Source organism: Acidovorax sp. 107 (assembly GCF_003058055.1).
Classification (GTDB): Bacteria; Pseudomonadota; Gammaproteobacteria; order Burkholderiales; family Burkholderiaceae_C; genus Acidovorax.
Window position 1 is genome coordinate 3912811 of record NZ_QBTZ01000001.1, and the last position, 115008, is coordinate 4027818.

Genomic DNA, 115008 nt, shown 5'->3' on the forward strand with positions numbered 1-115008 from the left:
GAAATCGCAGGGTGCGGTTCCGGCGCAGGTTGATGACCCCGTGGCCAAACAAGAGCAGGAGCGCCAAGAGCGTGAACGGGCTCGCCTTGCATTGCGTAATGCAAGGCGAGCTGAGCAAGGATTTCCCCCGGTTAAAGAGTAAATTCATGAGTCATTTTTATATGGTCGCGCCGCGTTTTCTAGCTCTCGCCTGTGCCTTTTTGGCTGGTTCCGCGGCGTGGGCTGCAGATGAAGCGCTCGTTCCGAGTGTTGAGCCAATGCCTGCTCTGCTTGGATCCAAAGGGTCAGCAGGCAGCAATACTCATCCCGACGGCCTGCCTAACGAAGGGGGGGGGGCATACGAGCCGCGAATTGTTAGAGGCAACGATCGTGTGATAGGTGCCGCAAAGCCCGCGCAAGTGATCGACGGGGCTCCGAGTTCGTTTAAGTTTGAAGAGGCACCGATCGCCGAAGTGGTTCGCACCATGCTTGGCGACGTTCTCAAGGTTGATTACGTACTGCATCCGCCTATCGGTGGCACCGTCACGCTTGCAACGCGGGTTCCTGTGTCGCCCGATCAGGCGATCTTTTTGCTGGAAAGTGCTCTCCAGGCCAATGGCTTGGTTATGGTGAGAGACCCTCGCGGGTCTTATCACGTGGGCAAGCCGGAGGCGCTCAAGGGTATTGGCGCTGCTGTGCGACAGGTAAGCGGGGGCGCTCTGCCCCCGGGTTCTGGCGCGGTGGTTGTGCCGCTTCAGTTTATCGGGGCCTCTGAGATGGCGTCCATCCTGCGTCCAATGATGCCAGCCGAATCGTTGATCCGTGTAGACACTGTCCGTAATTTGCTTGTGTTTGCGGGTAGCCGAACCCAGGCAGAGGGGTGGCTTGACATTGTGAATACCTTCGACGTGGACCTTCTTAAGGGAATGTCAGTAGGCGTTTTCCCTTTGAAGTACGCCTCTGTCAAGGAGGTGGAGGCAGCGCTTCAATTGTTAAGCGCGAGTGGGGGGGGCGCTCAAAACACGGCGCCTAGCAGGGGGGCTGGGACGCCTGGCGCAGCAGGCGCGGCAACTGGAGCGGCAAGCGCGGTTGGGCTTGCTGATAACTTGCCGCTAGCGGGTGCTGTGCGTGTGATGCCCATTGAACGGATCAACAGTATTTTGGTGGTAACTCCGCGCGCCTCGTATCTCGATGAGGCGCGTCGCTGGATTGATCGACTCGACCAGCCTTCGGATAACACTGCTGAGGCGCAGCTTTTTATCTACCAAGTACAGAATGTCAATGCGCGCCACTTGGCAACGGTGTTGGGCGGCATTTTTGGATCGGCACAGCCTGCTGGCGGCACGACAAACAGTGGAGTGGCACCTGGGTTGACAACGGCCACGGGTAGTTCGCTCGGGCAGTCCACAATGGGCGGCTCCGCGTTCGGCGGCAACAGCACCCTTAACAGCGGGGCTGGTGGTTTTTCGGGGCGGACGGGGGGGGGGTCTTTGGGAGGCGCGTCGGGCACAACGGGTGGGCTGGCTGGGCGAGTGGCGCAACAGGCTGGGGTGCAGGCGCCTGCGGTGGCCTCTTTGGGAGGTGTCCGTGTCATGGCGGATGAGCTGAACAATTCAGTGCTGGTGTGGAGCACGCGTGCGGAGTACGCCAAGATCGAGTCAACATTGAAGCGCTTGGATCTGCCTCCGACGCAGGTGCTCATCGAGGCCAGCATTATTGAAGTCACTCTGAACGACGATTTGCGATACGGGTTGCAATGGGCCTTCAGCGATAGCCGTGCGGGTACCGATTACACCGGGCGTGGAACGCTCAGCAGCCGTGATGGGGACGCGTCGGGTGGAATTGTTGGTAGTGCGCTCTCTGGCTTTTCTTATGCTCTCAAGAGTCCCTCTGGCAATGTGCGTGCCATGCTGAATGCCTTGTCTGCCAAGACGACAGTGAAGGTGGTCGCCAGTCCTTCTCTGATGGTGCTGGACAACCATACAGCTGCCATCGCGGTGGGTGACCAAACGCCAATCCAGGCGGGAACAACAAGCAATCTTGAGGGAACGGTCACCTCAACCAATATTCAATATAAGGATACGGGTGTCAATCTGGTGGTCACGCCCTCGGTCAATGCTGGAAATATTGTCACCATGCAGGTGGAGCAATCAGTGACTGATGTGGGGGCCAAAGACGAGGTGACCAATCAGCGAGCCTTCTTGCAGCGTCAATTGTCCAGCAAAGTGGCTGTGCGCTCCGGTGAATCCATCGTGATGGGCGGGCTCATCCAAGAAAACAGCACTGCGACAAAATCTGGCATTCCTATCCTGCACACTTTGCCTTTGCTGGGGAATCTTTTTGGTTCGACGAGCAACGATGGTCGGCGTACGGAACTATTGGTTGTCATCACGCCTCGAGTGGTGCGATCCGACATCGATATTCGTCAGGTCAGTGAGGACTTGCGCGACAGGATGAAGGGCTTCGCCAATGTGCTGCCGTCAGCTGCGAGTTCGGGGTCCTCGGTGCCGTCGACCGCACAACCTTCCATGTTACGGAACTAAGGTGATCGGCGGTTTTTCGCAGTCAGGCCCATGACTTGGGTCGGTCTACAGACAATTGAAATCAATGAAGGAGTTGAAACCCATGAAGTTTTCCGCTGGCGCAATGCGTACTGCAGCAGTAATGGCCCTGGTCGCATTGTCGGGTTGTGCTGCAGTGGTGCCCCCGTCGCCCGAAAAGGTGGTGGAGCAGCGTGCTGCCGCGCGCTGGGAGGCGCTGATTGCCGGAGACATTCAGAAGGCGTACACATTCACCGCGCCTTCGTACCGTGCTGTTACTTCCTTTGAGCGGTACAGCTCTGGGATCGGTGGTGCAGCCACGTGGGTCAAGGCAGAGGTAGTGCGTGTCGAATGTGCGACAGAAAAGTGCACTGCTGTTGTAAAAATTGAGGCCAAGCCTATCCTCGCAAAGCCATACAACGGTACCATTACCACGGGTGTGGATGAAACGTGGCTTCTGGAAGATGGGCAGTGGTGGCTGTACCAAAAACTGTGACCTCTCAACATCTTTCTGCCTAGTGCATGGGAGGGCAAGTATCGAAACGGACAGAGGCCTGTTGCTTTTAATCAACACATCGGGTTGACGCAGAAATTTCGATGACTTCACCCGATTCTTGCTGTGCTACCATCCTTGAGCGTAAACAATCTTGGTAGTTGCGCTTACCAACTTTTTCTAACTGGAGTTTTCATGAAAAAAAATGTTCTCTCTCTGAGCATCGCTGCCATGATTGGTGGTCTGGGTTTTGCTGGGGCTGCATCTGCTGGTGTCGCTTATCAAACGGCGGCCGTGGCCTCCGCTGCTGGCGCTGCCGCTGGCCTGACTGCAACGACTGCAACTGTGTTGCAAGTGAGCCCTGACGGCATTGGTCACAATTTGGTTGTGCCTTATTACTCCGTGCAAGAAGGTAACGGCACCCTGCTGAGCCTGGTGAATACTGATACTAAGAACGGCAAGGCGGTGAAGGTGCGCTTCCGTGGTGCAGCTAACTCTGACGACGTGTTCGACTTTTCGTTGTTCCTGTCGCCTGGTGACGTGTGGACGGCCAACGTGAGCAAGGATACTGCCACGGGTCTGGCTCAAATCTACGTTCCAGACAACACCTGCTCTCTGCCTCGCCGTGCTGTGCTGAACGCAACGAAGTTCAAGACCGATCGCGTGTTCGGTGCTACCGATGCTGCAAAGGCCGGCGAAACTTTGGAAGGTTATGTTGAAATTTTCAACATGGCTGACATTCCTCCAAAGGTTCCAGGTGCTACTGGTGTTGCTGATGAAGCTGCAGTTGCTTTGATCGATAACGCTCTGTTCACCGCTATCAAGCATACTTCTGCTGGTACCAACCCTTGCGGCTTGGCCGCTAGTGATTCCGCTCTGCCTGCTGCTGTGCTGAAGCTGGCTGCTGATCCTACGCTGACGGACATCACCGGTGCTGTTGCTGCTGCTGCCGACCGTACCGCTCTGCTCAACCACGGTCTGTGGGCTCCTTCGACGGGCTTGACCGGCTCTTGGACGATTTTGAACATCGCCGGTGCATCCGTGGCTTGGTCTGGCAACATGACTGCTGTGGAAGCTCGCGTGGCTGCTGGTGGCGCTCCTGGTCTGGGTCGCGTCGTGTTCTCCCCCCAGAAGGACACCACAGTTGCTGCCACCGCTATCAACTCGCTGACTTCCGATCCTCTGCTGCGTAACACCGGTGTGGCGCCTTCGACGGCTATCATTGAAGCTGCTCAGTACGATCTGCCTGACATGTCGACGCCTTATCTGACGGCTGTCGCCATCACTGCTGCTGGTGTTGCTGCTGCTGCTCCAGGTACCACTGCGAGCGACGCACCTGTGCTGCAAGCCAAGCTGCTGACACAAGCCCTGGCTGTCAAGAACGTGCTGAACGAGTATGTGACCAACTCTGCCATCTCGGCTGCTACGGATTGGGTGTTCTCCATGCCTACCCGTCGCTACGCTGTGGGCGTGAACTACAAGTTTGCCGCTCCTGCAACAGGCCCGAGCGCAGTGTTCAATGCATCCGCTGCTCAGCAAATCACGGTTGGCAATGACGTTTCTCCATACTTCACGGCTGTGAACACGAAGATGGGCACGGGCGGTACTTCGGGTAACCCAACGTACCAAGCTTGCGTGGAACCCGGTGGTGCCGTGACCGCATACGATCAAGAAGAAGCCACGGCTTCTGGCGAGTTCGTGGTGTCGCCAGGCACGACCAAGAAGGTTGTGTTCTGCGGTGAAGTCAGCATCCTGACGTTCAACGCAACGTCTTCGCTGCAAGCCAAGATCGCGCCTAAGAACATCGATGCTGGTTTCGTGAACGGCTGGTTGAACATCAACACCGCTGGTTTGGCCAACGCTGGTCTGCCAATCGTGGGTAGCTCGTTCGTGAAGATGACGGGCCCTGTGGTTGCTGGCAAGTCCACCAACTTCAGCCTGACCCAACCCCACCGCTTCACGCGTTAATGGTTGAGGTTCTGATTGCCGCGTGCGGCAATCAAGCATAAGGCGGGGGCTTGCCCCCGCCTTTTTTCATTGTGTAACTGATTGATTGATGTTTCTTTTCGGAATGAACATGCTCACAGTACGTATCTCTGTCGGCCGGATCTTTTGTGCGGCTATTTGCTCTTTCGCACCGCTGTTGGTGTCGGCCCAATATGCACTGGTACAGGGGCCTGTGGGGCAAGTGACTGATGCAGATGTGATGGCGGATGCCGCTACGCGTATCTCGGATACCGCTCGCGCAACCGTGCTTTCCCGTCCGGACAACGTGGGTCAGCTGGCATCCAATGTGTATGTGCAGCGCGCCATGGCGGTGGAGGCTGAGCGCAAGGGGCTCACTGCAGGTCGAGAGTCTGCTGCAGCACTGGCGTTGGCCCGTGAAAAGGCCATGGCGGATCTTTATTTGGCCGATTTTGATAAAAGCCATCAGCCAAGCGAAGCCGCATTGTTGGCTTACGCCCAGTCCACCTACAGGGCGGTCGATGGCAAGCAGTTGGACGCTCCAGAACGGACTCGCGTTCGGCATATTTTGTTGAAGCAGAAGTCCCCCGAAACGCGTGCCCGTATCGAGCAGATACTGAGTGATGCAAGGGCGGGCAAAGACTTTGCGCAACTGGCCAAGGATAATTCCGAAGACACGGGGAGTGTGGCCCAGGGTGGTGACATAGGGTTTGTCACTGAGGGCAGCACTGTCGTGCCGTTTGAAGAAGCGATGAAGGGGCTCAAGACGCCCGGGGACCTGAGTGATGTGGTCGAGACGCAGTTCGGCTATCACATTATTCGCCTGGAAGAGAGGCGTTCTGCGGGCAAACGTGGTTTCGACGAAGTACGCGAACAATTGTTGATGCAGGCGCGGACGGCGTTGTTGCGTGAAGCACGTGCAAAAGAAGCGCAGCGCTTGCAAGAGGGCATGAAAGTGAATGAGGCGGCGGTCAATACGTTTTCCTCGAAATTCAAACCTTCGGATTTCACCCGTTGAAATTTCTGTTTTTGCGTGACCCGGCTTTACTGTTCACCTGTATTTTTTTGGAAACAGGCGACCGTGCATTGACGCAGATCTCCTATCGTTTTGGAAATGGTTTACATGCCGCGTCCAGCGCTTGCGGTTGATGCGCTAGCCATCTGGCGTGCGCGCAGCTTGCTTTGGGTGCTTGTGCGTCGTGAAGTAGCGGCAAGACACGCCGGTACCGCCGCAGGCGTCATCTGGCCCTATTTGCAGCCGTTACTCACGGTAGCTGCGTACTACCTGGTTTTTGACGTGGTGTTTTCGATGCGTCTGGGTGACGGGGCGCCTGCACGTGCGGTTGGTACCTTCCTGATCGTGGGCGCCTTGCCGTGGATGGCGTTCTGCGACGCTGTCTCGCGCGGTATGAACAGCCTGCTGGAAGCCGGTGGATTGCTGCAAAAGAATTCACTGCCGCCAGTGCTCTTCGTGACGCGGGCGGTGTTGGCCAGCGCACTTATCTATGGGCCGCTGCTACTGCTCATTGCACTGGCATACGCGCCGTTGCACCACTTCGGCGCGTCGATGCTGGCGGTGCCCGTGCTGTTGCTGCTGTTGGTGGTACTGGCGTGGCTACTGGCTTATTTGTTCGCCATTTTGGCGGCAGCGCTGCGTGACGTGGTGCAACTGGTGGGCTTTCTGTTGTCGGTGGGCATCTATCTTTCGCCCATCCTCTTTCCGCTGTCTATGTTCCCGCAAGGTTGGCAATGGATGCTGTGGCTCAATCCCGTGACAATGGTGGTCGTGGGCTTGCAAGCGGTGCTGCTGCAAGGTGCATGGCCACCACTGACCGTATGGGGTGTGTCTGCTGTGTGGCTGGCTGGTCTGGCACTGGTGCTGAATGGCGTGGTGGCTCGTAGCCGCGATCAGCTAGTGGATTGGCTATGAACAGCAATAGCAATCAGGTGGCTATGTCGACTGAAGTGGTGTTGCGCGTATCAGGCCTGGGCAAGGAATATCGTCTATACACCAGCCCCCGAGAACGCTTCAAGGCGCTGTTCAGTACGCGTACCCGCCATCGTAGCCACTGGGCGCTGCGCAACGTATCGTTCGAGCTGCGTCGCGGTCAATGCATTGGCGTGATAGGCGACAACGGCGCGGGCAAAAGTTCGCTGCTTAAGCTGTTGGCCGGCACGATGCAGCCGAGCGCAGGCACATTGGAACGTGTGGGCCGAGTGACGGCTATTTTGGAGTTGGGGGCGGGGTTCCATCCAGAGTTCAGTGGGCGTGACAATTTGTATTTTGGTGGCAGCCTGATCGGCATCAGCCATGAGGAGATGGCACGCCTAGAAGCGGGCATCGTGGAGTTTTCCGAGCTGGGCGAGGCGATGGAGCGGCCGGTGAAGACGTATTCGTCGGGCATGACGGTACGCCTGGCCTTCGCGTTGGTGACGGCGGTGCAGCCGGATGTACTGATCATCGACGAGGCGCTTGCCGTTGGTGACCAGCATTTTCAAAAAAAATGCGTGGAGCGCATCATGGCGTTTCGTGAGAATGGCTGCACCATCTTGTTCTGTTCGCACAGCTTCTACCATATACGGCGCCTTTGCGATGCTGCACTATGGTTGAAGCACGGCGAATTGGTGATGCAAGGGCCGACAGAGGATGTGGTTTCGGCCTACGAAGTGCACTCGCGGCTGCGAGAAATGCCAGAATCTGTGGAGACACCGCAGCTTGAGTTGCCGGCAAATGTGCCAATTCCTCAAGTCTCCAGTCAACGCTTGGGCGCCCGTATCGTCGCCCTGACGATTGATCAGACAGATGCGTCAGAGCCGCCGCTTTTGCAAGGGGCAGATCTTCGCGTTCGCCTTACGGCGCAGTTAGAGGGGACTGATGAAATGCCCCATGTGCTTGTGATGTTGGAGCAGTTCCAGGGGCACGGCATTACATCCGATTCCTCACGCGCTGATGGTGCCCAGTTGACGCGGCTGCCCAATGGGGATTGGCAAGCTGTTCTTACGTACCCTGGTCTTCCGTTGCACTCGGGTGAATATGTCCTTAGCGCATACCTGTTCGATACCGCGGGCGTAGTGGTCTACGACGAGTGGTACCAGCATGCGCGATTCCGGTACGTAAATCCACAGTTGACGCCGGGGCTCGTGCGATTGCCTCACTACTGGGGAGAGGCGTGATTCCCAAGGTCTGGCGCCGGATGCGCGTGGAAGCGCGCGATGCGTTGGAGTTGGTGCTGTTGCCAGGTCTGGCAGCAGTGCTGCCGTGGCCTGTAGCATTCCGTTTGTTCAAAGCGCTGGCCCTCTGTGGATGGCTTTACCGCGAGCCTTGCCTGCGCGCACTTACGCTGGCACGTGGGATGGGAATGGTCAGGGACGAAAAGGTCTGGTTGCAGGAACGTCGATTGATTACCCTGATTGATCACGCTGACCATTACCTATTCCGATGCCGTACGAATCGTTGGATGCATAGATTCGTGGAGGTATCAGGCCAATGGCAGCCTGCAGGCAAACCCGGACTTCTGGTGACGTTTCATTGGGGGCTGGGACTGTGGAGCCTCCGGCACGCTGCTACCGAGGGTCTGCACCCCCACATGCTGGTGGCTGCGACTGAGGGGCCGCCATTTCAAGGACGATGGTTCCTGCATCGTTACATCAAGGCACGCATGGACACTGTGCAGCGTGCCAGCGGCAGACCCGTAATCTACGCGCAGGGCGGTTTGCCAAAGGTGCTTGATACTTTGGCTGCCCAGGAGCAAGTGCTGGTGGTGTTGGATGTGCCTCCCGATCAGGTAGCAAAGACACGGAGGGTGAGTCTTTTGGGGCGGTCGGTGAATGTTCCTAGGGTATTGCCATCCTTGGCGGTGCAGCAGAAAGTTCCGGTGACGGTTGTGCTGATGAACGTGGATATGCAAACTGGACTACGCTTACTAGATCTTGAAATTCTGGAGCCTGGAAATAATGAGGACGAGTTGACCAAGGCGCTGTTTGAACGACTGGAGCGGGTGATGCTGTTGCGACCGGCGTCTTGGCATCTGTGGGGTGAGGCGCAACGTTTTTTTGCCGATTAGGAAGATTCTCAATATATGCATGCAAGTTCACTAGCCCATGTGCAGGGGCTGGTTCACAAATATCTTTCAGCCAGCACAGGCAAGCCGCTTAACATCATTGACATAGGCAGCTATGACGTGAATGGCAGCTACAAGCAGTTCTTTTTACACCCTGCATGGAGATATGCAGGGGTGGACTTAGCCGCCGGGCCGAATGTGGACGTGGTGCTGCAGTCGCCCTACCGCCTTCCGTTCACCAGCCATTCGGTGGATGTGATTGTCTCGGGCCAAGCGTTCGAGCACGTGGAATTTTTCTGGCTGACTTGGATGGAGATGACGCGGGTGCTCAAGCCAGGAGGGGTCATCTTTCTGCTGGCGCCATCGAGAGGGCCAGAGCATCGTTACCCGCAGGATTGCTGGCGCTTTTACCCCGATGCCTATCGCGCGCTTGCCAAATACTCGAGTATGGAGTTGCTGCAGGTCAGCACGGATTGGGCGCCGCACGCGGATCCTGAGAGCGCGCCCTGGGGCGACACTGTGGGCGTATTCCGCCAGCCGCCGCTCTCTTTGGCACAACGCTGGCGCCGCCAGTTGATGCAACAACTGCGGTATTGGACGGTGCCCGGCTACCGCACATGAGGCGAGGTACTGCTGCATGGCTGGTCGTGCTGGCAATGCTGTCGGCGGGGTTGCGCTTTCATGCGCTGGATAGCCAGGGCCTCTGGTCGGATGAATTATTCTCCGTTTCCATCGTTACTCAGGTGGGTGAAGGCCGTCCTTGGTATGACTATGTACAGAAGGTCTTTCCAGATTTGCGGATCGAGGATTCCGCCTTGACTTGGAAGGCTGGGGAAAACTCGCCGCCCTTATTTGAACTGCTGCTGTGGCTGTGGACCCTGGTATTTGGAACTTCGGATTTTGCCGTACGTGCGCTCAGCGCCGTGGCAGGAAGTCTGGCGCCGTTGGTGCTTTTTGCCGGGCTAAGGCGCCCCTTGGGCGGTTTTGCTGCTGGTGCCGCTGGGCTGCTGCTGGCGCTGGCGCCTTCGGCAGTGGCTCTCGCGCAGGAGGCGCGAGGCTACGGACTCCTGATGCTGCTGGCAACCTGTGCTGTGGTGCGGTTGGTGCGGTATGCCTTGCAGGCGGAGCCACAGCGCATCGGGCTGGATGTGACCCTGTATTTGTTGCTGTCGTACACGCATTACACTGGACTGGTGCTCGCGTGTGCCCTGGTGGCGGTACGGTTTGCGATGGCATGGTGGCAGGATAAACCTCTGCGCGAGTTCGGATGGTTTGTGGCGGTGCCGGTGTTGTTGGCGCCTTGGATGTACCTGAACTGGTTCTCCATGGCAGCGACAGGTACAGGGCGCTTTGGCTGGCGTGACTATGACTGGCCGGATGTGTGGTCACTGATGTTGCCCAAGGCAGCAGGATTTCTCATGCCGGGCCTGCATACCCTGTGGGGGCTTCTCGCCTTGGCATTTGTGGGAGCGTTGTGGAAATGCCGTCGGTCGGATGCGTGTCGGCGGGATGCGCGATGGTTGTTGGTGGCGGCGTTCGCGGGTATGGTAGTGGCGCATTTTGGCTATGGCATCTACACGGCATTTCATGCCAGGGTGTGGCACGAGCGATATTTCTCAGCCATGCTCCCGGTTGGTATTGCACTGTTCGCTTTGCTGTTCTCGCTGGCGGAGCCGCGCAGAGGGTTGTCTGGTTTGGTCGTGCTGCTCGGATGTGCTGCCAGCTTGCAGGTTGTGCTGACCTCTTACCACAAACCGTGGAAGGAGGAGTACCGTGAGGCATCGCGCTTCATTGCGCGGTATGCCCAAGGCTCTCCTACGGTGGTGGCTACCTGGGCTCCCAATGCCATCTATTTCAACTACTATCTGCGGGGTTTCATGGCCGAGGCGGGTAGGCCGTATAGCCTGACAACGGTGGGAGTCCAAGACGACGTGCCGCAGGGCGTGGATGCGCTTTGTCAGCGCCCCTGGGCGGCCGGGGAACAGGTGGTGTTGTTCCAGCACCAGATGCATCGACTTTATTTCGACTTGGTAAAACGCCGATGTGTTGGAGCGCTGCGCTGGGTCTCTGGACAAGAGTTCAGGGGCGTCTTCGTAGATTTCTTTGAGGCTGTGCCACAGGGCCCAACACCGAGGGGTTGATCGTCTGTTGATTGATTATTGAATGGCGGCAAATGTTCAGCGTTGTGTAGTCGTGTCTTTGGCTTAGGCAAACTACAGCGATACCCCGCGTGTCGCCCACGTTTATAACGTGCCCAGGGCTGTGCAGGGTGCGCTAGAGATTCTGGTGGAATCGCGTGGTTCACCAAATTCGAGAGTTGCAGTAGTTTCCTCGCCAGAGCGGTGATGGCGCCACCCCCTCAGGGATTCTTCAAGATGTTCCAGATCCAAGCGCCTGCTCCGCAATGCTGCGGAGAGGGCAAGCCCTACTTCTGCAGCCAATTCTTGACTCTGCGCTGCCAATGCGCAGGGATGCGACGGGCCGCAGTGCGCAGCAGAGGGAGCGAACGCAGGTAAGCGAGTGCGTTCAGTGCCTCTGAGCGAGCGGATGCGCCCTTGGGCGCCAGGTAGGGGGCCAGCGATACAGCTGCCATGGGTGGCTGAGCGTCTGCCGTAGCCGACACGCCCTGCAGGTAGTCGTTCTGGTACGTCCAGGGCGTCGGGGTACCTGATGTGGGGGGAGCGGGAGGGGTTTCGGGTGGCACCGCGGCAACGAAATGCTCGGCGCGCAAGGTGGTGAAAAAGTGCACCCATTGCTTTCCATCCTGGTCCCACGGGCATACCCAGCTCCAGGGTCTGCCGGCCACACGCTCTGCAAATGCACCAATGTCTGGAACGGCCACCGGCAAGCCCGCCTGCAACGCGCTGCTGAGCGTGTAGCTGTAGGTCTCGGGCCAGAGGGCGGGAAACCACACGACGTCAGGCTGCAGCCAAGCCAGCAGGCCCGGCAGGTCTTCCTCCTGATAGGCTCCATGCACGGTAAGCCGCGCGCGGGGCTGGGTTTGCAGGTGGCGGTAGCCGTAACCGAGCAGGTGGAACTCTACGGGGGCTCCCGCTCGGGATGCCTCTATGGCCGCCGCCTCGAGCACGTCCGCGCCCTTGATGGCACTGAGCGCCCCGAGAACCACCACTTTGAGGCGTGCGTCTGAGGCCAGCGGCTTGACGTGCGGCTCGGGTGCTCCGGGGCTGCCGGGCGCGGCCATGTCGGTATGGGGAATGGCCCGCACGCGTGCACCGGGGGCAAAACCTGTCATGCGTCGTGCAGTGTCGATGCTCGGGGCGATCACGAGGCGAGCGCTCGTCAGAAAGTGGCGGTTGCGATGGCGCCAATCAGACACCGTGCCGGTACCCATGGGGGCGGGGTCTTGAGGGGCGCAACATGCACACTGCCCGGGGGCGGGTTCACCGGCAAAGCGGTTGTCGCTGCCCGTCATGGAAATGTGGGCGCAATAACTGTAGAAATCGTGCGCAGTGAAGTCGTAGTCCACCCCCAACTGTGCAGGCAGGTCCAGAACCAGCGGATCATGGCCGACGAGGTGGTGGTAGTGGATGTGTCGTACCCCCAGGCTTTTCAGTACCACTATGAGGTCGGTGAATTGGTCGGAGAGCCGGAAGACGAGCTCAAAGCCCTCCTCCTTGCCGGCCAGCTCCAGGCGCACGCACTGGTCCGGTGCGGGCGTCAGCGTGAGGAAGATGGCCTGGGCCCCCAGGTGTTGGGCCAGTTCGCGCACATGGCGCAGCGTGCCGCCTGCGCGGTCATGCAACACGGCCAGCACAGTGGGCAGTTGAGCGCGCTGAATGCGAGCCACGTCCAACGCGAGCCGATAAGGCTGCGCAGGGTCTGCTTGCACAAACGCCATGACATCGCGCTCGTAGCGGGGGTGCAGGCGTCGCAAAGTTTCCATGGCCGCGCGCTCGCGCGGGCTCTTGCTGTCCCCAAAGCTCACGCCACCGGTATGCAGCACAAAGGTGTCCAGCAGATGGAGATTGCGCCAACCCGACTCGGCGGCGCGTTGGCAAAAATCGTTTTCTTCGCCGTAGCCTTTCCCAAAGTTCTCCGTATCAAACAGGCCGACCTGCTGCAGGCAGTCACGGCGGATATACATGCAAAACCCCACACCGGTCGGTACGTCCACCGCGGCGCCAGGATTGGTTTGTGCGCACAGTGCGTCCAGTCGCGCTGTGTCGTATCCCGTGGGCAAAGCGTTGTCCTTGCAAAAACGGGGGTAGCTGCAAATGGTGGCGTTGTTGGAGAACGGCGTGACCGATCCGACCTTCTGGTCGCTGTAGGCGGCGCGGCGAATGCGGTCGAGCCAGTCATTGGCCACCTCGGTATCGCTGTTGAGCAGCAGCACGTCGTGGCTGCTGTTCAGCGCCATGCCGCGGTTCACGGTGCCGACAAAGCCCAGGTTCTCCGCGTTCTCGAGCAGCGTGATGCGACTGTCCTGGCGTGCGCGCTCGCGCAGCCAGTCGGTGACTTCGGGTTCCGGACTTGCATCGTTGATGACGATCAGACGCCAGGGCGTTTCGCACTGGCTTGCCAGTGCGGAGTTGATACACAGTTGCGTGTCTGCCAGACCCCGGTATACGGGCACGATGACGTCCACCGGGTGGGGTGGCGGCGCCAGGGGCACGGGGGCTGGCTGGGCGGGCTGCACGGTCGCCGGGCTGCGGCCCAGCAGTCGATCAATGCGCATCTTGGCGTGCACCAGGGGGCGGGTGGCTCTGAACACGGTGGAGTTTTCTATGGTCTTGAGGTGGTCGGCGAGCGCCTGGTAGTCCTTGTCTAGACGCGTGGCTTCTTGTTGCCACATGGCGCGTTGCTGTGCAAGTGCCTTGTTGCTTTCTTCGAGGAGGCTGGCTCTGCCTCCCACCACCTGTAGTTGGCTTTGCTGCTGGTCTATGCGGCTTTGCGCATCGCGGGCGTTGCTCTCCAGTTGGTCGATGCGGTCACCGAGAGGCTTGACGGTGTTGGACAGCGCCAGATAGTCGGCAGACATGGGCCAGCCCAGTTCAATATCCAGTCTTGAGCCTGAAGGGCTGGCGGCCGCAAGCACCTCGGCGGGGATAGGGAGCTCCAGCCAGGGGTCGGTACCCGTGAGCAGCAGCAGACTGGCGCCGGACGCCGGGGGCATGGGGGCTTGCCAGGCAATCTGGCTGTGGGGGGTGGATGCCAGCAAGGTGCGACTGGCCGTGTTGGCCGACCACTGCCACAGTGCATCGCCCCGGTCGCTGCGCAGGGTGATGCTGTACAGGTGCAAGAAGCCGGCGCGGTCTGCGGGATCGAAGCGGAGCCGGGTGACGGGGGCACTGGCTGCAGGTATTTGAAAGCTTACCGTTTGGTGCTCAGAGCCGATGGCGCCGGTGGCACTGAGTTTGTCGTCTTCCGCATAGCCTCCATGCCGACCCATATAGAGCTGTGCCGTAAAGAGCGCCTGCGCCGTGCCGAGGTCAGTGGGTGCGTGCACCGCGCTGGGCACGTAGGCCACCGGCCGTGCAATGCCAATGAACTGGTAGGTGAGGGCGTCGGGGATGCCCAGCAGGTAGCGGGCAACGGGAGGGGGGAGCCGGTCGAATGCCGCCTGAAATTCCGAGTCTGGCAATTGCCGGGTGATGGTGTCGACCGCATCGAGGTCCCAGCGCTGCTCGGACAGGAACCTCACGAGCGATCGACGTGTGAAGAATCGCAGGTGGGTGTTATCGAGCAGACCTTCCTCGCGGTAGCGGAACTCTCCTTCGAGCAACTCAGCCAAAAGCCCGGAGTACGCGGCATTGGGCACTGAAATCAGCAGCCGGCCGTCGGCTGCGAGTAGCTCTCGGCACACCTGCAAAACGGATTCTGGGCGCTTCAAATGCTCCAGGACATCCGCACATACGATGTAGTCGTACTGGTTGGTCCCGAACATGCGGAGCAGATCGGCTGTTTCCAGGTCCGCTACTTCGACCTGCCGGTAGTGGGGCTGGGCGTGCACCGCTTCTGCCTGGCTCAGGGTGACACCGTCCGTCGTGCAATCGCGGGTCTCTTTCAGATACTGTCCCAGGGCGCCGCTGCCACACCCCAGGTCCAGCACGCTAGCGCCGCGATTGATCAGGCTGGCAAGGACCGACAGAGAAGTGCGTTCTCCTTCTGCAATGGAGCGCAAATACACGTGCAGGTCGTCAATAGAATTCGTCATCCGGCGATTATGACGGGCCAGATCCGGCGCCTTTGTGTGCCGCGCAGGGGACAATACGGGCCAATGTCAGTCATTCAGCCTTTGTTTCAGCCTGGTTTGGTGGTCTCCGTGGTTAGTCATGGGCACGGTGACATGGTGCAGGCGCTGCTGCTGCAGCTGGCCCATGTTTCCTCTACGTCGGTATCTCGCGTGGTGCTGACCCAGAACCTGCCAGAGCCGGAGCCTGTTCCCCCCGCCAGTGGCTGGCCATTTGAGTTGTTACGGGTAGTCAATGTGGTTCCCCTCGGGTTTGGCACCAATCACAACCGCGCGCTAGCCCATGCCACCGAGGCGTTTGTGTGTGTTCTCAACCCCGATGTGGCGTTGGTGGGCAATAGCGACCCTTTCAAGGCGCTGATTTCTGCGTGTGGTGCGCCAAACATTGGTTGTGCCTATCCTGTCCAGATCGATCCAGCCGGCCGTGTGCAGGGGAGTGAGCGCGAAGTCCCTTCTCCCATGGCGCTTTTGCGCCGCAGACTTTTGGGCCGTCAGGAGATGCGGGTGGATTGGGTGAATGCTGCGTGTCTGGTCCTGCCATCTGTGGTCTGGCATGCGTTGAACGGGTTTGATGAACGCTATTTCATGTACTGCGAGGATGTGGACCTTTGCCTGCGGCTGCGGTTGCGCGGCCTGCATCTGGCGAAGGCGCCGGTGCGGGTCATTCATGCGGGGCAGCGTGCCAGTTCGCGCAGCCTGAAACATTTGGGCTGGCACCTCCAGAGCCTTTGGCGGCTGTGGCGCTCACCGGTCTACACCCGGGCGCTACAGTTGCTAACCGCGCAGTCCGCTGACAACGGTACCATCGGCGCTCCATGATTTGGTTGTCTGTGGTTGGTTTTTTGGTGGCGGCGCTGGCTGCAGGGCTCATTGTGAGATGGGGGCGGAAGCATGCGGAGTTGTACGGCGACTCCATGCCCCAGCGATTTCACCTGGGGCATGTTCCACGGTTGGGTGGTGCGGCTTTGTTAGTGGGTACGTCCATCGGATGGGCGTTGGGCGTGCTGCAGTCTGTCTACTGGGGCGACCCCGGCTCCCTCAGGCTTGATGTGTGGGTGGGCGCGTGGCTGGTCGCAGTGCTCCCCGCCGCGCTGGGCGGGATTGCAGAAGACCTTACCCAGCGCCTGTCGGTGCGCTACCGCCTCACTTTGACGGGAGCATCCGGCGCGTTGGCGGTGTGGCTTTTGGGTCTCAACCTGCCGCGCATGGGTTGGCCGTGGCTCGATGCCGTCCTGGTTGCGGCGCCTTGGCTGGGACTGGCCATTGTCGTCCTGGCAGTCGCAGGGCTGCCCCACGCCTTCAACATCATCGACGGCTACAACGGGTTGGCGGGGATGGTCGCCTTGATCGTGTGTCTGGCCCTGGCCCACGTGGCGTTGCAGGTCGGGGACCGTGCGCTGGCGGCGCTGCTGGTGTCCACCGCCGCGGCCACCGGAGGTTTTTTGGTCTGGAACTACCCGCGCGGCATGTTGTTTGCCGGCGATGGGGGCGCCTACGTGTGGGGCGTGGTGATAGCCATCGCCAGTATTTCGCTGGTGCAGCGCAATGCGGATGTTTCGCCCTGGTTCCCAATGCTGCTGCTGATCTACCCAGTCTGGGAGACAGTTTTTTCCATTTATCGCAAGGCGGTGCGAGGTGTTTCGCCCGGTGTGGCCGATGCGCTGCATTTCCACCAGCTCATCTACCGCCGCATCGTGCGTGGGGTGTTTCACGACGACGAGTCGCGCCGCGTGCTGATGCGCAACAACCGCACGTCGCCCTATCTGTGGGGCTTTACGTTGTTGACGGTGGTGCCTGCCGTACTGTTTTGGAACAACACGCCCCTGCTCATGGCGTTTTGTGGGCTGTTCGTGGTCAGCTATGTGATGGCTTACCTGGCCATCGTGCGGTTCAAAGTACCGAACTGGCTGCGCCACTGAGGCAGTTTGGCGCCCGCAGCCTGGCGAATGCGGCACAATTTGCGCCTCACAGTTTTCTCCGGATGGCACGCCTCCATGACCGACCTTCTTTCGATTGCACCGCGCGACAAGGCTGAAATCCTGGCCCAGGCGCTGCCCTACATCCGCAAGTTCCATGGCAAGACCATGGTGATCAAGTACGGCGGCAACGCCATGACCGACCCGGCCTTGCAGGCTGACTTTGCCGAAGACGTTGTGCTGCTCAAGCTGGTGGGCATGAACCCCGTCGTGGTGCACGGCGGCGGCCCGCAGATCGAAACGGCCCTGAACCGCCTTGGCAAGAAGGGCGAATTCATTCAGGGCATGCGCGTGACGGATGCCGAAACCATGGAAGTGGTCGAATGGGTGTTGGCTGGCGAGGTGCAGCAGGACATCGTGGGCCTGATCAACCAGGCCGGCGGCAAGGCCGTGGGCCTGACGGGCCGTGATGGCGGCATGATCCGGGCCCAAAAGCTCAAGATGGTGGACAGCAAGGACCCCAGCATCGAACACGACGTGGGCCAGGTGGGCGATATCGTCTCCATCGACCCCAGTGTGGTCAAGGCGCTGCAGGACGATGCGTTCATCCCCGTCATCAGCCCCATCGGCTTTGGCGAGAACAACGAGAGCTACAACATCAACGCCGATGTGGTGGCCAGCAAGCTGGCCGAGGTGCTCAAGGCCGAAAAGCTCATGCTCTTGACCAACACCCCTGGCGTGCTCGACAAGGCTGGTAACCTTCTGACCGACCTGACGGCCCGCCGCATTGACGAGCTGTTTGCCGACGGCACCATTTCGGGCGGCATGCTGCCCAAGATTGCTGGCGCGCTGGACGCAGCCAAGGCCGGCGTCAACGCGGTGCACATCATTGATGGCCGCGTGCCACACGCCATGCTGCTCGAGATTCTGACCGAGCAGGCGTACGGCACGATGATCCGGTCCCACTGACCCGCAAGAGGGCTCCATGCGCCTGCTCTTGGTCGAAGACGATGTGATGGTGGCCAGCGGCATCAAGCTGGGGCTGACCGATGCAGGCTATGCAGTGGACTGGGTGGGCAGTGGCGAGCGGGCTGAGGAGGTCCTGCGCGCCGAGTCATTCGATGCGGCCATCATCGATATCGGGCTGCCCGCCATGGACGGCCTGGAGCTGACGCGCCGCCTGCGCCGCCCCGACATGGCAAGCCCGTCCATGCCCGTGCTGATCCTGACCGCGCGCGATGCCCTGCACGACCGGGTACAGGGGCTGGATCTGGGGGCGGACGATTACATGGTCAAGCCGTTTGAGCTGCCCGAGCTGCTGGCGCGCCTGCGGGCGCTGTTGCGCCGGTCACAGGCCGCGACCACGGCGGTGCTGAGTTTTGGCCCGCTGGAGCTGGACACCGCGGGGCGCCGGGCCAGCATGCGCACGCCGGCAGGTGAACAGGTCATCGAACTGGGGCCGCGCGAGTGGACGGTGCTCGAATACCTGCTCATCAACGCCCCCAAGCCCGCGAGCAAAGACAAGCTGCTTCAGGCGCTGACGGGCTGGGACAAGGAGATCACCCCCAACGCGGTAGAGGTCTATGTCTCGCGCCTGCGGGGCAAGCTGGAGCCCCATGGGGTGGCCCTGCGGTCGATCCGCGGCTTTGGCTACCGCCTCGAATTGCAGGCTACCTGAGCGGAAACTCGCCCCTTTCTTCGCCGCCTCGCCATGCTTTGGAAGAAGAACTCCTCCCGGCGGCCCGGCTTGCGCGCGATGACGTCGGATTTGCGCACCCGGCTCTTGCTGATGCTGGTGTTACCCCTGTGCGTGCTGGCGCTGGTGGGCGTGTGGCTGGACTACCGGTCGGCCGACGAGGCGGCCGGCCAGCACGACCAGCGGCTGGTGCGGCTGCTGCCCGCGCTGGCCGATTCGGTGCTGGCCCCCCCCATCCACGACAACGATCCACCCCTGCTGCTGCTGGCCCCCCCCATCGAAGATTTTTTGCGCCAGAACGCAGGCTTTGCTGCCTACAGCGTGCGGGACACCTCGGGGCGCCTGCTGCTGGGCGAGGACTGGGTGCACAGCGGTGTACCCACCACCCAGGCCCCTGAGTTCCACAGTGTGGAGTTTGGCGGGGTGACCTACCGAGTGGCGGCGCAGCGCGGGCGCACGGGGGCGGGCGAACTGGTGGTGGCGCTCGCCGACGGGTCCGACCCGCGCCAGAAATGGGCGCAGCAACTGCTGCTGCGGGTGTTGCTGCCCAATCTGGTGCTGTTGATTGCGGCGGGCTTTGCGATCCACTGGGCGGTGCGGCAGGCCTTCAAGCCCCTGGTGGGGCTGGCCGAGGCGGTGGAGCGCCGCTCGCCACGCGACCTCAGCCCCATTGATGAAGCTGCATCGCCCGACGAGGTGCGCCCCCTGGTGCACTCGCTCAACCGCCTGTTTGCGCTGGTCAACGCGCAGGCGGAGGGGCAGCGCCGCTTTGTGGCCGACGCGGCGCACCAGCTGCGCACGCCGCTGGCAGGCTTGCAGGCCCAGGTCGAGGCCTGGGCCATGATGGCCAAGGCGGCGGCGCCTCCACGCACGTCTTTCCCGGATTTCGACCGAAAAATGCCGCTAGCGCATGAAGATCGTGCGCAGGGCGCTATTGTTTTGGGAGCTGATCAGATCGAGAAGCTGCGCAACGCCACGCGCCGCACTTCGCAGTTGGCGCACCAGTTGCTGGCGCTGTCCCGTGCGGATGCCCGCAGCCTGGATGCGCAGCCGCCACAGCGGGTGGACCTCAAGGACCTGTGCGAATCGCTGCTGGAGACCTTTCTGGACGCAGCCACCGGCAAGGGCCTGGACCTGGGGCTGGATGTGCAGCCGGTCCATGTCACGGGGCACGGCTGGCTGCTGCGCGAGCTGCTGTCCAACCTGGTGGACAACGCCATCAAATACACCCCGCCCGGTGGGGTGGTCACCATCCGCTGCGGGATGCGCCAGGGACGTGCGGGCCCGCCCCGGCCCTATGTGGCGGTGGAGGACGACGGCCCGGGCGTGCCCGAGGCCGAGCGCACCCGCGTGCTGCAAAGGTTCTACCGTGTGCCGGGCGCAGGTGGCGAGGGCACGGGCCTGGGCTTGGCTATTGCCGATGAGATTGCCCGCGTGCACCGCGCCACGCTGACGCTGGGCACGGGCCCCCAGGGGCGCGGGCTCTTGGTGACGGTGGTGTTTCCGCTGTAGCGCGCCCCGCAAGCCGTCCCACCAGGCCGGTCTGGTGCCTGTGCGAGAATCATTTCCACACACGATTGACTTGTGCAAACAGGTGGCGGCGAAGCCCCCGCTGACTGGTCCAAGACGTGACATCGTGATTCATGCCCTGCCGTGACCAGACCATGCCCGGTGGCATGTGCACCGGAAGCAGGGCCCCATCGGAGCCCCTGTCCTGCATGTCTGAAATCTCGCCCCTGCCCGAGCCTGCCAGTACCGCTGAAGCGGGTGATGTTGCGGCTGCCCGCAAGCGGCCCAAGCCCGGAGAGCGGCGCATTCAGATCCTTCAGGCCTTGGCTGCCATGTTGGAGCAGCCGGGGGCCGAGCGCATTACCACCGCCGCGCTGGCCGCGCGCCTGTCGGTCAGCGAGGCGGCGCTGTACCGCCACTTCGCCAGCAAGGCGCAGATGTTCGAGGGGCTGATCGATTTCATCGAGCAATCGGTGTTCACACTGGTGCAGCAGATAACTGGGCGCGACGTGCCCGACCCCGCGAAGCCTGCCGATGCAGGCGCCCGCCAGGCCGCGCGCATCGTGGCCCTGGTGCTGCAGTTTGGCGAACGCAACCCGGGCATGGTGCGGGTGATGGTGGGCGACGCGCTGGTGTTCGAGCACGAACGCCTGCAGCAGCGCATGAACCAGTTTTTTGACCGCATCGAATCCACCCTGCGCCAGTGCCTGCGCGCGAGCACGGCCGCATCGAGCACGCCCACGGTCGATGCCCAGGTGGCAGCCAGCGTGCTGACGGCCTTTGTGGTCGGGCGGCTGCAGGGCTATGCCCGCTCGGGGTTCCGGCGCCTGCCCACCGAGCACCTGGAAGCCAGCCTGGCGTTGATGTTGTAGCGCCCGCGCCGTTGAGGCTGCGCATTCCGTAAGAGGTGGCGCGGCTGCAACGGGTGGTTTGGGTGGGTCTCCCTATTTTTTTCGGGGGCTTGGGGGCTGCGGGGAATTTGCTGCAGAATAGAACGAACGTTCGTTTTTATTCATGCCCATGTCATCCACCCCCGAATCCCGCCAGGTCACCCGCATCCCGCGCGCTCGCAGCGGTACCGGCCGCGCCCTGCAAAAAGGCCAGCAGACCAAGGCGGCGATCGTCGAGGCGGCGCTGGGCCTGGCCACGCACATCGGGCTGGAGGGCCTGTCCATCGGGGCGCTGGCCGACGTCACAGGCATGAGCAAGTCGGGCGTATTCGCCCACTTTGGCTCCCGTGAAGAGCTGCAGATCTCCGTCATCCGCGAATACCACACCCGCTTCGAGCAGGAAGTGTTCTACCCCGCCATGTCGGCCCCGCGCGGCGTCGGCCGCCTGTCTGCGCTGTTCGACAACTGGATGAAGCGCACCTCCATCGAAATCGACTCGGGCTGCATCTATATCAGCGGTGCGGTCGAGTTCGACGACCGCACCGGGCCCGTGCGCGACGCGCTGGCCAGTTCGGTGCTGACCTGGCACGCCGCCATGCGCCGCGCCATCGAGCAGTGCAAGGAGCTGGGCGAGCTGCGTGCCGACACCAAGGAAGAGCAGATGCTCTTCGAGATCCACGGTCTCATCCTGGCGCTGCACTACGAGGCGCGGTTCCTGCAGACCCCGGGCTCCATCGACCGTGCCGTCATGGGCTTTCACAACATCCTGGCGCGCTACAGCGCGCCCGCATCGGCCGCCAAGGCACCCACCGTGGCGCGCCGCAAAGTTTCCAACCAAACCACCCCATCCAAGGAGTAAACCCATGCCTAGCTATACGCCGCCCCTGCGCGACATGCAATTCGTCATGCACGAAGTGCTCAAGGTCAGCGATGAATTCAAGGCAATGCCGCCCCATGCCGAGGTGGATGTGGACACGATCAATGCCGTGCTCGAAGAAGCCGGCAAATTCGCTGCCGAGGTGACCTTCCCATTGAACATCAGCGGCGACACCGAAGGCTGCGTGCTGGACAAGACGACGCACGAAGTGAAGCCCCCGTCGGGCTTCAAGGACGCCTACGCCAAGTACGTCGAAGGCGGATGGGCGGCGCTGTCGTGCGACCCCGCTTACGGTGGCCAGGGCCTGCCCTTCGTGCTGAATCAGTGCCTGTACGAAATGATGAACTCGGCCAACCAGGCCTGGACCATGTACCCCGGCCTGTCGCACGGCGCGTATGAAGCCCTGCACGCCCACGGCACCGAAGAACAAAAGAAGATCTACCTGCCCAAGCTGACCAGCGGCGAGTGGACCGGCACCATGTGCCTGACCGAACCCCATTGCGGCACCGACCTGGGCCTCCTGCGCACCAAGGCCGAACCCCAAGCCGACGGCACCTACAAGATCACCGGCAACAAGATCTTCATCAGCGCCGGCGAGCACGACATGACCGCCAACATCGTGCACCTGGTGCTGGCCCGCCTGCCCGATGCGCCCAAGGGCAGCAAGGGCATCAGCCTGTTCGTCGTGCCCAAGTTCAACGTGAAGGCTGATGGCAGCCTGGGCGAGCGCAACCCGATCTTCTGTACGGGCCTGGAGCACAAGATGGGCATCCACGGCAACGCCACCGCGCAGATCGCCATCGACGGCGCCATCGGCACCATGGTGGGCCAGCCCAACAAGGGCCTGGCCGCCATGTTCGTGATGATGAACGCCGCCCGCCTGGGCGTGGGCAACCAGTCGCTGGGCCTGACCGAAGTGGCTTACCAGAACGCCCTGGCCTACGCCAAGGACCGCATCCAGATGCGCAGCCTGTCGGGCACCAAGGCCAAGGACAAGGACGCCGACCCCATCATCGTGCACCCCGATGTGCGCAAGATGCTGCTCACGGCCAAGGCGTACGCCGAGGGCGGCCGCGCGCTGCAGATCTTCTGCACGCTGCTGCTGGACAAAGTGCACAGCCACCCCGACGAAAAGGTGCGTGCCGAATCCGAAGAGATGGTGGCGCTGCTCACCCCCATCGTGAAGGCCTTCATCACCGACAACGGCCACATTTCCACCAACGCCTGCATGCAGGTCTTCGGCGGCCACGGCTTCATCAAGGAATGGGGCATGGAGCAGTACGTGCGCGACAACCGCATCAACATGATCTATGAAGGCACCAACACCATCCAGTCGCTGGACCTGCTGGGCCGCAAGATCCTGGGCAACAACGGCGCCACGCTGAAAAAGCTGGGCAAGCTGATCGGCAAGCTGGTGGAAGAAGAAGGCGTGAACGAGAAGATGGCCGAGTTCATCAACCCCATCGCGATGCTGGGCGACCAGATGACCAAGTTCACCACCGAGATCGGTTTCAAGGGCATGCAGAACCCCGACGAAGTGGGCGCCGCTGCCGTGGACTACCTGCGCGTGGCTGGCCACCTGGTGTTCGGCTACCTGTTTGCCCGCATGGCCCAGGTGGCCCTGCGCGAGATCGCGGCTGGCAACACCGACCCGTTCTACGGCGCCAAGCTGCAGACCGCACGTTTCTACTTCGCCAAGCTGTTCCCCGAAACGGCGACGCTGATGCGCACGGCCCGCGCCGGCAGCAAGGTGCTGATGGACACCGACCTGGCCCTGGCCTGATCGGTGCCGGATGCAGATTTCAAGCCTTCTGGCCCGGGAGTGCACATGTTCAAAGCGGTAGTGGCTATTGTTTTGGTAGCGGGTGCGCTGCCCGTCTGGGCGCAGATGACACCCGAAGGCCTGTGGCGCAACATCGACGACAAGACCGGCGAAGCCAAGGCCGAGATCCGCATCCGTGACACCGGCAGCGGCGTGCTGAACGGGGCGCTGGAAAAGCGTCTGTCCAAGGACGCCAAGCCCAATGATGTCTGCGAGGAGTGCTCCGACGACCGCAAGGGCAAGCCCTTGGTGGGCTTGGAGATCATCCGCGGCGCCAAGAAGGCCGATGACAAGGAAGTGTGGGAGGGCGGCAAGATCCTCGACCCCGAGAACGGCCGCAACTACACCCTGCGCATGACCCCCATCGAAGGCGGCAAGAAGCTCGAAGTGCGCGGCTCGATCGGCCCGTTCGGCCGCACGCAAACCTGGATCCGCATCCAGTAAACCCCATTCCCGTGGCCTTGCGCGCCCCCTGCGGTGTTGCGCAACGCCCCAACCAGGAACCCAACCCATGTCCCGATTCCAAGTGAAAAAAGTCGCCGTGCTCGGCGCAGGCGTGATGGGCGCGCAGATCGCCGCCCACCTCGTCAACGTGAAGGTGCCCGTGGTGCTGTTCGACCTTCCCGCCAAAGAAGGCCCGAAGAACGGCATCGTCACCAAGGCCGTCGAAGGCCTGAAGAAGCTCAAGCCCTCGCCCCTGGGCGTGGCCGACGACGCAGCGCTGATCCAGCAGGCCAACTACGAAGAGCACATGCACCTGCTCAAGGAATGCGACCTCGTGATCGAGGCCATTGCCGAGCGCATGGACTGGAAGCTCGATCTGTACACGAAGATCGCGCCCCACGTGGCCAAGCACGCCATCCTGGCGTCCAACACCTCGGGCCTGTCGATCACCAAGCTCTCCGAAGTGCTGCCCGAGAGCATCAAGCCGCGCTTTTGCGGGATCCACTTCTTCAACCCACCGCGCTACATGACGCTGGTGGAGCTGATCAACACCCCCACCACCCAGCCTGAAGTGCTCGACCAGCTCGAAGCCTTCGTCACCAGCGGCCTGGGCAAGGGCGTGGTGCGCGCGCACGACACGCCCAACTTCGTGGCCAACCGCGTCGGCATCGCCGGCATGCTGGCCACCATGAAAGAGGTCGAGAACTTCGGCCTGACCTACGACGTGGTGGACGACCTCACCGGCAAGAAGCTCGGTCGTGCATCCAGCGGCACCTTCCGCACCGCCGACGTGGTGGGCCTGGACACCATGGCCCACGTGATCAAGACGCTGCAGTGCAACCTGAGCATCGAGACTGACCCCTTTTACGAAAGCTTTGGCACGCCCGCCGTGCTGAAAAAGCTGCTGGAACTGGGCAACCTGGGCCAGAAGGCCAAGGCAGGTTTCTTCAAGAAGGTTGGCCGTGATGTGATGCGCTTCGAGCTGGAGAGCGAAGAGTACGTGCCCGCCGGCCAGAAGGCCGACGAGGTGTACGCGCGCATGCTCAAGAAGCCCGCCGCCGAACGCCTGCGCCTGCTGCGCAACGCCGAAGGCGCGCCCGGCCAGTTCCTGTGGGCCATTCTGCGCAACAGCTTCCACTACGCCGCCGTGCACCTGGGCACCATCGCCGATAACGCGCGCGACGTGGACCAGGCCATGCGCTGGGGCTTCGGCATGAAGCAAGGCCCCTTCGAGCTGTGGCAAGAAGCAGGCTGGCTCGAAGTCGCCAAGATGATTCAGGAAGACATCGACGCCGGCAAAGCCCTGTGCAAGGCACCGCTGCCCGAGTGGGTGTTCAAGGGGCCCGTTGCCGAAGCCGGTGGCGTGCACACCGCGCAAGGCTCGTGGAGCGCTTCGCAGAACAAGTTTGTGCCCCGTCGCCAGCTGCCCGTGTACCAGCGCCAGATCTTCCCCGAGGCTCTGTTGGGCGAATCCAACCTGCCCGACTGGCGCACCGCTGGTACGACCATTGCTGAATCGAAAGCCCTGCGCACCTGGACGCTGGATGGCCAAGTGATCATCGCCAGCATCAAGAACAAGATGCACGCCATCAGCCCCGAAGTGATGGAGGGCCTGATGGAAGCCTTGGAGCTGGCCGAGTCTGAATACCAGGGCATGGTCATCTGGTCCGGTGACGCGCCTTTCAGCGTGGGCGCTGACCTGGAAGCCACGATGCCCGCCTTCATGGTCGGCGGCGCCGATGCGGTGGAAAGCATCGAGCAAGAGCTGCAGAACCTGATGCTGCGCATCCGCTACGCGCAGGTGCCCGTCGTCGCTGCCATTCACGGCATGGCGCTGGGCGGTGGCTGCGAGCTGGCCGTGTATTCGGCCAAGCGCGTGGCGCACATAGAAAGCTACATCGGCCTGGTGGAGGTGGGTGTGGGCCTGGTGCCCGGCGCTGGCGGCCTGACCTACATCGCCCGCCGCGCGGCCGAGAACATGGCGGCATCTACCGGCAAGGACATCCTGCCCTTCCTGACCGAAGGCTTCACCGCTGCTGCCATGGCCAAGGTGGGCACCAGCGCGCTCGAATCGCGCAAGCTGGGCTACCTGCTGGAGTCCGACGTCATCGTTCCGCACAAGGACGAGTTGCTGTTCGTGGCCATCAACGAAGCCAAGTCCATGGCTGCCAGTGGCTGGCGTGCACCGCACAAGCGCCTGTTCCCCGTGGCGGGCCGCAGTGGCCTGGCCACCATCAAGGCGCAGCTGGTGAACATGCGCGACGGCGGCTTCATCAGCGCCTATGACTTCAAGGTCAGCACCATGATCGCCGAGGTGGTCTGCGGCGGTAACGTGGATGCCGGTGCCCTGGTGAGCGAGGAATACCTGCTCACGCTGGAGCGCAAGGTGTTCTGCCACCTGATTGCACAGCCCAAGACGCACGAGCGCATCCTGGGCATGCTGTCCACCGGCAAGCCGGTCCGGAATTGATGATGCACCCCCTGAGTCGCTTCGCGCCTTCCCCCTCTCCTGCGGGAGGGGGACGCACCCGGTGGCCTGGCAAAGCCAGTTCCACGGGTGCACTGGCCTGTGCTGTGCCTGTGTTATTCGCACTGGGTAGCGGGCTGCGTGCTGGAGTTTGGGCATGACCGAATTGCACGCCCCCAACAAACTCCAGCGCTCGCTGATGCGCCTGGACGAGGCACCCGCCTTCATGCGCGGCTTCGTGCAGAACATCATCCTGCGCCGGGCCGTGCCTTTCACCGGCACGGCCGGGGTGAAGTTCGTATCGCTCACGCCCGAGCGTGTCGAGGTGCACCTGGCCAACAACCACCGCGTGCAAAACCACATCGGTGGCGTGCACGCCTCGGCCATGAACCTGCTGGCCGAAACGGCCACCGGCATGGTGGTGGGCATGAACGTGCGCGATGACTGCCTGCCGCTGGCCAAGGAGCTGAGCATGGCGTTCAAGAAGCGCGCCACGGGTGGCCTCAAGGCCGTGGCCACGCTCACCGCTGAGCAGCGCGCCGCCATGTTGGCCAGCGACAGGGGCGAGGTGCAGGTGCAAGTCACTGTGACCGACGAAGCCGGTGTAGAGCCGGTCGAATGTGTATTTACGTGGGCCTGGGTTCCTTCCAGCCGCCCCCCCAAGAATTGAAGGAGTTTCATCACCATGGCTCAAAAACAAGTCCAGGACGCCTACATCGTCGCCGCCACGCGCACGCCCATCGGGCGCTCGGGCCGCGGCTATTTCAAGAACACCCGCCCCGACGACCTGCTGGTCGCCGCCATCAAGAGCGCCATGCTGCAGGTGCCCACGCTGGACCCCAAGGCGATTGAAGACGCCATCATCGGCTGCTCGTTCCCCGAAGGCGAGCAGGGCATGAACATGGCCCGCATCGCTGTGGGCCTGGCGTTCGACCACCCCGTGGGCGGCGTGACGGTCAACCGCTTCTGCGCATCGGGCATCACCGCGCTGCAGATGGCCGCCGACCGCATCCGCGTGGGCGAGGCCGACGTGCTGATCGCCGGTGGCGCAGAATCCATGAGCCTGGTGCCCATGGGCGGCAACAAGCCCTCGTTCAACGCCGAGATCTTTGCGAAGGACGAGAACGTGGGCATCGCCTACGGCATGGGCCTCACCGCAGAAAAGGTCGCCCAGCAGTGGAAGGTGAGCCGCGAAATGCAGGATGCGTTCGCTCTCGAATCGCACCTGCGTGCCATCAAGGCCCAAAAGGCGGGTGAGTTCACCGACGAAATCACGCCCTTCGAGATCGTGGAGCGCTCGCCCAATCTGGCCACCGGCGAGGTGGTGGAAAAGCGTCGCACCGTGAGCCTGGACGAAGGCCCACGCCCCGACACGTCCCTGGAAGGCCTGGCCAAGCTCAAGCCCGTGTTTGCCGCGCGCGGCAGCGTCACAGCGGGCAACAGCTCGCAGACCAGCGACGGCGCGGGTGCGCTCATCGTCGCCAGCGAAAAGGCCGTGAAGCAGTTTGGCCTGACGCCCCTGGCGCGTTTTGTGAGCTACGCAGCGCGTGGCGTGCCGCCCGAAATCATGGGCATCGGCCCCATCGAGGCGATTCCTGCGGCGCTGCGTTATGCCGGTCTCAAGAGCGACGACATTGGCTGGTACGAGCTGAACGAAGCGTTTGCAGCGCAGTCTCTCGCCGTGATCAATACGCTGGGGCTGAACCCTGCGAACGTGAACCCCATGGGCGGCGCGATTGCATTGGGGCATCCGCTGGGGGCGACCGGTGCGATCCGTGCGGCGACGGTGGTGCATGCGCTGCGTCGCCACAAGCTGAAGTACGGCATGGTCACGATGTGCGTAGGAACAGGCCAAGGCGCCGCCGGCATCATCGAAGCGCTGTGAGTTAGCTGGCTACTGCGCGGGCCATCTGCGTCGTTGGGCGGTGCTCGGAATCCTCACGTACCGCAAGTACGTTCCGGTTCCTGCGCTCCGGCCGCCTAGCAGCTGATCCCGCTCGCTACGCCCTGGAGGGTGGGGTGTGAAGGCAGGGGGCAATGCACTGCCTGTTTTTGTTTTCCATTCAAGCCGGCGCAGATCGGTTTCGAACCAAGGAGACAGACATGAACAAGCAAACCTTGCAGGTCAACGGGGCGGTGTCTTTGGCACTGCGTGTCTACGAACCCGAGGGCGCTCCGCGCGCCAGCGTCGTGATCGGCGGCGCGATGGGGGTGCGGCAGTCGTACTACGAGGCCTTTGCTCTGTGGATGGCGCAGCAGGGGTTCCGGGTCATCACGTTTGACTACCGGGGCCATGGCGATTCGCTGCAGGGCGCCATGCGCGATGTGAAGGCGGATCTGTTCGACTGGGCGGAGGACTACGAGGCCGTCATCTCCGCCGCCAAGGCTGTGCTGCCGTCGCAGCCGCTGTACCTGCTGGGGCACAGCCTGGGTGCGCAGCTGCCGGGGTTACTGAAAAAGCCCGAGCAGGTGGCAGGTTTGCTTAGCGTGGCCGCAGGCAGCGGCTACTGGCGTGACAACGCGCCGCAGCTCAAGCGCATCGTTCCGTATTTCTGGTGGGTGCTGGTGCCATTGGCCACGCGGCTGTGCGGGTACTTTCCGGGGCGCACGCTCAAGAAGGTGGGTGACCTGCCGGCAGGCGTGATCCTGCAGTGGCGGCGCTGGTGCCTCGACCCTGCATACAGCGTGGGCGCCGAGGGGCCTGCGGTGGCGCAGAGCTATGGTGCTGTGCGGTTCCCGGTGCTGGCGCTGTCCATGTCCGACGACGAGCTGATGACCTTGCGCGGCACGCACAACCTCGTCAACCTGTACGCCAACACCGAACGCCGCGTGGAGAGCATCACCCCGGCCGACCTGCAGGTGCGGCGCATCGGGCACTTTGGTTTCTTTCACGACCAGTTCCGCCAAAGCCTGTGGCCGCGCGCAGCGGCTGCGCTGGTTGCCCTGGGTGGTAGCGTTCCCCACGGCGAAGTCTCCGGTACGACGGCCTGAGCAGTCGTTTCGCGGCACACTCGCAGCATGACTTCCTCTTCATCCACTTCTTCGTCTTCGTCCTCGGCCCGGCACCCGCTGGATGAAGCGCTGCAACTGACGGCCTCGTCCACTGCGACGGGTCAGTACGAAGGGCAGACCCACCCCGGCTACTGGAACATGGTGGGCCCGTTTGGTGGCATCACCGCCGCCACGCTGCTGCAGGCTATCTTGCAGCACCCCGACCGTCTGGGCGATCCTCTGTCGCTCACGGTCAACTACGCTGGCGCACTGACAGCCGGAGCCTTCACCGTGCAGGCCACGCCCGTGCGCACCAACCGATCCACCCAGCACTGGACGCTGTCGATCCTGCAGGCCGGCGCCGATGGTGCGCAGGTGGTCACCACCACGGCCACCGCCGTCACCGCTGTGCGCCGCGAGACCTGGAGCGTGGGCGATGTGCCCATGCCGCAAGTGCCGCCCCCCGCAGAACAAAAGGCCATCATCGCGCCGCTGGGTGCTGTGGAGTGGCTCAACCGCTATGAGATGCGCCCCATTGCCGGATTCATCCCGCGCACGTGGGACGGCAGTGGCGACCACAGCCTGACGCAGCTGTGGATGCGCGACACACCACCCCGGCCGCTCGACTTTGTCGCGCTGTCTGCATTGGCCGATGTGTTCTTCCCCCGCGTGTGGCTGCGCCGTGCGCGCCAGGTGCCTGCGGGTACGGTGTCCATCACCGTGTACTTCCACGCCACGGTCGAGCAGCTGCAGGCCACGGGCACGGGCTTCCTGCTCGGCCAGGCACGCGGGCAGGAGTTCCGCAACGGTTTCTTCGACCAGACCGTGCAGCTTTGGAATGAAGCAGGCACCATGCTGGCCACCAGCCACCAGATCGTTTACTACAAGGAATAACAGCACCATGAGCACGACGACCCAAGACATCCTCGCCCACACCGAAGCCGGTGTGACCACCATCACGTTCAACCGCGTGGACAAGAAGAACTCGATCACGCGCGACATGTACGCTGCCATGGCCGACGCGCTCGACGCCGCCAAGGCCGACGCCAGCGTGCGCGTGGTGGTGTTCCAGGGCGATGTGGCGATCTTCAGTGCGGGCAATGACATTGGCGACTTCTTGCAGCAGCCGCCTGCCACGCAGGACTCGCCCGTGTTCCGTTTTCTGCGCGGCATCGCCACCTTCCCCAAGCCCGTGATCGCGTCGGTGTGCGGCCCGGCCGTGGGCATCGGCACCACGATGCTGTTCCATTGCGATCTGGTCTATGCGGGCGACAACGCAGCGTTCTCCATGCCGTTCGTCAATCTGGGCCTGTGCCCCGAAGCGGCATCGAGTCTGCTCGTGCCGCAGATGCTGGGCTATCACCGCGCTGCCGAGGCGCTGCTGCTGGGCGAGCCCTTCATGGCCGAGGCGGCGTTGGAGGTGGGGCTGGTGAACCGTGTGGTGCCGCCGACTGAGTGCAATGGGGTGGCGCAGGCGCAGGCGAAGAAACTGGCGGCCAAACCGTTGTCGTCGCTCATCGAAACCAAGCGGTTGATGAAGGGTGGGCAGACGGCGAAGGTGTTGGAGGTGATGGCGGAAGAGGGCGAGAGCTTTGGGCGCATGTTGCGCGAGCCCGCGGCGCGGGAGGCTTTCTCGGCGTTCATGGAGAAGCGCAAGCCGGATTTCAGCGCAGTTTGAGTCACTGGTTTTGACGTCTTTTTGGCTGCGGGCGCTTATACAGAAAGCGCTGGCAGCTATTGTTTTTAGAGTTCGTTCTCGCCCGATCCGTTTGGGTTGAGCCTGTCGAAGCCTGTCTTGGCGGTTGCTGCTGCATGCTCGTGTTGAGTGCGGGAGCCGGGAGTCGCCCCGGCGGGCGAGGTACTTTTCTTTGCTTCGCCAAAGAAAAGTACCCAAAAGAAAGGCGACCCCCAGTCTGCGACCCCTTCGCGATGCGAAGGGGCAAACCTGCAGCGGGGCGGTTGCGGGGTGCGCCGTGGAACTCGCTTTGCGCTGTCGCGCGCCGCTCGGACAGCCACGGCGAGTCAGAGCACGAAGCATGGGCGCTTCGACGCCCATGCTCACCCCGCAACCGCCCCGCCGCAGGCGCAGCCAGCAGGGGTGGGACCGCCGAACAGCCAACATCCATTCGGGCCATCGCTGCGCTCGGCCCAGCTTTCGCAGCGCGTGGCGCTTGCGCCCGCGAGACAGGGCCGAGCGCAGCGCAGCGAAGCAATGGCCCGTGTGGATGTCCGCTCCCCGGGTTCCCTTCTGGAGGCGCCTGGGGCGCGCAGGGCGCGGGGTGGCACGCGCGTCGGAGCGCGCGTGCTTCGTGAACTGACTTACCGCAGCTGTTTGAGCGGAGCGCCGCAGGCGCGCAGCGAGTTCTGCGGTGCACCCCGTGACCGAGCACCCCAGGTTGCCCCGTAGCGCAGCGAAGGGGTCTCAGGCAGTAGGGGCGCCCTTTCTTTGGTGACTTTCTTGTCGAGCAAGCGAAAGAAAGTTACTCGGATACCGGGCGACTCCCGGCCTCTGCCCTTCACTCAGGCACGCCATCAGCTTCCAAAAAAGTAGCGAGCCAAGCAAGACATATAAGCACCTCGCAGCAAACAGCACCCTTTGGTAGTCACGATCAGACAAGTTATTTATTTATACAAAGCACTTGCTTGCTAAAAATAAACAGTTTTGCTATCGTGCCTGCATGGATTCACCCGTGCCGCGCCCCAGCGCCATTGCCCCCGCTCCCAAGAAACTTCCGGCCCGCCCCCGTAGCAAGGCCGCAGTGCCCGCCAGCGCCAACCCAGTCCCCGCAGAAACCCCATCGGAAGCAGCCGCCACACGTCGCCCCCGCGGTCGCCCCCGAAAAACTGCCGAAGAACTCGACGACGGCAACCGCCGCCGCAAGCTCATGGACGGCGCGGCTAAGCTGTTCCGCACCCAGGGCTTTGCAGCCACCAGCACGCGCGACATTGCAGCGGCCGCAGGCATGCACAGCGGCTCGCCCTTCTATCACTTCGAAAGCAAAAATGCGCTGCTCTACGCAGTGATGAGTGAGGGCATGACCATGGCCACGCAAAGCCAGCAACAGGCGCTGGATGCGTTGTCCGCCAAGGCCGCGCCGCGCGAGCAGTTGCACACACTCATTCGCCACCACTTCGAAGTCCTGCTGGGCCCGCGCAGCAGCTTCATCCCGGTGATGCTGTACGAATGGCGCTCACTCACACCTGCGCAGCGCAAGGGCATTGCCCGCATCAAGGACAGCTACGAGGCCACCTGGATGCCCGTGTTGGAAGCGCTGGCACAGCAGGGCGCGCTGCAGGCAGAGCCGGGTGTGGCGCGGCTGTTCATCTTCGGGGCGCTCAACTGGGCGGTGCAGTGGTTCTCTCCCAAAAAGGGCAAGTCGCTCGACGCGCTCACCGACGAGGCACTCGCCTTATTCATCCGTTCATAACCACCCCATCAAGGCAGAGTCACCATGGCCCCCACAGCGCGTAACGCCTACCAGTCTGTGTTTGCTCCGGGCCTGTTCCAGGGGCAGGTGGTGGTGGTCACCGGTGGCGGCTCCGGCATTGGCCGGTGCACGGCGCACGAGTTGGCGCACCTGGGCGCGCATGTGGTGCTGGTGGGGCGCAAGCCTGAAAAACTGCTGGCCGTGGCCGAAGAGATCACCGCCGATGGCGGCCGCGTGTCGTGCCAGGTGTGCGACATCCGATCTGAAGAAGGCGTGGTCGCGCTGGTGCAGCAGATCCTTGCTACGCAGGGCCGCATCGATGCGCTGGTCAACAACGCAGGAGGGCAGTTCATGGCACCGCTCGAATCCATCAGCGCCAAGGGCTGGGAGGCCGTGTTGCACACCAACCTCACGGGCGGCTTTCTGATGGCGCGTGAGTGCTACCGGCAGTGGATGGCGCAGCAGGGCGGCTCCATCGTCAACATCGTGGCCGATATGTGGGGCTCCATGCCGGGCATGGGGCACAGCGGCGCGGCGCGCGCTGGCATGGTCAGCTTCACCGAAACCGCCGCGCTCGAATGGGCCCACAGCGGCGTGCGCGTGAATGCGGTTGCGCCGGGCTACATCGCGTCCAGCGGTATGGACAATTACCCGCCCGAGGCGGGCGACATGTTGCGCGCCATGCCGCGCACGGTGCCGCTCGGCCGCTTTGGCAACGAAGCCGAGGTGTCGGCGGCCATTGCCTTTTTGCTCAGCCCCGCAGCCAGCTTCATCAGCGGCACCACGCTGCGGGTGGACGGCGCCCGACCCCAGGTGCGCATGGGCTGGCCGCAGCGCCCGCCCCGTGCCACCGCCGCAGCACACCCGGCCGTGCGGCCGTTTGACGGCTTTCACCGTGCGCAGGTGCCGCGGGTGTTTGCACCTTCCCATCCCCCCAAGCCCGAGGCCGCATGACTGCCGTCTTCACCTCCCGATTCAACCCAGGCAGCGCCGAGGCCACGCAGCGCCGCGCAGCGCTGCAGGCCCGCCTTCATGCTCTGCGCGCGCTGGAAGAGCGTGCCGCCGCCGCCTCGGCCCGGTCGCTCCCCCAGTTTGAAAAGCGCGGCCAGCTGCTGCCGCGCCAGCGCGTGGCGCTGCTGCTGGATGCCGGTGCGCCCTGGTTGCCGCTGTGCACGCTGGCGGGATACCTGCAGGACGTGAAAGACCCCGAGAAGTCCGTGCCCGGTGGCGGGATGGTTGCGGGCATTGGTTTTGTCAGCGGTGTGCGTTGCATGGTGGTGGCCAGCGACTCGGGCATCGAGGCCGGTGCCATCCAGCCCATGGGCCTGGAGAAGATCCTGCGGGTGCAGGAGATCGCGCTGCAAAACCGCTTGCCGTTCATCCATCTGGTGGAGAGTGCGGGCGCTAACCTCATGCGCTACCGGGTGGAGGGCTTCGTGCACGGCGGCACACTGTTCCGCAACCTCGCGCGGCTGTCGGCGGCGGGCATCCCGGTCATCACCGTGCAGCACGGCTCTGGCACTGCAGGCGGCGCTTACATGCCTGGTTTGTCGGATGTGGTGATCATGGTGCAGGGCCGCTCGCGCGCCTTTCTGGCCGGGCCGCCGCTGCTCAAGGCCGCCACGGGTGAGATTGCGACGGAAGAAGAACTGGGTGGCGCCGAGATGCACACCGCCATCTCCGGCCTGGGCGAATACCTGGCGCAGGACGACCGCGAGGCGATTGGTCTGGCGCGCGATGTGGTGGCGCATCTGGGGTGGGGCGTAGCGCCGCGACCCAGCGCACCCAGCCCCACCTTGCCCGCAGACGACCTGCTGTCCCTGATGTCCGCCGACCTGCGCCAACCCGTGGACATGCGCGAGGTCATCGCGCGGCTGGTGGATGGATCGGATCTGCTGGAGTTCAAGGCCCGCTACGGTGCCGCCACCCTCTGCGCGCAAGGGCGCATCCAGGGCCATGCCGTCGGCTTCATCAGCAACAACGGCCCCATCGACGTGGCGGGCGCGAACAAGGCCACGCACTTCATCCAGTGGATGTGCCAGCTGGGCCACCCCATCATCTATCTGCAGAACACCACGGGCTACATGGTGGGCAAGGACAGCGAGCAGGGCGGCATGATCAAGCACGGCAGCAAGATGATCCAGGCGGTGACCAACGCCACCGTGCCGCAGATCACCATCCAGTGCGGCGCCAGTTTTGGCGCGGGCAACTATGGCATGTGCGGGCGGGGCTATGCGCCGCGCTTTCTGTTCAGCTGGCCGGGCGCCAAGACGGCCGTAATGGGCGGCGAGCAGGCAGCGCGCACCATGCAGATCGTGACCGAGGCAGCGCTGGCGCGCAAAGGCATCACCCCCGACCCGGCCGAGTCGCAAGCCCAGTTTGACAAGATCGTCGCCATGTTCGAGACCCAGGCCGATGCGCTCGTAACCAGCGGTCTGCTGCTGGACGACGGCGTGATCGACCCGCGCGACACGCGCGCCGTGTTGGCGTTTTGCCTTGACACCGTGGCCGAAGGCGCAGCGCGCACGCTCCGGCCCATGCAATTCGGGGTGGCGCGCATGTAGCTAGCGCATTACCCCGGCCCTCTCGCTCACAAAAACCATCACGGAGACAAGCACCATGCAGTTCACGCACGAGCACCGCGAGATCCAGAAGACCCTCAAGCGTTTTATCGACGAAGAGATCAACCCCCACGTGGATGAGTGGGAGGCGGCCGAGATCTTCCCCGCGCACGAGGTCTTCAAGAAGATGGGCAACCTGGGCCTTCTGGGCCTGTGCAAGCCCGAAGAGTATGGCGGGCAGGGGCTGGACTACTCGTACAGCCTGGCCATGGCTGAGACGCTGGGCCACATCCACTGTGGCGGCGTGCCTATGGCGATTGGCGTGCAGACCGACATGTGCACGCCTGCGCTGGCGCGCTACGGCAGCGAAGAACTCAAACGCAACTTTCTCGCCCCTGCGATTACGGGCGACATGGTGGGCTGCATCGGCGTGAGCGAACCGGCGGCGGGCAGCGACGTGTCAGGCATCAAAAGCGTGGCGCGCAAGGACGGCGACGACTACGTGATCACCGGCCAGAAGATGTGGATCACCAACAGCCTGCAGGCCGACTGGATGTGCATGCTGGTGAACACGGGTGAAGGCCCCGTGCACAAGAACAAAAGCCTGGTGATGGTGCCCATGCGCGATGGCCCGGGCGGCAAGCTCACCAAGGGCATCGAGGTGGCGCAGAAGATTCGCAAGATCGGCATGCACAGCAGCGACACCGGGTTGATTTACTTCGACGAAGTGCGGGTGCCACAAAGCTACCGCATCGGTGCCGAAGGCCAGGGCTTCATCTACCAGATGCAGCAGTTCCAGGAAGAGCGCCTGTGGTGCGCCGCCAGCACGCTCGAATCGCTGAATCACTGCATCCAGTGGACCATCGACTATGCGCAGGAACGCAAGCTGTTTGGCAGCACGCTGGCCGACCAGCAGTGGGTGCAGTTCAAGCTGGCCGAGCTCAAGACCGAGGTCGAGGCCCTGCGCGCACTCACCTACCGCGCCTGTGACCTGTACGTGAACGGGCAGGACGTGCTGGAGCTGGCCAGCATGGCCAAGCTCAAGGCCGGCCGCCTGAACCGCGAGGTGCCCGACACCTGTCTGCAGTTCTGGGGCGGCATGGGTTTCACGCTGGAGAACAAGGTCTCCCGCATGTACCGCGACGGGCGGCTGGCGTCGATTGGTGGCGGGGCCGACGAAGTGATGCTGGGCATCCTCGCCAAGCTCATGGGCATTGCCAAGCGACCCGTCCACTGACATGGCTGATTCGCTGCTGATCGACCGCGCGCCGCTGGCCAGCGGCTGTGTGGAAACCTGGACGCTCAACGACCCGGCCAGCCGCAATGCGCTGTCCGAGGCGATGGTTGACGGTTTGATGGCCACGTGTGAGCGAGCTGCGGCCGATACCGAGCTGCGCGGTGTGGTGTTGCGCGGTGCCGGTGGGCACTTCTGCGCGGGTGGCAGCCTGGGCGGTTTTGCCAAGACCATCGGCCAGCCCCTGGCTGCGGGCGAGGCTGACCCGCTAGTACCGCTGAACCGCCGCTTTGGCGCGCTGCTGCAGGCCCTGTGCGCGCTGCCGCAGTGGCTCATCGTGGCGGTGGAGGGCGCCGCGATGGGCGGCGGCTTCGGCCTGGTGTGCTGCGCCGATCAGGTGCTGGCCCACGCCAACGCGCAGTTCGCCACGCCCGAGGTCACGCTGGGCATCGTGCCCGCGCAGATTGCACCATTTGTCGTGAGGCGCCTCGGCCCTGCGGCGGCGCGGCGGTGTTTGCTGACGGGCGAGCGTTGGGATGCTGCGATTGCTCAACGTGCGGGGCTGGTGGATGAGGTGGTGGCTGGCGACATGGAGGCTGCTGTGCAAGCCGCCATCGCGCGCCATGCCGCCGCAGCGCCGCGGGCCGTGGCCGCCACCAAACGTTTGTTGCTGGCCCAGACTGATACGTCGTTGTCCGCGCTGCTGGATGAGGCGGCGATGGCTTTTGCGCAAGCGCTGCGCGGGTCCGAGGCTCCGCAAGGGCTGGCGGCGTTTGCTGCGCGCAAGGCACCGCCGTGGAGTGCGAAGCCATGAAAAAGATACTGATCGCCAATCGGGCTGTGCATGCCGAAGGCATGGCGAAGCAAATTGCCCGCGCACGCGCAGCGTGCAGGCGGGCGATGGAGCCGCGAGGGCACAGCCTATGAAAAAGATCCTCATCGCCAATCGCGGCGAAATCGCCCGCCGGGTGATTCACACCGCCCACCGCATGGGCATTGAAACGGTAGCCGTCTACTCCGACCCCGACGCCAACGCCTTGCATGTGCGCGAAGCCACCCAGGCCGTGGCCTTGGGCGGCGCCGCCAGCGCCGACACCTACCTGCGCACCGACAAGCTGCTCGCCGCCGCCCGCGCCACCGGGGCCGATGCCGTGCACCCCGGCTATGGCTTCCTCAGCGAGAACGCCGACTTTGCTCAGGCTGTGTTGGATGCGGGCCTGACCTGGATCGGCCCGCCGCCCGCCGCCATCCGCTCGCTGGGCAGCAAGGCAGGTGCCAAGGCGCTGGCCCAGGCACACGGCGTGCCCTGCCTGCCCGGCTATGCGGGCGACGACCAGAGCGACGAGCGCTTTGCCGCCGAGGCCGCGCGCATTGGCACACCCCTCATGGTCAAGGCTGTGGCCGGTGGGGGAGGGCGCGGCATGCGGCTGGTCACCGACCTGGCGCAGTTGCCCGCTGCGCTGGCGAGTGCCAGGTCCGAGGCGCTGGCAGGCTTTGGCTGTGGCGACCTGCTCATCGAACGCGCGCTGCTGCAGCCGCGCCATGTGGAGGTGCAAGTCTTTGCCGACGCCCACGGAGCGTGCATCCACCTGGGCGAGCGCGATTGCTCGGTGCAGCGCCGCCACCAGAAAATCATTGAAGAGGCACCCAGCCCAGCGGTGGATGCCGCATTGCGCGAACGCATGGGCGCCTGCGCCGTGGCGCTAGCCCAGGCGGCTGGCTACGTAGGCGCGGGCACGGTGGAGTTTCTGCTGGATGGTGAAGACTTCTACCTGATGGAGATGAACACCCGACTGCAGGTGGAGCACCCGGTGACCGAAGCGCTCACGGGGCTGGACCTGGTGGAGTGGCAAATCCGCATGGCGCGCGGCGAGCCGCTGCCGCTCACGCAAGACCAGGTGCATCTGCAAGGCCACGCTATCGAGGTGCGCCTGTGCGCCGAAGACGCGCATTTCCGCCCCCACACCGGCCGCGTGCTGCAGTTCAGCGCGCCACCAGCCGCCGCGTTTGAACGGGCTGCGCCCGGCGCGCTGCGCTTTGACCATGCGCTGGAGGAGGGGGCAGAGGTCACGCCTCACTACGACGCCATGCTGGGCAAGCTCATCGTGCACGCCCCCACGCGGGCCGAGGCCATCGACGCCCTGGTGCGTGCGCTGCACAGCACCCGTGTGCTGGGCCTCCCCACCAACCGCGCGTTTCTGGCGGTCTGCTTGCAGCACCCCGTGTTTGCCAGCGGCCGGGCGCTGGTGCCGTTCCTGGCGGAGCATGCCCAGGAGTTGCAGCAATTGCTATCAAATAATGAGCTGTCAGCGCATATTAATTCAGCGCTATCGGCTATTTTTGCTTCCAATCTCGCGTCGGACCTGCCTTGTGCCCTGGCCAGGCCCCTGCGGCTGCGGCACCAGGGCGAGGTGCACTCCATCGCCGTGCGCGAGTTGGGCGGTGGGCGGCTGCTGGTGGAGCAGGCCGGGGCAGAACCTGTGACTTTGCAACTGCCCCAGCGCGGCGTGCACTGCGTGGCGGTGGGCCCCCGGCGCTGGCATTGGCAAACCGGCGGCGTGGATGGCTGGGTGGAGGACGCATCGTTGGAGCCCGCCACACAAGCTGGTGCCACTGGCGGCGCATCCGAGCTGCGCGCCCCCTTCAACGGCAAGGTGGTCGCATTGCCCGTGGCCGCAGGCCAGGCGCTGGCGGCGGGCGACACGGTGGTGGTCATCGAATCCATGAAGCTCGAACACAGCCTGTCCAGCCCCGCAGCCGCCACGGTGGCTGAGCTGCTGGTGGCCCCCGGCCAGCAGGTATCGCCCGGCCAGGTGCTGGCTCGCTTTGCACCCGCCACGCAAGGAGTGCCCGCATGACCGCCGGATCCGATGCAAGTGCTGTGAGCGACGAAGACCGAGCCGCCCTCGCCGACACCGTCACCCGCTTTGCCCGCGCCGAAATCGCACCGCATGTGGACGCGTGGGACGCAGCGGGCGAATTCCCCCGCAGCCTGTACCGCCGCGCGGCCGACCTGGGCCTGCTGGGCCTGGGCTACCCCGAGCATTACGGTGGCACGCCCGCCACCTACCAGCTGCGCCTGCCGCTGTGGCGCGCGCTCAGCCGCCATGGCGCCAGTGGCGGTGTGCTGGCCAGCCTGCTGTCGCACAACATCGGCCTGCCGCCCGTTCTGGCGCATGGCAGCGACGCCGTGCGTGCCGAGGTCATCCCGCCCGTGCTGGCAGGTGAGCAGATTGCCGCGCTGGCGATCACCGAGCCCGGTGGCGGGTCCGACGTGGCGCAGCTCAGGACCACTGCACGGCGCGAGGGCGATGACTACATCGTGAACGGCGAAAAGGTGTTCATCACCTCCGGCATGCGCGCGGACTGGATCACCGTGGCGGTGAGGACCGTGGAGGCCGGAAGCAAGGGCAGCGCAGGCATCTCCATGCTGCTCATCCCCGGCCACAGCGCGGGCCTGTCGCGCAGCAAGCTCGACAAGATGGGTTGGCTCTGCTCCGACACGGCCCATCTGCGCTTTGACAATGTGCGCGTGCCTGCCCGCTACCTGCTGGGCGAAGAGGGTGCGGGCTTTCGCATCATCATGGCCAACTTCAACGGCGAGCGCTTTGGCCTCGCCGCGTCGGCCCTGGGCTTCGCCGAGGCCTGCTACGACGAGGCCCTGGCCTGGGCCCGCCAGCGCAAGACCTTTGGCGCCGCGCTGGTGGAGCACCAGGTCATCCGCCACAAGCTGGTGGACATGCAGATGCGCATCCAGTCCACCGCCGCGTGGTGCGAATCCGTGGCCGCGCAGGCCGACGCTGGGCGCACCGGACCCGATTGGGTGGCGCAGGTCTGCCTGCTCAAAAACCACGCCACCCAAACCATGCAGTTCTGCGCCGATCAGGCCGTGCAGATATTGGGCGGCATGGGCTACATGCGCGGCACCGTCAGCGAGCGCATCTACCGCGAGGTCAAGGTCATGATGATCGGCGGCGGTGCGGAAGAAATCATGAAAGACCTGGCTGCGCGTCAGCTAGGCATCTGAGGAATTGAAGGAGACAGGCCCCATGCACAGCACCGACCACGGCAACAAAGCCATCATCACCTGCGCCATCACCGGCGTGCTGACCGACCCCGGCCAGCACCACGTGCCCGTCACGCCCGAGCAACTGGCCAAAGAAGCCCGCCGCGCCTACGACGCAGGCTCCGCCGTCGTCCACGTGCACTTTCGCAACCAGGAGCCCGGCAAGGGCCACCTGCCCAGCTGGGACCCGCAGGTGGCGCGCGACTGCGTGCAAGCCATGCGCGAGGCCTGCCCGGGTTTGATCATCAACCAGACCACCGGCGTGGTCGGCCCCCACTACCAAGGCCCGCTCGACTGCCTGCGCGCCACCCGCCCCGAGATGGCCGCATGCAACGCCGGATCGCTCAACTACCTGAAGGTGCGCAGCAACGGCACCTGGGCCTGGTCGCCCATGCTGTTCGACAACCAGCCCGCCAAGGTCAAGGACTTCATCGACGTGATGCTGGAGACCGGCACGCTGCCCGAGTTCGAATGCTTTGACGTGGGCATCGTGCGCTGCGTGGAGATGTATGTGCAGACCGGCATGTACACCGAGCGCCTGCCCGAATACAACTTTGTGATGGGCGTCGAGTCCGGCATGCCTGCGGACCCGGACCTACTGCCCATCTTGCTCAAGCTGAAAATCAAAGACGCCCCCTGGCAAGCCACCGTCATCGGCCGCAGCGAGATCTGGCCCGTGCACCAGCGCGTGGCCGAGCTGGGCGGGCACCTGCGCACGGGACTGGAGGACACGTTCTATCTGCCGGACGGGACCAAGGCGGATTCGAATGGGCCGTTGATTGAGCAGCTCGCAAAGTACGCGCGCAATGCGGGGCGGGACGTGGCTTCGCCGCAGGAGGCGCGGGGGGTGTTGGGGTTAACGGGTGCGTGCACGGCGTAACCGTGGCAGGTTGCTCGTTCAATCGAGTCGTGATCCTTGCAAATTGATCATACGATGATCAGTTTGCAAGGATCACGCATTGGGCCTTTTGTTTTGCGCGACGGCCCGTTTAGCGTACGACAGCGCAGCACGCCGACTCATGTCAAGTGCGCTACTGCAGCAGCGGTCTACGCTGCGCTAATCTGATTTGGAGCGCGTGATATTTGACGGCATGGGGGGGAACTTCAGCTGGAACCTTGCGTTATCGAGTCGGATGCTGCGCGGATAGGCATTTAGGTAGTACCGGCAGATAACCAAGGCAGCGCGATAAATGCTCATAACCATCGATAGAGATGGAGTTGAGATTTCCCCGTAGCGGTAGCCAATGGCATCCGCACCTGAAGGCATTGTTTCCAGAGCGACAGTGACGTCTTGTGGAGTTTGGTCAGCTGCTGCCAGCATTGCCAACTTTCGAACATCATGTTTGTTCGGGACATCGACAGTTTGGGCTTGATGGAGGTAGCACTTCACGGCTTGTTCTGCGGCGAAGTTCGTATCCCATACAGCAGTGGAGAGATTGTGCCTTTCATTGCTCAAAATGTTCTGGGCGGCTCGTTCCAAATACTGCAATACCAGGCTTCCGTGGCGCATCGAAAGCGGATGGTCCTTTGAAATTGAGAGGACTCCAATCGAACAGCGCCGAATGTTTGCAACCGTCTCCGTAACCTCAGCAGAAATCTCCTTTGCCTGGGCCTCTGTCAACAGCGAAAGCGTTGGGGGTCGGACAAGCCAACTGAGTGGCTCCTCGTGAGGAAGGACGTCACTTGCAAACGTGAACCAGCGGGTATTGTCTTCTGCCAAGGGCGAGAAAAAAGATAGCGGTATTTCTAGCGCCGTAGGCGTGTTTCGAATCAATAGAGCTGCCGTATGTGTTTTCTTTGGTTGCGCGCTTATCGCATCACCATAGAGGCGCTCGTACCATTCGATTACGAGCGACAGCAGCACTCCAAACCATCCCTTCACCAAAAATCCATCGGTGGACTCTCCGTCTACGCTCACTATGCAACGCTCTACGACGAAAGACGCGGCTCGCATGGGGCGCTGTGACAGTGGTGTACCTTGAGTTGCGAGGAACTCGTCAATCCCGGGTAGCAAATCGGCGAGAAATTCATCAAGGCTGTTGGGGGCGTCTCTTGGGTTTTGGTCTTCGGTCAGTCCTTCACCCATGCTTTTTGTGTCCTTTCCAATGTTTTAACGCGTTGTGAGACGGATGTAAGAAATCCTAAAACTTCCCTGAGGCCGTCAGAAAACGGATGCTTGACAAGGTTGAGATCGATTGTGTCTAGGTAGTCGGATTCAAAGTGCATTCTGTTCAAAGTACGCAGGTTGAAATTCTTCAATGCTCTCGCGCACCCTCGTTTCTGTCACGAAACCAGCGCCATACCTTCTCGCTAACTCATCAGCACGCTGAAGGAATGTCTCGATCCCCGTCCCATATATGAACTGCATCGCCCCCCCAGTCCACGCCGGAAACCCAATCCCAAAAATCGACCCGATGTTCGCGTCATGCACGCTGGTCAGCACGCCCTCGGCCAGGCAGCGCGCGGTCTCGATGGCCTGGCGGTAGAGCAGGCGGTCCTGGATCTCCTGGACGCTCCATTCCACGCCGGGTTTCTCGAACAAGCCCTTCAACTCCGGCCACAGGTGCTTCTTCGCGCCTGCGGGGTAGTCGTAAAAGCCGCCGCCGCCCGCGCGGCCGGGGCGCTTCAGTTCCTTGACCATGCGCTCCACCAGCAGCTCGCCGGGCGTGGCGGTGTAGGTCTTGCCTTCGGCGGCGAAGTCGGCACGGGTCTGGTCCAGCACATGCACGCTCAGGGTCAGTGCGGTTTCGTCCAGCACAGCCAGCGGGCCCACAGGCAGGCCGGCCTGCATAGCGGCGTTTTCAATCGCGGCGGCGGGGATGCCTTCGCCCAGCATGGCGGCGCCTTCCATCACGAAGGTGCCGAAGGTGCGGCTGGTGTAGAAGCCGCGTGAGTCGTTGACCACGATGGGCACCTTGCCCAGCGCCTGAACGTAGTCGAAGGCGCGGGCCACGGTTTCGTTATCCGTCTGTTTGCCGCGGATGATCTCCACCAGCTTCATCTTGTCCACGGGGCTGAAGAAGTGGATGCCGACAAACTTCTCGGGCTTGCTGCTGGCGGTGGCCAGGCCGCTGATGGGCAGGGTGGAGGTGTTGCTGGCAAAGAAGCCGCCGGGTGCCAATTGCGGCTCGGCCTCGCGCGTGACCTGGGCTTTGAGGTCGCGGCTTTCGAACACGGCTTCGATGATGAGGTCGCAGCCCGCCAGGTCGGCCGCGCTGGCGGTGGGCGTGATGCGGGCCAGCAGCGCCTGCTGCGCTTCGGCGGTCATGCGGCCCTTGTCCACGCGGGCCTGGGTGAGCTTGGCGCTGTAGGCCTTGCCGGCCTCGGCCTTTTCCGTGCTCACGTCCTTGAGCACGGTGGCAATGCCCCGGCTGGCCTGGGCCCAGGCGATGCCCGCGCCCATCATGCCCGCGCCCAGGATGCCGACCTTTTGTGGCTTGTAGCGTGGGGCCGAGCCCGGGCGCGATTTGCCGCTCTTGATCGCGTTCATGTCGAAGAAGAACGTGTTGATCATGTTGCGCGCCACGGGGCCGGTCATCAGGCGGGCGAGGTAGCGGCTTTCGATGCGCAGGGCGGTGTCAAAGTCCACCATCGCGCCTTCGACCATGGCGGCCAGCGCGGCCTCGGGCGCGGGGTAGCGGCCGCGCGTGGTCTTCTTGAGCATGGCGGGTGCGACGGTGAGGGCGCCTGCGATCTTGGGGTTGGCGGGCGCGCCACCGGGCATCTTGTAGTTCTTGTCGTCCCACGGCTGCACCGCGTGCGGGTGGCTGGCGATGTGGGCCAGCGCGGCGGGCAGCAGTTGCTCGCGCGTGGCGACCAGCTCGTGCACCAGTTGCAGCTCCAGTGCTTCGGCGGGGTTGAAGAGCTTGCCTTCCAAGATGTAGGGCTGCGCGCCCATCAGGCCCAGCAGGCGCGTCATCTTGGTCACGCCAGTGGCACCGGGCATCAGGCCCAGCGTGACCTCGGGCAGGCCGAACTGGATCTTGGGGTCGGCCACGGCGATACGGTAGTGGGCGACCAGGGCCACCTCCCATCCGCCACCCAGCGCCGCGCCGTTGAGGCAGGCCACCACGGGGATGCCCAGGGTTTCGAGCGTGCGGAAGTGCTTTTTCATGCGCTCGATCTCGCCAAACGCGTTGGGTGCATCGGCGGGTGTGAGGCGCATGGTGGCCTTGAGGTCGGCGCCCGCAAAGAAGCTGGTCTTGGCGGATGCCAGCACGATGCCTTTGAGCGCAGCGCCCAGGCGTTCGCGGTCGCCCAGCACCTGGGCCGTGACCTCGCCCAGCTCTTGCTGCCACTGGCGGCACATGGTGTTGACGGGGGAGTTGCTTTCGTCAAAGGTGATGACGGCAACTTCGCCGTCGGTGCCCTGGGCGGGGATGAGTTCGTAGCGGATGGTTTGCATGTTGTTGTCTCCTTCCCAGTCAATCAGATTCGCTCGACGATGGTGGCAATGCCCATGCCGCCGCCCACGCACAGCGTGGCCAGGCCATAGCGCTGGCCACGGCGGTGCAGCTCGTCAATCAGGGTGCCGAGGATCATGGCGCCCGTGGCGCCCAGCGGGTGGCCCATGGCGATGGCGCCGCCGTTCACATTGACCTTGTCGTGCGGCACGCCCAGCTCGCGCATGAAGCGCATTGGCACGGCGGCAAAGGCTTCGTTCACTTCAAACAGGTCGATCTGGTCGATGGTCATGCCCGCACGGGCCAGCGCCTTTTTGGCGGCGGGCACGGGGCCGGTGAGCATGATGGTGGGGTCGGCGCCGCTGAGCGCCGTGGCCACGATGCGCGCGCGCGGCGTGAGGCCGTGGGCCTTGGCGGCGGCCTCGTTGCCGATGAGCACGGCGGCGGCGCCATCCACAATGCCCGACGAGTTGCCCGCGTGGTGTACGTGGTGGATGCGCTCCACCTGCGGGTAGCGCTGCAGCGCCACGGCGTCAAAGCCCATGCCGCCCAGTTGCTCGAATGAGGGCTTGAGTGCGCCCAGGCCTTCCAGCGTGGTCTTGGGTTTGATGAATTCGTCTTCTGCCAGGATGGTCTGGCCGATGAAGTCGCGCACGGGCACGACGGAGTTCTTGAAGTAGCCCGCTGCGCGCGCGGCGGTGGCGCGGCGCTGCGATTCGAGGGCGAAGGCGTCCACGTCGGCGCGGGTGTAGCCGTCTAGCGTGGCGATCAGGTCGGCGCCGATGCCCTGGGGCACGAACAGCGTGGCGGAGTTGGTCTCCGGGTCTTGCGCCCAGGCGCCGCCGTCGGAGCCGATGGGCACGCGGCTCATGCTTTCCACGCCGCCCGCCACCACCAGGTCCTCCCAGCCGCTGCGCACCTTTTGGGCGGCCAGGTTCACGGCTTCCAGGCCCGAGGCACAGAAGCGGTTGACCTGCACGCCCGCACAGCGAAAGTCCCACCCGGCCTTGAGCGCCGCCACCTTGGGCAGCACCGAGCCCTGTTCGCCCACGGGCGAGACGATGCCCATGACCACGTCGTCCACCGCTGCGGTGTCAAATCGGTGGCGCGCTTGCAGCTCGGTCAGCAGGCCCACCAGCAGGTCGATGGGTTTGACCTCGTGCAGGGTGCCGTCCTTCTTGCCCTTGCCGCGCGGGGTGCGCAGCGCGTCGAATACATAGGCTTCGGTCATGAATGGTCTCCGGTGGTTTCTCTAAACTTCAAACAGGTATCGTGATGAGGCAGCTGGGCTGGCCCACGCCGCTACAAGGTGCTTTCTGACGCGGGTGCAGTGGTTTTTGCACTATCTTTCGGCGGTTGCTATCTACATTTCTGGCTATGGAACGAAATACATCCCCTGCATTGCAGCGCATCGCGCGCAGCGCCATCGAATACGACGACACGCGCGACGGGTTTGCGCTGGAGCACCATGTGGTTCTCGCCGCATCCAGCGCGCTGGCGGTGGCGGCCTTCATGGCGCCCAGCCGCAGCTCGGCGGCCATACGCGGCATTGGCGCAGGCTTGCTGCTGATGCGCGCGCTGAGCGGCAGCCAGGGTGTGCGCTCCTGGCTGAATGTGACCGATCGCCGCCCCGGTGCACCCCTCAGTCCTGAGGAAGCGCGCGCCGCCTGGTATCTGTAACGGCATTCGGCGCCCACTGGCACGTTGTGAAGGGCGTTGTGCTGGGCGTCGTGCACTGCGTGGCTCATGGCGCGGTGCATGCGGCTATTTGCCCAAGCCCATGGCACGCGCGATCACCTCTTTCATGATCTCGTTGGTGCCGCCGTAAATGCGCTGCACGCGGGCGTCGGCATAGGCGCGGGTGATAGGGTATTCCCACATGTAGCCGTATCCGCCGAACAGCTGTACGCATTCGTCCATGACCTTGCACTGCAGGTCGGTCGTCCAGTACTTGGCCATGCTGGCCGTCTCGGTGTCGAGCTGGTCGCGCGCGATCAACTCACAGCATTTGTCCACAAACACGCGGGCCACCTGCACCTGCGTTTGCAGCTCGGCCAGGGTGTGGCGGGTGTTCTGGAACGACGCCACGCTCTGGCCAAACACCTTGCGCTGCTTGACGTAGTCCAGCGTCCAGTCGATGGCAGCCTGGGCTGCGGCCACGGCGGTGATGGCGATCTGCAGGCGCTCCCAGGGCAGCTGCTCCATCAGGCAGATAAAGCCGCGCCCTTCCATGGCGGGGCCGCCCAGCAGATTCTCGGCGGGCACCTTCACGTCGTTGAAGAACAGTTCGGACGTGTCTTGCGCTTTCATGCCCATCTTCTTGAGGCGCTGGCCTTTTTCAAAGCCCGGCATGCCGCGTTCCACCAGCAACAGGCTGGTGCCCTTGGCGCCCGCAGCCGGGTCGGTCTTGGCGACGACGATCACCAGGTCGGCATGCCAGCCGTTGGTGATGAAGGTCTTGCTGCCGTTCAGCACATAGTGGCTGCCGTCGGCGCTCTTGATGGCGGTGGTCTTGATGCCTTGCAGGTCGCTGCCTGCGGCGGGCTCGCTCATGGCAATGGCGCCCACCATGGCGCCGCTGGCCATCTGGGGCAGGTACTTTTGTTTTTGCGCCTCAGTGCCGTAGTGCAGGATGTACGGCGCCACGATCTCGCTGTGCAGGCCAAAGCCGATGCCCGTGGTGCCGGCGCGCGCGAGCTCTTCCATCTGCGCTACCGAGTACAGCTTGTCGGCTCCGGCGCCGCCGTATTCCTCGGGCAGGCTCATGCACAGAAAGCCATGAGCGCCCGCCTGGCTCCACACCTCGCGCGCCACGTAGCCCTGGTCTTCCCAGTCGGCGTGGAGGGGGGTCACCTCTTTGTCGATGAAGCGGCGGAAGCTGTCGGCAAAGGCCAGGTGGTCGGGCTGGAAGAGGGTGCGTTCGATCATGGTGGGGCAACCAGGTTATTTATGCAAAGTTACTGCTTGGTTAAATTCTGCCACCGACTGGGCCCGGATGCACCCCCTGAAACGCAAAAGCCGCCCGAAGGCGGCTTGACGGAGGAGGTTCACGCGCTCATGGCTTGACGTAGTCGGAGACCACCTTCCACTTGCCATCGGTGATCTGCGACAGGCGCGAGAGGTCGCTGCCCAGGCGCTTTTGCGGGCCAAAGGTGCCCTCGGCGCTGCCGAACATGTCCGGCGGGATCACCATGGTGTCCATGGCCTTGATGAAGCTGTCGGTGCTCAGGTTGGGGCCTGCCTTCTGGGCCGCCTTGATGAAGGCATCGACCGCGTTGTAGCCGTAGACCGAGAAGACGGTGGGGTCTTCATTGAACTTGGTCTTGTACTTGTTGGCCCAGAAGCGGATGGGCTGGCTGGCCTCGTCCAGGTACGGGTGTTGCACGGTCATGGTGGCGTAGAGGCCGTCCATCGGCTTGCCACCCAGCTTGTGGATGAGGTCGGTGTAGGCGGCGCTGGAGCCGAGGAAGGTGGGGTTAAAGCCCGTCTTGCGCGCCTCGCCAATGGTGCCGATGGTCTCGCGAATGATGGTGCCCAGGATCACGAAGTCGCATTCGGACGATTTCATCTTGGCGACTTGTGACGAGAAGTCGGTGGCGCCGCGCTTGTATGAAGTTTTCTCGGTGAACTCCATGCCCATGGACTTGAGCGCTGCCTCGCCGCCGCGCATCACTTCCAGACCAAACTCATCGTCCTGGTAAATGGTGCAGACCTTCTTGGCGCCTTTTTCCTTGATGAGCTTGGGCGCGGCCAGGCGGATCTGGTCGTAGTACGTGGCGGCAAACGAATACTTGAGCTTGTGGAAGGGTTCGTACATTTCCCGTGCAGCGGTGACGGGGAAGAAGTTGATCACGTTCTTGCTGAACTGCACGGGCATGGCGGCCAGGTTCTGCGCCGTGCCGATGTGCGCAATCATCATGAAGATCTTGTCCTGGTTCACGAGCTTTTGCGCAGCCAGCACGGCTTTCTTGGGGTCGTAGCCCGAGTCTTCCACCTTCAGGTCCAGCTTGCGGCCATTCACGCCGCCTTGCTCGTTGGCCTCGTCCACGCGCAGCATCATGCCCAGCCGCACCTGCTTGCCAAACCCCGCCAGCGGGCCCGACAGATCCTGGATGGAGCCCAGCGTGATGGTGTCCTTGCTCACGCCCTGGCTGGGCTGCGCCTGGGCGGAGGCACCGGCCATGGCCACGAGGGCCAGCGCGGCGATGTGATGAAACTTCATGGCACGTCTCCTTCGGTTGGATCGAAACAAAAACGATCGCTCGTTATAGAACGATGCCCCGGGTGGGGCACCAGCACTTTCCCTATCCTGATGGGCGTGGCCTGTGGTTGCTTGCCGTGCGGGCCTACCGGTACATGGCCTCGATCTGGGGCGCGTACTTCTGCTGCACCAGCTTGCGCTTGAGCTTCATGGTGGGCGTCAGCTCTTCATCCTCGGCCGTGAGTTGGGTGTCGAGCAGGAAGAACTTCTTGATCTGCTCCACCCGGGCGAACTTGGTGTTGACGCGGTCGATCTCGCCCTGGATCAGCTCCTGCACCTCGCGCGTGCGGGTCAGGCTGGCGTAGTTGGAGAAGGGCACATCGTTGTCCTGCGCGTACTTTTCCACGTTCTCCTGGTCGATCATGATGATCACCGTGAGGTAGGGCAGCTTGTCGCCAATGACCACCGCATCGGTGATGTAGGGGCTGAACTTGAGTTCGTTTTCCAGTTCGCTGGGCGTGATGTTCTTGCCGCCGGCCGTGATGATGATGTCCTTCATGCGGTCGGTGATGCGCAGGTAGCCGTCCGCATCGATCAGGCCCACATCGCCCGTGTGCAGCCAGCCGTCGGGGTCGATGGTTTCGGCCGTCTTCTCGGGCTGGTTGAGGTAACCCTTGAACACATTGGGACCGCGCACCAGGATCTCGCCGGTGGCGGGGTCGATGCGCACCTCGTTGTAGCTGGCTGCTGGGCCGATGGAGCCAGGTTTGATGCGGGTGGCGGGCACACCCGTGGAGGCGCCACAGGTCTCAGTCATGCCCCACACCTCCAGCATGGGCACGCCCAGGGCCAGGTACCACTTCACCAGCTCGGGCGAGATGGGGGCTGCCCCCGTGACGAGGAAGCGGGCGCGGTGGATGCCGATGAGCTTGCGCACATTGTTCAGCGCCAGAAAGCGCGCGAGCATGAACTGCGCCTTCAGCAGGCCACCCACCGGCTGGCCCGCCAGCACGCGGTCTGCAATGCGCGTGCCCACGCCAATCGACCAGGCATAAGCCGCCTGCTGCAGCCGCGTGGATTCCTTCAGGGCAATCATCACACCCGAATAGAACTTCTCCCACACGCGCGGCACGGCGGTGAACACGGTGGGCGCGATCTCGCGCACGTTTTCGGGCACGGTGTCGGGGTTCTCCACAAAGTTCAGGCGCGCACCGGTGTAGAGCGAGAAGTATTCGCCGCCCATGCGCTCGGCGATGTGGCACAGCGGCAGAAAGCACATGGTCTCGTCCGCCTCGCTGCGCGAGATGAGCGTGTTGTAGCCACGCACGGTGTAGGTCAGTGCGCCGTGTGTGTGCATGGCGCCCTTGGGCTTGCCGGTGGTGCCCGAGGTGTAAACGAGGATGGCCAAGTCTTCGGGGCGGCAGGCCTTGACGCGCTGCATTAGCGCGTCGGGGTGTTGTGTATTCCACGCGCGGCCCAGCTCGCGCAGGGCCGCAAGGCTCAGCACATCGGGGTCGTTCAGGCTGCGCAGGCCTTCCATGTCGAACACCACCACCTTGCGCAGCAGGGGCAGGTTGTTGCGCACTTCCAGCGCCTTGTCGAGCTGCTCGTCGTCTTCCACAAACAGCACGGTGGCGCGCGAGTCTTCACACAGGTAGTGCACCTGCGCCGCCGCATCGGTGGGGTAGATGCCGTTGGCCACGCCGCCGCAGCTCAGCACGGCCAAGTCGGCGAGCACCCATTCGATGTTGGTGTTGGACAGGATGGATGCGCATTCGCCCGGCGCAAACCCCAGCGACATCAGGCCGCCTGCAATCTCGCGCACGGCCTCGGCGGTCTGGTCCCAGGTCCAGCTCTTCCAGATGCCCAGCTCCTTCTGGCGCATCCACACGCGCGGGCCGCGCTCGGCCACGGCGTTCCAGAACATGGCGGCGATGGTGTCGCCTGCCAGCACGTCGGTGCCGGCAGGTTGGATGTGATCGAGGTCCCAGAGATTGCTCATGTTGTCCTCACCGCCATGTCTTCTTCTTTTTCCACCGCCGCTCACCCCGCACGCCCTCGTCCTTCATGCCGAGGTAGAACTCCTTGATGTCGTCCTTCTCGCGCAGGCGCTCGCAGCTGTCTTCCATCACGATGCGGCCGTTCTCCAGCACGTAGCCGTAGTCCGATGCGTTGAGCGCCATATTGGCGTTCTGTTCCACCAGCAGGATCGTGGTGCCGCGCTCACGGTTGATGCGCACCACGATCTCGAAGATTTCCTTGGTGAGCTTCGGGCTCAGGCCCAGGCTGGGCTCGTCCAGCAGGATCAGATCAGGGCTGGCCATGAGCGCGCGCGAGATCGCCAGCATCTGCTGCTGGCCGCCCGAGAGCAGGCCCGCGTCCTGTGCGGCGCGCTCCTTCAGGATGGGGAAGTAGCCGTACACGGTTTCAATGTCGCGCGCCACTGCGTCCTTGTCGGCGCGTGTGTAGGCGCCCATGAGCAGGTTGTCGCGCACCGAGAGCAGTGCAAATACTTCGCGCCCCTCGGGCACATGCATCAGTCCTCGGCGCACGATGGCGGCTGGGTCGTTGGCGGTGATGTCGGCGCCCTGGAACTCGATGGAGCCCTTGCGCGGGTCGATGATGCCGCTGATCGTCTTCAGGATGGTGGTCTTGCCTGCGCCGTTGCTGCCCAGCACGGCGGCGATTTCGCCGCGCCGCACCTGCAGGCTCACGCCCCGGATGGCCTTGATGGGGCCGTAGGCACTTTCCACGTTCTGCAGGCGCAGCAGCGGCTGGTCGGCGGCACTGGCCACCGGGCTGGTGGCGGGGGCGGACAGCACGGCGCTCATGTGCGGGCTCCCATGCTGGAACCCGCAGGTCGGCGCAGGTTGCTCACGTCGTCGATGGTGCCCAGGTACGCCTCCACCACTCCGGGATGCGTCTGTACCTCGCGCGGCGTGCCCGTTGCCACCACCTCGCCCTGGTTCATGGCCAGCACGCGGTCGGACACCTTGGAGACCAGCGACATGTCGTGTTCCACCATCAGCACCGTGATGCTCAGCTCATGCTGAATGTCCTGGATCCAGAAGGCCATGTCATCGGTCTCCTCCACATTCAGGCCCGACGAGGGCTCGTCGAGCAGCAGCAACTTGGGCTCGGTGCACAGGGCGCGGGCCAGCTCCACCACCTTGCGCACGCCGTAGGGCAGGCCGGCCACCATGGTGTCGCGGTAGTGCTGCAAGTCGAGAAAGTCGATGATTTGCTCGGCCTTTTCGCGCGCCAGGATCTCGCCTTCACGCACCTTGCGCGTGAAGAACATCTCGGCCCACAGGCTGCTGTGCTGCCGCGTATGGCGGCCGATCAGCAGGTTGTGCAGCACGCTCGCGTGCTCGAAGAGTTCGATGTTCTGGAAGGTGCGCGCAATGCCCAGGCCCGCCACCTTGTGTGGCGGCTGGTCGGTGAGTGGCAGCATGGCGCCGCCGGGGCCCGCATAGGCAATGGTGCCGGTGGTGGGCGTGTAGATGCGGCTGATGAGGTTGAACACCGTGGTCTTGCCCGCGCCATTGGGCCCGATGAGGGTGAACACCTCGCCGCGCCGCACGTCAAAGCTCACGTTGTTAACCGCCAGCACGCCGCCAAAGCGCACGCTGAGGTTCTGGGCCGAAAGCAGGACTTCGTTGGTCATCGCTGTCATTTCAACCTGTCGGATTTTTGAAAGGACTTCTGCCGCTTGAACAGGCCCTTGCGGTAGAACGGGAACATCTGCAGCCAGGTGCGCACCTTGAGCCAGCGGCCGTACAAGCCCATGGGCTCGAACAGCACAAACGCAATCAGAACGACGCCGTACACCACCGCCTGCAGGCCAGGCGACTGGCCGATGGAGTCTGGCAACCAGTCCTTGCCCAGGGAGATGAGCTGCGGCATGGCGATCAGGAAGATCGCGCCCAGGAAGGCGCCGTGCACTGAGCCCAGCCCGCCGATCACGATCATCAGCAGCAGGTCGATGGACTGCAGGATGTTGAACTGATCGGGTGAGATGAACTGCAGCTTGTGCGCGTACAACGCCCCGCCGATGCCTGCGAGCGCGGCTGATATGGAGAACGACAGCGTTTTGTAGCGCGCGAGGTGGATACCCATGCTCTGTGCCGAAATCTCTGAATCACGGATAGCGACAAACGCGCGGCCCGTGGGCGAGCGCAGCAGGTTCAGGATGGCGAGGGTGCTGACCACTGCAATCACCAGGCACAAGAAGTAGAACGACTCGGTGGATTCGAACGAATAGCCCCCAATCTGCGGCGGCACCAGGTGCTTGCCGGAGTTGCCGCCCGTGACCGACTCCCAGCGCGCAAACACCTCTTCCACAATGAAGCCGAACGAAAGCGTGGCCATGCCCAGGTAGATGCCCTTCACGCGCAGCGCGGGCAGGCCCACCACCACGCCCACAGCGGCAGACAGCCCCGCTGCGCAGGCCAGCGACAGCGCAAACGGCCAGCCCATGCCCGTGAGCACGGCCTGTGTATACGCCCCCACGCCGAGGAATGCAGCGTGCCCCAGCGAGAACAAGCCGGTGAAGCCCGCCAGCAGCATCAGTCCCAGGCCCACGATGGCGTAGATGAGCACAAAGGTGAGCTGAGCCAGCCAGTATTCGGGCGCCACCCAGGGTGCGGCGACGAGGGCCAGGCACAGCAGGCTGTACCAGAACACATGTCCGCCATGCTTGGCGAGGCGGATGTCTTGCGCGTACGAGGTCTTGAAGATGAAACGCATGTTTGTCCTTCAGACCTTCTTCCGTAGCTTTTCGCCGAATAGCCCGTTGGGTTTGACCATCAGCATGATCAGCACCACGATGTACGCGGCCGTGTCCTTGAACCCATCGGGCAGGTAGAAGCCCGAGAGCGATTCGACGATGCCGATCACCAGTCCGCCGACGATGGCGCCGGGCAGGCTGCCAAAGCCGCCCACCACGGCGGCCGGGAAGGCCTTGAGGCCGATCAGCCCCATGTTGGCGTGCACGAAGGTGATGGGCGCCAGCAGCAGGCCCGCCACCGCCGCCACCGCAGCGGCCAGGCCCCAGGCCAGGCCGTTGAGCCGCTGCACCGGAATGCCCATGTAATAGGCGGCCAGCTGGTTCTGCGACGACGCCTGCATGGCAATGCCCAGCTTGCTGTAGCGGAACATGGCGAACAGCAGCACGCACAGCACGCCCGTGGCGCCAATCACCACCAGCTGCTCGGCGTTGAGCACCAGCGCACCGAGGCGAAACGACAGGTCCTTGTAGGGCACGGGCAGCGTGTGCGTCTCGGTGCCGATGTTGGGGATCATGGTCACCAGCCCGCGCAGCACGTAGCCGATGCCGATGGTGAGCATGACGATGGAAAACGCGGGCTGGCCCAGGATGGGGCGGATCACGGCGCGCTCCAGTACCACGCCGAAGCAGCCCATGGCCAGGATGCTGGCGAGCACCGCCACCCAGAAGGGAAAGCCCAGCACCGTCATCAGTGCCAGCCCGCAGAAGGCGCCGAGCATCATGAGTTCGCCCTGGGCAAAGCTCACGGTCTCCGTGGCCTTGTAGATGAGCACGAACCCCAGCGCGATCAGGCCGTAGATGCACCCCTGGGAGACACCGCTGATCAACAGTTGCACAAATTGCACACTGGCTCTCCAGATTGAGACCTGAGCCGGTGGGCGCAAAGCGTGTGGTGACTGGCAGCACGCACTTTGTGAAACCCTGTGGGCACAAGACCTGCAGAATATTTTTACAAAGCGATTGCTTTGCATAAATAATGGTGCACGTGCCCGGCGCAGACCGCACTCGGGGCTAACCCTGATGAGCGACTGCCGGTCGGCAGCGGCGCATATTGACGCAGTGCGTGGTGGGGCGCAATAAGGGTTGCGTCCTATCCACCCGGATTCAGCGCACGAGGAGAACCCATGTCCATACAGGTAGAGACCCAGGGGCGTGTCACGCTGGTGACATTGCACCGCCACGATGTGCGCAACGCGGTGGATGCCGCCACAGCGCAGGCCTTGCACGCTGCGTTCGTCGCGTTCGACCAGGATGACAACGCGGACGTGGCTGTATTCCACGGCGCGGGCGGGCATTTTTGTGCGGGGTGGGACCTGCAGTCGGGCGCGCGCCTGCAGGCGCAGGGCGTGTCGCCCGAGGCTTTGGCCGAGGGGTTGGATTTTTCGCCGGGCGAGGCCCAGCCTCTTGGTCCCATGGGCCCCAGCCGCTTGCAACTATCCAAGCCCGTGATCGCCGCCATTGAGGGCGCTGCCGTGGCTGGCGGCATGGAGCTGGCGTTGTGGTGCGACCTGCGCGTGATGGCTGAGGACGCCTACATGGGCGTGTTCTGCCGCCGGTTTGGAGTGCCGCTCATCGACGGCGGCACGGTGCGCCTGCCGCGCCTCATCGGGCTGTCGCACGCGCTGGACCTGATCCTGACGGGGCGCAAGGTGGAATCGGCCGAGGCCCTGCGCCTCGGGCTGTGCAACCGCGTGGTGCCTTGCGGGCAGGCGCTGGAGGCAGCACTGGTGCTGGCCCGCCAGCTGGCTGCCTTTCCGCAGGCCACCCTGCGCGCTGACCGCGCCAGTGCGCTCGCGGCAGAGGGGCTGCCCTTGCAGCAGGCTTTGTTGCAGGAGTGGACGGGCGGCCGCGAATGCCTGGCAGAGGCCTTGCGTGGCGCCGTGCGTTTCAGCGCGGGGCAAGGGCGCCATGGCCATTTTTAGGTCAAAATGCCTGAAGGCGCCGGTGTATCAAGCACTGATAGCTATAAAAACAGGAGTCATCGGCCGGGCGGGCGCAGTGCCCCGCAGGATCGTACGCCGCACACCATGAGCAAAACCATCCCCTCACAGCCACAGGCCTTTGAGCCCGAGTTCATTGCCGGGCTCAAGTCCATCTTTGAAGAAAAAATTGTGTTCAATCAGGTGCTGGGCCTGAAGATCACGTCCCTGGCGCCCGATGGCGTGGCGGGCCGCATCGACATGAAGCCCGACCTGGTGGGCCACTACGCCTACAACCGCATCCATGGGGGTGTGATCAGCGCGGGGCTCGACGCCATGGGCGGCCTGGCGGTGATGGCCGCGATCGGCGCCAAGCACCTGGACGAGCTGCCCGAGCAGCGCCTGCACCGCTTTGCCAAGCTGGGCACCATCGACCTGCGCATCGACTACCTGCGCCCGGGCATTGGCAGCCACTTCGAGCTGCGCGCGCAGGTGCTGCGGCTGGGCTCCCGGGTCGCCACGACACGCATGGAGTTTCTCGGGCCGGATGGTCAGATCATGTCGGCGGGGGCCGCTGCGTACATCGTGTCTTGAGGCGTGCGCCGCAGGATGTAACGGCGGGATGTGTGATCCCGCAAGCCCTGCAAGCGCATGCAACCATCGAACCGTTTGGTTACCGTTCTTGCGTAACGAAGGCATCTTTCACAGGGCGCGAAACCTACGATGACTCTCTTTTCAAGGAGATCTGATGGCCGTGCAAAACCCCTTCTTTGGCAAGCGTGAACCCGAGTCGTTCCAACCCCGCAGCAGCACCAGTTCAGGCTCCGTATTGGGGGGCTCTGCGACCAACAGCGTGGCTTCCGTGCAGCCGGTGCCTGCGGCGGCGGCCCCCAAATCGAGCAGTGCCGGCGACAGCTCGGGCAGCAAGCTCACGGTGGGGCCGAACATCAAGCTCAAGGGCGTAGAGATCACCGATTGCGACACCCTCGTGGTGGAAGGCACGGTCGAAGCCACCATGGATTCGCGCGTGATCCAGATCTCGGAGCACGGTGCCTTCAAGGGCTCGGCCGAAATCGACATTGCCGAGATCCACGGCGAATTCAACGGCTCTCTCACCGTGCGCCAGAAGCTCGTGATCTACAGCTCGGGCAAGGTCAACGGCAAGATCCGATACGGCAAGCTGGTGGTGGAAGAGGGCGGTCAGCTGGCCGGAGAGATCGAGGCCGGGTTCTCCGCGTCGTCGTCCAGCAGCACGCAGCGGGCCGCAGCGCCCTTGAGGGCTGAGCCGGCTGCGCTGGTCGCCTGAGACGGTGTGACAAAACGCGCGCCGGAGGGCGCGCGGGCAGGCGCGGCCGGGCATTACCCGCGCGCCCGCTCATTTGATTACGCCGGCGCGTCGTGCTTGGGCACCGGGCGCGGCCTGCCCTGGTCGTCGATGGCCACGTAAGTCAGGCGCGCCTCCGTCACCTTGACATAGCGGCCCTGGTCGGCAAAACGCTCGGCATACACCTCCACCTCCACTGTGACCGAGGTGTTGCCCACCCGCGTGATGGCCGAGAAGAACGACAGAATGTCGCCCACGCGCACAGGCTGCTTGAAGATGAACTCATTGACCGCCACCGTGGCCATGCGGCCCTGCATGTAGCGCGCTGGCAGCACGGAGCCCGCCAAGTCCACCTGCGCCATCACCCAGCCCCCAAAAATATCGCCGTTGCCATTGGTGTCCGCAGGCATGGGGATGACCTTGAGCACCAGTTCCTTGTCGTTGGGTAATGCGGCGGGTGGTGGGCTGAAAACGGCAGACATGGGCACAATCTCGGTTGGGGCTGAGCCAATTCTTGGAGGAACCTGGGGTTTCACAAGCGGCTCGCCCGCAAAAACCACCTTGGCATCAGCCGGGTCGGTAAAAACAACAACAACCGGAATTGTCCCCCATGCGCCACCACGGCGAAACCGCCCCTACTGCGCCCGGTGCCACCCCCCATGGCGCGGCCGCCAGCCCCGTGCCCGTCCAATCGGACTGGGCCACCCTGCACCGGCTTCTGCCCTATCTGTGGCAATACAAATGGCGCGTGATTGCCGCCATCGTCTTCATGGTGGGCGCCAAGCTTGCCAATGTGGGCGTGCCCATCCTGCTCAAGACGCTGGTCGATGCCATGAGCCTGAAGCCGGGCGACCCTGCCGCGCTGCTGGTGGTGCCGGTGGGGCTTCTGGTGGCCTATGGCGCGCTGCGGCTGTCCACGTCGCTGTTCACCGAGCTGCGCGAACTGGTGTTCGCCAAGGCCACGCAGGGCGCGGCGCGCTCGATTGCGCTGCAGACCTTTGAGCACCTGCACGCGCTGAGCCTGCGCTTTCACCTGGAGCGCCAGACCGGTGGCATGACGCGCGACATCGAGCGCGGGGTGCGCGGCATCGAGTCGCTGATTTCGTTCTCGCTGTTCAACGTGTTTGCCACGCTCATCGAAGTGATTTTGGTGTTGAGCGTGCTGGCCGTGAAGTTCGACGCGTGGTTTGCCTGGATCACACTCACCGCGCTGGTGCTGTATATCGCCTACACCGTGCTGGTGACCGAGTGGCGCACCCAGTTCCGCCGTGAGGCCAACGAGTTCGACTCGGCGGCGCACTCCAAGGCCGTGGATTCGCTGCTCAACTACGAAACCGTCAAATACTTCAACAACGAAAGCTTCGAGGCGCGCCGCTACGACGAGAGCCTGGAGCGCCTGCGCCGCGCGCGGCTGAAGAGCCAGACCACGCTGTCCATGCTCAACACCGGCCAGCAGCTCATCATCGCCGTGGGCCTGGTGGCCATGCTCTGGCGCGCCACGCAGGGCGTGGTCGATGGGCGCATGACGCTGGGCGACCTGGTCATGGTCAACGCGTTCATGATCCAGCTGTACATACCGCTCAATTTTCTGGGTGTGATCTACCGCGAGATCAAGCAAAGCCTGACCGACCTGGACAAGATGTTCACGCTGATGGACAAGGAGCGCGAGGTGGCTGACGCCCCCGGCGCGCAGCCTCTGGCCGGGCTGGACCAGCCCACCGTGCGCTTTGAGGATGTGGTGTTTGCCTACGATCCCAAAGGCGGGCGCACCATCCTGCAAGGCATCAGTTTCGAGATTCCGGCAGGCAAGACGGTGGCGGTGGTCGGGCCCTCGGGCTCGGGCAAGAGCACACTGGCACGGCTGCTGTTCCGCTTCTACGACATCCAGCAGGGCCGCATCACCATCGCGGGGCAGGAGATCCGCAGCGTGACGCAGGGCAGCGTGCGCCAGGCCATTGGCATCGTGCCGCAGGACACGGTGCTGTTCAACGACACCGTGGCCTACAACATCGCCTATGGCCGCCCCGGCGCCAGCCAGGACGAGATCGAATCTGCCGCCCGCGCTGCGCGCATCCACGACTTCATCGCGAGCACCCCGAAGGGCTACGCCACCATGGTGGGCGAGCGGGGGCTCAAGCTCTCGGGCGGCGAAAAGCAGCGCGTGGCGATTGCGCGCACCTTGCTCAAGAACCCGCCCATCCTCATCTTTGACGAGGCCACCAGCGCACTGGACTCCGCCAACGAGCGCGCCATCCAGGCCGAGCTGCAGGGCGTGGCGCAGAACAAGACCACGCTGGTGATTGCCCACCGCCTGTCCACGGTGGTGGATGCGCACGAGATCCTGGTCATGGACGCCGGCCGCATCATCGAGCGCGGGACGCACGCACAGTTGCTGGCCCTGGGGGGGCGCTACGCGAGCATGTGGTCCCTGCAGCAAAGCGATGCGGCCGCTTGAGGCGTACCCTCATTTCTCTCTTTTTCTATCTCGATATTTGACCCATGAAGCCTGTCCTCCTCGCCCTCATGTTCCTGTCTGAAGGGCACATCGCCCAAATGGCGCAGACCTTCGAGGTGATCTACGCCCCCGACGCCGCCCAGGCAGCAACCGCTATTGCGCAGCACGGCAGCCGTGTGCGGGTGGTGCTCACCATCGGTGCCGTGGGCCTGAGCCCTGCGCAGATCGATACCTTGCCTGCGCTCACGCTCATCTGCGCGCTCGGCGCCGGTTACGAGAACGTGGCGGTGGACTACGCCAAGGCCCGTGGCATCGTGGTGGCTACGGGTGCTGGCACCAACGACGACTGCGTGGCCGACCACACCTGGGGCCTGCTGATCGCCGCGCAGCGCCGCATCCTGCCGCTGGACAAGGCCACGCGCGCAGGTGTGTGGCGCACGGCCCTGCCGCTGCCCCCCAACGTCTCGCACAAGCGCCTGGGCATCATCGGCCTGGGCACCATCGGCAAGAAGATTGCACAGCGCGCGCTGGGCTTCGAGATCGAGGTGGGCTATCACAACCGCAGCGCCCGCACCGATGTGCCTTACCGCTACTTTGCCGATGTGACGGCGCTGGCCGAGTGGGCGGACTTTCTCGTCGTCGCCACGCCCGGCGGCGCGGGCACCAGGCATCTGGTCAACGCTACGGTGCTCAACGCGCTGGGCCCGCGTGGCGTGGTGGTCAACATCGCACGCGGCAGCGTCATCGACACCGCCGCCCTGGCCGCCGCGCTGCGCGAAGGCCGCCTTGCCGCTGCGGGCCTGGATGTGTACGAGAGCGAACCCTTGCCCCCGGCCGAGCTGCTGGACCTGGACAACGTGGTGCTCACGCCGCACGTGGCAGGCTGGTCGCCCGAAGCAGTGCAGAACTCGGTGGACCGCTTCATGGAAAACGCCCGCCGCCACCTGGCGGGCGAGGCGCCCGTGACGCCGCTATGAGCATAAAAATGCCCTGTAGCGCCAGTACTTCATGTGCTGAATGCTATGAAATGCATAGCAATTGCGCTCCCCGAGGCGCTGGCAGTACCTGGGGTGTGGCATGACGCTGGATCTGGCCGACCTCCAGCAGCGCCTGCGCGCCTTTGCCGCTGCGCGCGACTGGCAGCCGTACCACACGCCCAAGAACCTGGCCATGGCGCTGATGGTGGAGGCGGCCGAGCTGCAGGAGCTGTTCCAGTGGCTCACGCCCGAGCAGTCGCAACACCTCACCGCCGACCCCACGCAGAAAGAGCGCGTGGGTGAGGAGATGGCCGATGTGCTGCTCTACCTGCTGCAACTGGCCGACCACACCGGTGTGGACCTGCGCGATGCGGTGGAGCGCAAGCTGGTGAAGAACGCCATCAAGCACCCGGCACCGCCCGCCGACCTGACTTCGGCAGATTGACCCCAGCCGGGCAGCGCCCGCACTCAGGCGTTCTCTGAATACCCCTTGGGCCAGCCGCCGCTGGCGTGGTCGCACTCCTGCCAATCGCGACCGCGCGGGGTGTGGCCGATGCCGGGGTTGAAGGTGTTGGTCGGGTCCAGCGACTGGTAGAAGCCCGCCAGCGCAGGCTTGGCCACGTACAGGTGGCCTACGTTGTGCTCGGCGGGGTACTCGGCGCGGCGTTCGTCCAGCAGCTCCCACATGCGGTGCTCCATGGCCAGCGGGTCCACGCCCTTCTTCACGATGTAGTCCTGGTGGAACACATGGCAGAAGAAGTGACCGTAGTACAGCTTGTGCACCACATCGCGCTCCACGTCCTGGGGCAGTTGTTCCACCCATGCGCGGTCGTTGCGGCGCAGGGCAATATCCAGCGCCACGATGTCTTCGACCTCGCTGCGGTGCACCTCGCGGTAGCGGATGGCGGCGCCTGCAATCGCAAAGCGGTGCAGGAAGGCTTTGCGGCCTTCGTCGGCATCGCACTCAAACCAGCCGCCCTGGGTGCTGTGGGCAAAGTGCTCTGTCAGGAATGCCCGGGTGGCTTCTACCTGGTCGTTCGATACGCGCACCAGCAGGTGGTGTTCGTACAGGTCGCGCCACTGGCGCACGCGCCGGGGCAGGTGGCTGGGCAGCAGGCGGGTCACGGCCTGGATGGCGTGGTCCACAAAACCGCGCATGCCGATGCGTTCAAAGAAGCCATCGAACCGGCTTTTGAGCGCAAAGGCCGCAGGCACGCGGGCCGTGCCAAAGCGGTCGATGAGCAAAAAGGTGTCCTTGCCGTACTTCTCGCCAATGTCGAACGCGGTGCGGTGGATGTATTCACCGGCAATGGGCGGGCGTGGTAGCGCGGTGAGCAGGTGGCGGCGCACGGCGGTGAGGTCTTCGGGCGCGTTGCTGCCGATGTAGAACACCGTGCTGGGTTCTTTGGGGAAGGTGTCGAGACGCACGGCAAACAGGCACACCTTGCCCGCAGAGCCCGAGGCCTCGAACAGGCGGGACGGGTCGGCATTGAAGCGGGCGGGGCTGTCGGCGTCCACGGCGCGCACGTCCTGCGCATAGCGGGCGTCGGATGCGGCGCGCTCGGGCTCGTGGCGCACGTCGGCTTCAGAGTAGCTGCCGTTTTGCAGGCGGGTCAGGATGTCTTCGGGCGTCTGGCCCAGCTCGATGCCCAGGTGGTTCACCAGCTCCAGCGTGCCGTTGTCGCGCACCCGGGCATACAGCGCCAGCTCGGTATAGGCCGGGCCGCGTCGCACCAGCGCGCCGCCCGAGTTGTTGCAGATGCCGCCCAGCACCGAGGCGCCGATGCACGACGAACCAATGACCGAGTGCGGCTCGCGGTTGAAGGGGATCAGTGTCTGTTCCAGCCGGTCGAGTGTGGCGCCGGGCAGGCACACCACCTGCTCGCCGCCGCGCACCACCTGCACACCTGCAATGCGCAGCGTGTTGATGAGCACGATTTCGCGGTCGTACTGGTTGCCGTCAGGCGTGGAGCCACCGGTGAGGCCGGTGTTGGCCGCCTGCATGATGACGATGCGGTCGGCCGCCACGGCGGCCTGCAGCACCTTCCACTGCTCCAGCAGCGTGCCGGGGCGCACGACGGCCAGCACCGGGCCTTCGCCCGTGCGGTGGCCTTTGCGAAAGCGTCGGGTGGCCTGGTCGTCGGTCAGGACGTGGGCGGCGCCCACGGCGTCGCGCAGTTGCGCCAGCAGGGCCTCACGGGAGATGGGGGAGATGGGTGTGGCGGCGCTCATGCTTCGCGCACCAGCAAGTCAGCGGAGATGTCGGCCACCTTGGCCACGCTGGTCAGGGTCATGGCCACGCGCATTTCCTTTTCCAGCAGCTCCAGCAGGTGCTTGACGCCTGCCTCGCCGCCAGCCGCCAGCGCATAGATGTAGGCGCGGCCGATCATGGCGCAGTCGGCGCCCAGCGCAATGGCGCGCACCACGTCCAGTCCGTTGCGGATGCCCGAGTCGGCCAGGATCTTGATCTGGCCCTTCACTGCGTCGGCAATGGCGGGCAGGGCGCGGGCCGACGACAGCACGCCGTCGAGCTGCCGGCCGCCATGGTTGGAGACGATGATGCCGTCCGCGCCAAAGCGCACGGCGTCCTTGGCGTCCTCGGGGTCGAGGATGCCCTTGATGACCATCGGGCCCTTCCAGAAGGCGCGGATCCACTCCAGGTCTTTCCACGAAATGGAGGGGTCGAAGTTGGCGCTCAGGTAGCCCATGTAGTCCTGCAGGCCCGTGGGGCTGCCCCGGTAGGCCGAGATGTTGCCCAGGTCGTGCGGGCGGCCCAGCAGCCCCACGTCCACGGCCCAGCGCGGGTGCGTCACGGCCTGCCAGTAGCGGCGCAACGGCGCATTGGGGCCGCTCATGCCCGAATGCGCGTCGCGGTAGCGGGCGCCGGGCACGGGCATGTCCACGGTGAACACCAGGGTGGTGCAGCCGGCGGCCTGCGCGCGTTCCAGCGCGTTCTGCATGAAGCCCCGGTCTTTCAGTACATACAGCTGGAACCACATGGGGCGCTTGATCTTTGGCGCCACTTCTTCAATGGGGCAGACCGACACGCTGGACATGGTGAACGGAATGCCATGCGCATCGGCAGCGCGGGCGGCCTGCACTTCGCCGCGGCGGCGGTACATGCCGGTGAGGCCCACGGGCGACAGGGCCACGGGAATCGATAGCTTCTCGCCAAACAGCTCGATGCTGGTATCGAGACGGCTCATGTCCTTGAGCACGCGCTGGCGCAGCGCGACAGTGGCCAGGTCATCGACGTTGCGGCGCAGCGTCTGCTCGGCGTAGGCGCCGCCGTCGATGTAGTGGAACAGGAAGGGTGGGAGAAACTTTTGCGCCGCTGCGCGGTAGTCGGCGCTGGAGGAGATGATCACGATGGCTCTCTTATGTCGGGGGCTAGATCAAGGGGCAGGCGCATGGAGCGTTCGCGCCGTGCGCGGTCTTCGTCCATGCGCTGGATGGTGGTGCGCACATGCTCCAGGTGTTCGCCAATGCATGCGCGCGCGCGCTGCGGGTCGCCGTCGAGGATGGCCTGCATCAGCGCCTGGTGCTGCGCCGTGAGCGCCTGCAGCGTGACGGGCGCACTCAGGCGGAACATGTCGTGCCGGTTGCGCTCCACGGTGGAGAGCACCACGGTGAACAGGCTGTGCATCACCTGCACCAGCACCAGGTTGTGCGAGGCTTCGGCAATGGCCAGGTGGAACTGTGCGTCGGCGCGTGCAGCCAGCTCGGCGTGGCCGCTTTGCTGGTGCTGCAGCATCACTTCAAAGCAGCGCTGGATGTGCTCTTTGTCCTGCGCGGTGGCGCGCTGCGCTGCCAGCCAGGCGGTACTGGTCTCCAGCGCGTGGCGCGTTTCCAGCACGTCGTAGCGGTAGTGGGGGTCGGATTCGATCAGGCCCGCTAGAGGCACCATGGCTTCTTGCAACCACTCCGCCGGTTTGTTCGACTGCTGCACATAGGTGCCATCGCCGCGCCGGGCCGAGAGCACGCCTTGGCTGGTGAGCTTCTGAATGGCTTCGCGCACCGAGGTGCGCGACACCCCCAACTCCTCGGCCAGTTGCCGTTCGGCGGGCAGCTTTTGTCCGGGCTGCAGTCCGCGTTCTTGCACGAGGGCAAGCAGTTTTTCGACAACGTGATCGGCCAGGCGCATGGGGGCTCTCAGATTCAGGGTTTCAATGACCCGGAATCATCCACGTAAACACATAGGCCTGCAGCGTGCAGAGGATGCCGATGATGGCGGCGAACACCAGGCTGTGCTTGACGGTGAAGCGGAACAGGTCCGATTCCTTGCCCGCCAGGCCCACGGCGGCGCAGGCAATGGCGATGGACTGGGGCGAAATCATCTTGCCGGTGACGCCGCCGGTGGTGTTGGCCGCCACGGTGAGCACTGGGGGCAAGCCCAACTGGGTGGCCGTGGTGGCCTGCAGCGCGCCAAACAAGGCGTTGGCCGAAGTGTCGGAGCCGGTGAGGAACACGCCGATCCAACCCAGGAAGGGCGAGAAGAACGTGAAGGCCTTGCCGGTGTGGGCCAGCGCCAGGGCCAGCGTGGCCGACAGGCCCGAGTAGTTGGCCACGAACGCAAAGGCCAGCACCATGCCGATGGAGTAGATGGGGATGACCAGCTCGCGCACCGTCTCACCCAGCGTGACCACGGCCTTGGCGGGGGAGAAGCGGGCGAAGGCGATGCTCAGGATGGCGGCAATCAGGATGGCCGTGCCGGTGGCGGCCAGCCAGTTGAAGGTGTACACGGCGCCATAGGGCGTGGCCTGTGCGACCACGGGCGGCATCTTGGCAACCAGCTTGTCCAGCATGGGCACGGGGATGTTGATGATGGTCGATGCCAGGGGACCGCCTGCGGCAAACAGCGCCTTGAAGGGCTTGATGCTCCAGATCGTGACCATGCCGGTCAGGATGATGAAGGGCGACCAGGCCTTGATGATGGCGCCTGCGGTGAGGGGCGCTGTGTTGGCGGCCACTGGCTTGGTCGCGGAGGCAGCCGTGCTGTCGCTGTCCTCAAAGCGGAAGATGCGCTTGGGCTGCCACACCTTGAGGAAGGCTGTCAGGGCAATCAGCGAGACGATGGCCGAGGTGATGTCGGGCAGCTCGGGGCCAATGTAGTTGGCGGTCAGGAACTGCATCACGGCGAACGAGCCGCCGCCCACCAGCACGGCAGGCCAGGTCTCCTTCACGCCGCGCCAGCCGTCCATGATCGCCATGATCCAGAACAGCACCAGGATGGTCATGAAGGGCAACTGGCGCCCGGCCATCTGGCCGATCAGGAACGGATCGATGCCCGACACCTGCCCGGCCACGATGACTGGAATGCCCATCGCGCCAAAGGCCACGGGGGCGGTGTTGGCGATCAGGCACAGGCCCGCGGCGTACAGCGGCTTGAAGCCCAGGCCCACCAGCAGCGCAGCGGTGATGGCCACGGGGGCGCCGAAACCGGCCGCGCCTTCCAGGAAGGCGCCGAAGCAAAAGCCCACCAGGATGAGCTGCAGGCGCTGGTCGTGCGTGACCGAGAGGATGGAGCTGCGGATCACATCAAACTGCCCGGTCTTGACCGACAGCTTGTACAGAAACACGGCCGCCACAATGATCCAGGCGATGGGCCACAGGCCGTAGAAGAAGCCATACACGGCCGAGGCCAGTGCGGCGCTCACGGGCATCTTGTAGAACAGCAGCGCCACGCCCAGTGCCAGCAGCACCGTCACGGTGCCCGCCTGGTAGCCCTTGAGTCGCAGCTTGGTCAGTGCCAGAAAGAAGAAAACGATGGGGATGAGGGCTACGAGCGCGGACAGCCAGATGTTCCCGGCCGGGTCGTAGTTTTGTTGCCAGAGGGTTTGCATAACGGTCAGTGAGGCATTGAAACGCAGCCAGGGACTAGGGGCCCATGGCTTTCTTCACCGCAGTGGATGCGCCGCCTTGGGGGCAGCGTTGTCTCCGGCCATTGGCCCTGCAGGTCGGGAGCCTGAGGGCTGGGTGGGCATGAAGACAGGCAGAGGCCGCTCGGTCTTCACTGGCAGACGATGGATTAAATTGGTATGACCAAAAATAGCCAATCCGTGCGAATTGGTTGTATTTTCAGTGTTCTATAGCGGTGATATTTATAGGGTAAATACTTAGTAGCGGCCATTTGCTTTGCATTTTGGTTATTGGTCGTACCAATAATGATGCGAAGGCACTCGAGTTAGGCGTGGGGCAACGACGTTGCCTCGGGTGACTCCCGGGTGGGATGACCAAGCTGGGGCTGTGGATGTCGAGCGCTGTGGCTGTGCACTCGGTTTAGGCATAAAAAAAGCTTCTAGCGCCTGATATACAAGCGCTAGAAGCTATGGTTTTAGGAGTGATTTATTACTTGCGTGCCGCAATCGCCTTTTCAGCCGCGGTCACCAGGTCGGCGCCGATCTGGCCCTTCCATTTGTCGTAGACGGGGCGGGTAGCCTTTACAAAGGCTTCGCGTTCGGCGGCTGACAGCTGCGTCACAGACACGCCGTTGGCGGCGATTTCCTTGAGCAGGGGCTTGTCGGCCTCCACCATGCCCTTGCGGGCGATGGCGATTTCTTCCTTGCCGGCGTCGATGGCGGCTTGCTTGACGATCTCGCGGTCGGCGGGCGTCCAGCTGTTCCAGATGTCCTTGTTCACCACGAACACCAGCGGGTCGTTCACGTAGCCCCACATGGTGATGTGCTTCTGTGCCACGGTGTGCAGCTTGGCGGCCTGGTACACGGCGATGGGGTTCTCCTGGCCGTCCACGGCGCCGCTGGCAAACGCGGGCTGCGCGTCGGCCCAGCTCATCTGCGTGGGGTTGGCGCCCAGGGCGGTGAAGGTATCGAGGAACAGGGGCGAGCCCACCACACGGATCTTCAGGCCCTTGAGGTCAGCGGGGCTCTTGATGGCGAGCTTGGAGTTGGAGATTTCGCGGTAGCCGTTCTCGCCCCAGGCCAGGGGCATCACGCCCGCCTTGTCCAGGGTGGCGAAAATTTGCTTACCCACGTCGCCCTGCGTCACGGCGTCCACCGCGGCGTAGTTGGGGAACAGGAAGGGCAGCGAGAACAGGTTCAGGGCCTTGACCTGCGGCGACCAGTTGATGGTGGAGCCCACGGCCATGTCGATCACGCCCTGGCGCAGCGCGCTGAACTCGCGCGTCTGGTCGCCCTGGATCAGCGAGACGCCGGGGTACAGCTTGATGTTGATGCGGCCCTGGGTGCGCTCGCGCACTTTGTTAGCCCACAGCTCGCCGCCCTTGCCCCAGGGGAAGGCCGTGCCCAGCACCAGGGACATGCGGTATTCGCTCTTGTACGCGGTCTGGGCGATGGCGGCGGGGGCCGTGAAGGCCATGGCAGCGGCGGCGGCCACGGCAGAAGTGAGGAAGGTGCGCAGTTTCATTGTTTCAGTCTCCTTGCTATAAAAGATCCAGCTGCTAGCGCTTGTTGGTTATGCGCTAGCGGGCATTTCTACCAATATTTCAATAGCCCATCTGGGCGGGCAGCCACAGCGCCAGTTGCGGGAAGGCGATCACCAGCACCATCACCAGGAACATGGCAAACAGCATCCAGCCCACCCAGCGCACGGTGGACTCCATGCGCACACCGGCGATGCGGCACGACACCATGAGGTTCACGGCCAGCGGTGGGGTGAATTGGCCCAGGGCCACCTTCAGGGTCAGGATCACGCCAAACCACACCGGGTCCCAGTGGTAGTGGTTCATGATGGGCAGCAGCAGCGGCACAAAAATCAGGAAGATCGAAATGCCGTCGAGGAACATGCCCACGGTGATCAGCAGCACGATGAGCAGCGCCAGCACACCGTATTCGCCCAGGCCCGAATTCACGATGGCGTTGGCGACCGGGTCGATCACGCCCAGCGTGGACAGCGAGTACGCAAAGATGCCCGCCAGCGAGACCACGATGAGGATCACGGCTGACAGCTCGCCCGATTCGCGCAGGATGGGGAACAGGTCGCGCACCTTGATCGTGCGGTGGATCACCATGCCCACGAACAGGCCGTAGAACACGGCCACCACGGCGGCCTCCGTCGGCGTGAACCAGCCCGCACGCATGCCGCCCAAAATCAGCACCGGTGCGGCCAGGCCCCAGGTGGCCTCGCGCAGGCTCTTCCAGAACGGGGGGCGGGGCATGGTGGCTTCGAGCGCGCCCATCTTGTGTTTGCGCGCCATCCACACGGCGGGCACGATGAGTGCCACGCCAGCCAGGACGCCGGGGATCATGCCGGCAGCAAACAACGCGGGCACCGAGGCACCGGGCACCAGCACCGAATAGATGATGAAAGCGACGGATGGCGGGATCAGGATGTCGGTGGCGGCGGCTGCGCCCACCACGCTGGCAGAGAACGAGGGCGGGTAGCCCGCGCGCGACATGGCGGCGATCATCACGCCGCCCACAGCGGCTGCATTGGCCGGGCCCGAGCCCGAGATGCCGCCCAGAAACATGGCCACGGCAATGGCCACCAGCGGCAGCATGCCCGGGCCGCGCCCGACGATGGCCACGGCAAAGTTGACCAGGCGCAGCGCCACGCCCGAGCGATCAAAGATCGAGCCGACCAGCACAAACATCGGGATGGCCAGCAGCGGGTACTTGCCCAGGCCCGCATAGAAGTTTTGCGGCACGGCCAGCAAGCCAAACCACTGGCTGTCGGCATTGGCCAGCGCGATGGCGGCGGCGCCCGCCAGGCCCAGTGCGGCGCCAATCGGCACGCCGACAAACATCAGGCCCAGGAAGGCCACAAACAGGAGCGTCGCGATCATGCTTGGGGCTCCTGTGAGCGAGCATCAGCGCCATCGACCTTGCTGCGGCTGCGGCGGATGAACAGGCCCACGGCACGCGCCGTGATGAGGGCCGAGAACACGGGTAGCCAGACCGAGTACCACCACTGCGGCACGCCAATGCCGGGCGAGGTTTCGCCAAAGCGGTAGTCGTCCCACACCACCCGCACGCTCAGCACGGCAATCACGCCGAACAGCAGGGCCACGGTGGCCGCGCCCAGCATGGCCAGGCGCTTGCTGCGCAGGGCAGAGCCGCCCTCGGCAAAGTATTCGATGCGGATGTGCTGGTCGCGCGCCACGGCGGCAGAGCCCGCGATGAGTGCCAGCGCGATCATCAGGAACACGGAGATTTCTTCGGTCCAGGCGAAAGACGAATTGGTGAAATAGCGCACCAGCACGTTGGCAAAGGTGATGAGTGCGAGGGCCGCCATGACGATGACGGTGAGCCAGTCTTCAAGGCGCAGCGAGCGGGGCTCGGCCTCGGGACTCGCAGCGCAGGGCAATGCGTCGTTCGCAGGCCCTTGGGGGGAGGAGGAGGACATGGGGCAGGGGAAGGAGGAGAACAAACACGGGGGGCATGCAGGTCGCCCTGCCCGGCAGTGTTGTGCACCAGGGGCCTCGACGCGGAGCGCTGTAGGCGCTGCTTTCTATTATGCGATGTGTTGCTATGCATGCACACCATTGGTGCGCTGTGTCAGCACTGTGTAAACCCTCATGCCACCACGCTGCGCGCTTCAGGCGCCGCGCGGATAATGCGCCGATGGAAACCAAGTGGCTTGAAGATTTCGTCAGTCTTGCGGAAACCCGCAGCTTCAGCCGGTCAGCGCAGCTGCGGCATGTGACCCAGCCTGCGTTCTCGCGGCGGATCCAGGCGCTCGAGGCCTGGGCAGGCACCGACCTGGTGGACCGAAGCTCCTACCCCACGCGCCTCACCCCTGCCGGCAAGACGCTGTACGACCAAGCCCTGGAAATGCTCCAGTCGCTGCAGAACACGCGCGCCATGCTGCGCGCGCACACCAGCGCGGGCAGGGACATGATCGAGTTCGCCGTGCCCCATACGCTGGCGTTCACGTTCTTCCCGGCCTGGGTGTCCAGCCTGCACGACAAGTTCGGCCCGTTCAAGAGCCGCCTGATTGCTTTGAACGTGCATGACGCGGTGATGCGCCTGGTCGAAGGCGGGTGCGACCTGCTGATTGCCTACCACCACCCTTCGCAGCCTTTTCAGCTCGACGCCGACCGTTATGAAATGGTCAGCCTGGGGCAGGAAGTGCTGTCGCCCTACAGCAAGGCCGACGCCGATGGCCAGCCCGTGCATCGCCTGCCGGGCCGCGCGGGGCAGCCGCTGCCCTACCTGGGTTACGCGCCCGGCGCTTACCTGGGGCGGGTGACCGAACTCATCCTCAAGCAATCGCAAACGCCCATCCACCTGGAGCGGGTGTACGAGACCGACATGGCCGAAGGCCTCAAGGCCATGGCGCTGGAAGGGCATGGTGTGGCCTTCCTGCCCCACAGTGCCGTGAAGAAGGAACTGCGCTCGCGCCGCCTGGTCAGTGCCGCCCCCCCGGACACCGAGGGCCTGCAGATGACCATGGATGTGCGCGCCTACCGCGAAAAGCCCAACGGCAAGGACACCCCCAAAGGCACGGCGCAGGCGCTGTGGAACTACCTGCAGGCCCAAGCGGCCTCATGCTAAGGGTAAATACGGACATAAACAGTTTGCATAGTTGTGCGCGCAAACGGCATTGGAATTTCACCGTAACGACACGTACAGTCTGCGCCATCGCCGGATCGGTGGACAGCAGCGTGTGCCTTGGCAGGGCCCCACGGTGGCACGAAGATTGCAAACCCGGTTCATTCCTTCACAGAGGCATCGTATGAAAGTTCAGCATTGGGGATTGGCCTGGGGCCTCGCAGCACTGTGCTGCGCGGCCGGTGCGTCTGCGCAGGCCAGCGTGCTGGAGCGCGTGGCTGGCGGCGGCAAGCTGGTCATCGCCTACCGTGAATCCTCGGTGCCTTTCTCGTACATCGACAGCCAGTCGGGCAAGCCCGTGGGCTATGCGCTGGACCTGTGTCTGCGCATGGCCGAACTGGTGCGCAAGAAGACTGGCAAGAAGGACATGGAGGTCGAGCTGGTGCCTGTCACACCGGCCAACCGCATCGCCGTGATCGAGCAGGGCAAGGCCGACATGGAGTGCGGCTCCACCACCAACAATGCCGAGCGGCGCCAGAAGGTGGCCTTCACCATTCCCCATTTCATCACCGGCGCGCGGCTGCTGGTCAAATCCGCCAGCAACATCGACCGCGTGGAAGACCTCAACGGCAAAAAGCTGGTGTCCACCAAAGGCACGACGCCGCTGAAGGCGGCCGACCAGGCCAATCGCGAGCGCCTGATGGGCATCACCATCGTCGAGGCGCCAGACCATGCCAAGGCGGTCGAGATGGTCGAAAAAGGCGAGGCCGACGCGTTTGTCATGGACGACGTGCTTCTGTATGGCCTGGCCGCAGGGCGGCCCGACCCCAAGGCACTCAAGGTGGTGGGCCGCTTCATGACCACTGAGCCGCTGGCCATCATGCTGTCCAAGAATGACCCCGAGTTCAAAAAGCTGGTGGACGAGGAAATGCGCCGCCTGATCACCAGCCGCGAGATTTACCCGATCTACGACAAGTGGTTCAACAAGCCCATCCCGCCCAACAACACCGTGCTGAACCTCCCGGTCAGTTACTTGTTGCGCGACTTCTGGAAATACCCTACCGACCAGGTTCCGTTCTGACTAATATCCCTGGTCGCGTGTTACCCCTTTTTGGAGTGCGGTCCTGACGGGTTACCCCCCGCAGGCGCCTGTCTCTAAAATCCCCCCCTTTTCGTTTTCAACACAAGGAGATCCCTATGAAGAAGCATCTGCTCGCGGTTGCCGTGACCGCCTTGGCTGCAGGCACCGTATTTGCCCAAGCCAATGACACTTTGGCCAAGATCAAGGCCTCCGGCAGCGTGACGCTGGGCGTGCGTGAGTCTTCGGGTCTTTCGTACACGCTGGGCAACGGCAAGTACGTTGGTTTTCACACCGAAATGGGCGAGATCGTCCTGCATGACATCCAGAAGCAACTGGGCCTGTCCAAGCTGGACATCAAGTACCAGCCCGTGACCTCGCAAAACCGCATCCCCCTGGTGACCAACGGTACCGTGGACCTGGAGTGCGGCTCCACCACCAACAACGCCGCCCGCCAGAAGGACGTGGCTTTTGCCGTGACCACCTACGTGGAAGAAGTGCGCACCGTGGTGAAGGCCAATTCGGGCATCACCTCGATCAAGGACCTGAACGGCAAGACCGTGGCGACCACCACCGGCACAACCTCGGTGCAGACCCTGCGCAAGCACGAACGCGCTGGCGGCATCGACTTCAAGGAAGTGTTTGGCAAGGACCACGCTGACAGCTTCCTGATGCTGGAAACGGGCCGTGCCGACGCCTTCGTGATGGACGGTTCCATCCTGGCTGCCAACGTTTCCAAGTCCAAGAACCCCGCCGACTACAAGATCGTGGGCGAAGTGCTGTCGGTGGAACCCATCGCTTGCATGCTGCGCAAGGACGACGCTGCGTTCAAGAAGGCCGTGGATGACTCCATCAAGCGCCAGATCGCCGACGGTTCGCTGGCCAAGCTGTACGACAAGTGGTTCATGCAGCCCGTGCCACCGACCAACACCAAGATCGGCCTGCCGATGTCGGACGCTACCAAGGCTGCGTGGGCCTCGCCTAACGACAAGCCGATGGAAGACTACGCCAAGAAGTAATCTTTGCAACGCTTGTGCCCCTTCGGCCAACCGGTTTGAAGGGGCTTTTTTGTTGGGTCGGCCAAGGGTGGCGCCCAACGCATAACCAGAAATTAAAGGGGTGCTCCTATGAGTTGGGATTGGCAGGTGTTCTGCCAGGACACCATGGACCGGGAAGTGGTACAGGGCTGCTTTGGCAAGGGCGGCGATATCACCTACCTGGACTGGATGCTGTCGGCCTGGGGCTGGACGGTGTCCGTTTCGCTGCTGGCCTTGCTGCTGGCGCTTGTGCTGGGTTCATTCATCGGTACGCTGCGCACCTTGCAGGATCGCCCGATGATCGTCCGACTGGGCAATGCCTGGGTCGAGCTGTTTCGCAATATTCCGCTGCTGGTGCAGATCTTCCTGTGGTACCACGTGCTGCCCAGCCTGTTCCCGGTGCTGCGGGGCGTGCCCGGTTTTGCGCTGGTGGTGCTGGCGCTGGGCTTCTTCACCTCGGCACGGATTGCCGAGCAGGTGCGCTCGGGCATCCAGGCCCTGCCACGCGGCCAGCGTTATGCCGGTCTGGCCATGGGCTTCACCACGTTCCAGACCTACCGCTATGTGCTGCTGCCCATGGCGTTTCGCATCATCATCCCGCCGCTGACCAGCGAGACGATGAACATCTTCAAGAATTCGTCCGTGGCGTTTGCGGTGTCGGTGGCCGAACTCACCATGTTCGCCATGCAGGCGCAGGAAGAGACCTCGCGCGGTATCGAGGTCTATCTGGCAGTGACCACGCTGTACATCATCTCGGCGTTTGCGATCAACCGCATCATGGCCTTCATTGAAAAGCGCGCACGCATCCCGGGCATGGTCGTGAGTGGCGCGGCCGGAGGGGGGCATTGATATGAATCTCGATTTCTCCTTCTACAACTGGGACCTGATCTCCAACTTCGTGCTCAAGGGGCTGTACTTCAGCCTGATCCTCACGCTGGTGGCCACCATTGGGGGCGTGCTGTTCGGCACCGTGCTGGCGCTGATGCGCCTGTCGGGCAAGAAGTGGCTCGATGTGCCCGCCACCATCTACGTCAACGGCATGCGCTCCATTCCGCTGGTGATGGTGATCCTGTGGTTCTTCCTGCTGGTGCCGGCCATCATTGGCCGCCCCATTGGCGCGGAAGTGTCGGCGGTCGTCACCTTCATCGCCTTTGAGGCGGCGTACTTCAGCGAAATCATGCGCGCCGGTATCCAGTCCATCCCGCGCGGGCAGGTGTATGCCGGTCAGGCGCTGGGCATGACGTACAGCCAGAACATGAAGCTCGTGGTGCTGCCCCAGGCGTTCCGCAACATGCTGCCCGTGCTGCTCACGCAGACCATCATCCTGTTCCAGGACACGTCGCTGGTGTATGCCATCGGTGCCTACGACATGCTCAAGGGCTTTGAAGTGGCGGGCAAGAACTTTGGCCGTCCCATCGAGGCGTACCTGGCCGCTGCGGTTCTGTACTTCATCATGTGCTACGCGCTGTCCTGGGCCGTGAAGCGCCTACACCAGAAGATCGCGATCATCCGCTGATCGAGGCCGGTGCAAAAGAGATTGGATTGAGGAAAAAGAAATGATCGAACTCAAAAACGTATCCAAGTGGTATGGCCCGGTGCAGGTGCTCAACGAGTGCTCGGCCACCATCAACAAGGGTGAAGTGGTGGTGGTGTGCGGCCCGTCGGGCTCGGGCAAGTCCACGCTCATCAAGACCATCAACGCGCTCGAACCCTTCCAGAAGGGCGAGATCACGGTCGATGGCGTGAAGCTGCACGACCCCAGCACCAACCTGCCCAAGCTGCGCAGCCGCGTGGGCATGGTGTTCCAGCACTTCGAGCTGTTCCCCCACCTGTCGGTGACGGACAACCTGACCATTGCGCAGATCAAGGTGCTCGGCCGCAGTGCGGACGACGCCAAGAAGCGCGGCCTCAAGATGCTGGAGCGCGTGGGCCTGATTGCGCACAAGGACAAGTTCCCGGGCCAGCTCTCGGGCGGCCAGCAGCAGCGTGTGGCCATTGCGCGCGCGCTCTCCATGGACCCCATCGTGATGCTGTTCGACGAACCCACGTCGGCGCTCGACCCTGAAATGGTCGGCGAAGTGCTGGACGTGATGGTGGGCCTGGCCAACGAAGGCATGACCATGATGTGCGTGACCCACGAAATGGGCTTTGCCCGCAAGGTGAGCAACCGCGTGATCTTCATGGACGTGGGCGGCAAGATCCTGGAAGACTGCTCGAAGGACGAGTTCTTCAACAACCCCGATGCGCGCCAGCCCCGCACCAAGGATTTTCTCAACAAGATCCTGCAGCACTGAACGGTGCCTTGCATCCGCATCCGCAAGCTGCGGTATTACGAAAAAAGCGCTCCGAGGAGCGCTTTTTTCATGGACCCAGCAGTGCCGACAATGCCTTGGCGCGCAGGTTAGCGCTTGCCTCGCCGACCGGCTGGCGTGTGGCCTTCCACAATGAGCTGGGACTCAAAATCCGTCCACAGGTCGTCGCGCCGTTTCAGCGCCTCGGACACCGCCTTGTGCCGAAGCTGCGCCACGGCCGACACCAGCGCATTGCACAGGAAGAACGCGGCGGTGTACGAGTCGAACGGCGACGCGTTGGACGTGCGCACCTGCAGCCGGTGGTGAGACAGCGCGGCCAAGGGCGCTGCGGCGCTGTCGGTGATGGCCAGCACCTGGGCGCCCGCGTCGCGAAAGCGCTGCGCCACTTTCACCGGCCCGCTCGCGTAGCGGCGGATGCTGAACACCAGCAGGGCGTCCTCGGGCTGGATCCACAGCAGCTGGTCGGTGGCGTCCACGGCGCCAGCCCCCAGTTCGTGCACGCCAGGGCGGCACATGTTCAGGTGCAGCGCCAGCCAGGCGGCCACCGGGGCGCTGTTGATCTGTGCCAGCACAAAAATGCGTCCCTTGCCCTGCGCGATGCGCGCGACCATGGCCTCGAAGGCCGCCATGTCCAGCCCGTCGCGCGTGGTGGTGAGGTTGTGCTGGTCGTGCAGCAGCGCATCGTCCACGCACTGCTGCAGGCTGCGCCGGGTGCCGATGGTGACCGGTGCGCGCTGCCCCGCCGTTTGCAGCAGGGCGGTGACCTCGGCCCGCGCCTCGCGCTGCGCCTCGGCATAGCTGCCGTAGCCCAGCTTGGCAAACAGCCGCACCACCGTCGATGCACTGGTGCCGGTGCGGGCTGCGAGGGCCGTGGCGGACTCCAGCAGGGCATGGGGGTAGTCGCGCCCCAGCGCCTCGGCCAATGCACGTTCGCTCGCGGTCAGGTCGGCGTCCTGGCGGGCCAGCCGCTCGGTCAGCAAGGCGGTGGATTCTTGCAATGATGATTTCATAAAATACTCATTTGTGCAAAATACGTTGCAAAACCCGGAGTCACATACAACACTGCGACCCAAATTTTGCCCCCACTCGGGCGTTGCCCAAGGACAAAGATGCTCAATACCCTGAACGAAACCCGACTGCCGGTGCATGCGCAGGTGCTGGACTGGCTGGCCCGGCAGCAGCAGGCCATGCAAGACCTGTTGCAAAAAGTGGTCAACATCGAGAGCGGCAGCCGCAATGAAGCGGGCGTGACGGCGGTGGCGCATGCTTTGGCAGAGCGCCTGCAGGCGGCCGGTGTGCCCGTGCAGTTCGAGCCCGTGCCCGGCTACGGCGTGCTGCTGCACGCGCAGGTCAACCCTGCGGAAGCTGCGGACACCGGCGGCGCCCCCATCATCCTCATGGGGCACATGGACACGGTGTTTCCAGATGGCACGGTGGCCAAGCGCCCCTACCGCGAAGAAGCGGGGCGCGCCTATGGCCCCGGCGTGGCCGACATGAAGTCGGGCCTGGTGCTCAACGTGTTTGTCGCCGAGGCCTTTGCACGCTGCGGCGGGCTGAAGGCGCCGCTGCACCTGTTCTTCTCGTGCGACGAAGAGGTCGGCTCGCCCGCCACGCGCGACCTCATCATGGCCCGAGTGCGTGGCGCGCGTGCGGTGTTCAATGCCGAGCCCGGCCGCGTGAGCGGCAACGTGGTCACCAGCCGCAAGGGCTCGATGGTGGTGGAGTTCGAGGTGCAGGGCGTGGCCGCACATGCGGGCATCAACCACGCTGCAGGTGCCAGCGCCATTGAGGCCCTGGCCCGCAAGACCCTGGCGCTGCATGCGCTGACCGATCCGGCCACGGGCATCACCTGCAACGTGGGTGTGGTGCAGGGCGGCATCGTGCCCAACATGGTGGCCCCCCATGCCCGTGCCGAGGTGGACTTGCGCTTCACGGCCGACACCAACCCCGACGACCTGCTGGAGCGCGTGCGCGCCATCGTCGAAGAGGAGTCCGTGCCCCGCACCCAGGGCCGCATCACCACCGCGCGCCGCTCCCTGCCCATGAAGCCCACGCCCGACTACCTGCTGGCGCTGTACCAGCAGGGCGCCTGTTCACTGGGCTTTGAGGTGCAAGGTGAGTTCACCGGCGGCGCGGCCGACAGCGGCCTCACCGCCTCGGTGGGCGTGCCCACCCTGTGCGCCACCGGCCCCGTGGGCGGCCATCCGCACACCGAACGCGAGTACTGCGAGCTGTCCACCTTCGTGCCCCGCGCGCAAGCCGTGGCACTGGCGGTGCTGGCACACCCCTGATTCTTTCCGTCCCTGTTGGATCTGTTTTGACCCGTTTTCTGAGTTCCTTGACTGCCATGACCGCCACACCTTCCCGCCGCCACCTCCTGACCACCGGCCTGGGCCTTGCAGGCCTTGCTGCATTGCCCGCCCTGGCGCAGGACAAGTTCCCTTCGCGCCCGATCACGCTGGTCGTGCCGTTCCCGCCCGGCGGGTCAGTGGACATCATGGCGCGCCAGTATTCCGAGCCGCTGTCGCGCGCTCTGGGCGTGCCCATCATTGTCGAAAACCGCGCAGGCGCCGGGGGCTCGGTCGGTGCGCTGTATGTGGCGCGCGCCAGGCCCGATGGCTACACGCTCGTGGTCTCGTCGCAAAGCAGTCACCTGGCCAACCCGCTCACGCAGCCCAAGGTGGGCTATGACGCGGTCAAAGACTTCGAGAACATCGCCATCCTGGGCCGCCAGCCCAACGCGCTGGTGGTGCACAGCAGCCTGCCCTTCAAGACCTTCAAGGAGTTCATCGATTACGCCAAGAAGAACCCTGGCAAGCTCAACTACGGCAGCGGCGGCGTGGGCAGCATGGGCCAGCTCAACGTGGAAATGCTCAAGGTCTCCACGGGCGTGTTCACCACCCACATCCCTTACCGGGGCGGCACACCGCTCATCACCGGCGTGCTGGCCAACGAGGTGCAGTTCATCCTCGACAACCTGGTCATCATGTTGCCCCACATCCAGGCCGGCAAAGTGCGCGCCTTGGCCGTGGCCTCCGACCAGCGCTTGCCTCAGCTGCCCGATGTGCCCACCTTTGCCGAAGTGGGTTACCCCGAGCTGAACCTCACCTCCTGGACCGGTCTGGCCGCCCCTGCCGGCACGCCCGAGGCTGTGGTGCAGACCCTGTCCAAGGCCGTGCGCCAGGTGGCCACGTCGCCCGCCATGGTGGCCAACCTCAAGGACCGGGGGGTGATCGTGCCGGAAGAGATGCCGCCCGCTGCGTTTGAAAAGATGATGGCCGACCGGCTGGTGAAGTTCGGCGCAGTCGTCAAACGTGCAGGCATCACGGCCGAATAAACCGGTCCACCTGTCCGTAGCGCACCTGCTTTGAGTCATTGTGTGCGGTAGCGTTACGGCCATATGCCTTGCAAGCTATGAAAATGAGAGTGTTTGGGCGCCTCGTGCCCACAATGGGACAATCACGCCCATGACTGCAGCCCCCCAAACCCTCACCATCACCCGCCCCGACGACTGGCACCTGCATGTGCGCGACGGCGAGCCTCTGCACACCGTCGTGCCGCACACCGCCGCCCAGTTCGGCCGCGCGATCATCATGCCCAACCTGCGCCCACCGGTCACCACGGCCGAGCAGGCCCTGGCGTACAAGCAGCGCATCCTGGCCGCCGTGCCCGCTGGCATGAGCTTCGAGCCGCTGATGACGCTGTACCTGACGGACAACCTGCCGCCCGAAGAAATCGCGCGCGCCAAGGCCGCTGGCGTGGTGGCCTGCAAGCTCTACCCCGCAGGCGCCACCACCAACAGCGATGCGGGCGTGACTGACATCCGCAAGACCTATAAAACGCTCGAAGCCATGCAGAAGGCCGGCATGCTGCTGCTGGTGCACGGCGAGGTGACCAGCAGTGACATCGATCTGTTCGACCGCGAGGCCGTGTTCATCGAGCAGCAACTCATCCCGCTGCGCCGCGACTTCCCCGAGCTGAAGATCGTCTTCGAGCACATCACCACCAAGGACGCCGCTGACTACGTGATGCAGGCTGACCGCTACACGGCCGCCACCATCACCGCGCACCACCTGCTGTACAACCGCAACGCCATCTTTGTGGGCGGCGTGCGCCCGCACTACTACTGCCTGCCCGTGCTCAAGCGCGAAACGCACCGCGTGGCCCTGGTGCAGGCCGCCACCAGTGGCAGCAGCAAGTTCTTCCTGGGCACCGACAGCGCGCCGCACCCCGCGCACCTCAAGGAGCACGCCACCGGCTGTGCCGGCTGCTACACCGCCCACGCGGCCATCGAGATGTATGCCGAGGCATTCGACAACGCGGGCGCGCTCGACCAGCTCGAAGGCTTTGCCAGCTTCCACGGCCCGGACTTCTACAGCCTGCCGCGCAACACCGGCACCATCACTCTGCGCCGCGAGTCATGGACGCCACCCGACAGCTTTGCCTTTGGCGAAGCCGAACTCAAGCCCCTGCGCGCCGGTGAAGCCCTGCCGTGGCGGCTGGTGTAAGTCAGCCTTTCGACGCCATCGACTGGAGCGCTCCCTGGCTGGCGCCGTGGCGCGCCCAGGGCCAACCCCTGGCCCAGCAGCTGCTGCAGGATGACCCATCGGTGCACCAGGCATTGCAGACCGCAGCGCCACAGGCTGCCCCGGTGGTCTTTGTGCCCCAGTCCGACCTGCCCGAAGGCACCGCCTACGAGCAATACATCTGGGACACCCGCCGCGTGCCCACGCGCGACAACCTGCACGACTTCTTCAACGGCCTGGTCTGGCTGCAGTTTCCGCGCACCAAGCGGCGGCTGAACCAGCTGCAGGCCCAGGCCATTGCCGCCGATGGCGTGCAAGCCGTGCGCGGGCCGCTGCGCGATGCCCTCACGGTGTTCGATGAAAACGGCGCACTGCTGCAGGCGCCCGATGCCCTGTGGGGTGCGCTCCGGGCGCGAGACTGGCAGCGCCTGTTCATCGACCTGCGCCCGCTGTGGGCCGAGGCCCGGCTGGTGTTGTTCGGGCATGCGTTGCTTGAAAAGCTGGTTTTTCCGCGAAAACCCATGGTGGCGCACGTATTTCAAGTGCCGGTAGCTATGAATTCAATAGCAAATGTGGATGGATGGCTGGCCGATCAGGTCGATGCAGCGGCATGGTCCACCAAGCCCTTCACACCGCTGCCGGTGCTGGGCGTGCCCGGCTGGTGGTCTGCCAACGAGGCGCCGGGCTTCTATGACGATGCGCAGGTGTTCCGGCCCTTGCGGGCAGCGCCTGTGCCGTAATTCCCGCCAAGCCTTGTGTGATAAGGCCTTGGCCGGGGTTTGCACCTACCATAGCGCGATGCAATCGCGGCCATGGGGCGGGTGCCTTTGCCACCCAGGGTGGCGGCGCTTGAAGCGCGGCACCCGGCCCCCATCTGAGCCAGCAAACACTTGTTGTTGTTTACCCCACGGAGAAACCATTCCATGAAGCGGATCCTTTTGTTTGTGATGACCAACCTGGCCGTCGTTGTCGTGCTGGGGGTGGTGGCCAGCCTGCTGGGCGTCAACCGCTACCTCACGGCCAACGGCCTGAACCTGGGCGCGCTGCTGGGCTTCGCGCTGGTCATGGGTTTTGGCGGCGCGATCATCTCGCTGCTCATCAGCAAGCCCATGGCCAAGTGGACCTCGGGCGTGCGCGTGATCGACGGCTCCGGCTCGCCCGACGAGCGCTGGATCGTCGAGACGGTGCGCAAGTTCGCCGACCAGGCTCAGATCGGCATGCCCGAAGTCGGTATCTTTGAAGGCGACCCCAATGCGTTCGCCACGGGCGCGTTCAAGAACTCGGCGCTGGTGGCCGTGTCCACCGGCCTGCTGCAGGGCATGACCCGCGACGAGGTCGAGGCCGTGATCGGCCATGAGGTGGCCCACATCGCCAACGGCGACATGGTGACCATGACGCTGATCCAGGGCGTGATGAACACCTTTGTGGTGTTCCTGTCGCGTGTCATCGGCTACGCGGTGGACAGCTTTCTGCGCAAGAACGACGAGAACAGCTCGGGCCCTGGCATCGGCTACTACGTGACCACCATCGTGCTCGACATCGTGCTGGGCTTTGTGGCCGCGATGATCGTGGCCTGGTTCAGCCGCCAGCGCGAGTTCCGCGCCGACGCAGGCGCTGCCCAGCTGATGGGCCGCCGCCAGCCCATGATCAACGCGCTGGCCCGCCTGGGCGGCATGCACCCCGGCGAGCTGCCCAAGAGCGTGGCCGCCATGGGCATTGCCGGTGGCATTGGCAAGCTGTTCAGCACCCACCCACCCATCGAAGAGCGCATTGCTGCGCTGCAAAACGCACAGCAGCAATAAGCAGCGCCGGGCGCACCGCCTTCTCGGCCTCCAGGGCCGCCACAGTCTTGCACTGTGGCGGCCTTTGGTTTTTGCGCCCGCGCTGTTGCTTTGCCGCTCCTGCAATGGGGGGCATCTTGTGGGGCGGATCAAGGACTTGTAACCTTTTGTCTAGACCACGCAGGCGGCTGCCGAAGCGGACCCCGTTGCGTTGCCCCTTTCATCTTCACGAGGGCCTCCCATGTCCATCTCCCACGCACGTGTTGCTGTCCGCCTGGCCCTGGCCTTTGGTGTGGTCTGCCTCGTCATGTCCCTGTCGGCGGCGGTGGGCATCTGGCGGCTGGCTGGGCTGCAGGACATTGCGGACGACCTGGGGGGCGCATCGTCCGAGCGCGCGCTGCTGGCGCGCGAGCTGCATGCCATCGTGGTGCTCAGCTCCGCCCGCGCCGAAACGCTGCTGGAGATCGACAACAACCCCAGCTATGCGGCACGCATCGACGCCGACCGCAAGACCACGTCGGCCCGCTCGTCCGAAGTGCGCAAGCGCCTGGACGAGCTGGCCGCAGACCCCGAATCCCAGGCCTTGTTCGACGCCATCGACAAGGCCGGCAACGGCTTCCGTACGGTGCGGGACGATCTGGTCAAGCGCCGCAAGGCGGGCGAGGCGTTGCCGCCCGACGCCATTGCCAAGCAGCTGCGTCCTGCGGCCGACGCCTACGCCGCTGCCGTGGACAAGCTGGCCGACTACCAGCGCCAGCGCGTGGCCGAGGCGCGTGCCGCCGCCGCCCGCAGCGAGAGTCAGGGCATCACGCTGCTGGCGGCGGGCTCGGTGGTGGGCTTGCTGCTGAGCCTGGCCTGTGCCTGGCTGCTGTCGCGCTCCATCCTGCACCCGTTGGCGCATGCGTCCGAAGTGACCGACCGCATTGCCGAGGGCGACCTCACCTCCCCCGTGCCTGCGCCGCAGGCGGGCAACCGCGACGAACTGCAGGCCCTGCTGGCGCGCCTGGGCGGCATGCAGGCCAGGTTGGCCGAGCTGGTGGTGGGCATGCGCCAGGCCAGCACCTCGGTGGCCGGTGCCAGCAGCGAGATTGCGGCGGGCAACAGCGACCTGTCGGCCCGCACCGAGCAGACGGCCTCCAACCTCGAAGAGATCGCCGCCAGCATGGAGGAGCTGCTGGCCACCGTGCGCCACAGCGCCGACGCCGCCGCGCAGGCCAGCACCCTGGCCACTGGCGCCAGCAGCGTCGCCCAGCGCGGGCGCGAGGCCGTGGACCGCGTCGTGGGCACCATGGATGGCATTGCGCTGTCGTCGCGCCGCATAGCGGACATCACCAGCGTCATCGATGGCATTGCCTTCCAGACCAATATCCTGGCGCTGAACGCTGCCGTGGAGGCGGCCCGTGCTGGCGAGCAGGGGCGGGGCTTTGCGGTGGTGGCCAGCGAAGTGCGCAGCCTGGCCCAGCGCTCGGCCACGGCGGCCAAGGAGATCGGGGGCCTGATCAGCGACAGCGTGCGGCAGGTGGACGAGGGCGCCCAGCTGGTCCACGCGGCTGGTGGCACCATGGGCGAGATTGTTCAGTCTGTGCAGCAGGTGGCCACCATCATTGGCGAGATCAGCACCGCCGCCCGCGAACAGACCACGGGTCTCAGCCAGGTGAGCGAGGCGGTCTCGCAGCTTGACCAGATGACGCAGCAGAACGCCGCGCTGGTCGAGGAGTCGTCAGCCGCCGCGCAAGGCCTGCGCGTGCAGGCGCAGCAGCTGGCAGGGTTGGTGGAGGCGTTCCGCCTGCCTGCAACGGCCGGGGGCCAGAAGGCGCTGCGGTAAACCTGCAGGTCAGGTGCGGGCCACCATCAGCCCCAGCCACGGCCAGTAGGTCAGCGCAAAAACCACCAGCAGGACCACTCCGGTCAGCGTGATGACGATGCCGGTGCGCACGAAGTCGTGCGCGTCAAAGGTGTCGGTGCCGTAGGCGATCATGTTCTGCGGCGCATTCACCGGCAGGATGAAACCAAAGCTCACCACGAACTGCAGGATCATCGTCATGCCCACGACGTTGATGCCGGGCGTCTGCACGGTGGACAACACGCTGATGACGATGGGAATCATGGTGGACGCCAGCGCCGTGGCGCTGGCAAAGCCCAGGTGAATGACGATCAGGAACGCGGACAGCAGCATCAGGATGGCAAAGGCCGACGCCATCTGCAGGCCCAGGTGGCCCACGATGAGCTGGGCCAGCCAGCCCGCCGCCTTGGTCTGCAGCAGCGCAGAGCCCACGCTGATGCCCACCGCAAACAGCACAACCGTACCCCACGGGAACCCCTTTTGCGACTGCTTCCAGTCCATCACGCCCACGCGTGGAAACAGCATCAGCGCCACGGCCGCAATGGTGGTGGAGGTGGTGTCAAAGTCGTGCAGCACCTTCTCGGTGGACCAGAACCCCAGCAGCACCAGCACCACGGCCAGCAGCTTCCACTGGTTCAGCGTCATCGGACCCAGTTCGGCCAGCTGCTGCCGAATGGTCTCCTGCCCGCCCGCAATTTCCTTCATCTCGGGCTTCATCATGCGCGTCATGATGAAGAACAGTGCCACCGTCATCAGGGCTGCAAACGGGGCGGCCGCTACAAACCATTCCCCCCAGGTGATCTCGGCGCCCAGCTGTTTTTCGATGAACCCGATGGCCACCATGTTCTGCGCGGCGGCGGTCTTGACGCCCACGTTCCAGATGCTGGCTGTCTGCGCCGTGGTGATGACCAGCAGCGCGGCAAAGCGGCTCTTGCGGTCTACCTTGAAGGCGAGCACGAAGCCCATCATGATCGGCATCAGGCAGGCTACGCGCGCCGTGGTGCTGGGCACGATGAACGACAGCAGAAAGCCCACCACCATGGCACCGATCACGATGTGGTGGGTCTGGGCGCCGACCTTGGACAGCACCGTGAGCGCGATGCGCCGGTCCAGCCCCGTAGCGGTCATGGCCGACGCAATGAAACACGCGGCAGCGACCAGCGCCACGGCACTGTTGGCAAAGCCCGAGAGCGCGAGGTTCAGCGCCGCGCCCGTGCCCATGTCTGCGCCATCGGGTTTGGCCACGCTGGGTGCATAGGCCAGCAAGAACACCATCAGTGCGGCGATCACCACCGCGCTCACCGAGTATTCGAGCGCCTCGGTCATCCAGACGATCACCGCGAACGCGAGGATGGCCAGCATGGTCTGCCCCGCCACCGGCAACCCGGCCGGGGTGGGCAAGGCCAGCACCGCCAGCAGCGCCACCAGGGCGCCGAGCAGGCCGAGCCGTTTGGCGAGGCTCGCCGATGCGGGGGCGGAGGCCGGGGATGTGGTCGGTGCGGCAGTGAACATGGGGTGGCTCCGGTGGGGGCGCACTGGGCGCGAATCCTTGCGCAGCGCGTGCGGATGCATGGCCGGCCCAAGGGCTTCCAGTGTTGCGCGCTGTCCGCTGCGGGTGTTGATTCAGGTCAAGGAGGGACGGTGGTGGAGCCGCGTTCGCAGCGGGGCAGAGAGGCTGCTGCGTCTCAAGCCCCCACATCCACCCGCCAGCGCCTGCGGGGCGCGCGCAAGGCGTGGCGCTTGCGGTACTCCCCCGGTGCCATGCCGGTGTGGCGCACAAAGATGCGGCGGAACGCAGCCGGGTCGGCATAGCCGCAGGCCACCGCAATGCTGGGCACGCTCTCCAGCGTCACCTCCAGCAGCACCTTGGCGCGTGCGCAGCGCAGGCTGTGCAGGTGGTCCAGCGGCGACTGCGACAGCTCCTGCTGGAAGTGCCGCAGCAAGGTGCGCGGGCTCACCGCCGCCGCCTCGGCCAGTCGGGCCAGCGAGTAGGGCTCGTCCAGATGGGTCTCCATCCAGGCCATGGCGCGGGCCAGGGTGCTGTCGCGTGTGGCGGGGATGTGCTGCTGCGCGTTGGCCTGCAGCGCAGCTTGGGCGCGTTCGTGGTCGGGCCGCAGCACGCTGGCGCAGGTCTGGGCCAGCGCATCGCCCAGTGCATGGCGCACCAGGGCAACGGCCATTTCACCCAGGCTGTGGGGCAGCGCGCAGCTGAGCCAGGAGCCGTCATCGCTCAGGTCGTGGCCGGCGTCCAGCACCACCTCGGGAAAGTCCCGCTCAAACCCGGCCAGGTAGAACCACGGCAGGCAGCCGCGGCGGCCCTGCAGGCGCCCGCTCTGCGCCGCCAGCCAGGCACCATTGCCCACGGTAAGCACCTTGTGCCCGGCATCCAGCGCAATGCCGATCTGGCGCGAGAGGGCCCTGTGGCGCGCCGCCACATCGCGGATGGCCGGGATGTCGGCTGCGTGGAACGAAGGGATGAACCAGGCCAGCGCGGGGCCGTCGGCCAGTGCCGCCGCAGGCTGCGTGTAGGCCGCCAGCGGGCCCGGCTGGTGCTGCAGGGGCCGGCCCTGGGCATCCAGCAGCCGCCAAGTCAAACGGGGCGAGCCGGCTCCTCCCCGCAAGCCGGCCAGCAGATTGGCGCTGCGCAAGAGGTCGATGAACTGCAGTGCGTTGCCCACCGCCGATTCGGGCAGCAGCGGGATGTCGATGCGAAAAACCGGTGCCGTCGCAGACAGGACAGAAGAACGGGGCATGGCGATATTGGCTTTGTGGATGGCCATTTTCACTTGCCTACAGCGTGGGGTGGGCCCGTAGCATGAACGTGCGGTTTTTTGCTGCGTTCCTTTTTGTTTTCACTTCCTGCACGGATCTGCCTCATGCACAAACCCCTCTCTGCCATCTCGCTGGCCACCGGCCTGCTTCTCAGCGGGCTGACGTTCGCATCGTCCGCCCAGGCCCAGGCCCTGGATGCCACCGGCCTGCAGGCCATCGACGCCGCCGTGACGGCCGTGGCGCCCAAGATGGTCAACTGGCGCCGCGACATCCATGCCCACCCCGAACTCTCGGGCCAGGAGGTGCGCACCGCTAAGCTCGTGGCCGAGCACCTGAAGAAGCTGGGCATGGAGGTGCAGACCGGCGTGGGCGGCACCGGCGTGGTGGGCACGCTCAAGGGCGGCCTGCCTGGCAAGGTGGTGGCCCTGCGCGCCGACATGGACGCGCTGCCGGTGCTGGAGAACACCGGCCTGCCATTTGCCAGTAAGGCCAAGGCCACCTACCTGGGCAAGGAAGTGCCCGTGATGCACGCCTGCGGCCATGACGCCCACACCGCCATGCTGATGGGCGCGGCCGAGGTGCTGGCGGGCATGAAGGCCCAGCTGCCCGGCACGATCAAGTTCATCTTCCAGCCCGCCGAAGAGGGCGCGCCGGTGGAGCCCGATGCCAACGGCAAGGTGCCCAGCTTCGGCGCCAAGGCCATGATTGAAGCCGGTGCGCTCAAGGACGTGCAGGCCATCTACGGCCTGCACATCACCTCCAACCTGCCGGGTGGCGTGGTGGGCTACCGCAGCGGCCCGCTGATGGCAGGGTCGGACAACATCACCATCCATGTGGAAGGGCGCGGCGGCCATGGCTCGTCGCCCTGGGCCACCATCGACCCCATCGTGGCCGCCAGCCAGGTGGTGATGGGCCTGCAGACCGTGGTGAGCCGCCAGCTCAACATCAGCCAGGAACCGGCCGTGGTCACCATCGGCCAGATCCAGGGCGGCACGCGCTACAACATCATCCCCGACAAGGTGGAGATGATGGGCACGCTGCGCACCTTTGACGAAGACATGCGCCAGGAAGCGCTCAAGCGCATCACCACCACGGCCGAGTCGATCGCCGCCGCCAGCGGCGCCAAGGCCAGCGTGCGTTTTGGCCCCGTGGCCTACCCCGTGACCACCAACCCCGCGCAACTCACGCAGGCCTCGCTGCCCGCGCTGAACCTGGCCATGGGCGGCAAGACCATGGTGATCCCCAAGGTGGCCGGGTCGGAGGACTTCTCGGAGTTCCAGAAGGTCGTGCCGGGCTTCTTCTACTTCCTGGGCGCGCCGCCCAAGGGCAAGGAGTTTGCCAAGGCCCCGCCCAACCACTCTGCGCTGTTCGACATCGATGAAGATCAGCTGCCCGTGGGTGCGCGCTCGCTGGCGGCGCTGGCCGTGGACTTTTTGCAGCGCAAGTAAGCGGTGCCACTGGCCTGCACCGCCCGGAGGCAGGTCAGCCTGCTGCGCCCAGCAGGCTGCGGGCCACGGCCTCGCCCACCTTGATGCCATCCACGCCGGCCGACAGAATGCCGCCCGCGTAGCTGGCGCCTTCGCCCGCCGGGTACAGGCCGGGCGTGTTCAGGCTTTGCAGGTTGTCGCCACGCCCGATCTTGAGCGGCGACGAGGTGCGTGTCTCCACGCCCGTGAGCACCGCATCGTGCATGTCAAAGCCCTTGATCTTGCGGCCAAACACGGGCAGCGCCTCGCGCAGCGCCTCGATGGCGTAGCCGGGCAGGGCGGCGTGCAGGTCGCCCAGGGCCACGCCGGGCTTGTACGACGGCTCCACATCGCCCAGCTGGGTAGAGGGCTTGCCGGCGATGAAGTCGCCCACCAGCTGGCCTGGCGCGCTGTAGTCGCGCCCGCCCAGCACAAAGGCGTTGGATTCGAGCTGGCGCTGCAGCACGCTGCCCGCCAGCGAGTGGAACTGCCCTGCGGGCAGGCTTTCCGCGCCGTAGGTCTGGCCCAGATGCATCTCAAAAGCTGCGGGGTCGGTGGGGTAGTCGCGTGGATCGATGCCGACCACCATGCCCGCGTTGGCGTTGCGTTCGTTGCGCGAGTACTGGCTCATGCCGTTGGTCACCACGCGGTTCGGCTCGCTGGTGGCGGCCACCACGGTGCCGCCGGGGCACATGCAAAAGCTGTACACCGCACGCCCATTGGCGGCGTGGTGCACCAGCTTGTAGTCGGCCGCGCCTAGCAGCGGGTGGCCCGCGTGGCGGCCCCAGCGCGCGCGGTCGATCACGCCCTGCGGATGCTCGATGCGAAAGCCAATGGAAAACGGCTTGGCCTCCATGGCCACGCCGCGCTGGTACAGCATGGCAAAGGTGTCCCGCGAGCTGTGGCCCAGCGCCATCACCACGTGGTCGGCACGCAGCTCGGTGGTCTCGCCCGTGGCCTGGTTCAGCACCTTCAGGCCGCGCAGGTGGCGCGCGTCGCCTGTGCCTTCCACAATGACGTCCGTCACGCGCTGTTCAAAGCGCACCTCGCCGCCCAGCGCAATGATCTGTTCGCGCAGGCTCTCCACCACCTTCACCAGCTTGAAGGTGCCGATGTGCGGGTGGGCTACGTACAGGATTTCTTCAGGCGCACCGGCCTTGACGAACTCGTTCATCACCTTGCGGCCCAGGTGGCGCGGGTCCTTGATCTGGCTGTAGAGCTTGCCGTCGCTGAAGGTGCCAGCGCCGCCTTCACCAAACTGCACATTGCTTTCGGCATGCAGCTCGCGCTTGCGCCACAGGCCCCAGGTGTCCTTGGTGCGCTCGCGCACGGTCTTGCCGCGCTCCAGCACGATGGGCTTGAAGCCCATCTGCGCCAGCACCAGGGCGGCAAAGATGCCGCAGGGGCCAAAGCCCACCACCACGGGGCGCAGGGGCAGGTCGGCAGGCGCCTGGCCCACGGGGTGCCAGGCCATGTCGGGCGTGGGCTGGATGTGCGGGTTGCCTGCAAACTGGGCCAGCAGCGCGGCCTCGCGGCCGGGCTGGGCCAGCGTGATGTCCACGATGTACACCGCCAGCAGGTCGGCCTTGCGGGCATCAAAGCTGCGCTTGAAGACGTGCAGGTGGGCGATGTCGGCGTCGGAGATGCCCAGGATTTGGGCGACAGCGGCGCGCAGGGGCGCCTCAGGGGCTTCGGCAGCTGTGAAGGGCAGCCGGATTTCAGAGAGTCGGATCATGGTCTTGCGGGCCCGTGTCGATCGGGCGAAAAGCAATGGCGTGGGGCCGGGATGATACGGGGTCTGCGCAGCGGGCGGAACCCCGTCGGCCTACGCGACCGGGGTGTAGGCTGCGCTGGCTATATAAAAATGATAGCAATCAAGGCATGTTGCACTAACGCATCCGGCGGTTTTGGCTGAATTTTTGTTGTCAGGACGTATTTAGGCGTCCTGGGCAGGCCGCTGGCGCCAGCGCAGCTCGGCCACGCCCAGTGCAAAGGCCGCCAGCACCAGCGGCCCAAAGTAGTACAGCGCCCGGTAGGCCAGCAGGGCCGCCAGCACCTGTTCCTGCCCCAATGCGTCGGTGGCCAGCAGCGCCACGCCCACGGCCTCCAGCACGCCCAGGCCTGCAGGCACGCGCAGCACCAGCCCCGCCACGGCCCCCAGCAGCACGGTGGCCAGGGCGGCGGGGTAGGGCACCTGGTGTTGCAGCACCGTCCACAGCGCGGCGCCCATCAGCATCCAGTTGGTGGCCGATGCTGCGATTTGCCACAGCGCCACCGGCCAGCGCGGCAGCGGAAAAGCGTGGCCCCGCAGCGTGAGCGCGCGGCCCCTGCGCACCGCGCACAGTGCCAGGTACGCCAGCGGCAAGCTGCCCAGCACCGTGCCGCCCAGGTGCCACTGCCACGGCGCCACCGTCCACCCGGCCACCGCAGGCGGCTGCCACAACCAGGCCAGTACCCCGGCCAGCAGCAGGTAGCCCACCCAGTTGGTCACGATGCTGGTGCCCACCACCTGGCCGATGGTGCCGGGGTCCACGCCGCGCCGGGCATACAGCCGGTAGCGCACGCCCACGCCGCCAATCAGCGAGCCCAGGTTGAGCGTGAACGGATAGCTCGTCATGGCGATGGCCAGGGTGGTACCACGCGGCAGGCGGTGGCCGCTGCAATGGCGGCCCACCCAGTCAAAGCTGCCGTAGGTGAAGTGGCTCAGCAGCGCCAGCGCGCCGCCCAGCGCCAGTGCGGCGGTGGGCAGATCGCGTAGCGCCTGCAGCACGGCGGGCCAGTCCACCGTGCGCGCCTGCCGAAAGATCAGCGCGGCCACCACCGCAAAGAAGGCGATGGCGACCCCCCGCGTGAGCCAGGGCCACCAGACCTGCTGTGACCAGTGGCGCCAGCCGCTGGTGGTGTGCCGGTTGCTGCCCACTTGGGTGTCCGCGTGCAGCGTGGGGGTGGCCATGGGGTGCGCCTGCCCGCTCAGGTGGCGGGGCTGCCTGCGGGCTCTGCGGCACCCGGGTTGGCGAGCGTGATGTGGGGCTCGTGCCGGGGCAGCCAGCCCGCCCAGGCGGGGAACCAGCGCAGCAGATGGAACACCGCATAGCTGCGCAGCAGGCGCAGGCCGTTCCAGCGCCCTGGCGCGGTGGCTTCCACCTGCTTGCAGCTGTGCTCCATCAGGTGCGACAGGCGCCTGTGCAGGTGGGCGTTGAAGGCGCGGTCCTGGATGATGACATTGGCCTCCAGGTTCAGCGACAGGCTCAACGGGTCGAGGTTGCTGGAGCCCACGGTGGACCAGTCCTCGTCCACCAGCGCCACCTTGCCGTGCAGAGGGCGGTCGCAGTATTCGTACACCCGCACGCCAGCGCGCTGCAGGTGGTCATACAGCAGGCTGGCCGCCGTCTTCACGATGGGCATGTCGGGCTGGCCTTGCAGGATGATGCGCACATCCACCCCCCGTTTTGCGGCGCGCCGCATCTCGCGGATGAAGCGGTAGCCGGGGAAGAAGTAGGCATTCGCAATCACCACCCGGCTGCGCGCTGCGCGCAGGGCCACGCGGTAGTGGCGCTCGATGTCGTTGGTGTGCTGCTGGTTGTCCCGTGTCACAAACATCGCGTGCGCTGTACCCGCGTGCGGGCGCCCGGTGATGCCGGCAGCCTGGTGGCGCTTGCGCTCCTGGCGGCTGAGCACCGCCTCGCGGGTGAAGTGGTGCATCTGCGCCACGATAGGGCCGCGCACCTGCACGGCGTAGTCTTGCTTGGCCTCGGGGCCAAAGTCGGCCACATGGTCGGCCGAGTAGTTGATGCCGCCAATGAACCCCAGGTGCCCGTCCACCACCACGATCTTGCGGTGCATGCGGCGCAACATATTCAGCCGCTGGCCCAGGAAGCGGCGACCTGGGTCAAAGATGCGAAAGTGCACGCCCGCCTCCACCAGGCTGCCGACAAACCGGTCCGACAGATCGGGTGAGCCAAAGCCGTCCACCAGCACATGCACCTCCACACCCCGCTGGGCGGCCGCCAGCAGCGCGGCGTGCAATTGCTGGCCGATCTTGTCCTCGAACAGGATGAATGTCTCCAGCATCACCTCGCGCCGGGCGTCGGCAATGGCCTGGAACACGCGCGGAAAAAACTCCTCGCCGTTTTCCAGCAACTCGAAATGGTTGCCGGGCACCCAGCGCGAGGACCGGGGTGCGCGCAGGGCGCGGGGCGTGCTGAAGGCAGGGCGTTTCATAGCAGGATCTCCGCAGCCAGGGGCGCATGGTCCGAGAGCTTGTCCCAGGGCTTCTTGGGCAGCGCCAGCGGCGAGTGCACGGTGGCGTTGCGTACATAAATGCGGTCGAGCGCCAGCAGCGGCATCGCCGCGGGAAACGTGCGCACCGCCCGGCCAAAGGCCTGCACAAACACCTCCTGCAAGCCCGCTTCGCGGTGCAGGATGTCGTGTGCGCGGTTGCGCCAGTCGTTGAAATCGCCGGCCAGCACTACGGCCTCATTGGCGGGAAAGCTGTTGACCAGATCGCATACGCGGCGCAGCTGGTGCTGCCGATGCGACTCCTGCAGGCCCAGGTGCACACACACGGCGTGCACCGGCAGGTGGTGCCCGGGGGGCTGCAGCACAGAGTGCAGCATGCCGCGCCGTTCGGGCCCGCTGATCGAGATGTCGTGGTTCTCGTAATGCGTGATCGGAAACTTGGACAGCAGCGCGTTGCCGTGGTCGCCGTTGTCATACACCGCGTTGCGCCCGTAGGCGTACTGCGACCAGATGCTGTCGGCCAGAAACTCGTAATGCGGGACCTGCGGAAAGTTGGCCAGCCGGCTGGCGTGCCGGTGGTGCGTGCCCAGCACCTCCTGCAAGAACACTAGGTCGGCCGCCACGTCGCGCACGGCCTCGCGCAGCTCATGCAGCATGAAGCGCCGGTTGAAGGTGGTGAAACCCTTGTGCACGTTCACGGTGAGCACCTTGAACGCAATAGGCTGGGAGTCTGTCGCGGAGGTCGTGGCCATGGGCAGTTGCAATCGTTGGAAGGGGCTCCGGCGAAATCACCGCAAGGGTGCGGCCGGGGCGAATCCTGATTGTTCTGGTCCGTATGCGTTGCCGCTGTAGGACGGCTGGCCGTAGCCTTGTGCTGCGCAGCCCAAAAAAAAGGGCCCCGAAGGGCCCTGGTGATAGCGCGCTGCGCGGGGGCGGCCATCAGGCCGGCAGGAAGCCTTCCACCGACAGGTAGCGCTCGCCCGTGTCGTAGTTGAAACCCAGCACCTTGGCGCCCGCGGGCAGCTCGGGCAGCTTCTGGGCAATGGCGGCCAGGGTGGCGCCGGACGAGATGCCCACCAGCATGCCCTCTTCGCGTGCGCAGCGGCGGGCATATTCGCGGGCCGGTTCGGCATCGACCTGGATCACGCCTTCGAGCACGCTGGTGTCCAGGTTCTTGGGGATGAAGCCCGCGCCAATGCCCTGGATGGGGTGGGGCGAAGGGGCGCCGCCCGAGATCACGGGCGATGCCGTGGGCTCCACCGCAAACACCTTGAGTTGCGGAAATTTGGCCTTCAGCACCCGCGCGGTGCCCGTGAGGTGACCGCCCGTACCGACGCCAGTGATGATCGCGTCCAGCCCGTCGGGGAAGTCCGCCAGGATCTCCTGTGCGGTGGTGCGCACGTGCACGTCGATGTTGGCGGGGTTTTCGAACTGCTGCGGAATCCACGAGTCTGGCGTCTGCGCCTGCAGCTCCTGCGCGCGGGCAATCGCGCCCTTCATGCCTTTCTCGCGCGGTGTCAGGTCAAACTGCGCGCCATAGGCCAACATCAGGCGGCGGCGCTCGATGCTCATGCTGTCGGGCATCACGAGGATCAGCTTGTAGCCCTTGACGGCTGCCACCAGCGCCAGGCCGATGCCCGTGTTGCCGCTGGTGGGCTCGATGATGGTGCCACCCGGTTTGAGCGCACCAGACTTCTCCGCGTCTTCCACCATCGACAGCGCAATGCGGTCCTTGATGGAGCCGCCGGGGTTGCTGCGTTCGGACTTCACCCACACGTTGGCCGACGGACCGAACAGGCGGTTGATGCGCACGTGGGGTGTGTTGCCGATGGTTTGCAGAATGTTGTCAACTTTCATGGCGTCTCCTGTGAAGTGTCGGGTTGGACAAAAGGGGAAGGTTGTGGAGCGCATTCTGAACCAGTTGTTCTACGGCCCTGGTGATATGGATATAGCCAGGGAATGGGTTCAGGCCGCGCCCGACCGTGCAGGGCGCGGGCCATATCGCGATGTGCATCGCGCGTTGCACTGGCGTGATCTGATCCGCACAGGCCGACACAGCGCGCACTCATGCGCCCGGCCGCTGGTGGGCGATAATCCACCCTGTGAAGCGCGCCAGACCGCCGCTGGTGCAATCTGGGAAACCAGGCACTGGAGGAACGTCCGGACTGCACAGGACAGCGTAGCAGCTAACGGCTGCCCACCGTGAGGTGAGGATCAGAGCAACAGAGACGAGTCCCGGGGGAGTGCCGCAAGGCAAACCACCGGGGGTGAAACGGGCAATCTCTACGCGCAGCAATACCAAGTAGGCCAGCGTTGATGTGGTTCCGCAGAGCTGGCGGGTAGGTAGCACCGAGCCGTGGTGGCGACACCCGGCCCAGATTAATGGCGGTCACACTGCGGGCAACCGTGGTGCACAGAATCCGGCTTATCGGCGCGCTTCACACTTTATTTCTGACCCCGCCCGCACAGGGTTGCGTGGTGGGCGCATCAGCCCCTTCGCGCCGCTGCGCTCAGCTTTTCGGGCAATGGGGTGCTTGTCCCCGCTCCAGTTCGGTCGCGCGCTCCACCGTGTCCGGGTGGCTGCTCAGCAGCGACCAGACAGGGTGCGATGCGGCATCCTCGGCGGTCTTGCGCTTGCGGGCTGCGCTGTCGGGCGCACGGGCGCTGGATGACGGCGTGGATGCACCCGCGGCAGGGCCTTCGCTCGAGTCCTTTTTCTCGGTGTCCTCGTTGTCCTCATCGCGCGCAATCGCCAGCAGCAGCTGGCCCATGGGCGCCGTGGGCAGTGCGGCGTGGCGCATGACGGCTATGGCGTAGCAGTCGGCCTCGCGCTCGTGGCTGCGGCTGTAGGCCAGGCCGGTGAGCAAGGACGCGCCGGTAGAGACGACGCCCGACACATCCCCCAGCGCCAGCCCCAGGCCCATGCTGAGTACGCCCTGCTGCACCACCATGCGCGTGGTGTGGCGTTGCACCACGTGTCCCACCTCGTGGGCCAGCACGCCCACCAGGGCGTTGTCGTCCAGGCCCTTTTTAGCGGCTGCCTTGACGATGCCGTCGGTCATCACGATCTTGCCGCCGGGCAGGGCAAAGGCATTGGCGCCCATGCCGGACCGGAACTCCAGCGACAGCGGCGGCCGGTAGCCGGCATAGCGCTGCAGTCCGGGGGGTGTGTGCTGCACCAGGGCGTCAAAGCGCGCCTTGAGCTGCTCCTGCCGGGCCGAAGGCAGCTTGCTGGGCTTCAGGGTGCCGTTGTCCATCTGCTGGAGCACGTTCTCGGCCACGCTGGTCTCCCAGCTGAGGGGCACAAACCGCGTGAGCTGCGTGGCCGCCCAGGGCGTGCCGTAGCGGTAGAACAGCGTAAGGCCGACGACGGCGGCGACCGTCACGCCCAGCAGCACGGGCCAGCGGGTCTGCATGCGTTGTGCGATGCCGGGGCGCTCGCCCGCAGCGGCCAGGGCCGCGCGCCATTCGGTCACGGCGTCGATCTCCACGCTGCCATGGTCGCGCAGATCGACGACCACGCGGGGCTGGGGCTTGCGTTCGTTCCAGGCCTCGGGCCAGCCCACCTGCTTCCAGGCGAACACGACCGGCTCGGCACCCGGCTGCGAGAGCGGGTGCAGCACCAGCGATGGGCCTTGTGGCGCGGGCCGCAGGCTCACCATCACCGGCCGGGCCTTGCTGCTCTGGCCGTCAAACCAGCGCCCGGGGAGCAGGGCGGTGTGCTCGGGCATGCTCAACCGATGAGGTCCAGGCCCGCAGCGTCGGCCAGCGCATCACCCAGGCCCCCTTGCTGCTGGCGCACCATGGCGCCGGTCACCTGTTCCACGCCGCCCTTGACGTGCAGGGTGACGGACTCGCACTTCATGCGGTATTCGCTCACCCGCGCAAACGGGCGGTACAGCCCCAGCGTCAGCAGGGTGAGCAGCATGTTCTTGATGCGCAGCCACACGTACTGGCCGCTTTTCAGGTGGCACTTGAAGCGCGCCACATGGCTCACGCCGATGTTGTTCCACATCAGCTGGAACATTCGCGCCTCGCGGTACGCGCGGGCGGGGGCCGATGCCAGGATCAGCATGAAGATGCCCGCGATGATGGACACGATGATCACCACAAACATCCAAAGGCCCAGCCGGTTGCTCTGGCTGGCCACCAGGGCGATGGAGCTGCCTGCCAGGATGCCGATCAGTGCCGAGAAACCCACCACGCACAGGATGAACACGGCCACGGTGGCCATCCACACCTTGACGAAGTCCATGTACACCGGCTTCCAGCGGCCCCGCTCGGCGCCCACCTGGGCCTTGAGCACCAGGAGGCTCTTGAAGTTGTACTCGGTGCGGATCACGCAGAGCACTGACAGCACCAGGCCCAGCAGCACCAGGCCGCCCATGGCGGGCGTGAAGCGGGGCATGGGTTGCTTCTTGCCTTCTTCTTCAATGGCTTCGAGGGCCTGCGCCAGGTCGGGCGACAGCAACTGCAGGCCGTAGAACACGCCAAACCACAACAGCGCCAGCGCAAACACCGGCCAGCTGGCGAGATAGACCTCTTTCCAGCTGGCGGCAAATTGCAGCCGCAGCCCGCGCCAGCGCGTGGCCCCCAGGCGAAACCGCATGGCGCTGGCCCAGATGAAGGGCGCCAGCGCTGCGCCCGCCAGCAGGAACAGGCCCACTGCCGTGTCCTGCCCGGTGTTGGCGGCCAGGTTGTAGGCAATGGTCAGCAGCATCAGCAGCACAAAGCCCATCACCATCTTGCGCTGCTGTGCGGTGAATTCGAGGGGACTGCCAGCCACCAGCGTGTGGCCATAGAAATACTGGGCGGTGCGGCGACGCGCCCAGGGGGTGTAGATGCCGAGCGTGACGATGGACAGCAGCACGTTGACGATCCAGACCCGGAAATACTCGCCCCCGCTGCCGGTGAATTCGAGCGGGTGGGCGTCGATGTTCATCGGCATGAAGGTGGACATCGGCCCCGCTGCGCCGCCTGACGATTGGTTTGTGTGCATGAACTCCCTCCAGAGTGCTGCGCAGTGTAGCAGCGGCGCGGGACCAGGAAATTCAAGTCAAAAAGGCCTGAAGCGCTTGTTTTTAAAGCGCTGGAAGCTATGTATTTAGGAGCATGCGTGTGCCGCGCCCATGTGGGTGGGCGGGGCGCAGCGCGGCGGAGGACGCGTCAGAACTTCTCCCACGGCTGCAGGTAGCGCCATTGCCCCTCGGGCACCTTGGCCAGCGGCACGCGGCCAATGCGGATGCGCTTGATGCCCACCACGGTCAGGCCCACGGCTTCGCACATGGCCGGGATCTGGCCCGGGCGAATGCCCTTGAGCGCAAAGCGCAGCTTGGTCTCGTTCTGCCAGCTCACCTTGATGGGGGGCAGGGGGCGGCCATTGAACGTGAGGCCGTGGCACAGGCGCTGCAGGCCGTTGGGCGCGATGTCGCCCTTGACCTCGACGATGCATTCCTGCTCCAGCGACTCGATGTCTTCGGCCAGCTTGCGCGCGATGCGCTTGTCCTGCGTGTACACCACCAGCCCACTGGCCTCGGTGGGCAGGGGGGTGAAGCATTCGAGCTGCTTGAAGTGGCGCTGCAGCACGCGGATGCCCGAGGCGTCTTCCGGCAGGTGCGACGCGGCGTTGAGCAGCGTGAGCGCCTGTGGCGCACCCTGGCTGCGGCTGGCGTGGGCCGCTTGCCCTGTGGATGCGCCTGGCAGGCCCAGGCCGGCTTCAAACCCTGCCGGTTTGTGCAGCAGCAAGGTCACCGGGGTCAGCTCCAGCAAGCTGGCATCGGGCGCCACGGCCACGGCCTGATCGGGGCGCACGCGGGCGCCAGGGGCTTCCTCAATCTGGCCGTCCACGCTCACAAAGCCGCCCTCGATGAATTGCTCGGCCGTGCTGCGCGAGCAGTTCAGTTGTTCGGCCACGCGTTTGGCCAGGCGGATGTGGGTGGGGTCGGGGTTCTTGTCGGTCATTGAATATGAAGGCGGTCTTGGTGTTCTTGTGGCTCAGTTGTTGCCGGGTTGCAGCGAGCGGATGCGCTCCACATGCGCCAGCAGCGAGCGCTGGGCCACCGGCCACATGCGCTGCGGCACGTCGTCGTAGGCTTGCCGCACCCAGTCGTCCATGCTGCCTTGTGGCAGCGCCTGCATGGCGGCCAGCACCTTGGCCTCGCGCGCCAGGCGGTGGGCCTTGAGCTTGGCGATGGCATGGCGGGCGCCGAGGACAGGGCCCCCCAGCACGTAGCCGTGCGCGGGCAGGATGAACTCCACGCCGTGCTCGGCGCAGGCCGCGTCGAGCCGGTCCAGCGAATCCAGGTAGTCGGCCATGTTGCCGTCTGGCGGGTCGATCACGGTGGTGCTGCCGTTCAGGATGTGGTCGCCGCTGAACAGCAGCGCGTCTTCCACCAGCAGCATGCACAGGTGGTTGGCGGCATGGCCGGGGGTGTGGACCACCTGCAGGGTGTGGGTGATTTTGCCCTCAGGTGCCAGTCCTTCAAGCACGAGCAGCTCATTATTTTGTAGCGCCCGGTCGGGGGTGAACTGGCTGGCCGCGCGGGCCGTGGGGGCGGACGGCAGGCCCAGGACGGGCGGGCGCGCCTTGCCGGCCTGCACGCACATCGCCTGCAGCGGCGCGGCGCCGGGGGAATGGTCGGCGTGCGAGTGGGTGCACACAATCATGCGGATGTCGCCCCCCGCTGCACGCCAGAGCTTGTCCAGGTGCTCGGTATCGGCCGGGCCGGGGTCGATGGCGATGAAGCCCGTGGCCGGGTCGCCCACCAGGTAGCTGTTGGTGCCGGGGCCGGTCATCACACCGGGGTTGGGCGCGGTCAGGCGCATCACGTTGCGCAGCAGCGGCACTGGGCGTTCGGTCTGCCAGTCCAGCGGGTGCACGATCTGGCCGTCGGGGCAGACCAGCGCCAGCTCGCCAAACGGCATGTCGTCTTCCATGTAGCGCGCTTCCTTGCCCGCCAGCAGGCCTGCGCGCGGGCAGCTCACCCACAGGGGCTGCTCGTGCGCCACGGCGTCCAGCACCGCCTGGGTGCTGGCAAATTGGGCCAGGCGCTGCAGCGTGCGGATGGTGGGGAAGATCATGAAGAACTGCCCCGCCTCGTGCCGCGCCAGCGCGTCGGCCGGGCGCACCCACACGGGCTCGAACTGCTCGGCCTCGTCGGCCACGGGCTCCTGGCCCTCGGGCATGCGGGCCACCAGAAAGGGCACCTCAAAGCGGCGGGCCAGGTCGCGGTCGGCCGTCCAGTGGGCCAGCAGGTACACCCCATCGGCCGCCAGGCGCAGTCCGCGTGCGGTGCACTGCGCGGCAAACGGCTGGTGGCGGTCGATGGCGGCAATGTCCTGCGCGTCGGCCATCTGCCCCTGGCGGGGGCCCTCGGCATGGCGTGCCAGCAGCACGCCCAGTTCTTCAAAACTCTCGCGGATGGCGGCAATCGCCTGGGTGAGGTGCAGGTCGCTCTGCGTGGCGCGCCGGTCGGCGGCCGCGTGGGTGGCGGGTGCAGCATCCAGCGCATCAATGCCCCCGCCGGGGAACACATAGGCGCCAGGCGCAAAACTGGCCGTGGCCGAGCGCCGGGTCATGAGGACTTCGAGCCCGCCGCCGTCAGGCACATCGCGCAGCAGCAGCACGGTGGCGGCGGGGCGGGTGGCTACGGGTTCGCGGAGGGGGTGGAGTTGTTGGCTGGAGCGGGGCATCGGGCCATTATCAGCACTGGCAGGCTGTACAGCCGTCGGCATCGCCGTGAAACCTGCGAAAACCGAGGGCCCGGGGGGTTGCAGGCTTGCAGGCCGGCCTCCGGCCGACCACGCCCGGCTCAGCCGCGGGCCGGGATCGCGAGGCCCCGGGCCACCGCCGGGCGCGCCACAAAGGCATCCAGCACGCGCTGCACTTCTGTGAACTGGCCAAACTCCACCAGATCGCCCGCGCCATAAAAGCCGATCAGGTTGCGCACCCAGGGCAGGATGGCAATGTCGGCGATGGTGTACTGCTCGCCCATCACCCACTGGCGGCCTGCCAGGCGCTGGTTCAGCACGCCCAGCAGGCGTTTGGACTCGGCCACGTAGCGGTCGCGCGGGCGCTTGTCCTCATAGTCCTTGCCCGCGAATTTGTGGAAGAAGCCGAGCTGGCCGAACATGGGGCCCACGCCGCCCATCTGCCACATCACCCACTGGATGGTTTCGTAGCGCGCGGCAGCGTCCTGGGGGATCAGCTGGCCGGTCTTGTCGGCCAGGTACAGCAGGATGGCTCCCGACTCGAACAGCGCCAGCGGCTGGCCGCCGGGGCCTTGGGGGTCCAGAATGGCGGGGATCTTGTTGTTGGGGTTGAGTGACAGGAACTCGGGCGAGGTCTGGTCGTTGGTCTCAAAGCTCACCAGGTGCGGTTCGTACGGCAGGCCCAGTTCTTCGAGCGCAATCGACACCTTCACGCCATTGGGTGTGGGCAGCGAATACAGCTGCAGGCGGTCCGGGTGCCGGGCGGGCCATTTGCGGGTGATGGCGAAGGCGGACAAATCGGTCATGGTGGGGTCCTGGTGGCTGCGGCGCGGGGCCGGTGTGGTGGTGACAGGCGCGCAGAGGTGGAAAAGGCGCCAAGCCTACGCCGCCTGGCCGTTCGGCGCAGGCCCGAGGCCATAATCCCATCCCATGCAGATTCGCTTCACCAAAATGCAAGGCGCGGGCAACGATTTTGTGGTGCTCGACGAGACCCAGGGCCGCCTGGGGCTGAGCACGGCCCAATACCGCTTTCTGGCAGACCGACACTTCGGCGTGGGGGCCGACCAGATTCTCACAGTGCGTCCTTCGCCGGGTGACGGCATCGATTTTGAATACGTGATCCACAACGCCGACGGCGGCGAGGTGGAGCAGTGCGGCAACGGCGCGCGCTGCTTTGCGCGCTTTGTGCACGACCGGGGCCTGTCGGGCAAGGACACCCTCCGCGTGCAGACCAAAAGCGGCGTGATTGCGCCCCGCCTCACAGGCGACGGCCGCGTCACGGTGGACATGGGGCGGCCCGAGTTCGACCCCGCCAAGGTGCCGTTCGACACCACCGGTCTCACGCCTGTGCAGCAGGGTTTGGGACAAAAATGGCCGGTAGCGCTAGAGGAATATGCCTCTGGCGCTTCTGTTTTGGTAGCAGTAGCCTCCATGGGCAACCCGCATGCGGTGCAGCTGGTGGACGACGTGGACACCGCTCCCGTCGCGCAGACCGGGCCGCTGATCGAGCGCCATGCGCGCTTTCCCCAGCGGGTGAACGCGGGCTACCTGCAGATCGTGGACCGCTCCCATGTGCGCCTGCGCGTGTTTGAGCGCGGCGCGGGCGAAACCCTGGCCTGCGGCACCGGAGCCTGCGCGGCCGTGGCCAGCGGCATCCGGCTGGGCCTGCTCGACCCCGAGGTGCATGTGGACACGCGTGGCGGCCGCCTCACCATTGCCTGGAGCGGCCAGGAGGCTGATTCCGTTTTCATGACCGGCCCGGCCACCACGGTGTTCGAAGGCCAGATCGACATTCCCGACACGCTCGTATGACTACCCACATCCCACCGATCACCGAAGACGACATCGCCCAGTTCCTCACCAACACGCCGGGTTTCTTCGAACGCCATGCCGAGGTGCTGGCCAGCGTGCAGATCACCAGCCCCCACGGTGCGCGCGCCGTGAGCCTGCAGGAGCGCCAGGCCGAGATGCTGCGCGAGAAGATCAAGGGCCTGGAGCATCGCATCATGGAAATGGTGCGCAACAGCACCGAGAACGCCGCCATTGCCCACAAGGTGCACCAGTGGACCAGCAGCCTGCTGCAGGTGCGCGACCCGTTCGACCTGCCCCAGGCCGTGGTCGATGGCGTGCGCACCCTGTTCGATGTGCCCCAGGCAGCGGTGCGCGTGTGGGAGGTGGCCGCACCCTACATCGACGCCGATTTCACCCAGGGCGCGAGCGAGGACGCGCGTGCGTTTGCCTCGTCGCTGACCATGCCGTTCTGCGGCCCCAACCTGGGCTTTGAGCCCTCCGGCTGGCTGGCGCAGGAAGGCGGCGAGCCCGCGCAGTCGCTGGCCCTGCTGCCGCTGCGCGAAGGGGCCATCGACAGCGCCACGCCCGCGTTTGGCCTGCTGGTGCTGGGCTCGCAAGACCCGCAGCGTTTTGATGCCACCATGGGCACCGACTTCTTGTCGCGCATGGCCGAGCTGGCCAGTGCCGCCCTGCTGCGCCTGAAGTAGTCCCGGCCACCAGGGCGCACTGCAACTCGGCGTTGGCGCGGCCCAGGCAACAACCATGTCTGAAAAGCCTCCCGCCCCGGACCCCCACGTCCTGCGCTACCTGGAGCATGTGCGCGTCGAAAAGCGGCTGGCCGCGCGCACGCTCACGCTCTACACGCTGGACCTTGAAAAGCTGGCGCAGTTTGCGGCTGGCGTGAATGTGCCGATGCTGCAGTTGCAGACCGCTCACATCCGCCGCTTTGTCGCGCAGATGCACAGCGGCGGGCGCAGCGGGCGGGGCATTGCGCTCATCCTCTCGGGCTGGCGCGGGTTTTTCATCTGGGCGGGGCGGCAGGGGCTGATCCCGCACAACCCGGTGCAAGACGTACGTGCCCCCAAGGCCCCCAAACCCTTGCCCAAGGCGCTGGGCGTGGACGACGCCGTAAGGCTCGCAGAATTCGACAACACCGGCGCCGACCCCTGGCTGGAGGCGCGCGACGCCGCCATGGTGGAGCTGCTGTACGGCTGCGGTCTGCGCGTGGGTGAACTCGCGGGGCTGGACGCCATCCCCAATGCCGACACCCAGCGCCAGGGCCGCGGCTGGGTGGACCTGCAGGCGGGCGAAGCCCATGTGTTCGGCAAAGGCAGCAAGCGCCGCAGCGTGCCGGTGGGCGCCGCCGCCACGGCCGCGCTGCAGGCATGGCTGCAGCTGCGGGCCACACCGTTTGGTGGCGAAGGCTCTGCGCGGCTCGATACCGCCCTGTTTGTCGGCCAGCGTGGCAAGCGGCTCACGGCCCAGTCGATCTGGCTGCGCCTGCGCCAGCGCAGCCAGCTGGCAGGGCTGACCACGCCGGTACATCCGCACATGCTGCGCCACTCGTTCGCCAGCCACCTGCTGCAAAGCAGCGGCGACCTGCGCGCGGTGCAGGAGCTGCTGGGCCACGCCAACATCACCACTACGCAGGTCTATACGCGGCTCGACTTTCAGCACCTGGCCAAGGTGTACGACGCCGCCCACCCGCGTGCGCGGAAGAAGCCCCCGTAAGCCGCTGGGCTGCTTTCCGGGAAGGCGAAGCAACCGCCCGCCCGCCGGGCGGAACCAAGTGGCCTCCCGGCGTCTCCGAGCACACTGGCGCCTGCTGTGGAGCGCCCTGGAGTTGTCGTCATGCTGCTGAACTGGATCAAATCGAACCGATGGTTCATCGTGCTGCTGTTGTGCTTTGGCGTCTTTCGCACCGCCGTGGCCGACTGGAACCCCATCCCTTCGGGCTCGATGCGGCCCACGCTGCTGGAGGGGGACGTGGTGCTGGTCAACCGCCTGGCCTACGACGTGAAGCTGCCGCTCACGGACGTGATCCTGGCGCACATCGACGACCCGCAGCGCGGCGATGTGGTCACCTTCTCTTCGCCGCAGGACGGCACCCGCCTGATCAAGCGCATTGCCGCGTTGCCCGGCGACACGGTGGAAATGCGCAACGAGGTGCTCTACATCAACGGTCAGGCGGCCGAATACGAGATGCCCGATTCTGTGCAGGAGCCAGCGTTGCTGGGCCACACGCTCACTGCCACGCGCTGGACGGAGCGCCTGCTGGGGCATGAGCGCCGCGTGCAGTGGCTGCAGGGCGTGACGGCCCGCAGCAGCTTCGATCCGGTGCAAGTGCCCGAGGGCGAATATCTCGTGTTGGGTGACAACCGGGACAACAGTGCCGACTCCCGCTACATCGGCCTGGTGCCGCGCCACCTGCTCATCGGGCAAGCGCACCGCGTGCTGCTGTCGGCCGATGTGCTGGGCCATTGGGCGCCGCGCCTGGAGCGCTTCGGCAAGGCGCTGTAGCCCGGCCCGGCCAGCGCGCCGACGACCTCGCTCATGGTGGTTTGACCGGCACGGTGCATCAGGGCGGACCTGGCTTCCACGGAGGTTGAACACCTTGGGGAAAGCGGTCGTCGATGATGGAGTGAAAAGCCGCATCGGGGCCGTGAGCCAGCGCTATGGACAGCGGGCCCATGATGCCCATGAGCAGCGCCATCAAGCCAAAGCCAGTGGGAGCCGGGTCGAAATCTTCCAGTCGTAGCAGTGCAGGGTGGCTCAGTGGCAGGGGGCCGGGGTCTCGCCCGCCACCGACTTGGCCAGGAATTTCTCGATGTCGAGCAGGATCAGCATGCGCTGGCCGACCGAGCCGATGGCCAGCAGGTGCTCGGGCCTGACGTTGCCGCGCAGGGCGGGCACGGGGCGCAGCTGCTCGCGCTCCAGCGTGAGCACGTCGGACACGCCGTCCACCACCACGCCCACCGTCCGCTGGCCGATGTGCAGCACGATCACCACCTTGAGGTGGTCGTACCGCACGGCGGTCTGCCCCAGCTTCAGGCGCAGGTCCAGGATGGGCACGATCACGCCGCGCAGGTTCATCACGCCCAGCCACTCGCCCGTGGCATTGGCGATGGTGGTGGGCTTTTCGTACGACCGGATCTCCTGCACCCGCAGGATGTCCACCCCGTATTCCTCGTTGCCGATCTGGAAGGTCAGAAATTCGCGAAGCTCGGTCATCACGGACTGGGCCGTGCCGGGCGCGGGGGCCAGGCGGGTGGTGCTGGGGGCTGTGGCGGAGGCGGCCATTGATTGTTTGATAAAAATGATAATTTACGTAATTTTATCGATCACAAATCATATTTGTCAAATATCAAATTCCTAAATGACAGATCGGTCGCGTGCATTCGGGGGCGAAGAGCGTGAAGTGGCCCTTGGAGCCTGTGAAAGAGGGCCGGCCGGACGCGGTCGTGACGGGGCGGTACCTCGTTGGCTGCGTTTTTCCCTCGCCAAGGGGCTCTGCCGCGTCCGCCAGCCCGCACAATCCGGGGCATGAAAACCCTTCGACTTCGCGCGGGCAAAGAGCGCTCGCTGTTGCGCCGCCATCCCTGGATCTTTGAATCGGCCATCGCCAAGGGCGGCGGCGACAGTGGAGAGACCGTGCGCGTCGAGTCGCACGAAGGCCAGTTTCTGGCTTGGGCGGCCTACAGCCCCAGCTCGCGCATCCGAGCACGGGTGTGGAGCTTTGACGAGGCGCAGCGCATTGATGCTCCGTTTTTTATAGCTGCTTGCGCACGTTCCATCATCGCCAGAGCCCGTTTTGATGTGCAAAGCGACGGTGTGCGCCTGGTGCACGGCGAGTCCGACGGCCTGCCCGGCCTCATCGTGGACCGCTATGGCGATACGCTGGTGGCGCAGTTCACCAGCGCGGGCACCGAGCGCTGGAAGGGCGTGATTGCCGATGCGCTGCTGCGCGAGACGGGCCTGACCAAACTGTATGAGCGTTCGGACGCCAGCGTGCGTTCGCTGGAAGGCCTGGAGCCCGCCACCGGCTGGCTGCGCGGCGGGCCCACGGGCGCGGCGGGCGATGGCGAAGGGCCGCCGCTGGAGCTGACGATCCGTGAGCACCAGTGGCGCCTGACCCTCAACATTGCCGAGGGCCACAAGACGGGCTTTTATCTGGACCAGCGCGACAGCCGCAAGCGCTTTGCCGACTACACGCAGCGCCTGGGCTTCAAACATGTGCTCAACTGCTTTTGTTACACCGGCGGCTTCAGCGTGGCAGCGCTGGCGGGCATGCGTGCGGCGGGCGCAGCCGCCGATGGCCATGTGACGTCCATTGACTCGTCCGGCCCCGCCTTGGAGCGCGCCCGTGCGCACGTGGCGCTCAACGGGTTCGACCCGAACCGCGCAAGCTTTATGGACGCTGATGTGAACGCCTCGCTGCGCCAGTTTCTCAAGGAGGGCCAGCGCTTCGATGCCATCATCCTGGACCCGCCCAAGTTCGCGCCCACGGCGGCCCACGCCGAGCGGGCAGCCCGCGCTTACAAGGACATCAACCGGCTGGCGCTGCAACTGCTGTCGCCTGGCGGGGTGCTGTTCACCTTCTCCTGCTCGGGCGGTATCAGCGCCGACCTGTTCCACAAGATCGTGGCGTCGGCCGGCGCAGATGCCGGAGTGGACGGCTACATCCTGGAGCGCCTGGGCGGCGCGCCCGACCACCCGATGACGCTGGAGTTTCCGGAGGGCGAGTACCTCAAGGGGCTGGTGGTGATGCGCAAGGGGTGAACGTTCCGGCGTCAGCAGGGGCTTGACAGCCTCGGTACACTGAAAAAGATGCCCCTGGGTGGGGCACTGCGCCGCGCAGCGCAAGTATTTGATTCCCTTGAAAGACAGATTTATGGCACTGATCCCCGTTACCATCCTCACCGGCTTTCTGGGCTCTGGCAAAACCACCTTGCTCAAGCGCCTCTTGAGCGAAGCCCACGGCCAGAAGATCGCCGTGATCGAGAACGAATTCGGCGAAGAGAACATCGACAACGACATCCTCGTGACCGAGTCCAAGGAGCAGATCGTGCAGATGAGCAATGGCTGCATCTGCTGCACCATCCGCGAAGACCTGCGCGAAACCCTGCAGTTGCTGGCCGCCAAGAAGCGCAAGGGCCTGCTCGACTTTGATCGCATCGTGATCGAGACCACCGGCGTGGCCGACCCCGGCCCCGTGGCCCAGACCTTCTTCATGGACGAAGAGATCGCCGAAACCTATCTGATCGACTCGATCATCACGCTGGTGGACGCCAAGCATGCGCCCCAGCAGCTCAATGACCGCCAGGAGGCACGCCGCCAGGTGGGTTTTGCGGACCAGATCTTCCTGTCCAAGACCGACCTGGTGTCCCAGGATGAGACCGAGGCGTTGATCCATCGCCTGAAGCACATGAACCCGCGCGCGCCCATCAAGGCCGTGCATTTTGGCGAGGTGCCGCTCAAGGAGGTGCTGGACCTGCGGGGCTTCAATCTCAATGCCAAGCTGGACATTGACCCCGACTTCCTGAAGGAGGAAGGGGAGGGGCACGACCACCACGACCATGACCACGAGCACGGCGAGCACTGCAGCCACCCTTCGCACCAGCACGACCACGGGCATGGCCACCACCATCACCACGACGATGACGTGAAGAGTTTTGTCTACCGTTCGGACCGCCCGTTCGACCCGGCCAAGCTCGAAGACTTCCTCGGGGCCATCGTCAACATTTACGGCCCGCGCATGCTGCGTTACAAAGGCGTACTGAATATGAAGGGCACTGAGCGCAAGGTGATCTTCCAGGGCGTGCACCAGCTCATGGGCAGTGACCTGGGCCCCCAGTGGGCCGAGGGCGAGCCGCGCACGAGCAAGATGGTGTTCATTGGCATTGATCTGCCCAAGGACATCTTTCTGCAAGGGCTGGAGCAAAGCCTGGTCTGATCTGCTTGCCGGTTTTGAGGGGCGATGGACCCCGATTTGTGTTGTATCTGCAACGTTTCCGTTTGCGTGAGCTCAGGTCGATACAATCGCGCCCCGGTAAAACCACCCAAGGCTTGCCACCAGTCCCGGGCCGTGAGAGCGGCCAAGGGCCCGCCCGTACTGCGAGGAGACCAGGAAGTGAAAGCCGATACCAGCAAACCCAAGGGGGCCACCAAGGTAACCCCTGCCGCGGCAAAAAGCGCCGCCGCCCCAGCGGCATCCAAAGTTGCTGCGAAGGCCACTGCCAAAACTGCTGCGGCGCCCAAGGTGACCGCACCCCCTGCCGCCGTGGCGGCACCTGCTGCGGCGCCCGCGCTGCAAGCGGGCTCGCAGGTACCCGTGCGCACAACCCGGCCTTCTTCCCGATTGGCCCAATTGACCGTACCATCCATGGCACAGACGGTGGCCTCCACAGCTGCCAAAGCCAGTTACCAACACACCATGCCCACGACCGCGCAAGCGCAGCCCACTTACATGGCTGCCAAAAAAGACCCCAAGCTGGCGAACAACTGGAAAACCAAGTCCGTTGCCGAGCTGACCGACGCTGAAGTCATGGCCATGCCCGACAGCGAGTATATGAACGAAAAGCAGATGGCGTTCTTCCGTCTCAAGCTCGTTCAGCTCAAGCAGGACATCCACAACAGTGCCGGTGAAACCACCGAACACCTGCGTGAAGACACGGTGGTCGTGCCCGACCCGGCCGACCGCGCCACCATCGAAGAAGAACACGCGCTGGAGCTGCGCACCCGCGACCGCGAGCGCAAGCTGCTCAAGAAGATCGAGCAGTCGATCGCCCGCATCGACGCAGGTGACTATGGCTACTGCGACGAGACCGGTGAGCCCATTGGTGTCGGCCGCCTGATCGCGCGCCCCACGGCCACGCTGTCGCTGGAAGCGCAGCAGCGCCGCGAACTCAAGCAGAAGATGTTCGGAGATTGAACAGGCTGCGGCCTGTTGATCCACGCGCGCACACTGCACCCTGAGCCATGAGCAAGGAAGAAACCACCCCTGGCGGCCTGCTATCGAAGGTGGTGCGGTTCGTGAAAAATCCGACCGTGAACTGGACGGAGCTCGACTCCATCCAGGACGACCGGGAGAGCCAGTACAGCAAGCAGATGCTCAAGGAGATGATCGAGCGCAAGCGCCGCAACGACTTCGTGCGGCGCCGTGAGTTCGATCAGCTGCGCAAGCTGCGCCAGCGCGAGGTGCTGCAGGGGCAGCGCGTGGAAGACGCCGCCGGTCGTCCTTCGTTCTTCCAGAGCAGCATGGCGTCACCCGACGAACGGGCCGTCACGCTCAAGAAGATCGATGAGATCGAAGCGCAGATGTCCCAGCAGTGGTGGAAGAGCAAGCAGGGCGCCGACGCCCCCACCCAGCCCGGCGTGATGCCCGATTCCAGCACGGAAGCCTCTTCGGAAGAGCACGCCCGTGCCTATGCACCCACGGTGCCCGGGAGCCTGTCGGCCCCGCTGGACACCAAGCCCGCCGTTCAGCCCCTGTTTGCCGATGACAGCATGGCCATTGGCCGCTTTGGTGGCACGGACGCCACCATGCTGCCGGGCAGCACCCCACCCGTCGAAGCATCCTTCAGCCCTGCGGCACCTACGGCTGCGCCCGCGCCCGCATTCGAACCGGAGGAATTCGTGCACGAACCCGACCTTGAAGAAGCCGCGATCCGGTTTGCCAATGGTGACCATGCAGGGGCCGAGTCCGGCCTGCTGGAAGTGCTGGCCCAGCACCAGCAGGACGACCCCGCCCAGCAGCTCGAAATCTGGATGACGCTGTTCGACCTGTATCGGGCCACCGGGCGGCACGACGGTTTCGACACCCTGGCCATCGACTTTGCCGCGCAGTATGGCCGCTCGGCCCCGCTGTGGTTCTCCATCCCGGCGCAGCTGGGCCTTGTGGTGGAGGCTGCACCGGCTGCCGCCGAACCCGCCCCCGCCATGCGCCGCGATTTCAGCTGGAACGCCCCGCCCACCGTGGCCGTGTCTTCGGTGGCGGCCCTGCAGGCCTCGCTGGCCCGTGCGGCATCGCCCTGGACGCTGTCCTGGTCGCGCCTCACGGCCATCGACGAGGCTGCGGTGCCCCTGTTGGCCGACCAGGTCAGCCTGTGGGCCGACCGGGATGTCCAGATTGTGTTTTCAGGGGTGGAAAAGCTCCATGCTCTGCTGGATGCCAAGACCCAGTCAGGCGACCGCTCCAACAGCCCCGAATGGTGGCGCTTGCGCATGGCCGCCATGCGCCTCATGGGCAAACCCGACGAGTTTGAACTGGTGGCGCTGGACTACTGCGTGACCTACGAGGTCTCTCCGCCCTCCTGGGTATCGCCGCGCTGCGGATATTCGGACAATGAGGGTGTGTCGTCTGGCTCGGCCCCCCTGGCGGTCGACAGCGACTTTGTGGCGTCCGATCTGGGTGAATCGTCGATTTCCCCTGTGGATGCCGGGCCCATCGCACAGCTCAGTGGCCATATCGATGGCGATGCCACGCCCCTGCTGCAGCCGTTCGAGGTGCACCTCAAGCCCGGTGTGCCACTGACCATCGCCTGCGACAAACTGATCCGGGTGGACTTTGCTGCCGCGGGCTCCGTGCTCAACTGGGCGGCCGAGCAACAGGGTCACGGCCATGTGATCCAGTTCCACAACCTGCAGCGACTGGTGGCGATCTTCTTCAACGTGATCGGCATCAACGAGCACGCCTGGGTGGTGCCCCGAAAGAACTAGCGGGACTTTCCGCCATGGGCCGCTCTGCGGCCCTCTCTTTTTTGACCCTTCGGGGTTTCCTGGCAAAGCGGCCTGACCGCTACGCAGAGCGATCGGGACAGGGCGCCGCCCGTCTGGGGCGGCTGGCTTGCAAAATGGGCGGTAACCCCCATCTGCCGCAGCTATGGACTCATCACAAGACAACCATCCGGTGTTCCACGGCACCACCATCCTCAGTGTGCGTCGCCAGACGCCTTCCGGGCTCCAGGTCGCCATTGGCGGCGACGGGCAGGTCACGCTGGGCAACATCGTGGTCAAGGGCACGGCGCGCAAGGTGCGCAAGCTTTACCACGGCAAGGTGCTGGCCGGCTTTGCCGGGGCCACGGCGGATGCCTTCACGCTGTTCGAGCGTTTCGAGGCCAAGCTGGAAAAGCACCAGGGCCACCTGACGCGCGCTGCCATCGAACTCACCAAGGACTGGCGTACCGACCGCGTGCTGCGCCGCCTCGAGGCCATGCTGGCCGTGGCCGACGCCAGCGCGTCGCTCATCATCACCGGCAATGGCGACGTGCTGGAGCCCGAGCAGGGCATCGTGGCGATTGGCTCCGGGGGCGCCTATGCGCACTCGGCGGCCAAGGCGCTGCTGGTGAACACCGAGTTGTCCGCTGAAGAGATCGTGAAGAAGTCGCTCGAAATCGCGGGCGAACTCTGCATTTACACCAACATGAACCACACCATCGAGACGCTCTGAGCGTACGGCGGTGGAACCGGCCCCAGGCTGGCCGCACGGTCAGCCCCTGATGGGCTGATTGCTCTGTTTTTTATAGCTGCTTGCGCATGATTCACTGGCGCTACAGCCCCATTTGATACCAGGAAGACCTGTATGTCGTCCATGACCCCCCAGGAAATCGTCTCCGAGCTGGACCACCACATCGTGGGCCAGGCCAGCGCCAAGCGCGCCGTGGCCATTGCACTGCGTAACCGCTGGCGCCGCCAGCAGGTCGAGGGCAGCCTGCGCCAGGAGATCACGCCCAAGAACATCCTCATGATCGGCCCCACCGGCGTGGGCAAGACCGAGATCGCACGCCGCCTGGCCAAGCTGGCTGATGCGCCCTTCATCAAGGTCGAGGCCACCAAGTTCACCGAGGTGGGCTACGTGGGCAAGGACGTGGACTCCATCATCCGCGACCTGGCCGAGATGGCCGTCAAGCAGACGCGCGAGACCGAGATGAAGAAGGTGCGCGCCCGCGCCGAAGATGCTGCCGAGGAGCGCATCCTGGACGTGCTGATCCCCCCGGCCCGCGCCGCAGCAGGCACCGAGCCTGTCGCTGACAACACGGCTCGCCAGGTCTTTCGCAAGAAGCTGCGCGAAGGCGCGCTGGCCGACAAGGAGATCGAGATCGACGTGGCCGAGGCCCGTCCGTCGCTTGAGATCATGGGCCCGCAGGGCATGGAAGAGATGACCGAGCAGCTGCGCGGTATGTTCAGCCAACTGGGGCAGGACAAGCGCAAGACCCGCAAGCTCAAAATCGCCGAGGCCTTGAAGCTCATCACCGACGAAGAGGCTGGCAAGCTGGTCAACGAAGAGGAAATCAAGACCCGCGCTGTGCAGAACGCTGAGCAGAACGGCATCGTCTTCATCGATGAGATCGACAAGGTGGCCGCGCGGCAGGAAAGCAGTGGCGCGGACGTGTCGCGCCAGGGCGTGCAGCGCGACCTGCTGCCGCTGGTGGAGGGCACCACGGTGTCCACCAAGTACGGCATGATCAAGACGGACCACATCCTGTTCATCGCGTCGGGCGCCTTCCACCTGTCCAAGCCCAGCGACCTGATTCCAGAGCTGCAGGGGCGTTTCCCGATCCGGGTGGAACTGGAATCGCTGTCGGTCAAGGACTTCGAAGCCATCCTCACGCAGACCCACGCGTCGCTGGTCAAGCAATACCAGGCGCTGCTGGCCACCGAGGGCGTCACGCTGGAGTTCGCGCCCGAGGGCATCACCCGCCTGGCGCGCATCGCGTTCGAGGTGAACGAGCGCACCGAGAACATCGGCGCGCGCCGCCTGTCCACGGTGATGGAGCGCCTGCTGGATGAGGTGAGTTTTGACGCCACGCGCCTGTCTGGCCAGACCATCACCATCGACGCCGCCTACGTCGATGCGCGCCTGCAGACCCTGAGCCAGGACGAGGACCTGTCGCGCTACATCCTGTGACCACTCGGTCAAGCCTTGAGAGGTCACTTTCATAGGCCTCTCTAAGTGCTTCTTTTTCAACGACTTTTGACGTTTTAGTGGCTGAAAAAACGCATCTAAGTCGTTGATTTCATTGAAAAGTTTGTGGGACACCCCCCTTGTTCGGTGTGCTTTTCCTGCTACAGTGCAAAAAAGTGCAATTAAGTGGTGAAAAGTGCCCTCAAGGTCCGGTTCTGGACCTCCGAGGCGCAAAACCGAACTGGGAATCTGTCCGTGTTTCAAGGTGCCTCGTCGCTGAGTCTCGATGCGAAGGGTCGGCTGTCCGTGCCGACCCGGCATCGTGACGTCCTCGCGGCCACGGCATCGGGTCAGCTCACCATCACCAAGCACCCGCACGGCTGCCTCATGGTCTTCCCTCGCCCTGAATGGGAGAAGTTCCGCGAACGCATTGCCCAGTTGCCCATGTCCGCCCAGTGGTGGAAGCGCATCTTCCTGGGCAACGCCATGGATGTAGACATGGACGCCACCGGCCGTGTGCTGATTTCCCCCGAGCTGCGCGAAGCCGCCGGCATCTCCAAAGACACCATGCTGCTGGGCATGGGCAACCATTTCGAACTCTGGGACAAGGCCACCTACGACGAGCAGGAAGCCAAGGCCATGCAGGGCGAGATGCCGGATGTCTTCAAGGACTTCTCCTTCTGAGGCGCGCTGTGACATCCCCCTTGCAACACACCACCGTTCTGCTCAACGAGGCCGTGGACGCTCTTCTCGGCGGCGCAGGCCCGGAGCCCGCGGGCACCTGGGTCGATGCGACCTTCGGACGCGGCGGGCACTCCCGCCTCATCCTGCTTCGGCTGGGCCCCCAGGGGCGCTTGGTGGCCTTTGACAAGGACCCCGAAGCCATCGCCGAAGCAACGCGCATCACCGATGCGCGTTTTTCCATTCGGCACGAAGGTTTTCGCCATTTGGCCGACCTGCCACCCGCCAGCGCTGCGGGCGTGCTGATGGACCTGGGTGTGAGCTCGCCCCAGATCGACAGCCCCGAGCGGGGCTTCAGTTTCCGTTTTGACGGCCCGCTGGACATGCGCATGGACACCACGCGCGGTGAAAGCGTGGCCGATTGGTTGGCCACGGCCGAAGTCGGTCAGATTGCGGAGGTGATACGTGACTACGGTGAAGAACGGTTTGCTGGCCCCATTGCAAAGGCGATTGTTGCTCGGCGCGAAGAACGGGGTCCTCTTGCAACCACCGCAGAACTGGCCGACCTCGTGGCTGGCGCGGTCAAAACCCGCGAGCCGGGCCAGAACCCTGCAACGCGCACATTTCAAGCTCTTCGGATTTTCATCAACGCCGAGCTTGAAGAGCTGCAACAGGCGCTAGAGGCCAGTCTCTCGGTGCTGCAGCCGGGTGGGCGGCTGGCGGTCATCAGCTTTCACTCGCTTGAAGACCGCATCGTCAAGCAGTTCATCGCCAAGCACTCCAAGGAGGTGTATGACCGCCGCGCGCCGTTTGCCGCGCCGCAGGCGATGAAGCTCGTCGTGCTCGACCGCATCAAGCCCAGTGCGGCCGAGGTCGAGGCCAACCCCCGCTCGCGCAGCGCCATCATGCGCGTGGCCGAGCGCACGGCGGTCGTCTGACATGACGCGGCTCAACGTGGTCCTGTTGCTGGCGGTACTGGCCAGCGCGATCTATCTGGTGCACACCCAGTACGAATCGCGCCGCCTGTTCACCGAGCTGGACCGCGCGGTGGCCGAGGCCCGTCGCCTGGAGACAGAGCACCAGCGCCTGCAGGTCGAAAAACGTGCCCAGGCCACGCCGCTGCGGGTGGAGAAGATCGCGCGTGCGCAGCTGAACATGCGCACCGCCACGCCCGCCATCACG

At 64.6% G+C, this 115008-nt stretch carries 99 protein-coding genes and 1 other RNA gene (2 of these 100 cut by a window edge); 67 read left to right on the forward strand and 33 right to left on the reverse strand.

Annotated features, from left to right (window positions below; genetic code table 11):
* From C8C99_RS18285 to C8C99_RS18330, 10 genes are all read left to right on the forward strand, one after another.
* Positions 1–142: the final stretch of a hypothetical protein gene (locus tag C8C99_RS18285; protein ID WP_056647010.1), read on the forward strand. The gene continues 533 nt to the left of window position 1, outside the view; 142 of the gene's 675 nt are visible here — the last part of the coding sequence; its start codon lies off the left edge, out of view; the stop codon is at positions 140–142.
* A 4-nt stretch (positions 143–146) separates the two neighbouring features.
* Entirely contained in the window at positions 147–2522 is a 2376-nt protein-coding gene (gspD, locus tag C8C99_RS18290; protein WP_158274179.1) for a type II secretion system secretin GspD, read from the forward strand.
* An 82-nt stretch (positions 2523–2604) separates the two neighbouring features.
* Positions 2605–3015: a hypothetical protein gene (locus C8C99_RS18295; RefSeq protein ID WP_146186031.1), complete on the forward strand. Its 411-nt coding sequence runs from the start codon at positions 2605–2607 to the stop codon at positions 3013–3015.
* 192 nt (positions 3016–3207) lie between these two features.
* Positions 3208–4980 carry a cell surface protein gene (locus C8C99_RS18300; RefSeq protein ID WP_108626496.1) on the forward strand — a complete coding sequence of 591 codons (1773 nt, stop codon included), beginning with the start codon at positions 3208–3210 and terminating at the stop codon, positions 4978–4980.
* A gap of 103 nt (positions 4981–5083) precedes the next feature.
* Entirely contained in the window at positions 5084–5995 is a 912-nt protein-coding gene (locus C8C99_RS18305; protein WP_233247262.1) for a peptidylprolyl isomerase, read from the forward strand.
* Positions 5996–6100: 105 nt separating this feature from the next.
* Positions 6101–6907, forward strand: coding sequence for an ABC transporter permease (locus C8C99_RS18310; RefSeq protein WP_108626497.1), 807 nt, complete (start codon positions 6101–6103; stop codon positions 6905–6907).
* Positions 6904–8151: an ABC transporter ATP-binding protein gene (locus C8C99_RS18315; RefSeq protein ID WP_108626498.1), complete on the forward strand. Its 1248-nt coding sequence runs from the start codon at positions 6904–6906 to the stop codon at positions 8149–8151. The genes C8C99_RS18310 and C8C99_RS18315 overlap by 4 nt, the downstream gene beginning before the upstream one ends.
* On the forward strand, positions 8148–9041 hold the full coding sequence (locus tag C8C99_RS18320) for a hypothetical protein (RefSeq protein WP_233247263.1): 894 nt from the start codon (positions 8148–8150) through the stop codon (positions 9039–9041). The genes C8C99_RS18315 and C8C99_RS18320 overlap by 4 nt, the downstream gene beginning before the upstream one ends.
* Before the next feature lie 15 nt (positions 9042–9056).
* A complete protein-coding gene (locus C8C99_RS18325) occupies positions 9057–9659 on the forward strand; it encodes a class I SAM-dependent methyltransferase (RefSeq protein WP_108626500.1) in 603 nt (200 codons plus the stop codon).
* Positions 9656–11179 (forward strand): glycosyltransferase family 39 protein, encoded by a 1524-nt coding sequence (locus C8C99_RS18330; RefSeq protein ID WP_108626501.1) that lies wholly within the window; start codon positions 9656–9658, stop codon positions 11177–11179. The genes C8C99_RS18325 and C8C99_RS18330 overlap by 4 nt, the downstream gene beginning before the upstream one ends.
* 284 nt (positions 11180–11463) lie before the next feature.
* On the opposite strand, the gene C8C99_RS18335 is transcribed toward C8C99_RS18330, so the two are convergent.
* Positions 11464–15213 carry a methyltransferase domain-containing protein gene (locus C8C99_RS18335; RefSeq protein ID WP_056646978.1) on the reverse strand — a complete coding sequence of 1250 codons (3750 nt, stop codon included), beginning with the start codon at positions 15211–15213 and terminating at the stop codon, positions 11464–11466.
* A gap of 63 nt (positions 15214–15276) precedes the next feature.
* Here C8C99_RS18335 and C8C99_RS18340 point away from each other — a divergent pair, with 63 nt between their 5' ends.
* From C8C99_RS18340 to C8C99_RS18455, 23 genes are all read left to right on the forward strand, one after another.
* Entirely contained in the window at positions 15277–16068 is a 792-nt protein-coding gene (locus C8C99_RS18340) for a glycosyltransferase family 2 protein (RefSeq protein ID WP_199226453.1), read from the forward strand.
* Positions 16065–17168 carry a glycosyltransferase gene (locus tag C8C99_RS18345; RefSeq protein ID WP_056646969.1) on the forward strand — a complete coding sequence of 368 codons (1104 nt, stop codon included), beginning with the start codon at positions 16065–16067 and terminating at the stop codon, positions 17166–17168. Before C8C99_RS18340 ends, C8C99_RS18345 begins: the two co-directional genes overlap by 4 nt.
* A 75-nt stretch (positions 17169–17243) precedes the next feature.
* A complete protein-coding gene (argB, locus tag C8C99_RS18350) occupies positions 17244–18134 on the forward strand; it encodes an acetylglutamate kinase (RefSeq protein ID WP_056646965.1) in 891 nt (296 codons plus the stop codon).
* A 16-nt stretch (positions 18135–18150) separates the two neighbouring features.
* A complete protein-coding gene (locus tag C8C99_RS18355) occupies positions 18151–18843 on the forward strand; it encodes a response regulator transcription factor (RefSeq protein WP_056646961.1) in 693 nt (230 codons plus the stop codon).
* A gap of 78 nt (positions 18844–18921) precedes the next feature.
* Entirely contained in the window at positions 18922–20373 is a 1452-nt protein-coding gene (locus C8C99_RS18360) for a sensor histidine kinase (protein WP_056646958.1), read from the forward strand.
* Between the two features lie 206 nt (positions 20374–20579).
* Entirely contained in the window at positions 20580–21242 is a 663-nt protein-coding gene (gene slmA / locus C8C99_RS18365; RefSeq protein ID WP_056646956.1) for a nucleoid occlusion factor SlmA, read from the forward strand.
* A 148-nt stretch (positions 21243–21390) separates the two neighbouring features.
* Positions 21391–22119 (forward strand): TetR/AcrR family transcriptional regulator, encoded by a 729-nt coding sequence (locus C8C99_RS18370; RefSeq protein WP_082576969.1) that lies wholly within the window; start codon positions 21391–21393, stop codon positions 22117–22119.
* Between the two features lie 4 nt (positions 22120–22123).
* On the forward strand, positions 22124–23920 hold the full coding sequence (locus C8C99_RS18375) for an acyl-CoA dehydrogenase C-terminal domain-containing protein (RefSeq protein ID WP_056646950.1): 1797 nt from the start codon (positions 22124–22126) through the stop codon (positions 23918–23920).
* A gap of 45 nt (positions 23921–23965) precedes the next feature.
* Positions 23966–24403, forward strand: a complete 438-nt coding sequence (locus C8C99_RS18380) for a DUF2147 domain-containing protein (protein ID WP_056646947.1) — start codon at positions 23966–23968, stop codon at positions 24401–24403.
* A gap of 67 nt (positions 24404–24470) precedes the next feature.
* Positions 24471–26873, forward strand: a complete 2403-nt coding sequence (locus C8C99_RS18385) for a 3-hydroxyacyl-CoA dehydrogenase/enoyl-CoA hydratase family protein (protein ID WP_108626502.1) — start codon at positions 24471–24473, stop codon at positions 26871–26873.
* Positions 26874–27027: 154 nt separating this feature from the next.
* Entirely contained in the window at positions 27028–27540 is a 513-nt protein-coding gene (locus tag C8C99_RS18395; RefSeq protein ID WP_056646943.1) for a DUF4442 domain-containing protein, read from the forward strand.
* Positions 27541–27555: 15 nt separating this feature from the next.
* A complete protein-coding gene (locus C8C99_RS18400; protein WP_055400958.1) occupies positions 27556–28755 on the forward strand; it encodes an acetyl-CoA C-acyltransferase in 1200 nt (399 codons plus the stop codon).
* Between the two features lie 218 nt (positions 28756–28973).
* Positions 28974–29861 carry an alpha/beta fold hydrolase gene (locus C8C99_RS18405; protein ID WP_056646940.1) on the forward strand — a complete coding sequence of 296 codons (888 nt, stop codon included), beginning with the start codon at positions 28974–28976 and terminating at the stop codon, positions 29859–29861.
* 27 nt (positions 29862–29888) lie between these two features.
* A complete protein-coding gene (locus tag C8C99_RS18410) occupies positions 29889–30755 on the forward strand; it encodes an acyl-CoA thioesterase II (RefSeq protein WP_082576958.1) in 867 nt (288 codons plus the stop codon).
* A gap of 7 nt (positions 30756–30762) precedes the next feature.
* Complete coding sequence (locus tag C8C99_RS18415) at positions 30763–31539, forward strand: enoyl-CoA hydratase (protein WP_108626504.1); 777 nt, start codon at positions 30763–30765, stop codon at positions 31537–31539.
* A 1000-nt stretch (positions 31540–32539) separates the two neighbouring features.
* Positions 32540–33289 carry a TetR/AcrR family transcriptional regulator gene (locus C8C99_RS18420; protein WP_056646931.1) on the forward strand — a complete coding sequence of 250 codons (750 nt, stop codon included), beginning with the start codon at positions 32540–32542 and terminating at the stop codon, positions 33287–33289.
* Positions 33290–33313: 24 nt separating this feature from the next.
* A complete protein-coding gene (locus C8C99_RS18425; RefSeq protein ID WP_108626505.1) occupies positions 33314–34243 on the forward strand; it encodes an SDR family oxidoreductase in 930 nt (309 codons plus the stop codon).
* Entirely contained in the window at positions 34240–35853 is a 1614-nt protein-coding gene (locus C8C99_RS18430) for an acyl-CoA carboxylase subunit beta (RefSeq protein WP_056646926.1), read from the forward strand. The genes C8C99_RS18425 and C8C99_RS18430 overlap by 4 nt, the downstream gene beginning before the upstream one ends.
* 55 nt (positions 35854–35908) lie before the next feature.
* A complete protein-coding gene (locus C8C99_RS18435) occupies positions 35909–37087 on the forward strand; it encodes an acyl-CoA dehydrogenase family protein (RefSeq protein WP_056646923.1) in 1179 nt (392 codons plus the stop codon).
* Position 37088: 1 nt separating this feature from the next.
* Positions 37089–37898 (forward strand): enoyl-CoA hydratase/isomerase family protein, encoded by an 810-nt coding sequence (locus C8C99_RS18440; protein ID WP_056646920.1) that lies wholly within the window; start codon positions 37089–37091, stop codon positions 37896–37898.
* 109 nt (positions 37899–38007) lie between these two features.
* Positions 38008–39942 carry a biotin carboxylase N-terminal domain-containing protein gene (locus tag C8C99_RS18445; protein ID WP_108626506.1) on the forward strand — a complete coding sequence of 645 codons (1935 nt, stop codon included), beginning with the start codon at positions 38008–38010 and terminating at the stop codon, positions 39940–39942.
* Positions 39939–41111 carry an acyl-CoA dehydrogenase family protein gene (locus C8C99_RS18450; RefSeq protein ID WP_108626507.1) on the forward strand — a complete coding sequence of 391 codons (1173 nt, stop codon included), beginning with the start codon at positions 39939–39941 and terminating at the stop codon, positions 41109–41111. The genes C8C99_RS18445 and C8C99_RS18450 overlap by 4 nt, the downstream gene beginning before the upstream one ends.
* A gap of 22 nt (positions 41112–41133) precedes the next feature.
* Positions 41134–42030: a 3-keto-5-aminohexanoate cleavage protein gene (locus tag C8C99_RS18455; protein ID WP_108626508.1), complete on the forward strand. Its 897-nt coding sequence runs from the start codon at positions 41134–41136 to the stop codon at positions 42028–42030.
* Between the two features lie 177 nt (positions 42031–42207).
* On the opposite strand, the gene C8C99_RS23855 is transcribed toward C8C99_RS18455, so the two are convergent.
* From C8C99_RS23855 to C8C99_RS18470, 3 genes are all read right to left on the reverse strand, one after another.
* Positions 42208–43236, reverse strand: a complete 1029-nt coding sequence (locus C8C99_RS23855) for a hypothetical protein (RefSeq protein ID WP_146186032.1) — start codon at positions 43234–43236, stop codon at positions 42208–42210.
* A 129-nt stretch (positions 43237–43365) separates the two neighbouring features.
* Positions 43366–45555 carry a 3-hydroxyacyl-CoA dehydrogenase NAD-binding domain-containing protein gene (locus C8C99_RS18465; protein ID WP_108626509.1) on the reverse strand — a complete coding sequence of 730 codons (2190 nt, stop codon included), beginning with the start codon at positions 45553–45555 and terminating at the stop codon, positions 43366–43368.
* A 23-nt stretch (positions 45556–45578) separates the two neighbouring features.
* On the reverse strand, positions 45579–46784 hold the full coding sequence (locus C8C99_RS18470; RefSeq protein WP_094288803.1) for an acetyl-CoA C-acetyltransferase: 1206 nt from the start codon (positions 46782–46784) through the stop codon (positions 45579–45581).
* A gap of 146 nt (positions 46785–46930) precedes the next feature.
* Here C8C99_RS18470 and C8C99_RS18475 point away from each other — a divergent pair, with 146 nt between their 5' ends.
* The gene (locus C8C99_RS18475; RefSeq protein ID WP_233247264.1) at positions 46931–47233 is read left to right on the forward strand and encodes a hypothetical protein; all 303 of its coding nucleotides are present in this window, start codon (positions 46931–46933) and stop codon (positions 47231–47233) included.
* An 84-nt stretch (positions 47234–47317) separates the two neighbouring features.
* On the opposite strand, the gene C8C99_RS18480 is transcribed toward C8C99_RS18475, so the two are convergent.
* The 7 genes from C8C99_RS18480 to C8C99_RS18510 all read right to left on the reverse strand — a co-directional run bounded on the left by C8C99_RS18480 (position 47318) and on the right by C8C99_RS18510 (position 55388).
* Entirely contained in the window at positions 47318–48481 is a 1164-nt protein-coding gene (locus tag C8C99_RS18480; RefSeq protein WP_108626510.1) for an acyl-CoA dehydrogenase family protein, read from the reverse strand.
* A 127-nt stretch (positions 48482–48608) separates the two neighbouring features.
* Positions 48609–49775 carry an ABC transporter substrate-binding protein gene (locus tag C8C99_RS18485; protein WP_108626511.1) on the reverse strand — a complete coding sequence of 389 codons (1167 nt, stop codon included), beginning with the start codon at positions 49773–49775 and terminating at the stop codon, positions 48609–48611.
* A gap of 124 nt (positions 49776–49899) precedes the next feature.
* On the reverse strand, positions 49900–51756 hold the full coding sequence (locus tag C8C99_RS18490) for a long-chain fatty acid--CoA ligase (RefSeq protein WP_108626512.1): 1857 nt from the start codon (positions 51754–51756) through the stop codon (positions 49900–49902).
* Positions 51757–51763: 7 nt separating this feature from the next.
* Positions 51764–52585 carry an ABC transporter ATP-binding protein gene (locus tag C8C99_RS18495; RefSeq protein ID WP_108626513.1) on the reverse strand — a complete coding sequence of 274 codons (822 nt, stop codon included), beginning with the start codon at positions 52583–52585 and terminating at the stop codon, positions 51764–51766.
* A complete protein-coding gene (locus C8C99_RS18500) occupies positions 52582–53421 on the reverse strand; it encodes an ABC transporter ATP-binding protein (RefSeq protein ID WP_108626514.1) in 840 nt (279 codons plus the stop codon). Before C8C99_RS18500 ends, C8C99_RS18495 begins: the two co-directional genes overlap by 4 nt.
* Before the next feature lie 5 nt (positions 53422–53426).
* Positions 53427–54503: a branched-chain amino acid ABC transporter permease gene (locus tag C8C99_RS18505; protein ID WP_056646880.1), complete on the reverse strand. Its 1077-nt coding sequence runs from the start codon at positions 54501–54503 to the stop codon at positions 53427–53429.
* A 9-nt stretch (positions 54504–54512) separates the two neighbouring features.
* On the reverse strand, positions 54513–55388 hold the full coding sequence (locus tag C8C99_RS18510) for a branched-chain amino acid ABC transporter permease (RefSeq protein ID WP_056059365.1): 876 nt from the start codon (positions 55386–55388) through the stop codon (positions 54513–54515).
* Between the two features lie 279 nt (positions 55389–55667).
* Here C8C99_RS18510 and C8C99_RS18515 point away from each other — a divergent pair, with 279 nt between their 5' ends.
* From C8C99_RS18515 to C8C99_RS18525, 3 genes are all read left to right on the forward strand, one after another.
* The gene (locus C8C99_RS18515; RefSeq protein WP_108626515.1) at positions 55668–56465 is read left to right on the forward strand and encodes a crotonase/enoyl-CoA hydratase family protein; all 798 of its coding nucleotides are present in this window, start codon (positions 55668–55670) and stop codon (positions 56463–56465) included.
* 105 nt (positions 56466–56570) lie between these two features.
* A complete protein-coding gene (locus C8C99_RS18520; RefSeq protein WP_056646876.1) occupies positions 56571–57056 on the forward strand; it encodes a thioesterase family protein in 486 nt (161 codons plus the stop codon).
* Between the two features lie 154 nt (positions 57057–57210).
* The gene (locus tag C8C99_RS18525) at positions 57211–57768 is read left to right on the forward strand and encodes a polymer-forming cytoskeletal protein (RefSeq protein WP_108626516.1); all 558 of its coding nucleotides are present in this window, start codon (positions 57211–57213) and stop codon (positions 57766–57768) included.
* A gap of 77 nt (positions 57769–57845) precedes the next feature.
* Here C8C99_RS18525 and C8C99_RS18530 read toward each other — a convergent pair whose 3' ends face one another.
* Positions 57846–58268: an acyl-CoA thioesterase gene (locus C8C99_RS18530; RefSeq protein ID WP_056646871.1), complete on the reverse strand. Its 423-nt coding sequence runs from the start codon at positions 58266–58268 to the stop codon at positions 57846–57848.
* A gap of 128 nt (positions 58269–58396) precedes the next feature.
* On the opposite strand from C8C99_RS18530, the gene C8C99_RS18535 reads away from it, so the two are divergent.
* The 3 genes from C8C99_RS18535 to C8C99_RS18545 all read left to right on the forward strand — a co-directional run bounded on the left by C8C99_RS18535 (position 58397) and on the right by C8C99_RS18545 (position 61663).
* On the forward strand, positions 58397–60241 hold the full coding sequence (locus tag C8C99_RS18535) for an ABC transporter ATP-binding protein/permease (protein WP_108626517.1): 1845 nt from the start codon (positions 58397–58399) through the stop codon (positions 60239–60241).
* Between the two features lie 44 nt (positions 60242–60285).
* Positions 60286–61218, forward strand: coding sequence for a 2-hydroxyacid dehydrogenase (locus tag C8C99_RS18540; RefSeq protein WP_108626518.1), 933 nt, complete (start codon positions 60286–60288; stop codon positions 61216–61218).
* A 100-nt stretch (positions 61219–61318) separates the two neighbouring features.
* Positions 61319–61663 (forward strand): nucleotide pyrophosphohydrolase, encoded by a 345-nt coding sequence (locus C8C99_RS18545; protein WP_369867574.1) that lies wholly within the window; start codon positions 61319–61321, stop codon positions 61661–61663.
* A 23-nt stretch (positions 61664–61686) separates the two neighbouring features.
* On the opposite strand, the gene dld is transcribed toward C8C99_RS18545, so the two are convergent.
* The 7 genes from dld to C8C99_RS18580 form a co-directional block, all read right to left on the reverse strand.
* The gene (dld, locus tag C8C99_RS18550; protein WP_108626519.1) at positions 61687–63450 is read right to left on the reverse strand and encodes a D-lactate dehydrogenase; all 1764 of its coding nucleotides are present in this window, start codon (positions 63448–63450) and stop codon (positions 61687–61689) included.
* Positions 63447–64586, reverse strand: coding sequence for an FMN-dependent L-lactate dehydrogenase LldD (gene lldD, locus C8C99_RS18555; protein WP_108626520.1), 1140 nt, complete (start codon positions 64584–64586; stop codon positions 63447–63449). The genes dld and lldD overlap by 4 nt, the downstream gene beginning before the upstream one ends.
* Positions 64583–65362 (reverse strand): transcriptional regulator LldR, encoded by a 780-nt coding sequence (lldR, locus tag C8C99_RS18560; RefSeq protein WP_108626521.1) that lies wholly within the window; start codon positions 65360–65362, stop codon positions 64583–64585. Before lldR ends, lldD begins: the two co-directional genes overlap by 4 nt.
* Positions 65363–65384: 22 nt before the next feature.
* Positions 65385–67061 (reverse strand): L-lactate permease, encoded by a 1677-nt coding sequence (gene lldP / locus C8C99_RS18565; protein ID WP_108626522.1) that lies wholly within the window; start codon positions 67059–67061, stop codon positions 65385–65387.
* Positions 67062–67566: 505 nt separating this feature from the next.
* Positions 67567–68601: a DctP family TRAP transporter solute-binding subunit gene (locus C8C99_RS18570; protein WP_108626523.1), complete on the reverse strand. Its 1035-nt coding sequence runs from the start codon at positions 68599–68601 to the stop codon at positions 67567–67569.
* 79 nt (positions 68602–68680) lie between these two features.
* Positions 68681–69979, reverse strand: a complete 1299-nt coding sequence (locus C8C99_RS18575; protein ID WP_108626524.1) for a TRAP transporter large permease — start codon at positions 69977–69979, stop codon at positions 68681–68683.
* Positions 69976–70539: a TRAP transporter small permease gene (locus tag C8C99_RS18580; protein WP_108626525.1), complete on the reverse strand. Its 564-nt coding sequence runs from the start codon at positions 70537–70539 to the stop codon at positions 69976–69978. The genes C8C99_RS18575 and C8C99_RS18580 overlap by 4 nt, the downstream gene beginning before the upstream one ends.
* Positions 70540–70757: 218 nt before the next feature.
* Between C8C99_RS18580 and C8C99_RS18585 the strand changes: the two genes are divergently transcribed.
* From C8C99_RS18585 to C8C99_RS18610, 6 genes are all read left to right on the forward strand, one after another.
* On the forward strand, positions 70758–71690 hold the full coding sequence (locus C8C99_RS18585; RefSeq protein ID WP_108626526.1) for a LysR family transcriptional regulator: 933 nt from the start codon (positions 70758–70760) through the stop codon (positions 71688–71690).
* A 181-nt stretch (positions 71691–71871) separates the two neighbouring features.
* Positions 71872–72768 (forward strand): amino acid ABC transporter substrate-binding protein, encoded by an 897-nt coding sequence (locus C8C99_RS18590; RefSeq protein ID WP_056646844.1) that lies wholly within the window; start codon positions 71872–71874, stop codon positions 72766–72768.
* Between the two features lie 116 nt (positions 72769–72884).
* Positions 72885–73784, forward strand: a complete 900-nt coding sequence (locus C8C99_RS18595; protein ID WP_056646841.1) for an amino acid ABC transporter substrate-binding protein — start codon at positions 72885–72887, stop codon at positions 73782–73784.
* Between the two features lie 108 nt (positions 73785–73892).
* Positions 73893–74651, forward strand: coding sequence for an amino acid ABC transporter permease (locus C8C99_RS18600; RefSeq protein WP_108626527.1), 759 nt, complete (start codon positions 73893–73895; stop codon positions 74649–74651).
* A 1-nt stretch (position 74652) separates the two neighbouring features.
* Complete coding sequence (locus C8C99_RS18605; protein WP_056647632.1) at positions 74653–75318, forward strand: amino acid ABC transporter permease; 666 nt, start codon at positions 74653–74655, stop codon at positions 75316–75318.
* A gap of 40 nt (positions 75319–75358) precedes the next feature.
* Positions 75359–76096, forward strand: a complete 738-nt coding sequence (locus C8C99_RS18610; protein ID WP_015012504.1) for an amino acid ABC transporter ATP-binding protein — start codon at positions 75359–75361, stop codon at positions 76094–76096.
* 107 nt (positions 76097–76203) lie between these two features.
* On the opposite strand, the gene C8C99_RS18615 is transcribed toward C8C99_RS18610, so the two are convergent.
* Positions 76204–77124, reverse strand: a complete 921-nt coding sequence (locus tag C8C99_RS18615; RefSeq protein WP_108626528.1) for a MurR/RpiR family transcriptional regulator — start codon at positions 77122–77124, stop codon at positions 76204–76206.
* Positions 77125–77223: 99 nt separating this feature from the next.
* On the opposite strand from C8C99_RS18615, the gene C8C99_RS18620 reads away from it, so the two are divergent.
* From C8C99_RS18620 to C8C99_RS18645, 6 genes are all read left to right on the forward strand, one after another.
* Complete coding sequence (locus C8C99_RS18620; RefSeq protein ID WP_108626529.1) at positions 77224–78405, forward strand: M20 family metallopeptidase; 1182 nt, start codon at positions 77224–77226, stop codon at positions 78403–78405.
* Positions 78406–78461: 56 nt separating this feature from the next.
* A complete protein-coding gene (locus tag C8C99_RS18625) occupies positions 78462–79451 on the forward strand; it encodes a tripartite tricarboxylate transporter substrate binding protein (protein ID WP_108626530.1) in 990 nt (329 codons plus the stop codon).
* Positions 79452–79581: 130 nt separating this feature from the next.
* Entirely contained in the window at positions 79582–80622 is a 1041-nt protein-coding gene (gene pyrC, locus C8C99_RS18630; RefSeq protein ID WP_108626531.1) for a dihydroorotase, read from the forward strand.
* Positions 80607–81380 carry a DUF3025 domain-containing protein gene (locus C8C99_RS18635; RefSeq protein ID WP_108626532.1) on the forward strand — a complete coding sequence of 258 codons (774 nt, stop codon included), beginning with the start codon at positions 80607–80609 and terminating at the stop codon, positions 81378–81380. The genes pyrC and C8C99_RS18635 overlap by 16 nt, the downstream gene beginning before the upstream one ends.
* Before the next feature lie 183 nt (positions 81381–81563).
* Positions 81564–82442: a protease HtpX gene (gene htpX, locus C8C99_RS18640; protein ID WP_056059333.1), complete on the forward strand. Its 879-nt coding sequence runs from the start codon at positions 81564–81566 to the stop codon at positions 82440–82442.
* A 220-nt stretch (positions 82443–82662) separates the two neighbouring features.
* A complete protein-coding gene (locus C8C99_RS18645) occupies positions 82663–84246 on the forward strand; it encodes a methyl-accepting chemotaxis protein (RefSeq protein ID WP_108626533.1) in 1584 nt (527 codons plus the stop codon).
* A 9-nt stretch (positions 84247–84255) separates the two neighbouring features.
* On the opposite strand, the gene C8C99_RS18650 is transcribed toward C8C99_RS18645, so the two are convergent.
* Together C8C99_RS18650 and C8C99_RS18655 are read right to left on the reverse strand one after the other, a co-directional pair.
* Complete coding sequence (locus C8C99_RS18650; protein ID WP_108627233.1) at positions 84256–85776, reverse strand: DASS family sodium-coupled anion symporter; 1521 nt, start codon at positions 85774–85776, stop codon at positions 84256–84258.
* Between the two features lie 173 nt (positions 85777–85949).
* Complete coding sequence (locus C8C99_RS18655; RefSeq protein ID WP_056647627.1) at positions 85950–87017, reverse strand: GlxA family transcriptional regulator; 1068 nt, start codon at positions 87015–87017, stop codon at positions 85950–85952.
* A gap of 123 nt (positions 87018–87140) precedes the next feature.
* Between C8C99_RS18655 and C8C99_RS18660 the strand changes: the two genes are divergently transcribed.
* A complete protein-coding gene (locus tag C8C99_RS18660; RefSeq protein ID WP_108626534.1) occupies positions 87141–88484 on the forward strand; it encodes an amidohydrolase in 1344 nt (447 codons plus the stop codon).
* Positions 88485–88518: 34 nt separating this feature from the next.
* On the opposite strand, the gene C8C99_RS18665 is transcribed toward C8C99_RS18660, so the two are convergent.
* The 5 genes from C8C99_RS18665 to cysK form a co-directional block, all read right to left on the reverse strand.
* Entirely contained in the window at positions 88519–90237 is a 1719-nt protein-coding gene (locus C8C99_RS18665) for an NAD(P)/FAD-dependent oxidoreductase (protein ID WP_108626535.1), read from the reverse strand.
* 201 nt (positions 90238–90438) lie between these two features.
* On the reverse strand, positions 90439–91455 hold the full coding sequence (locus tag C8C99_RS18670; RefSeq protein WP_108626536.1) for a lysylphosphatidylglycerol synthase domain-containing protein: 1017 nt from the start codon (positions 91453–91455) through the stop codon (positions 90439–90441).
* Positions 91456–91472: 17 nt separating this feature from the next.
* A complete protein-coding gene (gene clsB / locus C8C99_RS18675; RefSeq protein ID WP_108626537.1) occupies positions 91473–92723 on the reverse strand; it encodes a cardiolipin synthase ClsB in 1251 nt (416 codons plus the stop codon).
* Positions 92720–93493, reverse strand: coding sequence for an endonuclease/exonuclease/phosphatase family protein (locus C8C99_RS18680; RefSeq protein ID WP_108626538.1), 774 nt, complete (start codon positions 93491–93493; stop codon positions 92720–92722). The genes clsB and C8C99_RS18680 overlap by 4 nt, the downstream gene beginning before the upstream one ends.
* Positions 93494–93680: 187 nt before the next feature.
* Positions 93681–94598 (reverse strand): cysteine synthase A, encoded by a 918-nt coding sequence (cysK, locus tag C8C99_RS18685; protein WP_108626539.1) that lies wholly within the window; start codon positions 94596–94598, stop codon positions 93681–93683.
* 247 nt (positions 94599–94845) lie between these two features.
* Between cysK and rnpB the strand changes: the two genes are divergently transcribed.
* An RNA gene (gene rnpB / locus C8C99_RS18690) (RNase P RNA component class A) lies at positions 94846–95185 on the forward strand.
* A 66-nt stretch (positions 95186–95251) separates the two neighbouring features.
* Here the strand turns inward: rnpB and C8C99_RS18695 are convergent.
* The 5 genes from C8C99_RS18695 to C8C99_RS18715 form a co-directional block, all read right to left on the reverse strand.
* The gene (locus C8C99_RS18695; RefSeq protein ID WP_108626540.1) at positions 95252–96472 is read right to left on the reverse strand and encodes a M48 family metallopeptidase; all 1221 of its coding nucleotides are present in this window, start codon (positions 96470–96472) and stop codon (positions 95252–95254) included.
* A 2-nt stretch (positions 96473–96474) separates the two neighbouring features.
* A complete protein-coding gene (locus C8C99_RS18700) occupies positions 96475–97740 on the reverse strand; it encodes a YjgN family protein (protein ID WP_056646795.1) in 1266 nt (421 codons plus the stop codon).
* A gap of 167 nt (positions 97741–97907) precedes the next feature.
* Entirely contained in the window at positions 97908–98702 is a 795-nt protein-coding gene (locus C8C99_RS18705) for an rRNA pseudouridine synthase (RefSeq protein ID WP_056646793.1), read from the reverse strand.
* 33 nt (positions 98703–98735) lie between these two features.
* Positions 98736–100433 (reverse strand): MBL fold metallo-hydrolase, encoded by a 1698-nt coding sequence (locus C8C99_RS18710; protein WP_108626542.1) that lies wholly within the window; start codon positions 100431–100433, stop codon positions 98736–98738.
* 119 nt (positions 100434–100552) lie between these two features.
* Positions 100553–101257 (reverse strand): glutathione S-transferase N-terminal domain-containing protein, encoded by a 705-nt coding sequence (locus C8C99_RS18715; RefSeq protein ID WP_108626543.1) that lies wholly within the window; start codon positions 101255–101257, stop codon positions 100553–100555.
* Between the two features lie 124 nt (positions 101258–101381).
* On the opposite strand from C8C99_RS18715, the gene dapF reads away from it, so the two are divergent.
* The 4 genes from dapF (at position 101382) to lepB (ending at position 104762) form a co-directional block, all read left to right on the forward strand.
* Complete coding sequence (gene dapF / locus C8C99_RS18720) at positions 101382–102263, forward strand: diaminopimelate epimerase (protein ID WP_108626544.1); 882 nt, start codon at positions 101382–101384, stop codon at positions 102261–102263.
* On the forward strand, positions 102260–102949 hold the full coding sequence (locus C8C99_RS18725; RefSeq protein ID WP_056646782.1) for a DUF484 family protein: 690 nt from the start codon (positions 102260–102262) through the stop codon (positions 102947–102949). The genes dapF and C8C99_RS18725 overlap by 4 nt, the downstream gene beginning before the upstream one ends.
* 55 nt (positions 102950–103004) lie before the next feature.
* On the forward strand, positions 103005–103973 hold the full coding sequence (locus tag C8C99_RS18730) for a tyrosine recombinase XerC (RefSeq protein ID WP_056646780.1): 969 nt from the start codon (positions 103005–103007) through the stop codon (positions 103971–103973).
* Positions 103974–104093: 120 nt separating this feature from the next.
* A complete protein-coding gene (gene lepB / locus C8C99_RS18735) occupies positions 104094–104762 on the forward strand; it encodes a signal peptidase I (protein WP_056646777.1) in 669 nt (222 codons plus the stop codon).
* Positions 104763–105014: 252 nt separating this feature from the next.
* Here lepB and C8C99_RS18740 read toward each other — a convergent pair whose 3' ends face one another.
* Positions 105015–105542, reverse strand: a complete 528-nt coding sequence (locus C8C99_RS18740; protein ID WP_108626545.1) for a chemotaxis protein CheW — start codon at positions 105540–105542, stop codon at positions 105015–105017.
* Positions 105543–105785: 243 nt separating this feature from the next.
* Here C8C99_RS18740 and C8C99_RS18745 point away from each other — a divergent pair, with 243 nt between their 5' ends.
* The 9 genes from C8C99_RS18745 to ftsL all read left to right on the forward strand — a co-directional run.
* A complete protein-coding gene (locus C8C99_RS18745; RefSeq protein WP_056646774.1) occupies positions 105786–107021 on the forward strand; it encodes a class I SAM-dependent rRNA methyltransferase in 1236 nt (411 codons plus the stop codon).
* Positions 107022–107133: 112 nt separating this feature from the next.
* On the forward strand, positions 107134–108195 hold the full coding sequence (locus C8C99_RS18750) for a GTP-binding protein (protein ID WP_056646773.1): 1062 nt from the start codon (positions 107134–107136) through the stop codon (positions 108193–108195).
* 177 nt (positions 108196–108372) lie between these two features.
* Positions 108373–109173 carry an RNA polymerase-binding protein DksA gene (gene dksA, locus C8C99_RS18755; RefSeq protein ID WP_108626546.1) on the forward strand — a complete coding sequence of 267 codons (801 nt, stop codon included), beginning with the start codon at positions 108373–108375 and terminating at the stop codon, positions 109171–109173.
* A gap of 47 nt (positions 109174–109220) precedes the next feature.
* Positions 109221–110960, forward strand: a complete 1740-nt coding sequence (locus C8C99_RS18760) for an STAS domain-containing protein (RefSeq protein ID WP_108626547.1) — start codon at positions 109221–109223, stop codon at positions 110958–110960.
* Positions 110961–111123: 163 nt separating this feature from the next.
* Complete coding sequence (hslV, locus tag C8C99_RS18765) at positions 111124–111690, forward strand: ATP-dependent protease subunit HslV (RefSeq protein WP_108626548.1); 567 nt, start codon at positions 111124–111126, stop codon at positions 111688–111690.
* Between the two features lie 132 nt (positions 111691–111822).
* On the forward strand, positions 111823–113148 hold the full coding sequence (gene hslU / locus C8C99_RS18770) for an ATP-dependent protease ATPase subunit HslU (protein WP_108626549.1): 1326 nt from the start codon (positions 111823–111825) through the stop codon (positions 113146–113148).
* Positions 113149–113400: 252 nt separating this feature from the next.
* On the forward strand, positions 113401–113829 hold the full coding sequence (gene mraZ, locus C8C99_RS18775) for a division/cell wall cluster transcriptional repressor MraZ (RefSeq protein ID WP_015012546.1): 429 nt from the start codon (positions 113401–113403) through the stop codon (positions 113827–113829).
* A gap of 8 nt (positions 113830–113837) precedes the next feature.
* Positions 113838–114764: a 16S rRNA (cytosine(1402)-N(4))-methyltransferase RsmH gene (rsmH, locus tag C8C99_RS18780; RefSeq protein ID WP_108626550.1), complete on the forward strand. Its 927-nt coding sequence runs from the start codon at positions 113838–113840 to the stop codon at positions 114762–114764.
* Position 114765: 1 nt separating this feature from the next.
* Positions 114766–115008, forward strand: the 5' portion of a protein-coding gene (gene ftsL, locus C8C99_RS18785; protein ID WP_056646760.1) for a cell division protein FtsL. It continues 78 nt past the right edge of the window; only the first 243 of its 321 coding nucleotides appear in the window; its start codon is at positions 114766–114768; its stop codon lies off the right edge, out of view.

Bases quoted from the DNA above. Each gene is read 5' to 3' on its own strand.
- gspD (WP_158274179.1), top strand. From the start codon at position 147: ATGAGTCATTTTTATATGGTCGCGCCGCGTTTTCTAGCTCTCGCCTGT.
- C8C99_RS18295 (WP_146186031.1), top strand. From the start codon at position 2,605: ATGAAGTTTTCCGCTGGCGCAATGCGTACTGCAGCAGTAATGGCCCTG.
- C8C99_RS18300 (WP_108626496.1), top strand. From the start codon at position 3,208: ATGAAAAAAAATGTTCTCTCTCTGAGCATCGCTGCCATGATTGGTGGT.
- C8C99_RS18305 (WP_233247262.1), top strand. From the start codon at position 5,084: ATGAACATGCTCACAGTACGTATCTCTGTCGGCCGGATCTTTTGTGCG.
- C8C99_RS18310 (WP_108626497.1), top strand. From the start codon at position 6,101: ATGCCGCGTCCAGCGCTTGCGGTTGATGCGCTAGCCATCTGGCGTGCG.
- C8C99_RS18315 (WP_108626498.1), top strand. From the start codon at position 6,904: ATGAACAGCAATAGCAATCAGGTGGCTATGTCGACTGAAGTGGTGTTG.
- C8C99_RS18325 (WP_108626500.1), top strand. From the start codon at position 9,057: ATGCATGCAAGTTCACTAGCCCATGTGCAGGGGCTGGTTCACAAATAT.
- C8C99_RS18330 (WP_108626501.1), top strand. From the start codon at position 9,656: ATGAGGCGAGGTACTGCTGCATGGCTGGTCGTGCTGGCAATGCTGTCG.
- C8C99_RS18335 (WP_056646978.1), bottom strand. From the start codon at position 15,213: ATGACGAATTCTATTGACGACCTGCACGTGTATTTGCGCTCCATTGCA.
- C8C99_RS18340 (WP_199226453.1), top strand. From the start codon at position 15,277: ATGTCAGTCATTCAGCCTTTGTTTCAGCCTGGTTTGGTGGTCTCCGTG.
- C8C99_RS18345 (WP_056646969.1), top strand. From the start codon at position 16,065: ATGATTTGGTTGTCTGTGGTTGGTTTTTTGGTGGCGGCGCTGGCTGCA.
- argB (WP_056646965.1), top strand. From the start codon at position 17,244: ATGACCGACCTTCTTTCGATTGCACCGCGCGACAAGGCTGAAATCCTG.
- C8C99_RS18355 (WP_056646961.1), top strand. From the start codon at position 18,151: ATGCGCCTGCTCTTGGTCGAAGACGATGTGATGGTGGCCAGCGGCATC.
- C8C99_RS18360 (WP_056646958.1), top strand. From the start codon at position 18,922: ATGACGTCGGATTTGCGCACCCGGCTCTTGCTGATGCTGGTGTTACCC.
- slmA (WP_056646956.1), top strand. From the start codon at position 20,580: ATGTCTGAAATCTCGCCCCTGCCCGAGCCTGCCAGTACCGCTGAAGCG.
- C8C99_RS18370 (WP_082576969.1), top strand. From the start codon at position 21,391: ATGTCATCCACCCCCGAATCCCGCCAGGTCACCCGCATCCCGCGCGCT.
- C8C99_RS18375 (WP_056646950.1), top strand. From the start codon at position 22,124: ATGCCTAGCTATACGCCGCCCCTGCGCGACATGCAATTCGTCATGCAC.
- C8C99_RS18380 (WP_056646947.1), top strand. From the start codon at position 23,966: ATGTTCAAAGCGGTAGTGGCTATTGTTTTGGTAGCGGGTGCGCTGCCC.
- C8C99_RS18385 (WP_108626502.1), top strand. From the start codon at position 24,471: ATGTCCCGATTCCAAGTGAAAAAAGTCGCCGTGCTCGGCGCAGGCGTG.
- C8C99_RS18395 (WP_056646943.1), top strand. From the start codon at position 27,028: ATGACCGAATTGCACGCCCCCAACAAACTCCAGCGCTCGCTGATGCGC.
- C8C99_RS18400 (WP_055400958.1), top strand. From the start codon at position 27,556: ATGGCTCAAAAACAAGTCCAGGACGCCTACATCGTCGCCGCCACGCGC.
- C8C99_RS18405 (WP_056646940.1), top strand. From the start codon at position 28,974: ATGAACAAGCAAACCTTGCAGGTCAACGGGGCGGTGTCTTTGGCACTG.
- C8C99_RS18410 (WP_082576958.1), top strand. From the start codon at position 29,889: ATGACTTCCTCTTCATCCACTTCTTCGTCTTCGTCCTCGGCCCGGCAC.
- C8C99_RS18415 (WP_108626504.1), top strand. From the start codon at position 30,763: ATGAGCACGACGACCCAAGACATCCTCGCCCACACCGAAGCCGGTGTG.
- C8C99_RS18420 (WP_056646931.1), top strand. From the start codon at position 32,540: ATGGATTCACCCGTGCCGCGCCCCAGCGCCATTGCCCCCGCTCCCAAG.
- C8C99_RS18425 (WP_108626505.1), top strand. From the start codon at position 33,314: ATGGCCCCCACAGCGCGTAACGCCTACCAGTCTGTGTTTGCTCCGGGC.
- C8C99_RS18430 (WP_056646926.1), top strand. From the start codon at position 34,240: ATGACTGCCGTCTTCACCTCCCGATTCAACCCAGGCAGCGCCGAGGCC.
- C8C99_RS18435 (WP_056646923.1), top strand. From the start codon at position 35,909: ATGCAGTTCACGCACGAGCACCGCGAGATCCAGAAGACCCTCAAGCGT.
- C8C99_RS18440 (WP_056646920.1), top strand. From the start codon at position 37,089: ATGGCTGATTCGCTGCTGATCGACCGCGCGCCGCTGGCCAGCGGCTGT.
- C8C99_RS18445 (WP_108626506.1), top strand. From the start codon at position 38,008: ATGAAAAAGATCCTCATCGCCAATCGCGGCGAAATCGCCCGCCGGGTG.
- C8C99_RS18450 (WP_108626507.1), top strand. From the start codon at position 39,939: ATGACCGCCGGATCCGATGCAAGTGCTGTGAGCGACGAAGACCGAGCC.
- C8C99_RS18455 (WP_108626508.1), top strand. From the start codon at position 41,134: ATGCACAGCACCGACCACGGCAACAAAGCCATCATCACCTGCGCCATC.
- C8C99_RS23855 (WP_146186032.1), bottom strand. From the start codon at position 43,236: ATGGGTGAAGGACTGACCGAAGACCAAAACCCAAGAGACGCCCCCAAC.
- C8C99_RS18465 (WP_108626509.1), bottom strand. From the start codon at position 45,555: ATGCAAACCATCCGCTACGAACTCATCCCCGCCCAGGGCACCGACGGC.
- C8C99_RS18470 (WP_094288803.1), bottom strand. From the start codon at position 46,784: ATGACCGAAGCCTATGTATTCGACGCGCTGCGCACCCCGCGCGGCAAG.
- C8C99_RS18475 (WP_233247264.1), top strand. From the start codon at position 46,931: ATGGAACGAAATACATCCCCTGCATTGCAGCGCATCGCGCGCAGCGCC.
- C8C99_RS18480 (WP_108626510.1), bottom strand. From the start codon at position 48,481: ATGATCGAACGCACCCTCTTCCAGCCCGACCACCTGGCCTTTGCCGAC.
- C8C99_RS18485 (WP_108626511.1), bottom strand. From the start codon at position 49,775: ATGAAGTTTCATCACATCGCCGCGCTGGCCCTCGTGGCCATGGCCGGT.
- C8C99_RS18490 (WP_108626512.1), bottom strand. From the start codon at position 51,756: ATGAGCAATCTCTGGGACCTCGATCACATCCAACCTGCCGGCACCGAC.
- C8C99_RS18495 (WP_108626513.1), bottom strand. From the start codon at position 52,585: ATGAGCGCCGTGCTGTCCGCCCCCGCCACCAGCCCGGTGGCCAGTGCC.
- C8C99_RS18500 (WP_108626514.1), bottom strand. From the start codon at position 53,421: ATGACCAACGAAGTCCTGCTTTCGGCCCAGAACCTCAGCGTGCGCTTT.
- C8C99_RS18505 (WP_056646880.1), bottom strand. From the start codon at position 54,503: ATGCGTTTCATCTTCAAGACCTCGTACGCGCAAGACATCCGCCTCGCC.
- C8C99_RS18515 (WP_108626515.1), top strand. From the start codon at position 55,668: ATGTCCATACAGGTAGAGACCCAGGGGCGTGTCACGCTGGTGACATTG.
- C8C99_RS18520 (WP_056646876.1), top strand. From the start codon at position 56,571: ATGAGCAAAACCATCCCCTCACAGCCACAGGCCTTTGAGCCCGAGTTC.
- C8C99_RS18525 (WP_108626516.1), top strand. From the start codon at position 57,211: ATGGCCGTGCAAAACCCCTTCTTTGGCAAGCGTGAACCCGAGTCGTTC.
- C8C99_RS18530 (WP_056646871.1), bottom strand. From the start codon at position 58,268: ATGTCTGCCGTTTTCAGCCCACCACCCGCCGCATTACCCAACGACAAG.
- C8C99_RS18535 (WP_108626517.1), top strand. From the start codon at position 58,397: ATGCGCCACCACGGCGAAACCGCCCCTACTGCGCCCGGTGCCACCCCC.
- C8C99_RS18540 (WP_108626518.1), top strand. From the start codon at position 60,286: ATGAAGCCTGTCCTCCTCGCCCTCATGTTCCTGTCTGAAGGGCACATC.
- C8C99_RS18545 (WP_369867574.1), top strand. From the start codon at position 61,319: ATGACGCTGGATCTGGCCGACCTCCAGCAGCGCCTGCGCGCCTTTGCC.
- dld (WP_108626519.1), bottom strand. From the start codon at position 63,450: ATGAGCGCCGCCACACCCATCTCCCCCATCTCCCGTGAGGCCCTGCTG.
- lldR (WP_108626521.1), bottom strand. From the start codon at position 65,362: ATGCGCCTGGCCGATCACGTTGTCGAAAAACTGCTTGCCCTCGTGCAA.
- lldP (WP_108626522.1), bottom strand. From the start codon at position 67,061: ATGCAAACCCTCTGGCAACAAAACTACGACCCGGCCGGGAACATCTGG.
- C8C99_RS18570 (WP_108626523.1), bottom strand. From the start codon at position 68,601: ATGAAACTGCGCACCTTCCTCACTTCTGCCGTGGCCGCCGCCGCTGCC.
- C8C99_RS18575 (WP_108626524.1), bottom strand. From the start codon at position 69,979: ATGATCGCGACGCTCCTGTTTGTGGCCTTCCTGGGCCTGATGTTTGTC.
- C8C99_RS18580 (WP_108626525.1), bottom strand. From the start codon at position 70,539: ATGTCCTCCTCCTCCCCCCAAGGGCCTGCGAACGACGCATTGCCCTGC.
- C8C99_RS18585 (WP_108626526.1), top strand. From the start codon at position 70,758: ATGGAAACCAAGTGGCTTGAAGATTTCGTCAGTCTTGCGGAAACCCGC.
- C8C99_RS18590 (WP_056646844.1), top strand. From the start codon at position 71,872: ATGAAAGTTCAGCATTGGGGATTGGCCTGGGGCCTCGCAGCACTGTGC.
- C8C99_RS18595 (WP_056646841.1), top strand. From the start codon at position 72,885: ATGAAGAAGCATCTGCTCGCGGTTGCCGTGACCGCCTTGGCTGCAGGC.
- C8C99_RS18600 (WP_108626527.1), top strand. From the start codon at position 73,893: ATGAGTTGGGATTGGCAGGTGTTCTGCCAGGACACCATGGACCGGGAA.
- C8C99_RS18605 (WP_056647632.1), top strand. From the start codon at position 74,653: ATGAATCTCGATTTCTCCTTCTACAACTGGGACCTGATCTCCAACTTC.
- C8C99_RS18610 (WP_015012504.1), top strand. From the start codon at position 75,359: ATGATCGAACTCAAAAACGTATCCAAGTGGTATGGCCCGGTGCAGGTG.
- C8C99_RS18615 (WP_108626528.1), bottom strand. From the start codon at position 77,124: ATGAAATCATCATTGCAAGAATCCACCGCCTTGCTGACCGAGCGGCTG.
- C8C99_RS18620 (WP_108626529.1), top strand. From the start codon at position 77,224: ATGCTCAATACCCTGAACGAAACCCGACTGCCGGTGCATGCGCAGGTG.
- C8C99_RS18625 (WP_108626530.1), top strand. From the start codon at position 78,462: ATGACCGCCACACCTTCCCGCCGCCACCTCCTGACCACCGGCCTGGGC.
- pyrC (WP_108626531.1), top strand. From the start codon at position 79,582: ATGACTGCAGCCCCCCAAACCCTCACCATCACCCGCCCCGACGACTGG.
- htpX (WP_056059333.1), top strand. From the start codon at position 81,564: ATGAAGCGGATCCTTTTGTTTGTGATGACCAACCTGGCCGTCGTTGTC.
- C8C99_RS18645 (WP_108626533.1), top strand. From the start codon at position 82,663: ATGTCCATCTCCCACGCACGTGTTGCTGTCCGCCTGGCCCTGGCCTTT.
- C8C99_RS18650 (WP_108627233.1), bottom strand. From the start codon at position 85,776: ATGTTCACTGCCGCACCGACCACATCCCCGGCCTCCGCCCCCGCATCG.
- C8C99_RS18655 (WP_056647627.1), bottom strand. From the start codon at position 87,017: ATGCCCCGTTCTTCTGTCCTGTCTGCGACGGCACCGGTTTTTCGCATC.
- C8C99_RS18660 (WP_108626534.1), top strand. From the start codon at position 87,141: ATGCACAAACCCCTCTCTGCCATCTCGCTGGCCACCGGCCTGCTTCTC.
- C8C99_RS18665 (WP_108626535.1), bottom strand. From the start codon at position 90,237: ATGATCCGACTCTCTGAAATCCGGCTGCCCTTCACAGCTGCCGAAGCC.
- C8C99_RS18670 (WP_108626536.1), bottom strand. From the start codon at position 91,455: ATGGCCACCCCCACGCTGCACGCGGACACCCAAGTGGGCAGCAACCGG.
- clsB (WP_108626537.1), bottom strand. From the start codon at position 92,723: ATGAAACGCCCTGCCTTCAGCACGCCCCGCGCCCTGCGCGCACCCCGG.
- C8C99_RS18680 (WP_108626538.1), bottom strand. From the start codon at position 93,493: ATGGCCACGACCTCCGCGACAGACTCCCAGCCTATTGCGTTCAAGGTG.
- cysK (WP_108626539.1), bottom strand. From the start codon at position 94,598: ATGAAAGTTGACAACATTCTGCAAACCATCGGCAACACACCCCACGTG.
- C8C99_RS18695 (WP_108626540.1), bottom strand. From the start codon at position 96,472: ATGCCCGAGCACACCGCCCTGCTCCCCGGGCGCTGGTTTGACGGCCAG.
- C8C99_RS18700 (WP_056646795.1), bottom strand. From the start codon at position 97,740: ATGCACACAAACCAATCGTCAGGCGGCGCAGCGGGGCCGATGTCCACC.
- C8C99_RS18705 (WP_056646793.1), bottom strand. From the start codon at position 98,702: ATGACCGACAAGAACCCCGACCCCACCCACATCCGCCTGGCCAAACGC.
- C8C99_RS18710 (WP_108626542.1), bottom strand. From the start codon at position 100,433: ATGCCCCGCTCCAGCCAACAACTCCACCCCCTCCGCGAACCCGTAGCC.
- C8C99_RS18715 (WP_108626543.1), bottom strand. From the start codon at position 101,257: ATGACCGATTTGTCCGCCTTCGCCATCACCCGCAAATGGCCCGCCCGG.
- dapF (WP_108626544.1), top strand. From the start codon at position 101,382: ATGCAGATTCGCTTCACCAAAATGCAAGGCGCGGGCAACGATTTTGTG.
- C8C99_RS18725 (WP_056646782.1), top strand. From the start codon at position 102,260: ATGACTACCCACATCCCACCGATCACCGAAGACGACATCGCCCAGTTC.
- C8C99_RS18730 (WP_056646780.1), top strand. From the start codon at position 103,005: ATGTCTGAAAAGCCTCCCGCCCCGGACCCCCACGTCCTGCGCTACCTG.
- lepB (WP_056646777.1), top strand. From the start codon at position 104,094: ATGCTGCTGAACTGGATCAAATCGAACCGATGGTTCATCGTGCTGCTG.
- C8C99_RS18740 (WP_108626545.1), bottom strand. From the start codon at position 105,542: ATGGCCGCCTCCGCCACAGCCCCCAGCACCACCCGCCTGGCCCCCGCG.
- C8C99_RS18745 (WP_056646774.1), top strand. From the start codon at position 105,786: ATGAAAACCCTTCGACTTCGCGCGGGCAAAGAGCGCTCGCTGTTGCGC.
- C8C99_RS18750 (WP_056646773.1), top strand. From the start codon at position 107,134: ATGGCACTGATCCCCGTTACCATCCTCACCGGCTTTCTGGGCTCTGGC.
- C8C99_RS18760 (WP_108626547.1), top strand. From the start codon at position 109,221: ATGAGCAAGGAAGAAACCACCCCTGGCGGCCTGCTATCGAAGGTGGTG.
- hslV (WP_108626548.1), top strand. From the start codon at position 111,124: ATGGACTCATCACAAGACAACCATCCGGTGTTCCACGGCACCACCATC.
- hslU (WP_108626549.1), top strand. From the start codon at position 111,823: ATGTCGTCCATGACCCCCCAGGAAATCGTCTCCGAGCTGGACCACCAC.